This is a genomic window from Spirosoma arcticum, assembly GCF_054779955.1.
In genome coordinates this window covers 57672-170142 of sequence record NZ_BAAGXG010000011.1, presented here as the reverse complement: position 1 = coordinate 170142, position 112471 = coordinate 57672, and the positions used below count along the sequence as shown (strand labels likewise).

The window sequence follows — 112471 nt, the reverse complement described above, 5'->3', positions numbered from 1 at the left end:
GAACTGTAGAGACGCAAAGTGTTGCCGGTCCGCCGGTGCGGTCTCTACAGGGCCAATCCATCACCAAGTACACATCGCTCATTCGTCAACTGACCAACGTTTTCGTGCAGCAGCATTTGGGTCCGGGCATTGTCGAAATGCTCGCCGAAGGCCGCACGGAGTTCTTTGCGCTTCATGGCTTCCAGAAAGCGCCGGGCATCGTCGGGCGTTTCGAGCAGGAGGGGAGGAACTTCGGTCGGCTGGTCAGCGTCGTCTTTGGCTACCATCGTGAAGTAGGACGTGTTCGTGTGTTTTACAACGCCCGTTTTCACGTTTTCGGCAATAACTTTAATGCCCACCACTAAGGACGTTCGGCCAACGTAATTGACCGACCCCATCATGGATACTAACTCGCCCACTTCAACCGGTTGCCGGAAATTGACACCGTCGACCGAGACCGTCACGCAGTACTGACCGGCGTGTTTGGCCGCGCAGGCGTAGGCGACTTTGTCCATCAGCGACAGCAACGTACCGCCGTGGACGCGCCCACCGAAATTAGCGTAGGCCGGGATCATGAGTTCAGTCAGCGTCGTGCGCGAGTAATCAACGGGTTTGGGTAGGAGATTCATAGTTGGGTGAGTTGACATGAAAAAAGCACCGTCGGTAGCGAGCGGTGCTTTTTACTGTAAAATCAGAATTTATACGGCGAAACTTTCGCCACAGCCACAGGTGCGACTGGCGTTTGGATTCTTGAATTGAAAGCCTTTGCCGTTCAGACCATCCGAGAAGTCGAGTTCAGTACCAGCCAGATACAGTAGACTTTTCCGGTCGACCAGAATTTTAATGCCTTTATCTTCAACGACATGGTCGGTTGGTTGCTGAGCCGCGTCGAATTGCAAATCATACATCAGGCCTGAGCATCCACCGCCTTGCACCGCTACACGAATGGCGTAATCGGCGGCAAGACCGTCTTTTGTACGTAGTTCAACAATCTTATTTTTAGCGATTTCTGAGACGGTAACCATGATTGCAAATGGGTATAATGACGCGAATCAACACTAACCTACTAACTTTCGGCTAATCAGAAAAGTTCTTTATCTACGTATGCTCACCAACGTCGAACACATCGGTATCGCCGTTCGCGATATTGTCGCATCAAATGCCCTGTTTGCAAAACTGTTGAACGTACTGCCGTACAAAGCCGAGACGGTTGAAGCAGAAGGCGTAACTACGTCGTTTTTTCAGGTGAATCCGGGGCACGAAAGCCAAACCAAGATCGAACTACTCGAAGCGACCAACCCAGACAGTCCGATTGCGAAATTTTTGGAGAAGAAAGGCGAAGGAATTCACCACCTTGCGTTTGAGGTAGACAATATTGTGTCTGAGATGGAACGGCTAACCGCTGAGGGATTTACGTTATTGAGTGAGACACCCAAACGCGGAGCCGATAATAAATGGGTGTGTTTCTTACACCCGAAGGGCACAAATAGCGTGTTGATTGAACTGTGTCAGGAAATTAAAGAATAAGCGAGAATGACGATAAGAAAGAAAGGATTTTGGACTGCATTATTGGCTTTATGGGCGTTTGTGACGCAGGCGCAGGTCGTGACGAACGCAGCCCGCTATACGCAGCCCGGCGTTGACGTGCTGAACTACAATTTCTCACTTACTCTCAGCGATTCAACCAATCAAATTCAGGGCGAAACCACGATCCGGTTCACCCGCGCCGACGACCGGCAAAGCGTCTGGTTCGACCTGGTCGAAGCTAAAAAAGATTCTATAGGGAGCGGAATGCGTGTTCGGGAGGTACGGTTGCCGGACGGAAAAACTGCGCCCTTCAGCCACCGCAACGATCGTGTGTTTATCAATCTGCCTGCCGCGCCCGGCCAGCCAACGGAAGTGACGATTAAGTACGAGGGTACTCCGGCGCGGGGCCTGATTATCAGCCGGAATAAATTTAACGAGCGTACTTTTTTTGGCGACAACTGGCCCAACAACGCCCGCAACTGGATTCCGGTGGTCGACCACCCGTCGGACAAGGCCACCTGTGCGTTTACGGTTAATGCCCCGGCTACGTACCGCGTCATTGCCAATGGAAAGCTGCTGGACGAGAGCAATTTGCCGAACGGTCCCGGCGGGGCACCGCGCAAACGGACGCGCTGGCAGGAGAGTACGCCCATTCCAACGAAGGTGATGGTAATTGGCGCGGCCCGGTTTGCAGTGGAGGATGTCGGCGCGGTGAGTGGAGTGCCGGTGCAAAGCTGGCTCTATCCGAACGATAGCCAGAAAGGATTCATCGACTACCGACCGGCAAAGCAAATTCTGCAATACTTCATCGACAAGATCGGTCCGTACTCCTATGAGAAGCTGGCTAACGTGCAGTCTACGACGGTTTTTGGGGGGATGGAGAACGCCAGTTGCATTTTCTATAACGAAAAAGTCATCGTTGGCAAGAAGGATTCGGATGTGGAGGCCCTGCTGGCGCACGAGATTGCGCATCAGTGGTTTGGCAACTCCGCGACCGAAAGCGACTGGTCGCAGTTGTGGCTGAGCGAAGGGTTTGCGACGTATTTCTCGGCCCTCTACCTCGAACACGCCTACGGCCGCGACACGCTCAACGCCGTGCTCAATCAGAACAAAGGACAGATTTTCCGGTATACGGCCCTTAAACCAAGGGGCACTGTCATCGACTCGACCACCACGAACCTGAACGATTTACTGAATCCGTTCTCATATCAAAAAGGCGGGTGGGTGCTGCACATGCTCCGCCACGAAATCGGCGACGATGCGTTCTGGCGCGGCATCCGGGAGTACTACGCGAAGTTCCGCAACGCCAACGCCCGCACGAGCGATTTTCAAGCGGTGATGGAAGGCATATCAGGCAAAAAGCTGGACCAGTTTTTTACGCAGTGGCTCAATCAGCCCGGTTACCCTGAACTCGTCTGGGGATCGCGCTACGACGCGGCCAAGCGAGCCCTGGTGATCGACGTTCGGCAGGCGCAGCGAACCGGCACGATTTTCACGATTCCACTCACATTCAGCATCCGGGGCACGAACGGCCGTGAACTATCGCGCACCGCCAAACTGACCATGACCGAGCAAACCCAAACGTTCACCGTTCCACTGGCGGGCAAACCCGGCTCCATCGTCATCGACCCCGATAATACCGTGTTGATGCGGCCTACACAAATGGGTAACTTGCCAACCGACGCTCCAGCCGCGTCTAACTAACTTCAACTATGCTCAAGCGCGTTTCCATCCAGAACTTCAAAAGCCTGAAAGACGTCACGCTCGACCTGCAAAAAGTCAATTTGCTGATTGGGCCGAACAATTCGGGCAAGACGAATTTTCTGAAGGCGTTAAGATTGCCATACGAAACTTATCAAGACTTGATAATTGAAGAAGATAACTCGCTACCACTTTTTAGAGACATAGAGCCTAAAAAGCAAAAAGGAGAGTTCTTAGTTTCTGCAAATGACGTTTATAATAAATTGGACAAAGGAATAACTGTATTGCTATCGTTCGATTATGCCTTAAAAAATTATACTTATGAACATTTTTTATTTTACGCGCATCAAAATAGAGATCGGTATGTGCTAGACGAATTAACTAACAATCAAGCTGTAATTGATTTGCATACATTTAGACATAGCGACTATGATTATGACGTTAAGCGAAGTATCTCTTTGCTACGGAGGTACTTGGGAGTGGGAATAATACACAGACCAGACCCAAATAGATTCATCAAGCCAACTAATTTTTCGGCAGATACAATTGGACTTATTGGTGACTGTTCTAATTTAATTCAGTTCTTGTTCTATCTTAATACCAATTACAAACGCGCTTATCTACAGATCGAGAGTGATTTAGCCAAATGCGTTGGTGATATAATTAGTTTAAGTACACCACCTGTTAAAGTAGGAAACGAAAGTAAACTCGGACTTAAATTTTTCGGAAAAAACGATGAAGACTTTTGGGCTGAAGACGTATCCGAAGGTGTGCTATACTTTTTGGCCTTGCTTACAATTGTAAATCAACCTAATCCACCGAAACTTTTAATGCTTGAAGAGCCGGAAAAAGGTATTCATCCGCGTCGGATATACGAAGTTATTCAGTTCATTCTTAGATTAGTCGAGGAGAAAGATATTCAAGTGATTATGACGACGCATAGCCCGGTTGTGCTGGATATGTTTGCCGATATGCCGGAGAGCGTTTTCATTTTCGACAAGGACGAGGAGGGCGCGACGCATGTAAAAAACCTGCAACGTGACGTAATTGAGCCAGACACTGAAAAGAGTAAGGAGTTTGGTATGGAACCGCCCCACTACACCGATGCGCTGGGTGATTCGTGGACAATTGGATTCTTAGGAGGAGTACCCAAATGAGCAGAATCATCACGTATGGCTTTTTTGGTGAAGACACTGCTCAGCGAAATTTCTTAACGAAGTACCTCACTCACCAGTATCCTAATACATTTATTGAAGACGAAAATGAGCGCTGGCGATTTAAAGCCAGAAACCGAGACCAAGTTGATGCGTTCTTGCCCGAAGCGTTACTCCAGAAAGTAATTCTCCGGTTGGATGTGCTCTTCGTCGGGCGTGATATTGATACGTCGCACGAGCCAACAATAAAGACGCGTCGGGAAGAATTTGAAAAGAAATGCATCGGTCACCATCCGGTTGTGCTGATGTTGCCAGTACAGTGCGTAGAACATTGGCTTTGGTACATCAAACGTCGTCGAGAGGAACCGGGTAGAAACACGCCATTAGAACCGCAGCCGCGTACTTCAGCTAAACAAGCGATTTATGCTGACACGAAACTTGTAGCGAAGCAGGTCGTAATAGCCAATGACATTTTGGTTGATTTAGATGTTTCTTGGTTAGAGCAGCGTTCTGAAAGCTTTAAACATTTTCACAAACAGTTAATCGACTTCCTCGATCAGTACGACAAAACATTATGATCATGAACTACTACAACTCCATCATCGATACCATTGGCAATACGCCGTTGGTGAAGCTCAATAGCGTTACGAAAGGCATCCGGGGGACGATCTTGGCGAAGGTCGAATATTTCAACCCCGGTAATTCGGTGAAAGACCGGATTGCGGTCCGCATGATCGAGGATGCCGAAAAGAGGGGCGATTTGAAACCCGGCGGCACCATCATCGAAGGAACCAGCGGCAACACCGGTTTTGGCCTGGCTCTGGCAGCCGTTGTCAAGGGTTACAAGTGCATTTTCATTATGGCCGACAAGCAGTCGAAGGAGAAGATCGACATTCTGCGGGCAGTGGGAGCGGAGGTCGTTGTTTGCCCCACCAATGTGTCGCCCGACGATCCGCGTTCGTACTATTCCGTGGCGAAGCGGCTAAACCGGGAGACGCCCAACTCGTTTTATCCCAATCAGTACGATAACCTTTCGAACACGGCCGCGCACTACGAAAACACCGGCCCTGAAATCTGGCGCGATACCGATGGGCGCATCACACACTTTGCGGCCAGTGTCGGCACGGGGGGTACCATTAGCGGCACCAGCCGGTTCCTGAAGGAGCAGAACGCCGACCTGGTTACGATTGGTCTGGATACCTATGGTTCGGTGTTCAAGAAGTATAAAGAGACGGGTATTTTTGATCCTGGTGAAGTGTATCCATATCTGACCGAAGGCATTGGTGAAGATATTTTGCCGCAGAACGTCGATTTTAACGTGATCGACCAGTTTATCAAAGTAACCGACAAAGACGGGGCGATTATGGCCCGACGGCTGTCGCGGGAGGAAGGGCTGTTCATCGGATGGTCGTGCGGGACGGCCGTGCACGGGGCGCTGGAGTGGGCACGTGAACACCTCACTGACGATGACATCATGGTGATTCTACTGCCCGACCACGGTACGCGCTACCTCGGCAAGATTTATAATGATACGTGGATGAAGGATCATGGCTTCCTCGAAGACCGCGCCTTCAAAACCGCCCGCGACATTGTGCATAACAAAAACGGCCACTCCGACCTCACGACCATCGGTTCGGGCGTGTCGGTGAGCCAGGCAATCCAGGTGCTGAACCGCTACGGCATTTCGCAGATTCCGGTTACCGACGAGAACGGCCACATCGTGGGGAGCCTGACCGACTCCACGGTACTAAACCGGCTCATTGAGGACCCGTCGGTGAAGGACCATACCGTCAGCGACGTAATGGATAAACCGTTTAAGTTTGTGGGTTTGGATAACACCATCGACGCCCTGTCGTCGCTCATCGACCGCGACAACAAAGCCCTGCTGGTGCGCGATGAGAAAGAACAGATTCACATCATAACCCAGGCTGATTTGCTTGCCGCGATGACCAATTGAAGGTTAATGTAGAATGAAAAATGCACAATGAATAATGTCGCTCGTTAGCCATTATTCATTGTGCATTTTTCATTCTACATTAACTTTTACCGCCGGTTATCCCCGCCTTCAATCATGCTCAGGTAGCTCATGTACCGGCTTTCGGCGATCTCTTCGGCATCCACGGCGGCTTTGATGGCGCAGCCAGGTTCGTTGAAGTGCAGGCAGTTGTTGAACCGGCATTGATTCAGGCGGTCACGCATTTCGGGAAAATAGTGGCCGATCTCGGTTTTCGACGTGTCCATTAGTCCCAACTCTTTGATGCCCGGCGTGTCGATAATATACGTGTTGGGGGCTAATTCAAACATCTCGGCGAAGGTCGTGGTGTGAACGCCTTTATTGGCAAAGGTCGATACTTCGTTGGTGCGCAGGTTCAGGTCGGGCGCGATGGCGTTCACGAGCGACGACTTACCCACGCCCGAATGCCCCGCCACCAACGTTACTTTCTGATCGAGCAATTGGCGAAATGCATCCACGCCTTCGCCCTCCGTGGCCGATGTAATCAGGCAGTTATAGCCGACACGCTCATACAGGTCAATCACTTCCTGCTGGTATTCCAACCCTTCGTCGTTGAGGATATCGGCTTTGTTGAAAACAATTGTCGTGGGAATCCGGAACGATTCGGCCGATACCAAAAACCGGTCGATGAAGCCGAGTGAGGTGCGGGGCATGGCCAGCGTAGCCAGTAGCACGGCCTGATCGAGGTTAGCCGCCAGAATGTGCCCGTGTGCCGTTTTGTGGACTGACTGCCGAATAATATAATTTTGGCGGGGGGAAATGTCGAATATGATAGCCGTGTTCTCGGCTTCATCTTCCACGTTGAACAACACATGATCGCCCACGGCAATCGGGTTGGTTACCTTCAGTCCCTGTAATTTGAATTTGCCCTTCAGCCGACCCTGAAAAATATGGCCATCCGGGTTACGAACGTCGTACCAGGAACCGGTGGAGCGAATGATTAAGCCTTTTTGCAATTTTCAAAGAGTGAAATAGTGAAGAAGTGAAAGAGTGAATTGAGCGCACACCGCATCGGCGGTCCACTCGTTCATTCGCTCACTCTTTCACCCGTTAATTGCCTGACAACTTTGATAACCTTACCCGTTGCGCCAATGTTCCGTTGAACGTAGTTGCGGCTAATGCGGGCGGCTTTTGTTCGGTCGGCGTACTGTTTTGCGAAAGCCGCTGTAAACGCTGCCGTGCTACCAACCGGGAAAGCGGCACCTTCGCTCACCAGATCAAGTGCTTCCTGAAATTTACCGTAGTTCGGCCCGAAAAACAGGGGCATCCCGAAGGTTGCAGCTTCCAGGATGTTATGAAGCCCTTTACCAAACGCTCCGCCAACGTAGGCAAACTCGCCGTATTGATACAGCGAAGAGAGCATCCCTACGTTGTCGATGAAGAGCGTTTGTGTGTTATCGGAAATGGGTATTTGGTCTGCCACAATTTGGGAGTAGCGCACCGACGGATTCCGAAGTTGACCGCGCCAGCGCTCGATTTCGTCCTCGTGAATATCGTGTGGGGCAATGATGATTTTTAGTGGCTTATCGAATTGATTGATGAACGGAATCAGTACGTCCATATCGGATTGCCACGCGCTGCCAATAACCAACAGCGGTTCGTTATTCTTAAACGTTTGTGCCACCGAAACTTCCTTTTTGGCCGCTGCTACCTGCGCCACCCGGTCAAAGCGCGTATCGCCCGCCAGCGTTACATTTTTGATGCCTATTGTTTGGAGCAACTGAACGGACTCCTGATTTTGGACTAAAATGTGGTCGAAATAGCCAAGCAGGTGTCTATAAAAACCACCCCAGGACTTGAAAAATAGCTGATTCGGCCGGAAGATAGCTGAGAACGAAATGACCGGCACGTTAGCGACTTTCAGTTCACGCAGGTAGTTATACCAGAACTCATACTTAATGAAAAAGGCAATTCGGGGCTTCACGAGTGCCACGAACTGCCGGGCGTTGGCGGATGTGTCGGCGGGCAGGTACAGCACATAATCGGCTCCGGCGTAGTTTTTCCGCACTTCATAACCCGATGGCGAGAAGAACGTTAGCAGAATTTTATCAGTAGGGTACTGCATTCTGTAGGCTTCTATAACCGGACGCCCCTGCTCAAATTCACCCAGCGAAGCCGCGTGAAACCAAGCAATTGATGCCGCATTGCCACTGAGTTGTTGAGCTAAATTTGCCCTCCAGTCGCGTCGGCCGTCCACCCAATGCCGGGCTTTGGGGCTGAGGCTGAATGAAGCCGCTACGTGCAGCAAGGTTTTGTAGGCAAACAGGCCTGTGTTGTAGAGCGCCGAAAACAAGCAGATGGTCGGATGGTTAACCTGACAGCAAAGGTAATCAAGTCTTTGAGTGACATTTCAAACTACACGAACTATGGGAAGTTACGATACACTTACTGAAGCCCTCGACGCTGTCCGTGAGCAAGGCTACACGCTCGATTATAATTTGAAGAAGGACTGCCTGAAATGTCAACAGAATGCCATTGAATTACATCCGGCCGATTTCGACATTGTCGACGTGTACCGGTTTGAGGGAATGACCGACCCCGGCGACTCAACCGTGCTGTATACAATTGAAGCTAAGAATGGGCAACGTGGTACGCTGGTTGACGCCTACGGGCCTTACGCTGAAGCAGTTTCGCCGGAAATGGCCGGTAAGCTATCTATGCGGTAACATGAAGGGACGAACTTTTCAAGGGTCAAAATACTTTTACAGCAATAGAATAGGCGTTCATAAAAATGAATTGGAACAAACTAACGAGCGACGCTCAACTCGACGCTATTAAAGAAGAATCGGCTAGGCAGCCCGTGCTGATTTTCAAACATAGTACTACCTGCTCGATCAGCGCAATGGCCCTGAGCCGAATGGAACGCAACTGGAGCGATATGCTTGGCGTGAAACCATACTACCTCGATTTGCTGGCCAATCGACCAATCTCGACCAAAATCGAGCGTGAATTTGGGGTTGAGCACGAGTCACCCCAGGTGCTACTTATTCGGAACGGCGAGTGCATTTATGATGCTTCACACATGTCTATCTCGTTTGCCGGATTGCAGCAGGCGGTGTGAGGAGTAATGAAAAATGAACAATGGTTAATGCATAATGACGCTGGACGTTTCATTATGTGTTAACCATTGTTCATTTTCATTATTCTTTTAGAGTAATCTTAGCCCGGTGACATACGCCCCCAATGGGGGGGTTGAATTTCGAAACACTAACTTCAACCGCTTGAAGATCAGGATATTTCGTTCGGATCTCCTGAATGATGCGGTGAGCAATGTGTTCCAATAACCGAGCCGACTGCTGCATTACATTCGCCGTAATTCTGTACAGGTCTTCATAATTGACGGTTGCACTCAGACGGTCGCGCCGGGCGGCCTCCGAGAAATCGGCCGTTACGACAATGTCCACCGAATACTTATTGCCGATTTTCTGCTCCTCGTCGTAGAAGCCGTGGTAAGAGAAGAATTCGAGACCCTCCAAGGAGATTGTTCCCACAGGCTGCCTCAGATTTGATCGAAGAATGAGCCGCTTTTCTTTTCCTTCCGCTCATCGACCGATTCCATTGCTCCGTCCGCTGGGACTTCGTTTGTTACGACCTGGGGTACGCTTTCCTCAATCGCTTCCGATTCCGCGTCTGATTTGTGTTCAGTAGCCGCTACATCAATTGTTTCAGCAGTCAGCGTCGGCTCCGGGCTTTCGTGGGTAGTCTGCTCAATGGCTTCGTTGAGTTTGTCGACTAATGGTTCATCGACTGGAATGGCCTCGGGAATGGCCTTCTCGCGTTCACTCAGCGGGGGCAATTCCGCTACGGCGTCGGCCACCGGCATGGGGGCGGCACCGGGCTTATGTTGTTCGTCATACTGCTTCAAATCTTCAGTGATCTGCGCAGCGACTTCATCAATTTTACCCATCAGATTTTGCTTGACAAACTTTTTCTCAAACCGGTCAACGCTATCGGTGGCGTTACTGGCTAAGGCCCGGATTTGTACTGCCAGATTCTCTTTATAGCCTTCCAGTGCTTTGAAATCGTATTCCAGCGCCTTGAGGTCATTCAGGATATTGTCTTTTAGGTAACGAGCCTGATTTTCGGCATCCTGCACCATCAGCGCTGAGCGTTTGCGGGCATCGGCCAAAAGATCATCGGCTTTCTGCTGTGCTTCGGCTATGTATTGATCGCCTGCTTTGGCCGCTTGATCGGTGATTTGCGTACTGGTATCTTCGGCCATTTTCAGCGTTCGGAATAGGGTCATTTCCACTTCTTTGAGCTTGCCCAATTCCTTGTCCGACATTTCAAGCTGCATTTTCAGCATTTTGTAGTCGTTGGTTACCCGCTCCCATTCCTGAGAAAGTGAAACCAGAAACGCGTCGACATCTTCAGTTTTATAACCGCGCATCCCTTTTTCAAAGGTGTGCTGCCGGATTTCGATAGCCGTAATTTTCATTGGCGTCTGTTGGGTTTAGGTAGCAATGGCCTCACCTGTTCAGGGTGAAATAACATCCATAATACATATTTAGCAAAAAATAGCATAAGAAATCCACTTATTCGGTCATAATACTGTGTTTTTGCCCAATTCCCATACGGAAATAGTCCGATCATCACTCGCCGACAGCAACTGGTGATGATACGTAGTCCAAAGCAATTTGTTGACCGACGTGCCATGTCCGGCATGTCGGGCGCGGTCAACTACCTTCAGCAACCGGTACGTTCTGGCATTCCAAATCTTAACGGATTTGTCCATGCTGGCTGTCGCAAACAGATCGCCGTCGGGGCTAAACGCAAGGTGGTTGATGGCAAACAAGTGAGCAACAATATCCTGGTGGAGGGTGTAGCCCTGCTCAACGTCCCAGACTTTCAGGTGAGCATCGCGCCCGGCGGTGAGCAGAAACTGAAAATCGGGTGAGTAGTTCACGGTAAACACGGAGTTCGTGTGCGCCGGAATCGTTCGTTTGAGCTCATACGTTTCCAGATCGAAAATGCGCACCATGGCATCACTGTAACCCACTGCAAGTTCGCGCTCAACGGGGTTCACGGCTATGCATCGCGCCGACTGATCGGATGCTTTCAGGTACTTTCGCACCACAAGTTGCTCGGCATCCAACACCGCCACCACACCATCAGACAGCGCTACGAATGCGTCGTTTCGATGGAAGGCAATGTCGAATATAGCGGCCGATGTTAATTTAAGCGACCCGGTTTCCTGTTTCTGCACCGTATCAATCAGGTGCAGCCCTTCGTAGTTTTGGCCTACCCACAGCAGACCGCTCACCGGGTGAAGCGCCAGTGCGTAGACCGACGCCGGAACCTGCGCCACCAACTCACCCAGATCGGGCCGGTCCAGTTGCCAGCGCACGACTTGCCCATCGCCCCCGGCCGAAAAAAACTGGTTGGCCTGCGGGCCGCGTTCGAGCGCATACACGCAGTCGCGGTGCCCACCAAACGTGTCGAGTTTTTGAACCTGCATAATAAATGTCGACTATTGACGGAGGAACGATGACGATTGAACGGGTGGTTAACTGGATCAATGGTTGATCGTCAACAGTCAAAAATGGATAATAATTAATGGCCGCACCAACATTTCTGCAACTTAACGACGACTGTACCGTGCTGCTACAGCCTATTGTGGAAGACGAGCCTATGCTGCGGGCGGGTCTGACACTGACACCGTCGGAAGAGGATGATTTGGTCGGCATCCGTCATCCTGCCCAGCGCGTGGAGTGGCTGGCGTGCCGGGCGGCCGTTCAGCAGTTGGCCGAGATGCAGGGTCTGGCTTATGCGGGTTTACAAAAAGACGCGTTTGGTAAACCCCATTTGGTCGGCTTACCGGGATCAATTTCGCTGTCGCACACGGGCGGCTGGGCGGCAGCGGTGCTGCACCGGTCAAAACCAGTCGGGATCGACATTGAACCCGTTCGTGACCAATTCCAGCGTGTGGTGCCGAGGGTGTTATCGACTGATGAAATTGCCCATGCCAACGGCGATTCCGCTCGGCTGGCGGTTTACTGGTGCGCTAAAGAAGCGCTCTATAAATTATACGGCAAGCGTAACCTCACTTTTCGCGAGCACCTGCACGTGGAGCCATTTGCCGACGATGCCGATACACTCGTTGGTCACGTGCGCCTGCCAAACCATGAAGAACGGCTCACTATTCGTTGTTTTCGTATAGGGCCGGGCTTGCTGGCGGTAGCGTTTTAGTCGGTAAGTCAATAAGTCGAAGAGCCGGTAAGTGGCTGACGCCAGCATCACGCCCGCGTCAGCCACTTACCGACTCTTCGACTTATTGACTTACCGACTTTTTCACCGTTGTGTATAATCCGAGAGGGGAATGCCGTCGCCTTCGTCGTTGACGGCGTCGAGAATTTGCTCAACTTCCCGAACGCGTTCTGTGTCGCCGTTTTTCTCGAAAGCCAGTGTCAGGTTGCGCAGTACGCGCCGGACAATGTCGACGTTGGTGCAGGGTTGGTAAAACGTGTCCAACCGCTTCAGATTCATTTGATCGATGTACTGATCGATGTCCTTCTTCGTAAAGATCAATCCCCGGTTAAACACATTAATGTAGAACTGAACGCCGATGCTGCTTTTGTAGGTCAACACAAACAGATTGGGTAGGTTGACACCGTAAACAGGCAGATTCAACCGCTTGGCAATCAGCATGTACAGGATGCATAAGGTAATGGGGTTGCCCCGGCGCGATTCAAGCACCTGGTTGATCATCGAGTTGGCTGGGGAGTGGAAATGCTTATTGTTGGGCGCAAATTTCAGCTTCGTAAAAAACGCCGTGTTTATCGCTTTGATCTGCTCATCGGGGTGCATGTCGGCCTTGAAATCGACCCACACGTCATAATACAACTGTTCAATGTCCTGCCGGAGCTTATCGAGTGAAAGATCGGGGTACTGGTAGGTTGCCACAATCCAGAGGCCTTCGAGGAGGTCCATACTTCCGCCATTTTTCCAGCCCCGAATTCGGTCCAGGACGGATTCGTATTGTAAATCGTGGATAATTTCTTCGATGCGCTTTTGTAGGTCGGGGTTAAAACTGCCTTCCCATTCGGTTTCCAGCAAGGGAATCATTTGTCCGCCCATCTGACGGATTTGTTGCTCAACGTGCTCCACTACCTCCCGGTCGTCGTCGTCGAGGAGAGAGATGAGCGCTTTTAACTCATTGTCTTTCATGCTTTCTGCCGCGTTGTCGGTTGCCCCCATGATAAAAACTGCTTTCGGAAACCTATCGAATGTGCTACTTTTGTCCGGTCCTGCGGGCCGCTGTACTAAAGTAGTAACAAAAACTTTATAAAAAACAGTTTGACTTCTTCTGGCAATTCTCCCAAGATTCTGGTTACCGGTGGGGCGGGGTTTATCGGCTCACACACAGTAGTTTCGTTGGTCGAAGCCGGTTTTGAGCCGGTTATAGTCGATGATTTTTCTAATTCACAACGGTCGGCGCTCGATGGACTTCGGGCTATTTTGGGGCGCGACGTGCCGTTTTATCAGGCCAATTGCAACGACATAGCTGCGATGGAGGCCATTTTCCAGCAGGAAGGTCTTGCCGGGGTTATTCACTTCGCAGCTCACAAAGCCGTGGGGGAGTCGGTGGCTAAGCCGCTGATGTATTACCGCAATAACCTCGATTCGCTCTTGTTACTGCTGGAACTGATGCCCAAGTATGGGGTGCGCAACTTCGTGTTCTCCTCATCCTGCACGGTCTACGGACAACCGGAGCAACTGCCCGTTACCGAGCAAACGCCCCGACTCCCGGCGCAGTCGCCTTACGGAAACACAAAGGCCATGAGCGAGGACATCATCCGCGATGCCGTGCAGGCGAAGGTGGCCGTCCGGGCGTTGGCCCTACGGTATTTCAATCCTATTGGTGCGCATCCTTCCGCCGAAATAGGTGAACTTCCCTTGGGCGTTCCGGCCAACCTAGTACCGTACATTACGCAGACGGCCGCTGGTATTCGGCAGAGCCTGACCGTTCACGGGGGCGATTACAACACGCCCGATGGCACCTGCGTCCGCGATTATATCCACGTTATGGATCTGGCCGAAGCGCACGTGCAGGCACTCAAAAAACTGGGTGAAGTCACGGCCGATTCGTCCTACGATGTTGTCAACATTGGTACGGGAAGGGGCGACACCGTGTTGAATATCATTAAAACATTCGAGCAGGAAACGGGCGTTGCGCTCAACTATACCATTGGTCCACGTCGGCCGGGCGATATTGAGCAGGTTTACGCCGACGTTACCAAAGCCAGAAACGTGCTGGGCTGGTCGGCCCGTCGCTCCTTGGCCGAGTCGCTGCGTGACGCCTGGCGGTGGCAGCAAAAACTGAGTAATTAAGTTTTTTGTGTTGGCGCGTTTGTTGATGAATGTCACAAACACCCCAATGCTCAAACACCTACACACTATCAATGAAAACCATTCTCATCACTGGCGGGGCCGGCTTTATTGGGTCGCACGTTGTTCGGCTGTTCGTTAGGAAATACCCGGAATATCAGATTTATAACCTCGATAAACTCACGTATGCCGGTAATTTGGCGAACCTGACGGATGTTGAGAACGCGCCCAACTATACATTCATTAAAGGCGATATCACCGACGCCAAATTCCTGGATGATATGTTCGCGGAGATTCCGTTCGATGGTGTCATTCACCTCGCGGCCGAGTCGCATGTGGACCGGTCCATTACGGACCCGATGTCGTTTGTGATGACCAACGTTGTGGGAACGGTGAACCTGCTCAATGCGGCAAAAACGGCTTGGGTAGGAAACTTCGATGGTAAGCGGTTCTACCACGTATCGACGGATGAGGTGTACGGTTCGCTGCACAACCCGGCCGATTTTTTCACTGAAGAAACGGCCTATGAACCGCAGTCGCCGTATTCGGCTTCCAAGGCGGCTTCAGACCACTTCGTGCGGGCGTATGGCAACACCTATAAATTGCCGGTAGTGCTCTCGAACTGCTCGAACAACTACGGCCCGAATCACTTCCCGGAGAAGCTGATTCCGCTGATGATTCACAACATCCAAACCAACAAGCCGCTGCCGGTCTATGGCAAGGGCGAGAACGTGCGCGACTGGCTCTACGTGGTCGATCACGCCCGTGCTATCGACGCCGTTTTTCACACCGGTAAATTAGGTGAAACCTATAACATCGGCGGCTTCAACGAATGGAAAAACCTCGACCTTGTGCATCTGCTCTGTTCCATTATGGACCGCAAACTTGGCCGTCCGGAAGGCACTTCGGCGCAACTCATCACCTACGTTACTGACCGCGCCGGGCATGACCTTCGCTACGCCATTGATGCCAACAAGATCATGAACGAGCTGGGCTGGCAACCGTCGCTCCAGTTTGAAGAAGGCCTGGAAAAAACCGTCGACTGGTTTTTGGCCAATCAGGAGTGGCTGGATAATGTCACGTCGGGCAATTACCAAACCTATTACCAGGGGATGTACGCAAATCGCTAAATTAGCAAATGCACAAATGAGTGAATGAGCGAATGTTTGGATAGCATTTATTCACTCATTCGCGCATTCACTCATTCACTCATTGACCATGAAAGGAATTATCCTCGCCGGAGGCTCCGGCACCCGCCTTCATCCGCTCACACTGGCCGTTAGCAAACAGCTAATGCCCATCTATGATAAGCCGATGATCTATTACCCGCTGTCTATTTTGATGCTGGCGGGTATTAAAGACATTCTAATTATCTCGACGCCCCACGACCTGCCTCATTTTGAGAAGCTCTTCGGCGATGGATCGCAGTTGGGGTGTCGGTTTAGCTACGCCGTCCAGCCCAGTCCCGACGGCCTGGCGCAGGCGTTTGTTATTGGCGAGGATTTCATTGGCGACGATAAGGTAGCCCTGGTGCTGGGCGACAATATTTTCTACGGTTCAGGCCTGTCGAAGTTGTTGCAGGCAAACAACGACCCCGATGGGGGCGTGGTTTATGCCTATCAGGTTCACGATCCGGAGCGCTACGGTGTGGTGGAGTTCGATGCAGATTTTAATGTCCTCTCCATCGAAGAGAAACCCGAAAAACCCAAGTCACACTATGCTGTACCGGGCCTGTATTTCTACGACAATACCGTTGTGGAGATCGCCAAAAACATAAAACCGTCGCCGAGGGGCGAGTTGGAAATCACCGACATAAATCGCGAGTACCTCCGGCGTGGGAAACTGAAAGTGGGCGTTTTGGATAGGGGTACAGCCTGGCTCGATACGGGAACGTTCGAGTCGCTAATGCAGGCGGGGCAGTTTGTGCACGTTATTGAAGAGCGGCAGGGCCTGAAAATTGGTTGCCCCGAAGAGATTGCCTACCGAATGAAATTCATCAGCGCCGATCAGTTAGCCAGTATCGCTAAACCGTTAGTTAAAAGCGGCTACGGGGCGTATCTGCTCAATCTGCTGAAGTAGAAGATGACTGCTGATGCGGCACTAAGAAAAAAACGCCGGGGCAACTGCCCCGGCGTTTTCCATTAACCTAACCTATGAGATAATCGGATCGCACGGGCGTTCCCGCCCCGAAGCGAAAAACTGGTGTGGTGATTGCCCGAGTGAGCAACGCACCAACTACATGACAAAGGTAGCATACTGGTTAGTGGCCGTTGAGCGCAGAAACACCGAATTTAACGACGATGCATTAATCAGGCAAAAGCCCGTATTTTGTTAGGTAGAAATACGTATTAGCACTCTATCTTAAATGGATTAAGCGATTAAATATCAATTGGTTAATGTTAAAAGGTAGGTTTTGTGCAATTGAAGAAATAGTCTGCTTCTTTGTACGTTTGACTGGCTTTCCGATTATATCCATCACAACTACCCTTGAGCAGTACGAATTTTCTTAAACCCTTTTCCTTCGTTTTTATGAGCGTTTTCACCAAAGATGCCGGACGACTTCTGGCTCCGCAAGAAACCAAATCCATGACGGGTGCCTACCGCGAACGTAAAGTGGCGGTTGGCATCAGCGAAGACGATTACGTCCGCTCCGAATATTTTGGCATCAATCAGGTCATGCAACTGCTCAGCCAACCCGGTTGCATTGGTCTGCGCGTTCACCATGCCAAGCGCTGGGAAGACGCCGAGGGTAACCCGACCGAGCTGGGTAAGGGCCAACTAAAGCCGCGTGTGTTGCTAACGGGCGTAAACGCCGAAGGCAAGGATATGTCGGTTAAATCGGACAAAGCTGGGTTGAAAGATGATGGCAGTGGGAATGTGCAGACCGTGGGTGACGGTTTCACTTGTCCACAACATTGCTGAATATAATTGTAGAATTGTATGTGGTGGGACAGACTGCTGGATTTGTCTAAGAGATTTCCCTTAGATTTTATTTCTTATCTGGGTAGCAGTCTTCCCATCATAATTGGAATAATTCGCTATAAATATCTAAGAAGTAATCTTAAAGTTGTATGGTTGTTCTTTGTCGTAAGCTTCATCAAAGATACGTACTCGCTAACGCTGATTTTTGCTGCACAGAATAACATATACATACAGAATGTAGAACCTATTTATCAAACAGTTTTAGTTGGTGCTGTTTTCTATTGTTCGTTTGAATCATTTTATAACCGTCGATTAATTGCTGCTTTTACTGTCGTTTGTACACTAATTACTCTGTTTTACTATAAAAGTAGTGAAGTATCATCCGTTAGTCTCTCCTCGTTCAGACTGTTCGCTATTATTCTTTCGCTGGCCTATTTTAGCAAAGTGGTGATGGATATGCGGGTGAAGAGCATGATGAAACACAGTATGTTCTGGTTTACATCTGGGTTGCTTATTTACGCGACCGGTACGTTTTTTATTGTATTGCTTAGCGAGTATTGGTATCAGGACGTTAACAAAGTGCCAATAGAGGTATTTGATAAGTATTGGAACTCCAGTCAGCTACTTCTTATCTTGTTCACAATCTTCTCCGCTATCGGTTTGTGGTTTAGCAAATGCGATAGCGAAAATTTGATATAACTGAAATGGGTTTCTCTATCGGCTTTATTTTTTGCCACTCCCTCAATCGTGTAGCTTAAAATTGACATTCGGGCGCATATTGTTCAACTTTACTGCAGTTGGTTTGCCCCATAGTTAAACGTAGCGCCAATGAATGCTGGCTTTGTGATCGCCGTTGGAACGGCCGTGTTGCTGGTGATGGCGGTGTTCATCATCATCTTCGTGGCCTATTACCAGCAAAAACAGGCAAAGCAGCAACTCGCCCTTAACGAATTGCAGCAACAGCATCGGCGCGAACTCATGGCCGCTACGTTCCGGGGACAGGAGGAAGAACGGAAACGACTCGCCGAAGACCTCCACGATGGCATCGGTACCATGCTGTCGGTGACGAAGATGAGTCTCAATCAGTTGGAGCGGCAAATGAACGGTGAGATTACCATGCGCACGAGCCTTCAGGTTCAGAAAACGCGCTCCATGATCGACGAGACGATGACCAACGTCCGGCGCATCAGCCGCGATCTGGTGCCCACTACGCTCGAACGCTTCGGCCTGGTAGCTGCCCTCGAAGAACTGGCCGACCGAGTCACTGATGGAGAGCTGGAAGTGCATCTGGACTGCCCCGAAACCATCGCCGATTTGCCGTCCCCCCTCACGCTCATGCTTTACCGAATTGCGCAGGAACTGGTCAACAATGCGATTCGGCACGCCCGCGCCCGGTGCATCACCATTCAACTGCACTGCCTCGATACTGAATTTCGCATGTCGGTGCTCGACGACGGCGTGGGATTTGACTTCGACGTTGTCATGGAAAACAAGCAGGGCGGGCTGGGTCTGCGCAACATCGAAAGCCGCCTGAGCGTGATGAATGGCCACGCAACGTTTGACGTGGCACCCGGCCGGGGTTCGCAGATTCACGTACAGGTGCGATTGCCCGATAAAGCACCCAGTGCGCTGGTGGAGACGGCCTGATGGAAATTTTGCCGGAAAAGATTGACTGCCAGATAAGTACGCTTTTTCCTGCGTGTTCAATCGATTAACTTCGTGTACGTTGTTTGCTTTCAGGCCTGGTTCAACGACTCATTGCTACACTCTAACTACCCTCCTCATGCGGAAGATTAAACTGGCGCTCTGCGATGACCACACGCTGTTTCGGGTCGGAATGGCCAGCATATTGGGTCAAATTCACGATTTTGAGTTAATTCTTGAAGCCGGTAACGGTCAGGAGCTAATCGACCGCATTCCCCGTAAAATGCCTGACGTGGTGCTGCTGGACCTGCAAATGCCCGTTATGGATGGCACGGCCACGGCCGACTACCTGCGCGAAAACCATCCACTCATTAAAATTGTCGTCGTCACCATGCACGATGAGGACCGAATGGTACTCCACCTGCTCGAAAAAGGCGTTAGCGGCTACCTGCTCAAAGACGCCGAAGCAGACGAAGTGGAGAAAGCCATTCGGAAAGTGATGGACGAAGGGGTGTATCTGAACGAATTTGTGTCGAAGGCGATGCTCCGCAAGATGACCAACAAAACGAGGGTCGATAAACCGGCTGGTTCGTTCTACAATAGCAAAATAATACTTTCCGAGCGCGAGAAAGAGGTGCTGATGCTGATTTGCGAAAGCTTATCGACGAACGAAATCAGCGAGAAAATTTTCCTCAGCCCCCGGACGGTCGAAGGCCATCGCCTGCGAATACTGGAAAAAACCGGTACCAAAAACACCGCTGGAATGGTCGCCTATGCGTTCAAGAATGGGCTGCTATGAAAGACAGGCAAATAGAATTTGCTAACACCACACTTGCCGACCGCCGGATAAACTTTTTGGGTTTATCCGGCGTATGTATTTGTACGCAAACGAACAGTCAATGAACTACTACACTATGAAGGGGATAGCTCTGTTTTTAATCGGTTCAACAATGGTCGGAACGCTGGCCTTTCGGGAACCTCAATTTGTACCCGTCACGTCGGTTGTTGCCGCCGAACCCGTTAGTCACGCTATTTTCGATCAGTTGGCAAAGAAGCACGTCGATGGAAAGGGATTGGTCAATTACAAAGGATTCAAGAGCGATGAGAAGCAACTGAAAACATACCTCGATTTGCTGGCTAAGAATCCGCCGACCGACAAATGGACGCAGGATGAGCAGATTGCCTACTGGATCAATGCCTATAATGCTAACACAATCCAGTTGATCCTGAACTATTACCCGGTCAAAAGTATCAAGGACATTGGCAGCAGCATTAAAATTCCGTTCGTCAATACACCCTGGGACATTAAGTTTATTAAGGTTGGCGGTGATAGTTACGACCTCAACCGGATTGAGCATGGTACGCTGCGCAAGAAATTCAACGATAAGCGGATTCACTTCGCCCTGGTATGCGCGGCTCGATCCTGCCCGAAGCTACGTAACGAAGCGTACACACCCGCTAAGCTCGCTGCCCAGTTGGACGATCAGGGCAGCGACTTCCTAAATAATCCCGCCAAAAATGCAATCACTCCCCAAAAAGCCAGCCTCTCTAAGTACTTCGACTGGTATAAAGGAGACTGGAAGGAAGATAATAAATCGGTAGAGTATTGGGTAAATAAGTACGCAAAAGCGAAAATTAACAAGGACACGCAGATTTCGTTTTTGGATTATAACTGGTCTCTGAATGAACAATGATCGCAACGAGTACTGAACAGTCATCAGCCAGCAGTAGTTATTCCTAAAGAGCCAATAGTGCCCATCGGAACCGGATGACTCCATGCTGGCTGTTGGCTGATAATTGCTCACTGATGAAACGTATTGTTTACTGGTTCCGCAACGACCTTCGGCTGCACGATAACGATGGTTTCTGTCAGGCATTGACAGACGCTGCTGAGGTATTGCCCGTGTTCGTGTTTGAGCCGCGCTGGTTTGCCGAACTGCCCGACATCGGGTTTCGTAAAACCGGTGCGTTTCGGGCTAATTTCCTCATTGAAGCGGTAACTGATTTGCGCCGGTCGCTGCAAAGCAAAGGTGCCGATCTGATTGTTCGGGTTGGTGATCCGGCAGTTGTGCTGGCCGAGCTCGCGCAGGACATTGCTGCCGAGTCTGTATACGCCAGCAAAGAAGTAACTCAGGAAGAGACCGACACCGAGTCAGATTTGAGTAAATGCCTGAAGCCACTCAACATTGATTTAGAGCTATTCTGGCAGTCGACGCTGTACCACGTCCGTGATTTGCCGTTCGAGATCGCGCGGTTGCCCGAGGTTTTTACGCAGTTCAGAAACCGCGTCGAGAAATTCGCCGACGTTCGGGATGTGGTACCAACTCCGGAGCGTGTTCCGCTCGTGCCCAACGTGTCGGCTGGCCCCCTGCCGACGTTAAGCACCTTTGGGTTTCCGGCCGAATTGACCCCGGACATTCGGGCGGCCGTGGCTTTCCACGGGGGCGAAACAACGGCCGTAGCTCGGTTGGAACGCTACATCTGGGAACGAGACCTTATCCAAACCTATAAAGACACCCGAAACGGGATGTTGGGCGAAGATTACTCCAGCAAATTCTCGGCTTGGCTGTCGCTGGGTTGCCTGTCGCCCCGGCTGATTTACGCTGAGGTGAAGCGGTACGAGACCGAGCGGGTTAAAAACGATTCCACCTACTGGCTTACGTTTGAATTAGTTTGGCGCGACTTCTTCCGGTTTGTGGCCCTGCGCTACGGAACGCGAATTTTCAAGCCGAGTGGTATTCGGCACGATCTCAACAAGAAATGGCGGCACGATACCGATTTGTTTCTGCGCTGGGCCGAAGGCGAAACGGGTATTCCGTTTATCGACGCCAACATGCGCGAGCTGAACCAAACGGGTTTTATGTCGAACCGGGGGCGGCAAAATGTGGGCAGCTTTCTGGTCAAAGACCTCGGCATCGACTGGACCTGGGGAGCGGCTTACTTCGAAAGCCTGCTCGTCGACTATGATCCGTGCAGCAACTGGGGCAACTGGAACTACGTCGCCGGGGTGGGCAACGACCCCCGCGATGATCGCTACTTTAATATTCTTAGCCAGGCCACGCGCTACGACGAACAGGGCAATCATGTGAAACACTGGCTTCCCGAACTGGCCGACGTACCGCCCGACAAAGTGCATTTGGTCTCCAACTTATCGCCTGCCGAGCAGAGGCAGTATGGCGTCGCGCTGGGTGATGATTACCCCATGCCGGTCATCAATCCAAACAAGTGGACAATGACCGAAAAACACCGCTGACGTAGATTTGCGTTGACAAACTAATAGTTTTAGCCAACTTTGACCCCAACAACAATTCTTTCCATCCAAACAAACCATGTCAAGAACACTAATCATCGTAGTCGTTATCGCCATCGCATTAGGCATGTACGGCTGTAGTTCCTACAACGGCCTTGTCGACAAAGACACTCAAGTTGAAAAATCATGGGCTAACGTGCAGACGCAGTACCAGCGCCGGGCCGACCTGATTCCGAACCTTGTGCGGACGGTGCAGGGAGCTGCCAACTTTGAGAAAGGTACATTAACCGCTGTCATTCAGGCGCGGGCCAGTGCTACGGGCATCAACCTGAATGCTGACCAACTGACGCCCGAAAATATCCAGAAGTTTCAGGCCGCTCAGGATCAGTTGAGTGGTTCGTTGTCGCGCCTGCTGGCGGTGGCAGAAAACTATCCGCAACTTCGTGCAACGCAGAACTTCTCGGAGCTGCAAGCTCAACTGGAAGGTACTGAAAACCGAATTACCGTGGCCCGTAACGATTTCAACGGTACTGCCACCAGTTACAACCAGTCCGTCCGGTCCTTTCCGAACAACATATTCGCTGGTGTTTTCGGCTTCCAGCGCAAGGGCCTTTTCGAGGCATCAAGAGCCGCCCAAAACGCCCCAACGGTACAATTCTAAATCATTTATCAGTGGACAGTTATCAGTGACCAATTCACTTGGTTGCGCATAACTGTTCACTGATAAATGTTCACTGACAACTGAGGATGTCTCCCTTCACTCCCGACGAGCAACAGCGCATTGTAGATGCCATTCGGCAGGCCGAAACCGCCACATCGGGCGAAATCCGGGTGCACGTCGAGCCGAACTGTGCGGCTGCGGACCCCGTGCAGCGGGCGATTGAGGTGTTTGCCCAACTGGGAATGCATAATACGAAAGCCCAGAACGGGGTCCTGTTTTACGTAGCTCATGTCGACCGGAAATTTGCCGTACTGGGCGACAAGGGAATTGATGCAAAGGTGCCGACCGGCTTTTGGGAAAGCACTAAAGAGTTGCTCCGGGGCCATTTTGCCAAAGGCGAATACGTCGAAGGGCTAAGCCGGGGAATTGAGCGGGCCGGGCAACAGTTGCGGCAGTATTTTCCGTACGATGGTGCCACTGATACCAACGAACTCGCCGACGATATTTCGACTGATTGACACTTCCGTGAACGTACCCACCTCTATTTTTCACGCGATCCGAACCATCCGGCTGGCCCTGCTGCTGTTGCTGCTGGCCTTGCCAATGGCCTTGCGGGCGCAGGACGACGGCGTTTCGAGCGCTGATACGGTTATTCCCAACAAGCCCAACCCGCCCCGCTTAGTCAATGACTTTGTGGGTGTGCTGAGCAGTACCGAACGCGCTCAATTAGAGCAAAAACTCAGACGGTATAACGATTCAACGTCGTCGCAGGTCACTATCGTCATTGTCCGAACGACCGAGCCGTATCCCATTGGCGACTTTGCTTTTCAGGTTGGCCGCAAGTGGGGCGTGGGGCAGCAGGGCAAAAACAACGGGATTGTGATTGCCTGGGCTACGCAAACGCGCAAGGTGTACATTTCGGTAGGCTACGGCCTGGAGGGAGCCATCCCCGACGCTATTGCCAAGCGCATCATTACCAACCTGATTACCCCTGCTTTCCGGCAACAGCAATATTATCAGGGACTGGATGCCGCCACGACCGAGATTTTTCAGCGGGCTGGTGGCGAATACAAGGGTGAGCCAGAAACAAACACTGGTGATGGCGGTGGTTCCATCCTGCCCATCCTATTCATCATTTTGATTGTTATTTTCTTTATCGTCCGCCGGAACCGGGGGGGCGGGGGAGGTAATAACCGCAATCGGGGTGGCGGATTTTTCCCGCCTATATTCTTTCCAACGTCAACCTACTCCGGCTGGGGTGGCAGTTCGGGTGGAGGTGGTTTTGGTGGGGGCGGTGGTGGATTCGGTGGTTTTGGGGGCGGCAGCTTCGGCGGGGGCGGTGCCGGGGGCGACTATTGATGATGATCGATTATTGGTAGTAAATTAGTCAACTACTTCATCCAAGCCAGACTTCTTCAATTAAATCTACTCAGACTTGATTCGGCTATCAAACGTAAACGGTTCGGTTCGTTTGATATGAATCGACCGGAAATCGGGATGCTGCGGATTCAACAGATAATTGAATTCAAGTGGTATTATAGCCGAAGGTACGCGTAACACGGCGGTTTGGTTCGTATCGAGCCATGCGTCGCCGTACTGCTGGCAAATGCCATAATTCTCGAAAGCCGTCCAGTCTTCCCCCAATGCCTCCATTCGGATGTCGGTAATGGGTAATGAATCCGGTATGTTGATTACCATTGTGCGAAACTCGGTCTGTAAGCCTCGTCCAGAGCGGTGCACTACGTTTTCCAAACAGGCCAATGCTCGCGAAGACGCCGTGTAAACGACAAAATGATTCATGGAATTCCACCGGGCGGCCCGGCCTGAACCGGTTAGTTTGTCAGCCCACTTGACCAAGACGATCCGATAAACGTCCATTAAGCCAGCGCACCGTGTTCAATACGACTTAGTTCATCGTCGATTAAGTCGATCCCCCCCGATGTCTGCATCAACTCAAATGGAATCTGATTACCCAAGCCATAAGCGGGTACACCTAACCAATCTCTGAACTCACTGATTGACCCGAATATCTCTTCACCATGCTGGAATAGGGCCAGCATTTTCAGCACCAGTTCGCCCGTTGCAGGGCTTAGTTTGCGGTTTGTGTCCCGATAGCGGAGTAGTGTTTTAAGTGACGTATCAAATAGCTGCGCTACCTGTTCACGTTTGAAGCCGGATAAATCAGCCAAATCGAAAAATGCAATTGCGTCAACTCCATGATGCGATGAAAGCACAATGGAGATATTATCCTTAATGAACGGCTTGTAGTACCGAAACTGAGTTGTTGTCATATCTGCCGCAGTTTATTCGTCAACACGCTAACTTGGAAATATGTCCCAAAATAACGGACAAAAGTTAACGTATCCGGCATAGTTACGCTGATTGTTAAACGACCATCTTCTCAATCAGCAAAATAAACAGGTGAATCACCTTAATGTGAATTTCCTGAATGCGGTCGGCGTAGCCAAAATGCGGTACCCGGATCTCGACGTCAGCCTGCCCGGCGAGTTTGCCGCCATCCTTACCCGTCAGCAAGACGACGCCCATGCTCCGCTGCCGGGCGGCTTCAACGGCCCGGATTACGTTGGCTGAGTTGCCACTCGTGCTAATGCCCATCAACACGTCGCCCTCATTGCCCAAGCCTTCGATGAAACGCGAAAAAATGGCGTCGTAGCCATAATCGTTACCCACGCAGGTAATGTGGCTGGAGTCCGAAATGGCGATGGCGGCTAAGGACCGGCGGTCGTTGCGATAACGGCCGGAGAGTTCCTCGGCAAAGTGCATGGCGTCGCAGTGGGAGCCACCGTTGCCGCAGGAAATGATTTTGCGGCCATTCGTGAGCGCGTCGGCCATGAGCCGGGCGGCTTGCTCAATAGCCGTGAGGTGTTGGGGACGGCTAACGAAGGTGTCCAATACCGACTGCGCTTCGGTCAGTTCGTGGCGGATAATGTCGAGCATTTTGGTTTGTGGTTTGTGGTTTGTAGTTCGTTCACCACCGAATTGCTCTACAAAACTGCCTTACAAACCACGAACCACAAACCACGAACCACAAACTTTATTCAAAACACCCAATTCCGGTACGGCAGATTCCAGCGCAGGGCCACGCTGGCAACCTGATTCGTGTACGTATCGTCCCGCGCCTGACTATCCTGATAGCGATAGAAGAAGCGACCTTCAAAAAAGATGTTGTGCCGAATCATGTACGATCCTCGCAGGTCGGCGTAAGTGACGATGTTTTTGCGGCCCTGCCCGATAAAGTTACCCTCATTGCGAACGCGGTCGCGGTAGTCGAGCAGGATATTGCCGCCGTAGTTGCGGCCCGGCTGATCGGCTCCGAAAGTCATCACGCCAAAAATACCGTTGATTGATAATCGTTTCCGTTGAAACCGCACGATACCCAGCGTCTCTACAAAGTTAGCGCCGAGGGGATGCGCCAATGGCTGGCTATAGTTGGCGTAGTTGGTTTGGCCTGCGCTCACCGTAGCCGATCGCTCGTGTGAGTAGGTGTACGGCCGGGCCAAGTTCAATTCGGCCTGCAAATCAAGGTTTGGCACCCCAAAGGCATCAATGTATTTAGCCCCGACTTGCACCGCAAACTTATTCGTCCAGCTTCCTCGGGCGGCTCGTAATTCGCTGATTAAAAATTCATCGAACATAAGTTGACTATACACCAGAAAATGCGATAGAAAGTTGCCTTTGAAATCCAAACCAATCATGGCGTTATCGGCACTGCCCCGGCTCGACTCGACGTACCGGTACAAAATGACCGGGTTGAGGTAGCTCAGATCGACGCGGTCGCGGCTGAATACGGTGGCTTCAAAAACGCCAAAATTCAGGTGGTCATTAATGTTGACACTCAGGTGGTGCATCGTCGCGAACTTGGGTGGAATCAATCGCTCCCCGTTTTGTATGTCCAAAGGTGCCTGCGTGTTCTGGAGTTGCGTAAACAGGTTTGTGTACTGAATCCGACGTCCTAATCGCGTGGAAAATTTCGCGAATAACGACGGTGGGCTGTTGTCCGACAGGAGCACCGATCTGAACCCGTTACCGAAGAAGTTGCGGTCGTGGCCAAACTGAATGTTAATGACTTTCAGCGCATTGAACGTGATGTAACCCCGTGCTGACAGGAAATCGACTCCATTCTCACCAAATGGCTTGGTAAATGATTCGCCCGGTGCCGAGCCTTGCTCACCGCTGCTGCCGCTGTAGGTACGTCCGTAGGCCTGTATGTATTCGGGATAAACTGCCTGATTGTCCGAAAAGAACGAGTAGAAGCCCAGCTTTCGGCCAATGGTGCCGCGCACTTCCAGGCCCCGCGTGTTAACGAACAGGGTCTGTCGGCCACTCGTGGCTGCGTCCGTTTCGCGAGCCACATTCTCGGCACCTGCGCCAAGGTAAAACACCGGGTTGACGTGCAGGTCGAGATCGGGCGTTTGCAGGCTGTAGAAATCGGCTTTTTTCTTGTAAAAGACCTTCAGCAGCGGTGAACTTTGGCTATCGCCCGGACCGGGCAGCGGACGCAGGTGTCGCGTAAACGGGTCGGAACGCAGCGAGTCGGCTGTAGACGTTACCCACTCCCAACTGTCGTCGCGCAGGTAATCGTAGTTGAAATAATCCGTGTCGGAGAAGTCGCGGCCAGCACTGACGGCTAAACTGTCGGTTAGTTGAATAATGCTCTGCCGGTTGTAGGGCTTCACACTACTATGAAAACCATCGGCCCATCGGTTCTGACGAATTTCCAGCCGGTCGATCAGGTGATAATAGTCGGTGTTGAGTGGTACGAAGGGGCTTTGCGCCTGAGCGACAAATTGACTAAGTAGAAAACAGAAAACGTAAACGAGACTACGCATGTAAGTTACCGGCTGGTCGGCTCTGGTGAGCTGTAAGTATTAATTCAAGGATGACTTATCAGTCGGTTAAATTAAGAAATAGGTTTGGATATACGCCAGCCATGCGGCTAATTTACAGGCAAAGAAACCCCTCGACTATGTTTGTGTTTGCCCAGCAACCTTCTTTGGCTAATCAGTACATAGCCGAACTCCGCGACGTATCCCTTCAGCAGGACCGGCTGCGGTTCCGCCGGAATCTCGAACGGCTCGGCGAACTGATGGCCTACGAGATTTCGCGCACGCTGCCCTACCAGAACGTGGCGGTGCAAACGTCGCTCGGGACGGCTCAAACGCAAGTGCTTCGGCAACAGCCGGTTCTGGCAACGATTTTGCGGGCGGGCCTGCCATTTCACCAGGGGTTTACCAATTATTTCGACCGGGCCGAAAACGCTTTTGCCGGGGCTTACCGGGGTTATTCGCCGACGGAAGGGGATACGTTCGAGATCGAGATGGATTATATCGTTAGCCCCGACCTGAGCGGCAAAACGCTTATCCTCTGCGACCCGATGCTGGCCACGGGCCGTTCGCTCGAAAAGGTGTATCATGCCCTGCTACGCTACGGTATTCCGGCTCAAACGCACATTGCCGCCGTGCTGGCCAGCCCTGAAGGCATCAGCCACGTGCAGGCCCAACTGCCGCAGTGCCACCTATGGATTGGCGCTGTGGACGACTACCTGAATGAGCATTTTTACATCGTACCGGGGCTGGGCGATGGAAGGGATCTGGCATTTGGTGAGAAGGTATAGATTAGCGATACGAAAAATTGAGATACCCTGTAAATCTGTAAACTTATATACATCACGCTTAATAAAAAGCTACCGCCATAAATTATACCAAATTGCGTATTGCGTGATTTTTTAACTCATATTTGGCACACCCGATGTGTAGCCATTGATGAGTATTTCTCTCGAGGTACTGCTCCCCTCTTGTCTATTCGCTCCGGGCTGATCAATTCACCATCAACCCATAACCCAATTATGTCAGAATTACTACGTAGGTGCAATGCACGGGTGATAGCCGTGTTCGTACTGCTGTGTCTGCCGATGGTCGGCTGGACACAATCGTCTATTAAAGCAGCCTCGAAAGCTGCTAAAATCACGACTGATCTGTATCAGGTTATGCAGAACAGAGGTCAGTCGGCTCCGGCAGTTGTCGACGGGCTTCTGGTAGAGACTAATCAGGTTTTTTTGGGCGACAAGATAGCGATTGAGGCCGTTGCCAATAATGACGACGGCGAAGGTTTGCTCAATCAGCTAAAGGCGCTGGGATTGACGGATGGAGTGGCTTACCAGCGAATGATCTTTGGCTACCTGCCCATTGATAAAATTGGGGAGCTAAAAAACGTATCGTCACTGAGTTTTGCTCGGTCTCACCAAAAACCCGTAACCAACACGGGTTCGGTAACTTCACAGGGCGATGCTGCGCTGAAAGCTGACGTGGCCCGCACCACCTACAGCGTAACGGGGGCCGGGGTGAAGGTAGGCGTTCTTTCGGACTCTTATAATAGGCTGGGCGGAGCTGCGGCCGGTGTTGCCTCAAATGATCTGCCCGCTGAGGGCGTACAAGTACTTCAGGAGTTGGCTACCGGGGGTACTGACGAAGGCCGGGCCATGGCCGAAATTATCCATGACGTAGCTCCTGGATCGGCTATTGCCTTTACGACCGCTTTTGGTGGGCAGCCTACTTTCGCGCAGGGTATCATAAATCTGGCAGCGGCCGGTTGCCAGGTTATTGTTGATGATGTCATTAATTTATTTGAGCCGTTTTTTCAGGACGGCGTTGTGGCGCAGGCTGCTGATCAGGTGGTCAACAATGGCGTATCCTACTTCTCCGCAGCAGGCAACCAGGCAAGGTCTTCCTACCAGGCTCCGTATAAAAGTGGGGGAGTTTATAGCAATACAGCCCTTTACGGTGCCGGAACGGGTCCTTTTCCTACTCATGATTTTGGTTCTGGTGGGGTTGATAACTTACAAAATATAACCATTCCGACGGGAGGTAGTCTGCGGGTTGCTTTTCAGTGGGATAATCCGTTTCAGTCGGTCAGTGGCGGAGTTGGTGCCACAACCGATTTAGATATTCTTTTTCTGAATAGTACAACCGGAGCTGTACTTGGTGGCAGTGCTAATGATCAAAGTAGTGGCGGTGATGCGGCAGAACTTACAGGCACATACACGAATACCAGCGGTGCTCCGCTCAATATTAACATTATTATCGTCAAGTTTTCCGGACCTGATCCAGGTCTGATTAAATGGATAAATTTTGGTAGCCGTAACATTACTATTGAATACGATACCAAAAGTGCGGCTTCTTGGGGGCATAGCAACTCGGCTCGGGCTATTAGTGTCGGTGCTGCCGGATGGTTTGCTACGCCGGTCTTTAATGGGCAATCGACCGCGACTATTGAGCCTTTTTCCTCCGCTGGCGGTACACCTATTCTTTTCACGACTACGGGCACACGGATCAATGGTATCGTCGGAACAGTTCGGCAAAAACCCGAGATTACGTCTGTCGATGGAGGGAATACTACGTTCTTCTTTGCGGATAGCAACGTTGATACAGATGCCTTCCCCAATTTCTTTGGCACATCAGCGGCTGCTCCTCACGCTGCGGCTGTGGCGGCATTGATGAAACAGAAAGTACCCACCATTACACCGGCCACGATCCTGTCGACGCTTCAGAGTACGGCTTTGGACATGGACGACCCAGCTTTTGCGGGCTTTGAAACGGGTTTTGACTTCGGCACCGGCTTCGGCTTTATCCAGGCTGACGCAGCCCTGGCAGCCATAAGTCCGGCTGCTAACACGGCCCCCACGGTGGCCAACACCATCGCTCCTCAGTCGGGCACGGTAGGTGTTGGGTTTAGCTTCACCATTCCGGCCAACACGTTTACCGATGCCGAAACGCCCAGTAGTTTAACGGTATCAGTCAGTGGCCTGCCAGCCGGTCTGATGTTCGCCGGGGGCATCATCAGTGGTACCCCATCAGCATCGGGCGTGAGCACGGTTACCGTCACGGCTACCGATCCGGGCAGTTTGTCGGTTAGCACAACGTTTCAGTTAACCATCAGCCCGGCCCCAGTGGTGCCCCCGGCTAACACGCCCCCTTCGCCACCAGCGGGCGGCATTCCCAACCAGGTAGCCACGGTAGGGACGGCTTTCACTTATCAGGTGTCCGCCTTCACCGACCCTGACGCGGGCCAAACGCTGACTTACTCCGTGACGGGCCTACCCGCCAACGGGCTGAACTTCGATGCGGGTACCCGCACCATTTCGGGGACGCCCTCTGCATCGGGTACGGTGGGTGTGACCGTAACGGCCAACGATGGTAATGGCGGCACCGCTTCCTCAAGTTTCACGATCACGATCAATGCTGCTCCGGTGATGCCCCCGGCCAACACCGCTCCAACGGTGGCCAGCACCATCGCTCCCCAATCGGGCACGGTAGGTCAGGCGTTTAGCTTTAGCATCCCGCCCGGCACCTTCACCGACGCCGAAACGCCCGGTAGTTTAGTCATCTCGGTAGGTCCCCTACCACCGGGCCTGAGTGCGTCAGGCAGCACCATTAGCGGTACCCCTTCGGCGTCGGGCGTCAGCACGGTGACGGTGACGGCCACCGATCCGGGTAGTCTCTCGGTAAGCACGACCTTCCAGTTGACTATCAATCCGGCTTCGGTGGTGGTGCCCCCAACGGGAGGACCTCTGAGCATCACGGGCGTGACGACGGTCAGCTGCACGACACTTTCGGCGGGTCTGCGCCAGGTTAGTTTCACGCCCCAGTACGCGGGCACCAACGGTCAGCCCATCAGTTTCTCGGTGGTCAGTGAGTTGTCGCCTACTACGGCACCGGGTCCCTACACGCTCAACTTGTACACCGATAATCCGACCATCACCCTGAAAGCGACTCAGAGCGGGACGGCGGGCGAAGCCAGTTTTGCCTACAACTGGTTGGCGGCTTGTGGTGGGGTTGTTGTGCCTCCACCACCAACGGGTACGCTCAGCATTGTGGGTGTCACGACGGTGAGTTGTACGACGCTTTCATCGGATCGGCGTCAAATTAGTTTCACGCCCCAGTACGCAGGCACTAACGGGCAACCCATCAGCTTCTCGGTGGTCAATGAGTTAGCACCTACCACCGCACCGGGTCCTTATACGCTCAGTCTGTTTACCGACAACCCCATCATCACCCTGAAAGCCACCCAGAGTGGTTCAGCGGACGAAGCCAGCTTCGGCTACAACTGGTTAGCCGCCTGTGGCGGGGCCGTTGTGCCGCCACCAACGGGTACGTTAAGCATTACGGGCGTGACGACGGTGAGCTGCACGCCAATCACGGCGGGTCTGCGGCAGGTTAGTTTCACCCCCCAGTATGCGGGCGCCAACAGCCAGCCCATCAGTTTCTCGGTGGTCAGCGAGTTGTCGCCCACCACGGCACCGGGTCCCTACACGCTCAACCTGTATACTGACAATCCGACCATCACCCTGAAGGCAACTCAGAGTGGCACGGCGGGAGAAGCCAGTTTTGCTTACAACTGGTTAGCCGCCTGTAGTGGGGGCGCACGTCTGGGCCGTGAATCAATGACGCCAATGAGCGTTTCGCTGTATCCAAACCCGGTTGCTGAAGAGTTTGCCATTGGCATTCGGGGCGCTCAGGGACAAACCGTGCAGATCGTGCTAACGGATGTTAGCGGACGTTCCGTGAGCAACACGTCGGTGAACGTGACGACATCCGATCAGCGGGAGAAACTCCGGTTTAATCAGCAACAGTCCGGTTTGTACCTGCTGCGGGTGAGCACGGCTAAACAGGTGGTTACGCTGAAGGTTATCAAGCAATAGCAGTCTATCCAGACTGTAAATGCGTTGATTGATTACATAAAAATGCCCCGGCCAGAAGCGACCGGGGCATTTTTTGTGTATGGTTAGTGGGTTAGTTAATGAGAAGTAGACGGAAAGCCATTTATCCGGCGTCAGCCACTAACCAACTGACCGACTACTTAACTTCTTTGACTGCCTTTACCGCAGATCCACTACTTCAACGCCTGGATACTTGCCCTTATCGAACACGAAGTACGAATCGGGGACGTTGGCGTTGGGCGTAAACTTGGTGATGGTGTACGTGGTACGCTTGCCGTCTTTGTTAATAATCAACCAATTGCGAACGGACCGGTCCGCTTTATCCACCGAAATCTGAATGGTAGCGATAGGGCTTTTCTGGCGGTTTGGCTTCAGCTCGATCACTTCGAGCGTCCGTCCTCCCTGCTTCTGCTCCTTCAAAAACTTGTAGTCGAAACCCCGCTTGTAGATGGAGTAAATCTGGGTTGGGTTCAGTTCACTAACCTCGTTTTTGTCATAATCCTGCACATTTACCTCATTCGACTCCTTAATGTAGGTCGACATCGTTTTGCCGTCGGTAAACACTTCCTGACCGCCGAGTACCAGCCGGAATTTTTCATTCTTTACCGTCAAATCACCTTTGTATGCCTCTTTGGCACCAGCCCCAACGCTGGCGTAAGTGAAAACAGCCTGGTATGATTTAAGCGATTTATAATTTTTACTCATTGCGTCCAGAATTACCTGCGCCCGTTTTTCTTTCTGGGCAATGGCGGGAAGCGTCAATAAGAGTATCAGGCTTAACAGCCAGGTTGTTTTTCTCATGTTAGTAGTGCTCATAAACGGGTTAATCGAACGGCTCGATGAAGCGGCTCGTATTGTAATTAGACGGAAAACCCGCTCAAAAAGTTTAACTGTCTCAGTCTCCTTTGAGCCGTTTTAGCATCTCTTCCAGCGTTTGCAAGTCATTGACCAATACGTCGCGAGCCTTGCTACCCTCAAACTGACCGACGATTTTGGCCGCTTCCAACTGATCGACCAGCCGCCCGGCGCGGTTGTAGCCGAGCTTTAGTTTGCGCTGAATGAGCGACGTACTACCCTGCTGGTGAATGACAATGAGCCGGGCAGCTTCATCGAACATCGGGTCGCGGTTGTCAAGGTCCACATCTTTATCGTCGCTCTGACCACCATCGTCGCCCAAAAATTCGGGTAGCGCATAGGCATCCTCGTAGCCGCGCTGGTTGCCAACAAATTCGCAGAGGTCTTCGATTTCGTTGGTATCGACAAACGGACATTGCAGCCGGATAATGTCGGAGTTGGACGACAGCAGCATGTCGCCCATGCCGACCAACTGTTCGGCCCCGCCCGTGTCCAAAATGGTCCGGGAGTCGATTTTAGACGTTACTTTGAAGGATAGCCGCGCCGGAAAATTGGCCTTAATGAGACCCGTAATGACGTTGACCGAGGGCCGCTGCGTAGCCACAACGAGGTGAATACCAATAGCCCGCGCCAACTGAGCCAACCGGGCAATGGGCTGCTCAACCTCTTTGCCGGCCGTCATCATCAGGTCGGCTAACTCGTCAATAATCAGGACAATGTACGGCAGAAAACGGTGCCCTTTTTCGGGGTTGAGCCGCCGTTTTACAAACTTGGCGTTGTATTCTTTCAGGTTCCGGCAACCGCCATCCTTCAGCAGGTTGTAGCGGTTGTCCATCTCGATGCACAGCGAATTGAGCGTATTGACAACTTTCTTGGTATCGGTAATGATCGGCTCCTCCGAATCGGGCAGCTTGGCCAGAAAATGCCGCTCTAATTTGTTGAATAGCGTCAGTTCCACCTTTTTGGGGTCGACCAGCACGAGTTTCAACTGCGAGGGATGCTTTTTGTAAATCAGCGACGTTAGCAGGACGTTCAGACCCACCGACTTTCCCTGTCCCGTGGCTCCGGCCATAAGCAGGTGGGGCATCTTGGCCAGATCGGCCACGTAAATCTCATTGGATATGGTCTTGCCCAGCACAATCGGCAGGTCGAATTTACTGGTGCTGAACACCTCGCTCGTAATCATCGACCGCATCGACACCATCTCGCGGTTTTTGTTCGGCACTTCAATACCAATGGTGCCCATGCCCGGCATCGGCGCAATGATACGGATACCCAGCGCGGATAAGCTCAGGGCAATGTCATCTTCGAGGCTTTTGATTTTGGAAATACGGATGCCCTTTGCCGGTACGATTTCGTAGAGCGTGACGGTTGGCCCGATGGACGCCTGAATGGAGTCGATTTCGATGCCAAAATTCCGGAGCGTGTTCTCGATCTTAATTTTGTTGGCCGTCAGTTCATCGTCCGATACCGACGCTTTGCGGCTATTTTGATATTCGGTCAGCAAATCGTTGATTGGGTACTGGTACTGCGGCAGGTCGAGCGTGGGATCGTACAGGCCGTGCAGCGCTACCAGATCGTCCTCCTCAAACGGATCGGGTTCAAACGTGGGCGCGGGGGTGGCGCTGAGTTCGCCAACTTCCTCTGACAAATCGTCGTCGGTTACGGCATCCCGGTTTTTGATGGTGAGCGTAACGCCGGTCGTTGGAGCAATGGCGTCGGGTCGCGGTGGACTATTGGTTGCTATTTCCTGCGGGTCGGCATCAACCAGATCGGTCGTGTCATACTCATTTTGCGTCATCACTGACTGATCGGCCGGCTCTGCGGTATCGTCATCGTCCGCTTCTTCGTCATACACCCGCAGGGTATCATCCTGGCGGGGAGCGGTCTGAGGCCGGTCGGGGCGGGAGAAATTGGGCAGCTTCAGGGTTCGGACATTGAAGTAATAAACCACGAAGGCAAACAGCAAAAAACCGATCAGTGCCAGATTACCCCAGCCAAACAAACTGTAGAGCGCCACGTTTACCTCATAGCCAATACCTCCGCACCAAAGACTGGCCGTTTCGGCCGAATCAGACACGAGCACAATGTAGCCGAGCAGCAAACTACTCCAGAGCGCAATAAACAGCAATGTGGCGGTGGCTCGGCTGAGGGGCAGCAACTCATGGCGAAATGTGAGTTTGTAGCCTGCCAGAAATACGATTACTGGCAGAGCGAGGGCGCCAATCCCAAACCACCGGAACACGAACACCTGCCCAACAGCGGCCCCGACTAATCCAAGCCAATTGCGCACTTCGGAGCCCGATTCGGCCAGTGGCTCCGACAACGCCGACCCCACCACGCTCTGATCGGCCGCGCCGTTGAGCAGGTAGGATACAAACGCCACCATCAGCCCTACGGCCAGCAGCATGAGTAAAACGCCCGTTGTCAGGGTAGAACGTTGGTCAGTCAGCCAGCGGTCGAGGGACGCTGCCCAGTTGAAGGAGGGCGTTCGGATGCGGCCCGCCGACAGGGGCCCGGCCGGGCCGGTGCGGGTTGGGCGTGGGGTACGGACTTGGGCAGGTTCGGCGGGTCGGCGGAGGGTATTCTGACGGGGCGATGTCGTTGGTTGTGCCATGCGTTGGGGTCGGGCTGTAGCGGCAGGGGTAAATTTCCCATTTTTTAACGAAAAACCGCATACAACCGCATGTAATTAGCACAAAGACCAGCATCCGGTCATTATTGACTACAACGGTGTCAGGAAGCCGCTGATAGGGCCGATGGAATGGGCTGTTTCAGCAGCGCCTGATTTATGTGCTTTGCCAGCCCTGGCCCTTCGTAAATGAAGCTGGTGTACACCTGAACCAAACTGGCCCCGGCGTTCAGCTTCTCCAGCGCATCTTCAACCGAGAAAATGCCACCCACGCCAATGATTGGAAAGGCACCCCCCGACTGCTGATGCAGATACTGAATGACTTCCGTTGCCCGTTTGCCAAGGGGCCGTCCGCTAACTCCGCCCGCGCCCATTTCCGCCACAGCGGTTGGGTCGGTTGTCAAGTCCGCCCGGCTGATGGTGGTGTTTGTGGCAATAACGCCCGCGATGCCTGTTTCGGCGACAATGGCGATGATGTCGTCTAACTGACCATTGGTAAGGTCGGGGGCGATTTTGAGCAGTATCGGCTTAGCCGACGCGTTGAACTGTACCGAATGCTGGCGGTTTTCAGTTTGCAGGGCTGTCAGCAGGTGGGTGAGGGGTTCGCGCTCCTGCAAGTCGCGCAGGCCCGGCGTATTGGGCGAACTGACGTTAACTACAAAATAATCGACGACGTCGAACAAGGCCCGGAAGCCCGCCATGTAATCGCTGAGGGCGTTTTCGTTGGGCGTATCTTTATTTTTGCCAATGTTACCACCGACGATTACCCGGCGACCGTTGCGATTCCGGGCAAACGCACGCAGCCGTTCGGCAGCCGGACCCACGCCCTCATTGTTAAATCCCATTCGGTTAATCAACCCGCTGTCCGCTTTCAGCCGGAACAATCGCGGGCGCGGATTGCCGGACTGCGGTTGGGGTGTTACAGTACCGATTTCCACAAAGCCAAACCCCAGATCGCTCAGTTCGCTGACTAATTCAGCGTTTTTGTCGAAGCCAGCCGCCATGCCAATCGGATTGGGAAATGTCAGGCCAAACACCGTGCGCTCCAGCCGACTGTCATTGACACCGTACCAAGAACGGCTCAGGGATGATACGCCCGGGATGGCGAAGGCAACCTTCATTAGCGACGTAACGACGTGGTGGATGGTCTCGGCGTCGAACCGAAAAAGCAACGGAAGAACAATGCGCTTGTACATGGATGCAAAAGTACGATCACAAACCTGTAAGGTCTTCGAGACCTTGCAGGTTAAGCTATCCAAACAAATCTGACGACAGGTACCGGTCGCCCCGGTCGCAAATGATGCAGACAATGACGCCCGACTCCAATTCCTGTGCCAGCTTGAGCGCGGCCCAAACCGACCCGCCACTGCTCATTCCGGCGAATACGCCTTCTATGTTGGCTAACTTCCGGGTCATCTGGGTAGCATTCTCCGCCGACACCTCAATAATCCGGTCGACACGCTGCGGCTCAAAAATTTTAGGTAAGTACTCCGTTGGCCACTTCCTGATACCGGGTATGGAGGAGCCATCGGTGGGCTGGCATCCTACGATCTGCACGTTTGGGTTTTGCTCCTTTAAATACCGCGACGTACCCATGATAGTGCCGGTCGTGCCCATTGACGAAACGAAATGCGTTACCTGCCCGTCCGTATCCCGCCAGATTTCGGGACCGGTTGTGCGGTAATGTGCTAAGTAGTTATCGGGGTTGGCAAACTGGTTGAGCATCAGGTAGCCGCCCTTTTGCACCTGCTCATCGGCATAATCGCGGGCACTTTCGATGGTTTCGGTCAGGACCACCTTCGCGCCGAAGGCTTCCATCGTCAGCACCCGCTCGTGGGTGGAGTTTTCGGGCATGATTAGCTCGATGTCGATGTCGTAGAGCCGCGCAATCATCGCCAGCGCAATGCCTGTGTTGCCGCTGGTGGCTTCGATCAACGTCATGCCCGGCTTCAACTCGCCCCGCGCCAGAGCGCCCTGGATCATACTGACGGCGGCCCGGTCTTTTACACTGCCTCCCGGATTATTGCCTTCGAGTTTACCGTAAAGTTTGACATTGGGATTTGTATTCAGACGATTCAATTCAACCAATGGTGTATTGCCGACCAGATCAAGCAAAGTTGCCATGCGAAAGAAGATATTCTTGTTTCTTTCTGTGAAGGATCAGACCACCCAATAAGTTCGCCAATGTGGGTATCCGCCCTCGGTAGGGCGGTAACAGAAGGCTATATGAACATTCTTTACAGGATCTACACCAAGTCTATATTCAGCGTATATTTTTTGATGGCCGCTAATTGCTTGATACTGAATTTTGTGTAAACTTGCTGTTGCTGACGCACATGGGTAGCGTTCCTGACGTTCCGGTCTGCGCTTCGGCTTACTTATTCACACCTTTAATACATCCAGATCATGAAAGTAGCTCTGCTGACGCAGCCGCTTACCCGTGCGCACGTTGCGCAAATTGCCGACCAGTTTGCCATGCCCGACCTTCTGCTGCCGTTCTGGGGGCATCGCAAAAAAATGCCCATGCACCAGATCGTCCGGTTGGAGGGTGAAGGAAACTACACGCTGTTCCACTTTGCCGATGGCAGCCGGTTGATTGTGTCGCTGACGTTGAAAAAGATGGAAAGCCGGTTGTCGCCGAAAGTCTTTGTACGTTCCCACAAAAAAAACATCGTCAACCTGCTGTACTTGGCCAGCATTCACTCCGATCCACAACAAATGAGCATCAGCCTTGTCAATGGGGATCGGGTAGATGTGTCGCGCCGAAAGGCCAGCGGTTTCATGAAGCAGGTGAAAGGATTTCAGCAGTCACTGATTAGTCTTAACACTTCGCAGTCTCGGCTGGCATAGATGATGGCCTGAATGTAAGTTATGCGTTCAACAAAAAGTGCCGACCCGCAAGAGTCGGCGCTTTTTGTTGAACGGTTGCTATTTCTTTTGCTTTTCCAATTCCTCATCCCGGAGCGGGCGACGAAGAATCTTGCCAACGTTCGACTTGGGTAGCTCGTCGCGGAACTCAATCATCCGGGGCACTTTGTAAGGCGTCAGGTTCTCACGGCAAAACGCAGTGATCGTTTCGGGTGTCAGAGCCGGGTCTTTTTTTACCACAAAAATCTTCACAACCTCGGTCGATTTTGGGTCGGGAACGCCGATGCAGGCCACTTCCAGCACGCCGGGGCACTGCGCCACTACGTCTTCAATTTCGTTTGGATACACGTTGAAGCCCGACACTAAGATCATGTCCTTTTTGCGGTCTACGATCTTGAAAAACCCGTCTTCGTTCATCACGCCCACGTCGCCGGTCTTGAGCCAGTCGCCGAGCATTGTGGCGGCTGTTTCTTCGGGGCGGTTGTAGTACCCGCTGAACACCTGCGGCCCCCGCGCCACAATTTCGCCCGGTTCGCCGGTGGCTGCGTCGGTGCCGTCTTCCCGAATGATCTTCATGTCGGTGCTGGGCCAGGGAACGCCAATGGTGCCCACCCGGACGGTGCCGTCGATGGGGTTGGATGACAGCACGGGTGAGGTTTCGGTTAGCCCGTATCCTTCGCAGGGAGTGTTGCCGGTGAGTTTGGTCCAGCGGTCGGCGACAGCCGTTTGCAGTGCCATACCACCGGCCGATGTAACGCTCAACCGGCTAAAGTCTACCTCACCAATGCGCGGGTGATTGAGCAGTCCATTGTAAAGGGTATTGACGCCAGTGAAAGCGGTGATCTTATGCTTTTTCAGGTCGTCGATAAAGGCATTCAGGTCACGGGGGTTGGTGATAAGCAGGTTCATTGCGCCACTCTTCAACGCGGCTAACGCATTGGTGGTCAAGGCATATACATGATAGAGGGGCAGGGCCGCCACAATTATTCCGTCACCATCGGGCACGCCCCCCGGCTTCATCCAAACGTCCTGACACTCCACGTTGGAAATAATGTTCCGATGGGTGAGCATGGCCCCCTTCGAGACACCGGTTGTGCCGCCGGTGTATTGCACGAAGGCCAGATCGGTGTTCTTGATATCGACCGGTCGAAACGGCTGTTGACTGCCCCGACTCAGCGCACTATCGAACGAAATGGCATCGGGTAGATTATACGGCGGAACCAGCTTTTTGACGTATTTGACAACGGCGTTGACAAGCTGCTTTTTAGGAAAGCCCAGCAGATCGCCCAGCCCCGTAACAACGACGTGCTGAATGTCGGTGCGGGCCAAAATTTTTTCTAAGTTTCCCGCAAAGTTGGTCAGAATTACAATCGCCTTCGCCCCCGAATCTTTAAATTGATGCTGCATCTCGCGGGGTGTGTACAGCGGATTCGTGTTGACTACCGCCAACCCGGCCCGCAACGCGCCGAACATAGCAATCGGGTATTGGAGCGTGTTGGGCATCTGAATAGCAATACGGTCGCCTTTTTGCAGCTTCAGGTCATTCTGGAGAAACGACGCGAACTGCCGCGACAACTGATCGACTTCGGCGAACGTGATTTGCTTACCCATGCACGAATAAGCGGGTCGATTGGCGAACCGGGCGAAGGCTTCCTCCATCATGGCCGCCAGCGACGGGTAAGCGTCGGGATTGATTTGGTGCGGAACGCCTTTGGGGTAATAGCGAAGCCAAGGGTGGGGGTTTATGGTCGATTGCGTTTCCATACCAGGATTGTCTGTTTTTTAGCAAAAGTCATTCAGCTTACTCGTTCACTATCTGAATCGGGCTAATGCGTTCATAAACACGGCTCAGTTACTTTATTGATTACTTTGAATAACGGGTAAGCGTAATTAAAAGTAGCGTTTCGTTTCAGTAATGTTTCAGTAGTTCGTAGCTTTCGGATGCTATGACCTACAATATTGAACTGACCGACAAGCCCGACAAACGGGGACTGCATCACGTCATGATTCGTCTTCATGCGAAGGGTCATAAACCGGCCCGTATCCAAACCAGCATCGAACTCGAACATAAGCACTGGAACACCCGCCGAGTCTGGAGCAAGTGGGTGCGTAGCTCCCATTCACATTCCGATAGTATAAACGCAAAAATCGTTGATGCGTACAACAAAACTAAGGAAATTGTTCAATCCTACCTTGACACGAATGCTGATCTGACGCCTGCGCAGTGCAAAATTCGCTACGAAGCGGGCGCGGTAACGCTCCTTCGCCCGCACCTGACGCCCGCCGGGGTGAATCCCGAACTTGCCAGGGTAACGCTGAATGCCCGCCAGTATGAATGGAATGCTTTTCTAAGGTGGGCCGGGGAGGACCTGGCCATTGAGCACATTACCCCCAAGCTCATTGACGACTATAAACGAAAGCTGCTCGATGAGGGTAAGCAGCCCAGCACCATCAACACGTATATTTCGTGGCTTAGAATTCTCTACGAGACGGCCCAGAAAAAGCGGGGCCTTAGCAAACGCGAGATTCTGTCGGCTTCGCCTTTTTTAGAGTGGGAGAATTTGACCACCAAGCCAAAAGCCAAGGGTCGACTCAGCAGCGCGGGCGTCAAGGACCTGGCGGGTGAGGAGTTTAGCTTTTACCGACGGGGCAGGAAAATGGGCAATCCCGGCCGTACGTTCTTTAACTTCCGTGACTGGGGGCGCTGGTGCTGGCTGGCCTGCCATTATCAGGCGGGGATGCGCATTGGTGATTTGATCCGCAGCCGTTACGAATGGTACGAGACAGACGCCGAAGGCTACCCCGTCCGGCTCCGCTACCAGATGCAGAAGAACGGGCGCTTTATCAGCATCCCTTTGGCCAGCCCGATCCGGGCGCACCTGCGGCTGATCTGGCTGGCGGGGTCACCACCGGAAAACTACGTCCTGCCGTTTCTCGACAGCAAAGCCAAGTACGCCCGCTATCGAAGCTACGAACAGATCCGGGCTATGCCGATGGCTGAAGCGGGGGCGCTGGCTACCCGGCTGGGCAGCATCACGCTCCAACTCAACCGGGGCCTTAGCGAAGCGGTTAAAGCGATGGGCATTACCGTGCAGGGCGGCAAGCGACTGACTAACCACACGGCCCGCCATTCGTTTGCCGATAAGCTCCGGCAGGCCATTAAAGACGGCAAGACCGATGCGAAGGGCAGGGCCGTAACTACGTTTGACGCCAAGGATTTACTTGGCCACGGACGGCTTCAGACGACGGAGCTGTACTTTGGCGAGATTGATCAGGAGTGGCTGGACTCGGCCATGGATGCGCTATCGGGGGAGTGAGGAAAGGAGGCTACACTAAACTGCCCATAGTGTAGCCTCCTGCAGAATCTGCGTTGTCGGCTACAATTTTTAATGATTCCACTGCAAAGAGGCCTTGTTGTAGTTTCTCACCTTCAAACCACTGACACGTGACCGTACTGTTTAGGGGATTAACGTACCTGATTGTCATAACTGGGCTTCCGATCTTCAATTTCACGGATTTGCCAACCTGTATTTGATCTTCCATGGTTGTTAGCGAGTTGAAGAGTTACGTACGGTTTAATAAGTAGGTGTGCTTAGCCGACGGCTCGGCCGGTAAGTTTACTTCACTGCGCTCAGGTCGCTACCGAGCGCCCCGTTCGACATAGTTGGTTAACGCACCACCTTGCCGTTTAAGTCTGTAATAACGACGAGCCGGTGTCTGGGCTTCCACCTTATCGTTTCCTTTCAAGAACTCTTTATTCTGTTTCTCCAGCGAATTTTCAATATCCCGTATACGGCTTTTGGTTTCGGCCAAGTGAGCATTCTTTTTTTCAAGGAATGTATAGAGCAGATAAACCAGTACGACCAGCAGAATCCAAATCGCTTTATCACCGATGGTACTCAAGCCGCTATCCACTGCTTGGACCTGGATTGTTACGGATGCAATGGAAAGGCAGTAAACGTAGCAGTGCTTCAAAGGGGGCAGTTTTAGGTTACTTTGAAGCAGGAACGAAAATTGTGCCAAAGAGCGACCCGTTGATAAAGAAACGCCGGACACGCGCATTGACCGTTAACGAACAAATACAACCTTTTTGCGGCCGTAATCCAGTAAATAGGGTTTCTTTTCAAAACCCCCTGAATAAGGTGCGTTTTGTAAGTTTACTCTATTAATAAGTAGTCACTTAGCTTGATCGTCGCCCAAACGTTCGAGTTGTTTTACTGACTGGTTATGAGCGATACTAAAGCAACGATTCGCCTACTGACTACGCTTTTTATTCTTGACCAATACCTGGATGTTGGCCGCAGGCGAAAGGTTAATGATCTGCCCCACCTGAATCCGGCAATCACCGATGACGCAAAGGTGGTGATTCAACAAATTGAGTCCCGTTTGAAGACGTCAACCGCATAGGCCCCCCTGCCTACCTACTCACAAAGAAACGCCGGACGCAGTGCATCCGGCGTTTGACTACCTTCCGTAACTTGTACTATATCGCTTAAGTACTAATAGTCGGTAACGTATAAGCTACGGATTGGTTAGGTAAGTAACTCGTTTATTTAGGCTGGGGCGCTGATGCGTTTCACCTTGGCGCTGATAATAATTATTATGTATCTTGTTCAGCGGGAGCACTTCATCGACCAGTTGCCGGACGTGATTTGTTACTAAGGAGTTGATAGGATGGAAAAGGCGTTTAGGGTGTGGATAAATGAAGATAGAGGATGAGAATTACTTTGGTATTTCTTCGGGCTTTAGCTGTGACCCGTTAATTGGCGGTTCAGTGTCGTAGTGATAAACCCAATAGGTCTTTACGTAATCTTGTTCTGCATCTTTTGCCCATATAATAGTTTTATCTTCATTTAGAATGCATTCGTAAAATATTACTTGCTTTCTACTAACATTCAAAAATTTATATTTAAGTAAAAAAGCCATTTTCCCATAAGTCATCTCTCCCTTAACTGGCTTAATCATTAAATCATAAATCATAGATTTAGTCTGCTCTGAACCTAGTCTCTCAACATCAATAAAGATGCTTTTGATTGTTGCATTTGCTATATGCCCTCCCTGGCTCATTGACATCGTATCAATTAGACAATCAATTGTAACATCTTTAATTGGAAAATAGCTTAAGTTTCTTAATTCAAAGATAGATTCAAAAGGACGGGTTCGACTTATTGAATTTACTTGTTCAAACTCTACTTTTGGTGTCAAATAGTCAAAAATGGTAAAGCCAGTTACGCCACTAAAAGTGCCTAAAAGAAATAAGGCTAAGCCAGATGCTGTTTTAAAAAGTTGAAAAACTTTATTTAAAAAAGAGCCTTTCTTATTGTTAGTTGAAGCGCTCGCAGGTGGCTCCATAAAATAAATTGGTTTAGATTGACAACCCGCCCTCACCCGAAGGTGGGCTTTTTTGTGTACTGTTAATTTATTTATTGAGGCGGTGGACTGCCTGGTGAGGTTCCCCCACTACCACCACCCGTACCCCCGCCACCAGCCCCTCCGCCGGGCGGAATGGGTTGATCAATTCCCAACTTATCCTTGATCTTCTTGAGATCATCCAGCACGGCTCTCAATAGCCGGATCAATTCATCGTTTGTTGCGGATTCCATAGTTGTAAATAATTAGGTGTGTTTAGCTGACGGCTCAGCTGGTAAGATACTTGAAACTTTTGAAACTACGGTGGCTATCTTCTATTCGCTCTCAAAGAATCGCCCCCAAAGAAAGGCCGGACGTGTTGCGACGCGTTCGGCAGTGAAAGTACCAGCTTTGGTTTTGGTGAGATTGAGGAGCCGAAAAGTTCTGAATGGCAGGATACGGACGGTCGCTCAAATGTTCATATTAAATTTATCTAACTGCCTGACCTGGCGGTCGTGACCGGGGCACGGTCAGTATCCCGGTCACGACGCTCTTCGAGTAGCTGAATCGTCTTCCACTTCTCACCGATGGCTACCAGGTCGGTCATCAGCCGGGTGGTGCTATAGATGATGTTGGTATGGTGCTTATCGATGGAATACTCATCGGACTCGTCTTGAGTAATATTCTGCTCCAGCCAAGCGTCGAAGAGTTCTCTGATTAGCAAAACCGGTCCGGATATATCTCCACTGTCAATGAGCCGATTGATAGTGTTGTGTAAATCTAAATAGTGTTTTTTAATGTTAGTGTCGTGTACGTTCATGACCTGCTACTATTTTTAGTACAGGTCAAATTTGGGCAAGGATTTACTTGCAATACTTGCTGCAAGTAAATAGCAAATACATCGCAACTTACTTAGAACTTAGAAACGCACTGATCTCTTGGGCATGCAGATGAATCTGCAATTTCTCAGCTTCGCTTTCTCCGCTCAACGTATTTATAGTGCTACCTAAAAATTGCCTACTGCCTACACTGTCGAATGTTTTGGTAAGTGCCAAATGAAGTTGTGTAGTGTAATTTAACGCTAATCTTTTAATCAGTTTTAAACTTAGTAAAGCAAAAAGCATATACACGAACTGCTTGGGATTTGTGCCTTTATAACGATTGATGAGAAATGGCATCAAGTGCTCTCGACATGATTCATCAATATACGTATCAAAACCAATTATCTTTGCGGAGACAGAATTGTCGTTTGTGTCAGTTTGTTTGATTGAACCCGTCTGAGACTGAATATCAGCTTGCCGTTTGTCGGGCATGAATTTTAGATGAGACGAAGCTATCCTTTCCGCAATCGTGGGGAAGAAAGTCGCGTAATAGGGGCCTCTATCGGGTAAAAATTTTTCGTGTGATGTTGCATGAGGCCCTAATATAAATATTACGTAATCGTAAATTAACTCAATTTCTGAAAGAAAAAACTTATATCTCATACCAAGTTCTTCAAAGCTTTCCCTTGTTTGAATTTCAGCATTTTTATCTACCCAATTCATAACTTTCAAATAAAAGATATGACTTTCCCCAAAATTAAAATGTATCGCCCCAAGAATAGACATAAAAGACATTAACTTATAATAATAAAATGTTTCTTGTGACTCTCTATCAAAACTCAGTAGGTTATTTATAATCTCTTCATGTAATTTATGTCCAAGTGTTGGATTAGCTATTTCGTTTGGGAACTCATCGATATTTAATTCTCTAACGTTATCTAAAATTTTTTGTAAATCAGTAATTTTGTATACAATAGTGTCATTTTCTTTATCTATCTCAAATGGCACAGTATACCAAATAGCGTCAAGATTTGCACTGGATTTCCTCAAAAATTCTAACAATTCAGTTAGTGCTATATTGCTGTAAGCTGACATCTATTTCTGAGTTTATTTGATCCTTAAATCTGTTCCTGACTGACGATCATCTTGACGGCAAATAATCGAAGTACTTTTTCTTTAGGACAATCTATATCATCGAAGTCTGCACTATCGCTTTTCAGTAGATAATGATCTGCTTGGTTGTGTTTACGCACAAATCTCAGCCATCGGTTTTCGGCAGTAACAACTAAAAACAGGTCGCCGAACTGGATCAAGTCTCTGTCTTTTGCCTCTTTACAGACAATGATAGATCCGGGCTTAATTTTAATAATCGTTGAATTGCCCACCACACGGCAACTGAAATCACAATCTTCAGTGCCTGGAATAGCTAATGTACTGGTCGCTGTACCTGCAAACGAGTCTTTGTTGGTCCAATCAAATGCGAGAACATCTACGTCATAGAATGGGACATTTCCTTTAGTGAGTGACCCTAAAGCCTTCGCTTGAAAACGCTGCATCTCCCTCCGGTCCAGTAGTTGTACCTCTTCTAATATTGATATCTCAAACTCTTCGCGAGTAACTCCGAAGGCCTTGGCTATAGCTTCGGCTGTCGCTCGCGAAGCTGAATTATTACCCAGCTCTATCTGAGCAATGGCCCCTCTTTTCACCCCAGATAACTCTGCTAAACGGTCTTGAGACCATCCTTTCGACTTGCGAATGTTAGCCAATGCTTTGCCGTGTAATATTTTATTTCTTTCCGAGTCTTGCATTGTAAGATTATGTTATTACATTTGCTATCACAATAGTAAGGCAAATGTAACACATGGATACAACAACTCAAGCCCCAATAACAAAATCTTACAATTCATTGAGTGAACGACTGACGGTGGCTTACAAAGATGTTTCGCCGAACCTTCGACCTGCTGCCGCCCGCGCGTTTTGTCAGGCGCATCATATCACCGACAAAACGTTTCGGGCAAAGCGTTGCGGTCAGGAAGGGTACGCCGTGACAATCAGTGAATGCGAATGGATGGAATCGTACAACCCTTATGCGGTCGTACCGGCCTAACGCCCTATGGATCTTCTCCAGGCCTTTGCTGAACTGCCCGCGGTGCTGAGTCGGCTTCAAATCACGCTCGATGCCAACACGAAGGCATTGCAGGATGCCACCGAGCAGCTGGGCAACGCCCGCTACTACGAAGCCGATGCCGCTACTTACCTCGGCGTGGAGAAAAAGACGATGTATCACTACCGGCTCCGGGGGCTGGACTACGAAAAAGTAGGCCGTATCATATCCTACCGGCGCAAGGACCTGGACGCCTGGCGCGAAGCCGGAAGCGTCCGGCGGGAAAGTGTATCCTAATCAATAAGCAGCAATACCATGAGCGCAAAATCAGCAAGACGGAACCGGCAGGCGCTGTCCCAGCACACCTTCCCGGAACGAATCGAAGAACACGGTCACCGGTCAGCATCCTATCAGGTCCAGGTTGACCATACACGGCGCATCCGGGGGCTCTCGAAGAGTCAGGCCATCACCGTGCAGGATGCCATTCAGCGGTATGGCAGAAAATTAGGATTGGTCCAGAAGCCGAAGGGCCAGTAAAAGACAAAACCCCGGCGAAGGACGTCGGGGCCAGTGCAGTAACCAATTAAACAATGTAAAGATAATGGAAAATCTTCTGCAACCAGCGGCCGCTGGCGAAACGGACGTCGGAGCTTTCACCGCCGAACTTGACGCCCTCACCCGGCGGCACGGCATCCAGAATTTTGCATCCTACGGCGTGAGCCCGTGCGGTGAGGTGATTGTCAGCTACGTCAACGAAAACGCTCTGGTTCGGGCGCACAGCGCCTTCCACGAAAAGTACATCTCTATTCTCAATACGGTAACGAGTCAAACCCCTTTACACCAATGAGCAATTTCCCAACATCTGCTAATGGCCGCGTCTCACCTAAAGAGGTCGAAGCAGTCAATGAATACGAGCGGTTTGCTGACTACATGAAGCAGACCCAATTCAACACGTACGCCGGGGCGTCCGAAATTTTCATAAAGGCTAAGTCCTGTCTGCGCTCATGGTACACGGCCGCTTTCGTTGAGGACTTCAATTTACAGGACTCTGGTGGACGTTGCCCGGTCGAACAGCACAAAAGTTTCGTGCTCTGGGAGAGTTTGCTGGACATCATCAACTGGCTGATTATCGAAGACGTTCCCAATGGCGAACGGGAATCTGGGGGCAAGTTTTTGCAGGGCTTCTCAAAAAAGGTTTTATGGCATTTTGGGCAGTCAGACTACAATATTGAGAAGTTAGTTGAGGTCCAATGCAGACTTCACTATTGGTGGGGAATGATGCCCCAGCGGTGGGAAGACAAAGCAGACGAGTGTTCCGCCTACGACCACGGCATCTCCTTCTGCTACTTCGATGACCTGCTCGATCACGTCATTCTCTACCATCAGGACGTCCTGCGGGGCGAATTCTCTTACTAATCATTGACCAAGGGGGTAACGATCTGTCACCTCCTTCAATCTCCCTACTTTCATGCGATCTCTTGAATTCCGTGCGTGGCATGTGCCAACGCAAAGGCTATTTTCTGCCCTATCCTTTACCCCAACGCGGGTTTACGAACTACTTGAACCGAGCGAAAACCCCGATTATCCCTCCGACGTATACACAGAAGCGTTCCGACGCGAAGACTGCAAACTCATGCAGTGGACCGGACTGATTGATCCCGATGGCGTAAAGATTTTCGAGGGTGATGTGCTGGCCATCAACCCGGCCGAAGACGTACCGGGTGATGTTACGCTCTACGTTGAGGTCGTCTTTCAGCAAGGATGTTTTGGTACCATCATTTTAGGCGGTGACCCTGCCGATGACAACGACTTTGAAGCGTTTGCCACATTCAATCACTTAACGTATACGGCCAACGTGCACAGTGAACGGGTGGTCGGTAACGTGTTCCAGTTCATTGCTCCATCGGCTGTCACCCTGCCCGATCCCGTAGCCTCCGAACCGGCCAAGCTCAACCTTGGCAAGCGGGAATTGTGCCAGGCGCATCAGGCGCTACTGGCGTGGCAGAACGCATTAGACGAATTTGATTTTGATGCTGAGCGGGGGAATAAGCCCCTCACCTATCAGGCTCACTTTACCTGGCTTAAAACGCTTCAGGGCATCCCGCCCGCCGAAAAGAACAAGCTGTTTGTCGTCCTGCGCGATAGGGCCGCTAACCGGGACATCTACTGGGATGCGCCAACGATGAAGTTCTACGAGCCGGTCAGTGATTCAGCGATGGAGGTTGGTGAGCTGGCTACGGCATGAACCCGCAGCCCGATGAGGAAGATGACTTCCTGACTCCCGAACGGGTATTCTCAGCCTGTGGAACGGTCCAGCGGAGTAACTACCGGCGAGGCTGGACCGGTCATGATTACCGCATCAAATGCGGACGCTACAAAGCCAAGCTACTCTCCGAAGTAGATAACCAGAAGTGGATCACCTGGGCGCTCAATCGGTGGTACGATGAACTGTTGCCACCCCTGCGCCGGGCGCTGATCGACCAGCTTAACTCACTCCACACGTGAATTGAGCAAAACAACCAAACAAAATCACTAATCAAATGGCACTTATCAATCTCACTCTAATTAGTGAAGTGGTCATGCAGGCGCTTCACCTGAGCTTTTCAAATCACCGGGATTACTTCAACTGGCCCCAGGATGCTGAGCATCGCCATGACCAGCACACCTACCAACTGCTTAAGACGTACGAACAGGGAAGCAATTTGCAAAAGCAACTGGTCCGAGTTCACAAGGTATGTTCTGACTTCTCAGCGGGAAACGTTCAGCCCTACATTGATGAACACCTGGAGTACTGCCACCCCGAAGACGACCCCTTCGATCCGTTCCACATCATGCAGTTCCCGTTTGTCAGTAACGACATTCACAACCTGCCCCCAGCCATTGAGCAGTACGCCGAACTGGTCATTCTGGCAAGGGGGTTCACAACCATCAAGCGGGCGCAGGATGAAGCGTTTGAGCAGTTCTTCGGCGGATTGACCAAGTACTACGTCGGTACGGATGAAGCGGGCGAAAAGGTCATGGTTCCAACGACCGACATGCCCGAAGAATTCATTCATCAATCGGACATCAACCGGCAAATCAAGCACGTCGAGGTTGAATACTGCTTAGATGGCTACAATGACTTTTACGCTCAGGCCCTCGCGCTGATCGAAGCGCACCGCCCATTGGGTGACGCCAAAGAGTGCGCAGCCAAGATACTGGCCCTGTTTGCGCCGTGGGAAGCTAAAACCGATCAGGGCAATGGGTAAGCACATTCCAATCGTACTGCCTCCCTTCAAGCTGGATGCCATTCTACACCAGCAGGCCACGCAGTTACGGGTACCCCTTTCACCCCAGCCTGCCCCGCACCTGACCGCGTTTTATCCGCCGTCGACCTACCGCAAAGGCTTTGAATTCTACGATGACAACCACTGGGCGGGGGCTGAGATTCGCAAATACCCCGAAGTACACTGTCCGTATGGGAAACCTCATGATCTGCTCTACGTGCAGCAAGAATGGAGCACCATCGGTGAGCGGAGTCAGGACTTTATACTTAAATCAAAAACGGTAGCAGGCAGCTTCACCGACCGCAACCGTAAGCCCTGGCAGCCGCCGGAAACCATGCCTAAGGTCCTCGCGCAATACTGGCTTAAGGTAACCAGCGTGAACGTAGAGCGGGTGCAGTCAATCAGCAAAGCAGCCGCCCGCGCCGAAGGTCCGACGCCTTTTCCGGAGGGCAACCTGAAGGGATTCGCCCCCGCTTTCATCGACCGCTTCACCAAAGGGGACGTTTACCCCGGCGGCAGTCCCGAAGACCCGACGTACGTGCTGGGCACCCGGCCCGCCTTTCAGCAGTGGTGGCGGGCGGTGCACGGTCCTGATGCGTGGACCGCCAACGACTGGGTCTGGGTGGTCAGCTTTCAATTAATCACCCCTTTGTAATCAATTAAAACCCGTAACCGGGCCTTGGCTGGCCTTACCCGCATGAATCAGGAAACCAATGTTTTAGAATTGATCGACCCCGATGTGCTTCGTCTGGCGTCTACCGAGACTGAGATTGCCTATACCCCCGACACCTTCAGCGTTCCCGGCTCAGACGGGCTCAACATTACGGTTGAAGACATTACGCCGGAACTGGCCGGGGAGTTTCTCACCCGCAACCAGAAGAACCGGCCGCTCAACCAGAATCACATCGCCTTTCTGGCCGCTCAGATGCGGGCCGGGGCGTGGCAGTTCTCAGGTGATCCGATCCGGTTCAGCACCAGCGGTCGGCTGCTCGACGGACAGCACCGGCTGTCGGCGATCATTGCCAGCGGCACGACGCAAAAAACAATGGTCATTTGGGATTTACCCGAAGAAAGCTTTCACGTCATGGACACGGGCCGGATGCGGATGGCAGCCGACGTGCTTGACATAGCCGACGTACCCAACGCCCGCAAAGCAGCTTCAACGGTTCGCATGATTATCGCCTACCAGCGGGGGCACATCAGCGCTACGCTTAAGAATCAGGGCCGCGTCAGCCACACGGCCGTTACCCACGGCGAAATACTGGAGTTTGTAAAACAGACAGACGTGCAACCCTACCTGCTACGGGCCATGACCTGGTACAAAGAGTGGCGGGTCTTTACGGGTTCGGAATACGGATTCATCTATTACACGCTTTGCCAGATTGATTGCCCGGCGGCTGAGCAGTTTTTAACCTCACTGGCCAGCGGTGCCAACCTGCCGATTGATTCGCCCGTCTTTGTGCTCCGCAAAAAGCTGGAGCAGTACAAGCTCAACAAAGTTTCGTGCTCACCCAGCGAACGGCTGGCGCTCACCTTTAAAGCCTGGAACCTCTACCGGAAGGGTGCCCCCGTAAAGATGCTGACCTACAACTCAGAGCGGGAAGAATTCCCCATCCCCCAATGAGCGCGATCCAACTACGTCCGTTTCAGCACGATGGGGTTGAGGGCATCCGGTCGAACTTCCGGGCTGGCAATAAGAAGGTACTCTTTGTGCTCCCCACCGGGGGCGGCAAAACGGCCTGCTTTTCCCACATGGCCTTTCAGACAATCACCAACGTTCAGCACCCGGGCCGGGTGCTGATCCTGACTGACCGCAAGGAACTGCTTGACCAGGCGAACGGCTCACTTTCCAAATTCGGCATCCGCGCCGAGCACATCATAGCCGGTAATAAAGCCATCAGCAAAACGGCCCGCTGCTACATCGGCATGGTGGAGACCTACCATAACCGGCTGGTGAAAGCCCGTAAGCTGGGCACCTCGGAAAGTGACTGGCTGCTGAGCTTCAATCTGATCGTGGTTGATGAGGCCCACAAGGGGAATTTTCGTAAAACCTTCAATCTCTGGAAGACGCTCGGCTACGCTCCCTACGTCGTTGGCGCCACGGCCACGCCGTTGTCTGCCAAACGCAGTGATCCGCTTAGCAACTACTACGATGCGCTGGTGAATCCGGTGCAGGTGAACGAGCTCATCGAGCAGGGCTGGCTGGTTCCCGCCGTTACTTACGCGGCTAAGGTTGACCGCTCCAAGCTCAAAGCAGACGAGTCGGGCGAATACACCGACGAATCACAGATGGATCTGTTTGCCTCGCGGCAGGTGTACGGCGGGCTGATTGATAAGTACCGTAAATATGGTACTGCTGAGGGGCAGCCGCTGAAGGCAGTCGTCTTCAACGTCAACATCAAACACTCGCTCGAAGTCTGTTCCGCGTTCAACGACGCAGGCATTGCGGCCCGCCACGTCGACGGCAACACCGACGAAACCGAGCGCGACGCGCTTTTTGCCGCCCACAAACGCGGTGAGTTTCCCATTCTCTGCAATGTCGGTGTAGCGACCACCGGCTACGATGATACTTCCATTCGGGTGGTGATTGTCAACCGGGCAACGACGTCCAAAGCGCTCTGGCTTCAGATGGTGGGCCGGGGTGGCAGGCCGCATCCGGGCAAGGATCACTTCGTTTTGCTCGATATGGGTGACAACTACAAAGAATTGGACCTCTGGGAAAACCCCGTTGATTGGGAGTCGCTGTGGTGTAAAGTCCGAAAAAAGAAAGATAAGCTCGACGTAGCACCGGTCAGGACCTGCCCCGAAGAAACCTGCGGGGCTATCATGCCGATGTCAGCCAAGGTCTGCACGGCCTGCGGCTATGCGTTTCCCAAACCCGCACCGGCTAAGCTGAAGGAGGTTGAATTTGAAAAGGTCTCCGACGGGCTTGAGCGGCTGAAGAATGCCCGTAAAGCCGACTGGAATCAACTGGCAGTCGATGAACTCTGGACGCTTGCTGAGATGCGAAAGTATCAGGAAGGGTGGATTCTGCACGTCCTGCGGGAGCGCAGCGCCGACGAAGAAGCCTTCCGGCAGCAGACCAAGCAACTCGAATTATTGAACGGTAAGCGCCGGGGCTGGGCCAAGCGGGTACCCTATAAACTTGACGCACTAACCGTATGAGTACGACAACCAAGATGGCGATTGATGACGTCATGATTTCGTTTTATCCCGACAGCATGGACCCCAGCTCAACGCTTCAGATGAGCGTTCGGGAATACATTGACGGGATTCGGATTGGAACATGGGGTAAGCATCAGGCGTACGTAAGGGCCGCGCTGGGCGACAAAAAAGAATACGACAAACGTAAAAGACAAGGGGGGGGGGCAACGCCGGGCGCTACCTTAAAATACCGGAAGCTCAATGACCACCCCGAAAACCTGATTGCCTACTCCGGCTTTCAGGTTCACGACCTCGACCACCTTGACGCTGATCGGCAGGCGGTTAAAGAACTGCTCACGGTTGATCCGTACGTGTACGCGGTTTGGGATTCGATTGGTGGGGAGGGCCTGTGTTTTCTGGTTCGGGTAGACTCCGACCGGTGGGACGATTCCTTTCTTGGCGTTCAGGACTACATGACTAAAAAGTATGGACTCTTTAGTAAGTTCGACCCAGCGGGTAAAGATGCCAGTCGGTTACGCTATAACGGCTCAGACCCTGATGTTCGGGTAAAAGAGCTTGACCCGCCGATTTTTAAAGAGTACCCGCCCAAGCGTAAGCCGAAAGAGAAGAAGGTATCTCAGGCGTTCATTCACACCCAGGATGATTTTGACTTTGTCTTCCGGCAAATCATTGATTCCGGCGTTGATCTGACCCCTCATTACCAGCAGCGGCTGGCCATCTGCTTTGCCCTCGTGAGTAAGTTCGGCGATGGAGGTGAGGCTTACTTTGACCGGATTTGTCAGAACCACGCTGAGTACGACGAGCGCAAGACGGCCCGGATGTGGAAGTCGGCTATGGGTTACGGTTCGCAGAAGACCACCATTGCTACGTTCTATCACTTTGCCAAGGAAGCCGGGCTCGATATTTCAAGACCCTTCACGCGGGAAGTGACTTCGATTGCTGCAGCTCACAAAAAGCAGGGCGGTACGGTGGGGGGGACGGTGGACACCTTAAAAAAGATGAACGGCTTCGATCCGGCCGAGACGGAGCCGATTGTCAAACAGGTCTACGAATCGAAGGAGGAATTCAAAACTGAAGAGACGCTGTTTAGTCAGCTTGAGATGTACATTCGGACGAACTACCCCATGCGCCGGAATGAAATTACGCGCTACATCGAAGATGATAAAGGACGTGGGTTAGTTGACTCTGACTTCAACGGCATCTGGGTAGAAGCCAATAAGGTGCTGGGTGATAAGCTGTCTGACAAGATGGTCAACAAGTTGATTCATTCACCTTTCATTAAGTCGTACAATCCGATTAAGGATTTCTTTACCGAACATCGGGATCGTAAGCCCGTTGGAGTTATTAAGGCACTGGCGAAAACCATCAGCACGTCGTCTGGCTTCGATGAGGGTTCGTTCATGCCCCAGTATGCCGAGTTCATTATCCGCAAGTGGCTGCTTGGTTTGATTTCGTCAGTCTTCGATGAACACAGCCCCATCGTGTTGGTACTGACGGGGCCACCCAACACCGGTAAAACCGAGTGGTTCCGGCGGCTACTGCCGAGGGAGCTGCACCATAAGTACTTTGCCGAAACGACCTGGCCGGTTCATAAAGACACGGACATTCTGATGGCTGAGAGTCTGATCACCTTTAACGACGAATGGAAAGGAGAGACGGTAAAGAATCCCGAAACACTTAAGGGCTTCGCGTCAGCGGCCGTCTTTTCGCTGAGAGAACCCTACGGCTCATCCAACGTAAAGCGCAGGCGGCTGGCGGTGATGTGTGGCACCTCGAACCGAAGCAGCATCGTGAAGGACCCCGACAACAACCGCAAGATTTTCGGTCTTCACGTCAACTCGATCAACTTTGAGGCCTACAACCGGATTAATAAAACTGACCTGCTCATGGAGGCCTATCACGCCTACATGGCCGAGGAGCGCCACCACCTGACCAATGACGAGATTGCCGACATTGCCAAGAACGTTCGGGGCTTTGAGCACCACACGCTCGAACACGAACTAATTGAAAAGTACTACCGCAAGCCCGAGAACATCAAGGATGCTGAGCTATGCTCCCAGGCTGATGCCGTAGTCTACCTGCGGCAGATGTCGGGTTTCAATAATATTGATAAGGACGTGGTCACCCGAGAGTTCAAAACGCTGGGCTATCCTTATCAGGACAAGTCTATTTGGTACCCCCCTGATGGCAAAAGCAAACGTGGGTACTGGGTTTACCGAAGCACTGTAGCCACTTAAAAACCTCACACCCCTCACAGTTACCGCACAGGGGGTGTGAGGTAACATGTTGACTTTAACTCTTTGAGGGGCAGTGGTTTACTTCTTAAACCTCACACCTCACACCTAAATAGGTGAAATATACATTACGAAGAGTGCTTACATTATCATTGGGGGTATAGATAATAATATACATACCCCTTATATAATAGTAAGAAAACGGGCGTGAGGGTGTAAGGTGTGAGGTTTTAACTATAACTTGCTCATCAACAATACATTAATCACCTCACACCCTGTCAAAAAAGGTGTGAGATTTAGGTAGGGGGTGTGAGGTGCCCAGATTAACAACTCATTCATTTTCAACGAATTATCAATTGTGGTTCGCGTAGACCTATTACCTCGAATACAGTCAGCTCAAGAGTTCTTTGATGCTGACAAGATTTTGTTCATTGACTTGATCAGCTTCGCTACTGCATCAGCCAAGATCAGAAGCGATGTACTTAGGCATGGTGCCATTACAATAGATGGCAAAGTCTACGGTCCTGTTCATTTGTTTGGGTCTTCTGAAAATTTAATGCTTCATGTAACAAAAGGCGTAACTCAACAGGTAGGTAGTTATGGTTTTTTCTATAAATGGGACGGGGACTTAGAGGAAGCAATTAATGCTGGTCAGGTTTTACGTTTTGATCAGTATTATACCGAAACCAAGCCTTACAATTTCGCTTACGAAACCGGATTTTGGGAAGCATTTTTATTAAAGAACAGCCGCTAACTACACTAATAAATTAGTATGAACCCTGCTAACCACAACATAACTCACGACCGGCTGCAAGCTGACTGTTACCAGTGGCACCACAACACCTACCCCGAAGACCGGCACTTAGTCCATGCCAACATCAGTAATTCCGTCGGTGGTCGCTACGGTAATCATAACAAAGCCATTGGCGTTAAACGGGGCCGTGCTGACCTTCAGTACTTCAAATCGGGTAAGCTCTACCTGTTTGAGTTTAAAGTCGGCTACGATAAGCAGAAGCCTGAACAAATCGAATTCATGATTGCTAACACCGATGAGGGAGCCTATTACTTTCTGATTTTCGCTCAGGATGAGTATCAGCGCATTATTGACACAATTCGGCTCAATTTACCTTACGATCCTTTTGCGTAACTTAGAGCTATGAACGGAACTCCTAACGACCCAAGAATTCGCACGTATTCCAATCTGGCTACCAAACTCATTGAAATAAAAACGCAGTTAGCCAACGGATGGACACTTGACTTTTCTTTGTCAGACTCGGGCATCATCGACTTAGTTGATTTAATTATTGCCGGAGACGTAACCACGGAAGGAGTACTCACTGAGGTAATGACGTTTGCCAATGATGTGACCAGAACCGCCGATGTTTTCGGTTTGCCCGTTTCTGGTGATCGGTTCGTTACCAAGTTTGAAGACTACTTTATCATTATGGGCCGCAGGTTCTGTCCCAATGATCAGACCATCGTTATTGAATTTGATTACGACGAAAATCTGAGTAGTGATGAGGACGACGAGGAAGAAGATGATTATACTACTGCATCGTAACGCACCGAGAACGCACCGAACCAAATGGCTAACGAGCAAAACCTTAGACCTCCCTTCCAGCCCGGTCAGTCGGGCAACCCGGCCGGGATGAAGCCCGGCACCCGCCACTATTCGACGCTGCTCCGCAAAGCGCTCGAAGAAGGCGTTGAGGTGGAGATCAACAAGAAGAAAATCACCGTCAACGACGCCTACGTCATGAAGCAGGTGGCCAAAGGTGTAGCCAAGGGCAGCGCCCGCATGATTGAGCTGGTCTTCGACCGCATCGACGGCAAAGCCTCGCAGCACATCGAACACTCGGGCGCTATCGCTAACGGTGATTTGTCGGCTTATTCCGAAGAAGAGTTGCTGGCGCGGCTGGCCGAACTGGAAGGCGATGGTAGCGGAGCTAACTAACCCCGAAATCATCCGGGCCGAACTGCGCCGTCGGCAGGTGGTGGGAACCAAAAGCGAACTGGCCCGGCGCAACTACCGGCATTTCGTGCCATTGGTCAAAGCGGACTACGACATGCAGCCGTTTCATGAGGTAATGGCTGATCATTTGCAACGCTTCGCCATGGGGGAGATTAAGCGGCTCATGATTACCTGCCCCCCTCAGCACGGCAAAAGCGAACTCTCAACCCGCAACTTTCCGGCTTACCTCTGGGGGCGAAACCCGGCCCTTAAGATTGCCCTGCTTAGCTACGGTGCCGACAAAGCCCAGAAGTTCAGCCGCGAAATTCAGCAGGTCCTGACCTCACCCGAGTACAGCCGGATATTCCCACACGTCCGGCTGGCCAGCGGCACCGATGAGGGCATGTCCCGCACGATGCGCGAATTCGACATCGTTGGTACCGGCGGTTCGCTCAAAGCCGTTGGCAGGCGGGGGGCTCTGACGGGTGATCCGGTCGACATTGGCATACTTGACGACCTGTTAAAAGACGAAATCGAAGCGCAGTCGCCCACCATCCGCGAACAGGCATGGGGCTGGATCGGCTCGGTGGTGGACTCCCGGCTGCACAATGACAGCCAACTTCTTTACGTCACGACCCGCTGGCACGAAGACGACCCCGCCGGGCGCTTCTTAGATCAGGACGGCATCTACTCCGAAGACAATCCCGATGGATGGGTACTGCTCAACTTTGCGGCCCTGAAAACGTCGGATTTGATTCCTTACGACGACCGGTTGGTAGGGGAAGCGCTCTGGCCGAAGAAGCACAGCAAGAAGCGGATGGAGAAGAAAAAGCGGGACAGTCCGCTAATCTTCAATGCGCTCTACCAGGGCGATCCCAAGCCCTCCGAAGAAGCCGTCATTTTCAGTAATTGGGTAGAGGTTGATGAGTACCCCCAACCCGGCTTTGTTGACGAAGAGTTCGTCGGGCTTGACTTCGGTTTTTCCAATGACCCGACGGCTGCCACCCGCATTGGCCGGGTGGGAAAGTACCTGTACCTCGATGAGTTGTTTTACGAAACTAACCTGACCAATCAGGATATTTTGGACAGCTACCACCTGACGGGTTTACCCCTGACCTGGGAGGTGATCTGCGATAAGGCTGAGCCAAAGTCCATCGAAGAGCTAAAGCGCGGCTATTGGAAGGAGGGCAGCGTCCGGGTGACGGGCATCAATGCCAAGGGATGTGAGAAAGGACCCGGCTCAATCAACGCGGGTATCTTAAAGCTTAAGGAGTTCACGGTCTGCTATACCAAGCGGAGCCGCAACATCAAAAAGGAGGTCAATAACTATACCTGGAAGATGGCCAATGGCAAAGCAACCAACGAACCGATTGGTGAATGGAACCACGCCCTTGACGGCATCCGGTCGGCTGTGTTTACTAAGTACGCCAAACCGCAGGGCGGTAACTCTCGAGTTCGTACCTACCGATCTAAACCCGGAAGGGTTTACTAATCTTGTTATTAATTATGAAACGATTTAATGACCTGACAAACGAACAATTGATTTTATTACATTCTTTGATTTCGGGCGTTCACCTCTTACCGAGAGGATATACTGTTTATCGGTTTAAGGGGGCGGCAGAAGTACATTGTAATCGTCAGCATTCAGGAGGGTATGCGGCCAAATACTCGGTGGTTTTTCAATACGATACTGGAAACATACTTTTCATTGAAGATGGAAGTCCTGCATTTCCCTACTACATGGGAGAGGCAATCAACAAATGTATTGAATGGGGCATATATCCAATTAATAAATAACCTGTACAATAAAGCACATACCTGCACATCCAAACCCGCAAGGACGCATTAGCGCAATCAAGTATTATATTGTGCCGTTCTTAACCAACCAATTGCAATACCTGCACATCCAAAGCACGGGCAACCAGAACATGAAAATAAAGCTCAGTATAAACCAAAAAACCAAAGACCCATTTCTGTCTGTCCGTTATGAACATGCTGGCGAAACAGATGATGATGTAATGCGTTTATTTAAGGCTTTGTTAAAAGATAATGACCTTGAAATGACAAACGTCGGTGGTAGTCAAATTTACACTTCGTTTTATCTGACACTAAAACCAAAGGTCACTTCCAATGAGTAATTAAGATTTGTTCAAGCAAAAAACCACGCAGAATGAAGAGGTTTAAAGCTGACACCCTGACCTTCCCCTTGGCCGAGAGTTGGGGCGAAGTGACGCTCGATCAGTACATCACCATCACCGACCCCGACGCGCCCACCTCTTCGGAGTTTCTGCTTACGACGCTGACGGGCATACCGGGCGATGACTTCCGGCCGCTACGGGCGTACGACCTCGACTTCACCATCAATCAGCACCTATCGTTTATTACCGAACCGCCTGCTTTGCCTACCGTTCCACCCACGAAAGTGACCATCGGCGGCAAGCTCATCAAGTTGCCCGCTGACTTAGGCGCGGTGGCTACTGTGGGGCAGATGCGCGACGTTGAGTTCGTGGTCAGTTCCCGTCAGAAGGAAGGCGAACCCGTTGATGTAATCACTATGGCCCCGGTCCTGCTCCCCATTTTCCTTTGGTCTTCGCTACGCACCGACGTGTATACCAACCGCCATGCCGCCGAAGCACTATGGGCAGACATCGGCGCAATCAATTGCGTGGAAGGACTGGCCCTATCCGCTTTTTTTTTGAGCAGTTTTTTCAAACCCTCACCTTCTGGCAGGATCAGCGTGGAAACAATCCCCCAAATCCAAACGAGAAGCTGGCCGCAGCGCTTACGCCGGGCCTGTCAGCGTTTGATTCGGTTTACGTGGACGAGCAACTGGCTGCGCTTTTTGGCATTCCCTACAAAGACGTCCGTTTGACGCTGATCTACGACGAAGCCATGAACCGGCTGCTGGCTCAGCAGAAGAAAAACGCATACCTAAAACAGTTACACAAGCTTTCGACGCCCCTCCCCAAATAGCATGGTCCGTAACTTGCCCCTATGCTGGACGCGTTGCAGACCCTTGCCGATACGGTCGGTCATACCTTCGGCTACGGGGGGGATGTAGACCTTGATAACATAGCCCAGAGTCACACCGAGGGCTATTTGCTTTTTCATGAAGGCTACTTTGAAGCCAATCTCAATCAGGATGGACAAGGCGCACTTGAATACCGCCACCTGCTGATTCTTGATGTATGTGCCCCTTCCTTAGTAAGCGACTCCCCTGATACAAAGCGCGAACACCTTTTGGCCCTTAAGGTCGAAATGGAGAAAGTCTATGCCCGGCTCACGAAGCTGGGTCAGATCAGCGGTGCCCGCGCTCAGATGGGCCTGAACCTAACGAGCCGCAACCTCGACGCTATCAAACTAACGCTCACGCTGCTAACCCCCGCTGTTTCGATATGCAAACACTGGCGATAGAATCGGCGCTGGAGCAAAAAGGCGATGAGTTCATCGAAGCCGTTGTCGTCTCCCAGCGAAAGAAAGGCCTGCGGGCATCGGGCCGCTCGGCCGCGTCGCTGCGCAAGACCGTTGCCCGGTCAGGCGCTGTCGTCACCCTTCAGCTACTGGGTAAGGCTTATTTCTACCAGCAGCAGAACGGCCGTCGTCCTTCGTCTAAAAAGCCCAGCCGGGCCATGGTCGAATCAATCCGGGAGTGGACCAAGATTCGCGGCATTACTATTCCGGCGTATGCCATTGCCATGAAGATCCATCGGCAGGGCATCACCGTCCCCAATAGCCACAACCCCGGTGGTGTACTCTCCGACGTGCTCAACACCAAGCGGGTAACAGGCATCCTTAAAACTGCCATCCGTCCAGTTCTGATCGAATCGGCCCGTTCAACCCTGTTCAGCTAATGCCCACGCAAAACCTCTTCGGCTCCTTCGTTCTGAAAGCACTCCGGCCTAACGGCACCGGGGTTGCGAGTGCCCGCATTCGGGTGTTCGATGCAGATAGCAATGAAGTGACGGCAACGCTTTTTGGCGGGGGGCAAATCGTTACCGACTCAAGCGGATTCTACACCAAGGTCATTGGCTTGTCCAGCCGGGTGCCCATTAACCAGGTGCCCATTAACCAGGTGTATAACATTCAGGTTACAGCACCAGGCTATTCGCTATGGCAGGCCTTCACCAATGCATCCTTTACCGGACCCGGAGAGTTCACGGCCAATCTGACCCAGCAACCTGCTCAGACTAATTACACCATTACCGAACCGCCCGCTGGTCCGCTTTCGTCCATGGTGCCGATTCTTTGTGAGGTCGAATCGCCCAACGACTTTGATTGGGAAATCATTGCGGCTACCGTTACGCATCCCGACAACAAGACATCGATCATTCAGGCACCGGTCGACAAGGCCACGGGCACGGCCCGGCTCGACATTCGCAACCGGGTGCAGCTTGGCGTTCGTCCACTACTGGTCGGCGGAACTGCGCTATCCTTACCCGATACGGACTTCTCGACCTCGGTGGAGGTAACCTTTCGTTCGATCAATCCCGAAGGCGAGACCGTCATCAATGGTTCGTTTACCCGGCTGGTTGCCCACACCCTGCCGCCTGGTGGCCAGACAGACCTTTCCGATTACGTCAGTGCTACCGACCGGTCCTGGATTGTTCCGGCCGACCCCGTTCTGGCTTTTATCGGCTGCTACCGGGACGTCATGCTGTGGCTCCCCATTACGGGCGAAGGAGCCAGCTACGTTTTGACGGCTACGTACTACAACGCCGAAGAAAGCCTCCTGACTACCGAGACCGCTGATCTTACCGAAAGCGATTATGTGCAACGCATCCGGCTCAATACTGACCCGGCGGCAACCTGCACCAAGGCCAGACTATCGGTCACGGCAGATGGCGCTATTCTTACTAAACCACTAACCATCCTCTACCGTGATTAAGTGGTTTAAGAACATACTCGACCGCACCCGTGGGGTCAAGAACGAAACGACCAGCCTGGCTAATACAGCCCTGCGAGTGGGGGCGTTGTTGGAAGATCTTGCCCGCTTCGGCATTGGCGCGTTTGACAACACCGCCGAGTACGAAGCGGGTCAGTATGCCATTCACAACGGCGTATTGTCTGAGGTGGTCGTGAACACCAACGCTGAAGAAACCCCCGATTCACACCCCACCAAGTGGTCTAAAAAGATCGTTGTTGATCCGGCGCAGATAACCGAGACTAATCATCTGCCGGTGGCGGCATCGGCGGTTGCCAAACGCTTAATTCAAATTTTGGGTAATGGTAATACAGGTGGTGTTACGCCGAACGCTGATGAGGTAACTAAAGGAAAGGTCCGGCAGTCAACCGCACTGGAGGCAAAGCAAGGACTCGTCAACGATGCCTACATAACGCCTAAGCAACTGGTCGATGCATTGACATTGTTTGGGGATACTTTTGTAGAACCTAAGCTTGATACGGTATACCGGCGGGGCTACGTACCACCTCAAACCGATTTACTGCCCAACGACCGAATCTTTGCCGGACGCCCGGAGGTAAATGGCAGTGGAGCACTCGTAATCGGAGAAGACGGCCTGCCCATCTACGGCGCGGTATCGCTACCGCCCACCGCGTTTAACCGCACACTTGACCAGATAGCCGCCCAGTCCGGCGCATTCAGCCACAACCTGACGGCCATTTCCGGGGCGCAGTACGTCTTTCTACGCGATCCGGGCGGTCAAGGCGGAATGGTGTTCGGGCGTCTCATAAACGGCGCATTCGTGACCGAAGGCCAGATCGGCATATTCACCGACGGGAGCCTTGGCATCTTCCACATATCAGGTTCAACCTTCCGGGTTGGCGATAACGTGTTTGCCTTCGCGGGCGGCAGTGTACTGGCCGAAGGTTATTTAAGAGCCAACACAATCGGAATCAAGTCACCCCGGCGGCTCACCTCAGCGCAGTACTTTCCGGCATTTGAATTTGACCCCGTTACCCAGGCCAAAGAGGTTTGTGAAATCAGCATGCCTGGCCTTGCCGCTCAGGTTCAGGCCAATTTGGATTACGACGCCTTACGTGAAAGCCTGCAACTCAGCTACGAACAACCCGTTAGCTTAGATGGAATCCTGCTGACCTGCACCGATTTTGGTGGCTGCTACGAAGTGATAACAACGGCGCCCGGCACGGCGACTCCCACGGTTTATAAAGCCAAAATTACCCCCAGTATGATTGGCGTCCCTCAAACGCACGGACTCAACGCCCCTATCGAAGACCTACTTGTTACGTTTCAAGACAAAAATGGCAATCCTGATACAGTTCTGTACTTAAACTTTCCTGACAACAATACCTACCAGATTGACTTTCCTGAAGGTGTTGGTCCGGGGTACGAGTCAGGGAAATTAAAAATTGAATTATTCTGATGAAAACAACCAAGTGGACTCATCAGCAAATCGAATACCTGCATGAATTTGCTGAGAGCAAAAGCGTGGCATCGCTGGCCGAACGCCTGAACCGAACCAGTGAAGATGTTCGTAGCATAATGATTCAACTGGGTATCCAGCATACTGAACTGAGTGGCCAAAACGGAGATAAAAACAAAAAATACACGCTCTGGACTGATACTGAGATTAACTATTTGCGACAGCACTATAGCACTCGTACCAGAACTGAAATGGCAAAAAGCTTAAACCGAACTATAGTCAGTGTTTCTAACAAAGCGAGAGAAATTGGAATTGGTCCTGCCTATAGAGATTATTTAGGAACAGGGTCTTGGTCGGAACAGCAAGATCAGTATCTGATCGAAAACTGGCTTTGCCAAACCGAAGCACAACTGTCCCGCGAATTAAGAAAAACATTCCACGCTATTAGCCACCGGGCGGTAATCAAAGGCTTACCTGAAAGAGAAAAATGTAAAATACGAACGTGGACGGCAGAAGAAAATGAATACCTGCTTAACAACTGGCCTGCCCAAACGAAAAAGCAAATTGCTCAAGCTTTGAATCGATCAGTGTGTAGTGTGATTACAAGAATTCAAGAACAGAACTGGACGGCTAAAAACTTAGTGTCTGGTGAATTTAAACGTGGAAAATGGACGCCGGAGGAAGACCAGTATCTGCGTGATAACTACGCTACTCGTAGTTTCGCTGGGATAGGTAGCCAGCTAAACAGAAAACGAAGAAGTGTAGACGACAGGGTAGCGCAGTTGAAACTAAAAAGAACCGACGAACAAAAAAGGCAACTTCTTCTATCCCCTGATTCATTAACTGACATTTCGGTAGCCGGTTACATAACAACAAATTCTGACCAGCGCAGAAACCTGCTAAACTACCCAAGCATCATAAATCTGCAACGCGCGAGAATATTGTTAACCCAAAAAATTAAGCAACTATGAGTAATCGTTCCGTTTTCGACCGCCTTCGTGAAAAGCTACAATCAATGAACCGGAAGACCTACATGTACAAAGGCTTCCTGGTCAAGATAATAGACTTTTCGTTTGACGATGAAATGTGTAGGCTTGAAACGACACGGCAAATTATTCAGCGTCCCCAAAAGGAAGTGCTGGCCGAACTGGATGAGTTTCTGGAAAGCGAAGAAGAGATGTCTGAGGAAGAAGAGGAAAAGGGAATGACGTCGCCTAAAGAAATGGCCGTACTGGTCCCTCAGCTTAAGTCGTTTGAAATAGCCGATACGATGATGCAGGGTTTGCTACGGGCTTTCGATGAAGTTGAACATAACCCCGGCTTTAAAGAACAGGCAAGAACGATGACTGAGATTGCGGGCAAGGTTGTTGATTACGCTAAGGTGCAAGTTGATGCTTATAAGGTAGCCACTGAGATTATGCGAAAAAACAACTAACCCGCTATGCCAGCCACCAACAGTACGACGTTCGACCTCAGCTTTGATCACACCTTCCGCCCCCTGCAAAGCAACCCCGGCCCACCGCCCCAGCAAGCAGGCTGTCGTCACGAAGGTGTGTATCTAACGTGGCTAACGCTTCAGGGCGGTTGGATGTACTGGTTGTTTGAAGGATCTGTTCAGCGGGGCCTGAACCCGACCAGCCGGGGCAAAGCCATGCAGGGGGGCGTCAACCGCTCGACCCAGAAAGAGACCGCGCCAACAATGGTTCTGCATACGGCTAACCTCACCGAAGACGAAGCCGACGCCGTTGGCACCATTCGGGAAAGCATCAGCATACATCTGCTGATTCACCATGATGACGGAACCGTGTTCGACGTCCCCGTTGAGGTTCCTGACGGAGACGCTCAGTTATGGGACACGCAGACGTACACCGGCAATTTTCTAATCAGTATAACCCTACCGTCCCGGCGGTCGCAGCGACTATGACAACCTACGAATTCACGCCCGAAATGATTGTCTTCTGGATTCTGGCTTTGTTGGGTGTTGGCTTCTTGCTGGGCCGCATCGTTGAAGGTGGGTGGTTAACAAAGCACAAAGCTGGCAAAGAACTTATACCACCCATGCGAAACCCGCCAACTCCACCGGTTAGAAATAAGCTACCACCACCTGCGCCAGTACCAAGAGATAACGACGGCCATATCATTTGGCCTGAACCCTACCTTGGTCATCATTCTACGGAACAAAAGCAACCCGCACAAAAACGGGTCGATTACCTCAAAGCTCAGGCGTCAGCACTTCGGGCGGAGTACCAGTACTTAACTCGGCAAGAGCGGGAAAATGTCGATATAGGTGAGTTCCTGCGTCAGCGTATCAAGCATCTTGCTAACGAACTGTCAATGCACCGGGGCAAGTCCGACCGGTCCCGACCTGATACGAACCGGTTTGTACCTCTCCCCCCGGCATCACCAACAGGACGAACAATTAAGGAAGGCAGTCAAACGCCCCCACCGCCACCTTCAAAGCCTCGTAACGAACAGAAATGATCGACGGACTGTATCTTTTCGGGCAGTGGGTAGCGGAGGTTAGCGTGATCTGCAATAAGCAGGCCAACGATTTGAGCAGCCCCGCTACGCTCAACCTCAACTACACCAACCTGTTCACGTTGCCCGACACGACGCTGATCCGCTCACTCCTGCAGAACGCTGAACAGGTTGATTCGGGCGGGCGTGACCCGTACCGGCGCATTCCGGCCACGCTGATCGAAGAAGGCGAAGTGATTTTTTCGGGGAGCGTTTCGCTCGAAACGTTTCAGGCTGGCTGGAAAGTCAGCTTTGCCGGTAGTGGGCGTTCTCTCATCGACCAACTGGCCGCGCTCAAACTATCCGACCTCGACCTGAGCCAGTACGATCATCCGTGGACACTTGATAGTGTAGCGCTGTTTGTGGGTAATACCGACGGTATACTTTACCCCCTGATTGACAACGGTTCTATTGACGGGGGCGTCTTTGCGCAGGATACCATTTCTCCCGCCATCTACGCCAGTTCCCTGATTCGTCAGATGCTTAAACAATTCGGTTACCGGCCGGTTGGTGCCTGGCTAACGGATGCGCTGCTTAAGCGAATCTTTCTGCCCTTCACTGGTGACCGACCCAGGGGGCACGATCAGGATTGGGTCACTGACCGGCAGGCCCGCGTTGCGGTGCCCAACAACTTAGACCCCATCGTTTTAAAAGACAAATCACCCATCAACATCCTGCTGCCATTTACGGTCGACAACCAGCCGCTTGATGGGTTTGTCGATGGCCGGATCAACAACTACAAAGCAGACCGGGCCGTGTACGTCTGTGACACAGCCATACGCTTAAAGGTGCAATCCAGCGTAAACTTTATTTACATCGTCCGAATCGGCGCAGCTAACGTCAGGCTCATCGTGGAAAAGAATGGGCAGAACGTTGGCGAAGCCTACCACACGAAGGGCGGCTATGCTGACAAGTTGGATTTTGGCGAAACGCTCACTGTCGACGTAACCATTGACTGCCGACCGGGTGACGAAATCCGCATCCGGCTAACGGGTGGCAGCCGGACCAAGATTAGCGACTACGCCTATTACTTCTCCCGTACACTCGGTGATCTGTGGGTCAGCTTTGAGCCTGATGCATCGGTATATCAAGGCGACGCATGGCCAGTGGCGACCAACTTGCCCGATATGACCTGCGCCGATCTGTTAAAGACCGTGGCGCTGATGTGTTCGGCCACGCTCGACATTGACGAAACCCGCAAAACCGTTGAACTAAAAACGCTTGACGGCATCATTGCTGACGAAGCCAATGCAACCGATCTAAGCCACGCCGTTGAAGAGAACACCGAGCCGGAATTTGCAGCCGCTATCAGTCCCTACGGGCAGAAAAACGCGCTCAAATGGCGAACCCAAGAAGACAAGACCCTGATTGGTTACGGGGATGGAGTGATCGGCTGTGATGCCCAGAACCTGCCTCCCGAAACCACCCTGTTCGAGCTACCCTTCGCGGCCGTCATTGACTCAACCGTCAACGTGCCGGGCTACGGGCTGCCGGTGCTGGTTCAGACGCGCACGGTGACCGGGTCGGGTGCTAACATTCAGGTCAGCTACAAGGCCAGCCCGCCGGTTTTGCTGCTGGCTGAGCCCTCGGTTCCAGTTAAAGTGATCGTCAACAAGGTTACGCCGGAACTCACGACCGTGCCTACTGCCATTGAGCTGACGCCGTGCTGGTGGCACAAGCGGGCGGACTTAATCGCACTACCCGACAATAGCTTTTCGCTGGCCTTCGACCCGCCACCGGGTAGTGATAGTCGGGAGCAGACGCTTATACAGCGCTATTTTAGTGGAATCAAACGAGTGCTACGTCGGCCTCGCCAATTAACCGTTTCGGTTTACCTGCGACCCGCAGAATTCGCAGCGCTTAACCTATACGCGCCGGTTCGCCTTCGGGGAGTTCGAGCCGGGAGTTTGGACATCAACGACAATTATTTTTACCTCAACAAGGTCAGCAACTACCGGGCGGCAGTGCCGTGTAGCTTGGTGTTGATTGCGTACTGAGAGGGTGGACGGTGTGCCTGGCGTTTCTCTTTTTGTGTCCACGTAGTGACTTCAATATTAGGAGGTTAACAATGGGGATGCTACTGCCTATTTTGCTCGACTGTAGTATATATACTAATGAACGGGCGCGGGCGGGTGCGCGGAATAACTACATATTCTGCAAGACGGTAAAACCATTCAATATGTTTTTAGGCAAAGTATTGTGTAAATATTAGGAAATTTGGTTGCAAAGGCCGGAATCTTATCTATATTTGCTATTACAGACCAACAGCGAAATGCACATTAACTATTTCAACGCAGCGCAGATTAGTAACCTCAAAGCTACCGTGCATAACACGGGACGGATGGGGTTTAGTCGCAATGCGGAGAAGCAGTTGAATTTGCAGAACGTGAAGTCATTCCGAATTGGCAGCGCCGACAACTACCAAGAGAGTAAGATCCTTTTGCTGGTGCCGGTGCAGTCGAAAGAGCCGGAGTACTTTACGGTCGCCAAGTCCGGTCCGTACTATTACCTCAATGCTAAAAGCCTGATGGACGTGTTGAACGAAGACTATCAAACCGAAAAGATAGTCTATGACATTTTGGTGGACAGCGCTGAGGGAAAACCGATCTTCAAACTAAAACGAAGAACTGTCGAGCGAAAGAGATAAAATAAAGCGGGTGCCAGGAGGTTTGCAGACCAGTCCAGCACCCGTTTCAGTGAAAATTGATTTCCTTGCCCGGCGATCAATTGCAAAACGATGGCTTGATTAGCTCATCATGGCCCCGCTTTGTCCGTACAAAACTACCCTATTTGATGTAAATGTCAATAGCTGGACTGCGTTTTTAGTGTTTTTTAACGGCTAAAACAAATACAGCCATGCAAGACAAATTTGAGTTTTATAAGGATGCGCAGGGACAGTGGCGCTGGAGACGTGTTGCCCCCAACGGGCGTATTGTTGGCGCGTCTTCCCAAGGTTACAGTAATTACTCGGACTGCGTCGATAATGCAAGACGAAACGGCTACAGAGGTTAGTAAAGCCCAATTGTTCGGCTTTGCAACTGATGTAATTTAGTGCGTATTAAACAAAGACTGTCTTCGTCAATGGAGATGGTCTTTGTCATTAAATGGGTAAGTTCATGCAAAACGCCTTCATCTCCCAATACATCATCAATGTGAACGGTCTGAGACCGGAGCGCTAAGTAGCTTAGGAACGATGTAGTATGCAGGATTTCGGGCAGATTGGTCAAAAACTCGTAGTGATTTAACGACCGGTAGTCAGGCATAACATCAACTTCCTGTATCTCGCTGGCTATGACTTCATCCAACTTTCGCTGTTCAATTAGCCGTACTGCTTCGTCAATGCTATCGCACAGCACGTATGATGCGTATTGGCTACTTGAAACAACGTACGTCGTTAAAATTCCCTTTGCCCTCTTCATAGCTACAAAACTAAGGTAAGTTCGGAAACTACCCATATTGTTGTTTTGTTGCAAAAATCGCACCAGTCCAAACCAAAACAGCCCCGTTCAGTGATAAACGGGGCTGTTTTGGTTTAATTATGACTGATACCATCCGCTGGTAGTGGTCAGTCGATAATCTAAAAATCAGAACGGTCTTCCGGTACGGGCTCAAAGCCGAGTCCTTTTAATGTTTGAGCGGTCCACGTCCCCTCTGGGTCGGAATACTGTTCGATATAATTTTTGGCCACTTCTATGTGCTTAGTAATGGTTTTTTCTAAGGCGCTGTGATCAACTTGTTCTTCGAGAAATCTAAAGATATTGTCACCATCTTTTTTGTCAATTAAACTTGACGTCAAGGTGTACTCTTCGGAATCTGGGTGAAGAATTCGCTTTTCCTCGTCTACTTCAATTTCAAGGTAGAGATCGTACTGGTCATTGCACACTTCTGTTCGGTGATATTTGGTCTTCATGGTTTACTGAATTATGTTCGATTAGGAAACGAAATATAAGTTTCGGAGTTCACTAACCTCTATAGGCGGGTTGAATCGTTTATTTCAATCTGAGTAGTGTCCCGGACAAATAAGCCAGCCTAAAAACAGTTGCTACGACATGTTCGACGCGACGATAAGTACTATTCTTTGACCTCCGCTTTCCATATGTGATGGTAAAAAACGAAGTGCAGGACAGCCGTATCAATTGACTTGAAGAACTGATTGTGCATCCGGTGTTCGCAGTACCAGTCGAAGAAGCCGTCATCATCTGAGTCGGGCATGATCTGGTAAAACGTGCCGTGCTCAACCCGGCTGTCTTCGCTACCCCACTTTCTACCGGAGCCCGTAGCTATCACGTATTTGTGGCCTGTAATCAAGCCTAAGTACATCAGCACCTGCCGTTCGTCCGTGAGCTCTTCAAAAGACATAAACGGGTTTACCTTGTCAAGTAGTTGGGTTGCTTCCATAGCACCAATTTAAGTAAAATAAACGCATACTAAAAACCATTACGGTAATTCCGTGCAGACCCAGTGGTCGGAACTTTACCCACATGGGAGAACAGGATGACGTTATACTTTTGACCGCAAAAATTGACGAGGAAGCGGTCACCACCAAGATCGTTGCGCTCCGGAAAGAAGTCATCGGATTAAAAAACGATAAGGACGCCCTGCGCAAAGCCAACAAGGAAGGGGCCATCGGAGCCGATGAATTCGCCAAGGGTATAACCAAAGCCAACCTGGCTATCAACGCAGCCAACAAAAGCATTCGGGAAAACGAACGGACGCTTGAGAACTCGACTAAAGCCCAGCAGGCGGCAGCCGGTTCGATCACTCAGATGCGGGCTAACGTCTCCCTGTTGACGGCCGACTACGTTGCCCTGTCCAAAGAAGAACGCAAGAACGCCGAAGTGGGCGGAGTGCTCAAGGATAAGATCAAAGAACTCAACGATGAGTTGAAGGCAGAGGAAGGAGCCTACGGTGATAACCGGCGGGCAATCGGCGGCTACAGCGAAGCCATTGAAAAAGCTATCTCGGGTAACACGACCTTCGTTAGTACGCTGCGCAATTCTGCTACCAGTCTAAGAGAAGCTAAAGACAATACCAGCCAGTATATAAAAGGGCTTCGGGCTACTACCGAAGGGATGGGTGGTGTTCAGAAAGCATCGGTAGCGATGGGGCTCGGACTCAAAGCCATCGGTATTGGTCTATTGCTGACAGCCATAACGGGTCTGATTGCGTTCCTCTCCAAGATGGACGCTGGCATGGATAAAGTGGAGCAGGCTACGGCAGCACTGAGCGCCGGGTTTGAAGCCTTCATTCAAACCGTTGCTCCGATTGGTGAATTACTGGTCGATACATTCACCCACCCCCTTGACTCGATTGCCAAGCTGGGCAACGCCCTGCTTCACCCCATCGACTCATTCAACGCCGTTCGGGCCGCATCTAAAAAGATGTCCGACGACATTGCCAAGAACGTTGGCCGGGCTGCTAATGCTGCTGTTGAGTATACCAAAACTCAGCAGGATCTGGAAGACGCTCAGGACGGCTTAATTCTTCAGCAGGCTCAGGTTAATGCCGCCGTCGGTAAAGCGTTGATTGCGGCTAAGGATGGTTCAAAAACCCAAAAAGAACGCATCCGGCTGCTTGACGTGGCCGAAGCGGGTGAGCGCAAATTAGCCAAGGCTGTTCTGAAGATTCGGGAAGATGATCTCAAATCATTGATAAAATTCCAGGCATCTAAAACGCAGCTTGAAGATGCCGACCGGAAGAAACTACTGGAGGTCAAAGCCGCTGCCGTCAATGCTGGTGCCGAAGCCGAAGAGACTGAGCAGAAAATTCAGAACCGGCGGGCTGCTCTGATCGAACAGGAAGCGTCGGCCCGCAAAGCCGCTGCCGACAAACGAAAGGAAGCCGTTAAGAAAGCCGCTGATGAGTTTGTAGCTGAAGCCGAGCGCGAATTAATACTGGCTACCCAGCGGGGTGAGAATACGCTGGCCATTGAAGAAAAGATCATCCGTCGGCGGCTTGCTGCGGATGCGTTAGGTCTTGGTAAACTCTCCAAACAGCGGCTACTACTGACCGCTAAGGCTAATGCCGATATTGCCGAGCTGAACACTAAAAATGCGATTGAGCAGGCTAATAAACTCTACGACGCATCCCAAACCCAGCTAAGCGCCCGGCTTATTCTGGCCCGCAAGGGGAGTCAGGCTGAGTACGATATTCAGAAGCAGCAGTTAGAGGATAAGCGCGTACTGGACCGGAGTACGATTAACGCCACTATTGAGGACGCCAAGCTTCGCCGGGATAAACTTCGGGAAGTCGACGCCAATGCTGACGTTGCCGCTGAGCAGTTGGAGGATGCCTTTAATAAAGGAGTGCTCGACCGCAAAGCCGACCTCGACCAGCGCCGGTTGCAGACCGAAATTGACCTTGGTGCTAAAACGTTTGCGGTTCAGATTGATAACCAGCGTAAGCAAATCGATCTGGAAGAAAGTAACGCCCTGGCCCTATTGGACCTTGAAGAAGAGACGGCCAAAAAACGGGCGCTTTTGGACGACAAGCTACGGGAAGAACTACTCGTCCGGCGCAATCAAGCGCAGGCTAAAGCATTGGCCGCACGGGCTGAACTGGCCCAACAGGAAGCCGAACGCGAACGGCTCGATGCTATTGCTATTGCCGAAGCCCGGCTCATGGCTACCCAGAAGGGAAGCGTTCGGGAACTACAGGCCCGTAAAGAACTGCTCAAAAAACAGTTCGATCAGGAAATCGCCAACGCCAAGCTGACGGCAGCCGAGAAAGAGAAAATCGACGCCAAGTACCGATCTGATCGAAAGGAATTGGACGAAGACTTCCTCAAACAGTTGGCGTCGGATATTATCGGTGTCGCATCCCAGGCGACCGACGGAATCACAACGGCGCTGGAAGCCCAAAGTAAAGCGGCCCTGAATGCGCTCACCGTTCAGCAGGAAGCCGCCGTTCGGTCAGCGGGTACGAACGCTGATTTGCGCGGCCGGATCGAAGAGCAGTACCAGAAGAAGCGGGAAGCCATCGAAAAGCAGGCAGCCCGCAAGCGCCAGCGGATCGCCAGTATTGAAAATTTGATCCAAACCGCCCAGGCCGGAACCGCTGCGCTGGAACTGTTCGCCAAGAATCCGATCCTTGGGGCGCTGAGCGAACTACTGATTTTAGGGAAAGCAGCCGCTAACCAGAAGTTGATCGATTCTCAGCAGTTCGCTAAGGGTACGGTCCTGCGCGGCCCCTCCCATGCCAAAGGAGGTATTCAACTGTTCAACAAATCGGGCTATCACTACGGTGAAGCCGAAGGAAACGAAATCATCCTGACCAAAGGGGTGTACGAAAACCCGTTGCTCAGGGCCCAGGCATCAGCGCTCAACGTGGCGGGTGGTGGCCGGGCGTTCGCTAACATTGCCGGAACGAGTGTGCCGGTGATGAGCGAATTCAGCTACGGTGGGGTGCCGCAGGCGCAGGAAAGTAATTTAATGGAGGTAGTCCAAGCCATTAAGGACCTCAACATCTTTGTCAACGTTACTGAAATTGACAACGTGAAAGCCGACATGGTGAAGGCAAAGGCAACGGGTGCTTATTAATTCTTCTTGGGCGTGTTTAACGCATCTTTGATAGCCTTACGAACGAAGGTGGAAACCTTAATGCCATTGGCCTTACAGTGGTCATTGAGTTGTTGGCGAAGTTCGGGTCTGGTTTCAACAATCAGCCGGGGGTCACTCACCGTTCGTTTCTCCATCGGCTTAGCGGCTAAATATTCGGTTCGGGCCCGGCTAATCTCAGCCCGTTCCATCTCGGTGGTTTTGGCACGGTACTGACGCACGTTGCCGAAGACTGACCGGACCATACTTGTGATGCTCTCGCCGTGCTTAATCCGCACTAAAGCCGCCCCGGGTAGCTCATTCTCAGGCATACAACAAAGTTTTATACGCATAGCAAATGCCGTTACAAAGCATTACGCTAAGATATAAACTTTTAGCCACTACGTAACTTCACGGCTCAACATTTACCCCCGTTCTGCCGTGGCGAAAATTGCCAACGTTCAAATTTATGGTGAGATTCTGCCCGAAGGCTACATCTGGGATGATGAGGGAACGTCCCTCTACCGGGTCCGTAAACAAATCGAAGCCGCTGGCGAATATGATTCGATAACCTTAAATATTTTCTCCCCCGGCGGCTACTGTCTCGAAGGTTGGGCCATTGTTGATTATCTGATGAGTCTGGGCAAGCCCGTCAATACGCTGGCCTACGGCCAATGCGCTTCGTTTGGTACGGTGTTTCACAATATGGGCGTAGTGCGTGAGGTCTCTCCCCACTGCGACTACGTCATTCACCGGCCCTGGGACTTCATGATAGGCAATGACCTTCAGATTGACAAGGCCAACGCTGGTCTGAGAAAAGAAAACACCAAGCTTTTTGAGCACTACGCCAAGTCAACGGGTAAGACTGTCGATGAACTGGCGGCATTGATTCAGGAAGAAGATCTCAAGCTATCCCCCCAGGAGACCGTTGACCACGGCTTCTCAACGGCCATCTACCAGCCGGGCGCTGCGGCCAATGTCGACATTGATAAGCTGCCCCGTCGCAAACCATCCTACTTGATGAGCCTGAAGGACCGCAAGCCCAACCCCAACGCTCCCAACGAATTTCAACTAAATAAAAAAACCACAATGGCAGAGGAAAAGAAATCCTTGTTTGCCGCTATCCGGTCGTTTCTGGCCTTCGCGGATGGTGAAGAAACCAAGGCCCTTGACGTACCCCTGAAAGACGGACGTAAACTGGTCACCGACTCGACCGGAGACGTGCCGGTGATTGGCGACAAGGCCACGCTCGACGGCACACCGGCTCCCGATGGGGATTACATCACCGACAAGGACGTGGTCATCACCGTGAAGGATGGCGAAATCACTAACGTGGTTGAACCGGCCGCAACGACTACCGATTCGGTTCCTCCTGTCGTTCCCGCTGAAAGCGCAACCGTCGCAGCCCTGAAAGCTGACAATGTAAAACTAACGGCTCAGTTAAAAGAGGTCACCGACCGGCAAACTGAAATGGAACGGCGGCTAAAACCCGTACTGGCCGCAATGGTCTCGCAGGACCCGCAGACTCAGAGCAACGTGCAGCCCGCTACCCGTAATACCGAGTCGACTACTGACCGGGATGAAATGCTCAAAGCCCACGTAGCCAAATTCGCCAAGAAGCCTGCACAAACAGCGGCTTAAGTACCGGTAACCCACCACCACTTGTACCACCAACTAAGCTAGCTAAAGGCAACTAAAGACTATGTCAGCAATTCAGGCACCGCACGGCATCACCTATAACGGTAAGCAGGCAACCGAATACATTTGGTTACCCGCCCTTACCGTCTCTGGCCTTGAGGATCACTTCAAGGTAGTAACCGGCGTTAACAGCACGACGCAGGTTACGTTTGCTCAGCAACTCGACAAAATCACCCAGCGCGATTCGGGTTGTACTCCCGTTTACAACGACTTCCAGATTCCCCGTACGGAAAAGTTCTGGAACCCGAAGGTCGTCGAAGCTACGTTGACTCAGTGCTATACCGACGTGTACGGCTCAAGCTTTGAACAATCGTTACGCGCTGGCACAGACCGGCCCAAATTAGAAGGTACTGACATTGAGCAGTTCATTCTCGATGCCGCCGTTCCAGCCGCTGCCCGCGACCTGCTGCGCATGGTGTACCTATCGAAGTACACCATCAACTCCACAGAATTAACGGGTGGATCTGGTGACGTGAAGAACTATAACCAAATCGACGGCATCTGGACCAAGAACGTAGCGGCCGTAGTTGCGGGCAAAACGCCCCGTTACGTCATTGCCGAAAACACGGCCACCACTACGGCGGGCCAAAAGCTGGCCGTCGGCCGGGGGCAGGAGATTCTGCGGGAAGTGTACGACCAGCAGGACATCGTCATGATGCAGATGTCCGACGCGGACAAGCTTTTTGAGGTTACACGGTCGGTCTACATGAATTACTACCGTGAACTTGAATCCAACAAAGCGCTTGAGAGCAGCCGGGCTATGCTCACCGACGGCCAGTCAACGCTGACCTATATGGGCATTAAACTGAGAATCATGGACGTGGTTGACCGTTACCTGATTTCTGACTTCACCTTCGGTACGGGTGCCAACAAAACGGTCACCAACCCGCACCGGGTTCTGCTCAGCGTGAAAGATAACCTTCAGGTGTCCATTGATACGCCGACGGCTGTCCTTGCTTTCCAAACGTGGGATGAGCCAAAAGATAAGCGCTGGTACGGTCGGGGTATGATTGCCCTTGATACGCAAATCGCTATCGAAAACCTCAACTCAACCGCTTACTAACCTCACCATTCACCCAGCCGGAACCCCTAAGCAGGTTCCGGCTTTATCCTTACTGCATTATGTCCTGCGCAACCGCTGATATAAAGAAGAACCTCGGGCTCAACAACTGCGATGATCCGCTGGCAAAAGGGGTGGATGAGACCGTGTTCATTGGCCGCTTCGCCTGGCTCGATACGCACTCCGCTGACTCGGCCAACAAGAAGATTATTAAGACGCTGACGCTGAAATCGGGCAAGAAACTGCTTCGCTTCATTGGCCAGAACTTTTCAAACCAGATCACCAGCGGTTTTTCGGCCAATGAGTTTGGTAACAACGTTCCTCAGGGCCTGCGTTACATCCTGTTTTCCAATAATGCCGATGACGAAGCCGAACTCGATGCGCTGATCAACCTCAAGGACGTGTTCGCCATTGTCAAAAAGAACGGCAACCCGGGCGTGTACAAAATCGTCGGTTGGAAAACCGGTCTTCGCATGACTAACCTGGGATCTGATTCAAACGACGACACCCTGAAAGGTGCCTACACGATTGAGATGTCAGCACCGGACGAGAAGACCACCTTCTACACGTTTAAGCACACACTGGTAGGCCCACCCATTGTCGATGACACGGACATCTACCTTGACGGGTTAGCCCTGGCAGTAGCCTAAGACGCGTCCGCCATGAGTCTTGACGATCTATTTGCGATAGTAAACCCGTGGTTTGAAACGGGTTTACTATCCGAGTCTGACAAGCCAGCCGTTCAGCGGGTATATACCGAACTGACCGGCGATACGGGCGAACGTTGCCGGACATGCGCTTCGTACTGGTCCGACGTACTACACACCCTGCGCGTTCATCTTAAAGCAAACGGTTATCAATCAATGGATATGAGCAATCAGGAATACATCATCCGGGAAGACACGGCCTACGTGCAGGTACATGGCCTGCCCCACGTCTACATTAATAAGGGTACCGGTAAAGAATCAGCCTCGGCGCAGTACCTGACCGACGTTATCGCCAAAGATTTGCTGAAGGAAAAGCCCGATTTGGCCGACACCATTATCAAAAACCCGGACTATAACCCGGACTCGGCCAAATCGGGCAAGCCAGCAGATGCCCCTGCTAAACCAGCGGCAAGGACAGCAACCGCAGCGAAACCCAAGAGCAAGGCCAAGGCTGCGGTCGTTGAGCCCAGCGGGGCGGTAGTCGTCACCGATATGGAAGCCACCACCCCCGTTCCCCATACGACTACGGACCCCTCAACCGAATCGGCTCCCGAGAATCAGTCACCTAAAGAGTAAGACGCCGAATGGCTACAATCTTAACGCGGCCGAAGGCACGAAAAAGGTCCGACACCAAACCAACGGTGTCGGGCTTTTTGCCATTCGGTGAGGGCGATGTTTTTCCCCAGAACATCAAAGATGCCATTGAGGATTCAGACACGGCCGATGCGGCTATAAGAGCCCGGCAGGAATTCATTGTCGGTAACGGCATTGATGACGAAGCGCTGGCCGATATGATTGTCAACCGAGACGGCGAAAGCCTGGACGACGTTGTTGACGGCATTGGCTGGAACATATCCGAAGGAAGCGCCATTATTCTGCACATCGGTTACAATATGTTGGCCGAGGTTGTGTCTATCCGATCAATCGACTGGGGGCAGGTTCGATTGGTTGAGCCTGATGAGAAAGGCAGAATCACCCACATCGGCATCTTTCCGTATCTGGATTCCGATTACAAAAAAGACAAAGAGAAAAAGAAGATTCATACCCTTTGTCCGGTCTTTAACGACGATCCCACCGTCGTGCTCGATCAGATTGCGGCCGTCGGCGGCATTCACAACTACTACGGGCAGGTGCTTTACGTGAAAGTGGGCAAGCGGTCCTCGTCGTACTACGCTCAGCCTTCGTTCTTTGGGTCAATGAAAAACCTTGAGATTGAAAAGGAGCTCGTTGACTACGATGACAGCATCGTTAAAAACGGCTTCAATATTTCCGGAATTTGGAAGCAATTAAAAAAGGCCGACTCCCAGCAGCAGCAGGATGAAGACGATGACAGCATCGTTTCCAAACTCGAAGAACACCAAGGGGGCGAAAACGGGGGTAAGCTGCTGGTATTTGAAGCGGAGGACATTGACGAACTGAATGCGGCTGACTTTGTGCCTACCACCGGGGTGGGTCTTGCCGACCGTTACAACGCAACCAGCGATAGGGTAATGCAACGAATAGCCCGGCGTTTGCGGGTGCCGAATGAACTGATTAACATTCGCAAGTCAGGCGGCATTGCACCAACGGGCGAAGAGATGAAGGTGGCCAGTCAGATGATGCAACAGGCGGTCAACAAAGATCAGCGCCGGATTGACCAAATCCTTTCCCGCGTCATGGTCAGATGGCATGAGCCGTTGCCCGAGCCTAAGTTTATCCTGGAAAACCTAAACTACTTTACCAATGAACCCAACGCCACCCCTGCTACCGCCCTCCCCGCTGTTCGCTGATTCTGCCCACATGCTGGTCAGTAGTGCTGATTACCAAATGTTCATTGGTGATATTCCCGTCACGTTTGATACCGAGCGGCACCTCAGCGCTATTCAGCAAAAAGTAGTTCGCAAATGGCTTACTGAGTTAATTGGGACAGCAAAGGTAAATGAGGTAATCAAATGGGTCCACGACGCGCCTGTTGAGTCGGGTGAACCGGTTTACACGGATGTACAAAAACAATGGCTTGACGCGCTGATCCCCTTCGTGTGTAACGCGGTCTGGAGCGAGTACATTTTGCGGGGTAACGTCAACATTACCGATACGGGGCCGGTTGAGAAGATGTCGGCCACAAGCACCCAGCCGATCAGCGACACCCAGCGGACCCAGCTTCACCGGTTTTACAAGGGCGATGCCGAAAGCTATGCTTTGCAGTTGCAGGCGCTGGCCAGAACCGATACCTGCGGATTCACCGGGGGGTCAAGGCGTCCCAGCCTGAAAACTGCTGGTGGCAAACGAGCGGGCCGTACGTACTGATTGGTTAAGTGAGTAGCGGGGAGGGGGCAAATAGTAAATACTTTCAGTATGACTACAGTAGAAAGTAATGAATAAATACATTACCTGTTGATAAATAGGTAGTTAGGGATGTTAAATCTGTTTTTTAGCAAAAATAAAACGAAAGCAGGAAAGGTTTCGCGTATTATGTGGAAAATCCGGTGCTGACAAGGGCACGCGTAACGTTCCCGGCCATAAGGTAGCTATCGATACGTATCTTCGTTTTTCAGACCTGTTATTCACATGAGCACCATTTTGATTCTGAATGCCCGTTTAGTTAATGAAGAGCAAACTATTGAAACGGATATTCTAATTGTCGACGGCTTCATTGAGAAGATTGCGCCCAATTTGTCCGGCCAACCAGCCAATCAGGTGATTGACGCGAAGGGGCAATATTTGCTGCCCGGCTTTATCGACGATCAGGTGCATTTTCGGGAGCCGGGTTTAACGCACAAGGCGAGTATCCGGTCAGAGTCGCGGGCGGCCGTGGCCGGGGGCGTTACCTCATTTATGGAGATGCCCAACACCGTCCCGAACGCACTGACGCAGGCGTTGCTGGCCGATAAATACGAGATTGCCGCTCGGTCGTCAATGGCGAATTACTCATTTTTTATGGGCGCGTCAAACGACAACCTCGCCGAAGTGCTCCGCACCGACCCACGCTCCGTTTGTGGTGTCAAAGTGTTTATGGGGTCATCGACCGGCAACATGCTGGTTGATGACGAACACGTACTGAACGAGCTGTTCCGGGAAAGTCCCATGCTCATTGCCACCCACTGCGAAGACGAAGCCACTATCCGGGCCAACACCGAACGTTACCGTGCTAAGTACGACGATACGGCCGGGCCGCGTCAGGCAAGCGCAGCCTTACACCCGCTAATTCGCAACGAGGAAGCCTGCCTGATCTCATCATCACTGGCGGTTGAACTGGCCCGACGACACAACACCCGATTGCACGTGCTGCACATCTCGACCGCCGACGAACTGGCGCTTTTCAGCAATCAGTTACCGCTTGCCGAAAAACGCATAACGACCGAAGTCTGTGTGCATCATCTCTGGTACGATAGTGCAGATTACGCCCGGCTGGGAAATCAGATCAAGTGCAATCCGGCCATAAAAGACGCGCACCATAAAGAGGCACTACTGACCGCGCTGCTCGATGACCGCTTAGACATTATCGCTACCGACCACGCGCCACACACCTGGTCTGAGAAGCAGCAACCGTATTGGCAGGCTCCCTCAGGGTTACCGCTGGTGCAGCACCCGCTGCTGATGATGCTCGACTTTGTGCAGCAGGGCAAGCTGTCAATCGAAACGCTCGTGCGCAAGATGTGCCATGCCCCCGCCGACTGTTTTCAGATCGACCGGCGCGGCTACGTTCGGGAGGGGTACTGGGCTGATCTGGTGCTGGTCGATACGAACCAGCCGACGACGGTCTCCAAACAAAATCTGTTGTATCAATGCGGCTGGTCACCCTTGGAGGGCCACACCTTCGGCGCTACGATTACTCACACCATCGTATCGGGCGAGTTGGTTTACCAGGACGGCAACTTCCTGACCGACCGGGCGGGTAGCCGATTAACGTTTAACCGGTAGCCCGAATTTTTTCGTCTACTTCTTGCACGATTGCAAGCGAGCCGCTTATCTTTGCAATCCCAAACAGGGGCAATACCTACGCCGAAGTGGTGAAATTGGTAGACACGCACGTTTCAGGGGCGTGTGTCTTCACGGACATGCGAGTTCGAGTCTCGCCTTCGGCACCGGAGCCTGTCAGCAATCGCTGACAGGCTTTTTGTTTCTGATCCTATCCTCCATACCCGGCTCGTTCATCGATATTATCAGAATAGAAATAGAATCGCTATCGCCAAAATGGTGTGTTGATTAGGACGTCACAGGATACAGTCTAAGCTTAATTCTCCGTCTTCTTTCCAAACTTAGTTCCGAAAAAGTCACCCGCGTTCCACATAGGACGGGCGTCGGCCTGAGCGGTGAGGTAGCCGATCAGGAACTGCAATTGGACATGCCGGGAGGCTGCGTTCCAGTCGAAGGGTTGGTTCATGTCGTCCCCTGGCGTGTGGTAGGTGGTCGCCCGCCAGTCGAGGTTGAGTTTGGTGCCGTCGCGGTCATCGCCGGTGGTGGAGCCACTTTTGATGTAGATCGCCGGGATGCCCTGCCGCACAAAACTGAAATGGTCGGAGCGCATAAACACGGACTGTTCGGGAATGGGATCTTTGGCTATCTGCACCCCTACAAACCCGGCTGCTGCCTCCACCGCCCCCTTCATGCTTGAGTGCTCGGAGCCGTAAGGAACAATGTCTAATAGCGGATGAAAGAAGAACGGCATGTCGAGGCACAGGTTTGCCACAATACTCGCCTTGGGGATGGTTGGGTAGCTGGCGAAATAATCGGAGCCGAGCAGTCCCATTTCTTCGCCCGTTACGGCTACGAACAGGATAGACCGACGCGGTTTTTTGGGTAACGACGCAAACAGCCGGGCTGCTTCAAGGTTGATGGCCACGCCCGACGCATTGTCGTGCGCTCCATTATTAATCGAATCGCCCGGCGTGGACTCGCCTTTCATGGGACCGCCCGGCCGTGCCGGGGTAATGCCGAGGTGATCGAGGTGCGAGACGTAGACGACGTATTCGTCTTTTAGTTTTGGGTCAGTACCGGGAAGCAGGCCTACAATGTTTTCGCCCACCAGACCGTCGCTTAGGTCGGTTTGGGTGTGGGCACGGACCGACACGTTTAGTGGAAACGCCTGCGGTTTACTCTGATTGGCGGCCAAACGAGCTTCCTCAAAAGTCCTGGGTGCTTTTCCAAATAGCAGCCGGGCGGTGGAGTCGCCCAGCGAGGCTATGACGCGTAGCTGCGGAAATGTGCGTTGTGCGCGTCCCTGCGGATCAGTCCAGCGGTAGGTAGCCTGCCGGTTGCGGGGCGCGTTGGATTCAATACGGGCGCGAACGTCGGTGGGCAGGCTGAACGTGATTAACCCTACCGCCCCGCGCATAGCCGCTACTTCCTGCTTCGCCGACCCTGAGTAAGCCCGTTGATTTGACGGAAAGGTGGCCGGAGCACCGTTGAAACAGGCCACAATTTTGCCCCGCACGTCAATCCCGGCGTAATCGTCGTAATCTAACTCCGGAGCCGACACGCCAAATCCCACAAAGACCACGGGTGCCGATACGTCACTCACCGGCTGACCGAAATTTGGACTGACGATAAAATTCTTGCCGTAGGTTAGCAACCGCTCCTGACCCCCATCAACCAGCGCGAGTGAACTGGCTTCTTCGCGGACCTGCGCTTTCCGTAACGGCACTGCCTGCCGGTAGGTGCCGCGCTGTCCCATTGGATTAAAGCCAAGCGTTTTAAATTGTTTCTCTACATACTGAGCGGCCAACTCATAGCCCGGCGTACCAGGTTTGCGGCCCGCCAGTTTGTCGTCGGCTAAGTACCGCATGTGTGCTTCAACGGCGTCGGGACGCACGCTCCGGGCGGCTTTCTGCGCTTCAGCGGGGATTGCAGTGGGAACAGGTTGGGCCGAAACCGACTGAATCAGACCGGCACAGATCAAGAGCGCAAGACGTTTTTTCATTGTGTTCATAAAATCCTGACCAACTTAGTTACCCCTAAGATAAGGCAGTATTTTTAGCAAACGAACCAATGAGGTACTATCAGCGATGGGGTACGGCTTGGGTAACGCATTGCCGGGGAACTTCAGGATTGATGAAGGTGCAACACGTCAGAATTTTGATTTACCAAATTACTATACAAAATTTATAGGACAAAATGACTAACTCTGTAGGTCCACGGAATTTACACGTTAACTAAGCTGATGTATGATCTCCAAGAAAGCAAAATACGCCATCAAAGCCCTGAAGGCTTTAACACAGGCCTATGGAAACGGGCCTGTGTTAATTGCGCAAATTGCTGCGCAGGAATCTATTCCTCAGAAGTTTTTGGAAAGTATTTTGCTGGATTTACGAAACCACGGCGTCCTCCAAAGCCAAAAAGGCAAAGGGGGCGGTTATAGGTTGCGCGTTGAGCCGGAGCGCATCAATCTGGCGCAGGTGATTCGGATTATCGACGGTCCCATTGCGCCAACGCCCTGTGTTTCACTCAATTTTTACGTCCGTTGCGACGACTGCTCCGATGAGGAAACCTGTCAGATCCGACCAATTATGCTGCGGGTGCGCGACGCTAATCTGGCGGTTTATGAAATGACAACAATGCGGATGTTAGTGGACGGCGCCGAACCGATTAAGCACTTGACAGACTAATAAAGATGTAGTCCGCCCCCCCAGCTTGTTCGCCTAACTCCAATTCAGCTTTGGTAGTGAATTTGCTTTTCGGTTCAGTTCATCTCAATCTGACTCCAGCCCGTTTGCCGGTATTGCCGGAACAAAAACCAGAATAGACCGGCCGACACCGGGATAGCGCACAGAACGCCGTAGGGGACGAGCGTCAGGCCATAATGCGAAAACCCAACAACGCCCAGTACAACACTGACCAATATGCCCCGCGCCGTGTTGTTTTGCTTCAGTGCATCCTGTTCGACGGAGAAGGGCAGATGCCGCGTCGACAACAGAGCCGCACTCATGAGCATGATCAGCGAGTTGAAAAACGCTAGCACCACATCCGTGATTTTATCGGTACCGTATCTGAACAGTATATAAGCAGCCAGTAGGAGGTAAAATGGCATCAATAGTTTGACAATGAGCGCTTTCAGCGACCCCGATAACACGTCGCCTGGGTCGCGAATGGGCGCGCTGCCATATACCCACGAGGCCCGGTAATTGTCGGAGACGCTCAACTGATACTGCGCGACCATGACATAAATTCCGGCGAAGTACAGCGCAAAGAGGTAAAAAAAGCCGCTTCTGCCTAAGCTTTGTCCCTGAACCGACATCACGATAACGTAGGCCAGCCCAAATCCCAACTGCGGATACGTTTTTAGTTTAAATTTCCGGTCGCGGCCCGTCACGCGCCACGTAAAGGCAAAGGCGGCCCGTTCGAGCGGGGTCGTCGTGATCCAGTCCGACACCCGGTCGACCCAGGCCGACTGGGTTTGGCGGGCCGATTGGTCTGACTGGGATAGTGACGAGGAACCACTTTCCTGATCGATGCTGCTCAATTTCTGCGTGAAATCGAGCGTCAGGAATCGATTCATAAACCATAGTCCGGCAAAGGGCATCAGGAGTGCCAGCGTCAAAAATACTAAGTGCGTTTGGTCAATTACCGGCCTGACGAAAACCTCAACAGCACCCGCCATCCACATCGGCGGCAGGGCATAATGCCACCATTCGTGGGTCAGCGCTTCGCTCAGCATCGTCTCCGTATCCATCAGGCGTGGCAGTAGCTGGTAGCCGCCGTAGAACAGAACGGCCATCACGATCTGGAAATAGTTGATTACTTCGCGCAACTTCTCTTCGCTAATAAACCGCATCAGCACTAAGTAAAACACGTTCGTCAGAAACACCATCAGCACCGCCGACAGCAGGCTCATAACCAGAAAAAGCAACCCCGCCAATGCCCCAAACCGGTAACTAATCACCAAAACGCCCACCGCCGACAGCGAGAGGGCAATGGCGAATAGATAGCTGGTAATATGAACAATCCGGGCTAACCACAAGGTGCGGCTACTAACCGGCCGGGGCAGAATAATTTGATTATCAGATGAGTCGAGAATGACTGATGAGAAGTCGGAGATGAGTGTCATAGCACACAGCGCCATAATGTAAGCGAACTGCAACGTCAGCGGGAAAAACATCAGGTCTTTACCGCTTCTGGAGAGCATACTTAAACTAATCAGGCCACCAACGAAGGCGTAAATGCCTAAAGTTCGTGTGAAACTGCTGTTGTTCTCCGCCGACTGCTTGCCGTAGCGTCCGAGGCTAACGATGCTCCGGCGGTTATCCATCATTAGCTTAACCTGAACGATGGCACGCAACTGACCATAGTCGGCACCCATCGCCCGAAATAGGGGTTGCAGTCGGTCGAGAAGGGAGAGAATAAGGCTGGTCATTGGTTAAGAGCCTGAATAAATTCGCCGGCTACCGAGATTTGTCCGTCACTGCCGGTCAGTTCGGCAAAGAGTTGTTCGAGCGATTCGGGCCGCTGTTGCTGCAATTCAGCGAAGGTGCCGTCGGCGATAATCTGACCCTGAGCGATAATGATGATCCGATCCGAGATTTTCTCGACCACGTCCATAATGTGCGAGCTATAGAAAATCGTTTTGCCGCTGCTGGCTAACTGACGAATAATTTCCTTTACCAGCACTACCGCGTTGGCGTCCAATCCCGACAGTGGCTCGTCTAAGAAAATAACGTCGGGGTTATGGAGCAGGCCTGAAATGAGCAGCACTTTCTGGCGCATTCCCTTCGAGAAGGTCGTCATGCGGGCGTTGGCGTGGTCGGCAAGCTGAAACAACCGGAGCAGGTCAAGGGCCTTACGCTCAATCTGGTCGTTGCCCAATTCATACAACTGTCCCACAAACTGGAGGTATTCCATCGGCGTGAGCGTGTCGTAAAGGGCCGCATTTTCAGGAACGTAGCCAATCCTGCGTTTGATGTCGAGCGCGTGGGTCTTCACGTCCATGCCCAGCACATGCGCTTCACCGGTGTAATCGGGCAGCATCCCGATCAGGATTTTGAGCGTCGTGGACTTACCCGCGCCGTTGGGACCGATATAACCGACGACCTGCCCAGCCGACACGCTGAGGTCAATGCCTTTCAGCACGTGGATTGTGCCGTAGTATTTATGCAGATTCTGAAGTTGAATAACGGGCTGATCGGTCGTCATGATTGCTCTTTACATTTCCTCCACATAAACGTTCGTTCAGGTTGAGTACGAAAGATAACCAAAATAGCTCGCCCGGCGACAGGCCGAACGAGCTATTTTGGTTATCCGAGTTAACTATTACAGACGTTGCGTTACGCGTTCGCTGTGACAGTCAATTGTTGGGCAATCGTTTCCATCCGACGTAAAATCTGCTCCGCGTTTTGACGAACATCTTTTTGAGCCGCTAACCGTTGGTCAGGAGTCAAGCTATTGGTCCGCTTCTCGACATCACCCCAAAATGCCTGACGTTCCTCAGGCGTTGAAAGCAACTGATACTGCTCAAATTCGTCGGCTATTTGTTGTTTGAAATTGTTCATGTGTTTGTCGTTTGACCAGTGAACTTACACTATTCTTTGTTCTCGTTCAAGCAACGTTGAATGACAACCATCAGATCAAGAATCTTGTCTCGGTAGTCAGCATGTTCAGATGGCGACATAGAGAGTTTACCATCGTAGTCAGTATGAAACTTCAACAACTTACTCATCTCCTCAAATTCCTGCCTTAGCTTTCTTCGTTCTTCCGGTGTCATACAAAGTGAGTAATGCCATTATAGCGATCAGGCTGCGACATTCTCTGCAACGTTTACTAACTGATGTTACGCCAATCCCATTTCTGGATATTGGCTAAGTTGGTTTTTGAGGACGGATAGTTCGGCAAAAGCCGCTTGTAGGGCTTTGAGGTACAATCGCCCTTTCAAGGCAAAATGGTTTGTATGGGCGGCCAGCCGCAAACGCTCCAGTTTGACATAGGCGCAGATGCTGGCAAACAGATGGTTCGCCTGAGTGCGGTGGGTGCGCGTGGGCGACTTCTCCAGCGAGGCATTCTGCTTGAGTGATTTGTGATACTCCTCGATACCCCACCGTTTTTGGTAAGTTGTCAAGAGTTGCTGGTAAGTCATCGTCACATCGGTAATCAGCAAGAGCAGTTCACCAACCGACCCATCCTTGTTGGGAAGAATGTCACCACAAATCGCTACGGGTGCTTGCACCGAGCGAATGTAAACGGTCAATACGGTGCCTGGCTGAAGCGTTAAGCTGCTGATTTTGACAAACTTACCGTTAGCTCGGTCGGATTTGGAACGGGCTACTTCCAGATTAGACTTGACCGCACCCAGATAGTGATGTTTCAAGCCTAAGACCAGGTTGATGTTGTCGGAATTGGTGTACCAGGAGTCGGCCAGCACATAGCGAAAAGGCACGGAGTTTTGATGGGCTTGGCGCACCATATCCTGAAACATGTGGTGCTTGGTCCGCTCTGAGCGCCAGACCGTTTGGCGGTTTTTTAGCTCGGATCGCTGCGTTTTAATGACTGGCTCAAAACTCAGCGGACACTGCCCTTTACTGGTTTGGTAGACTAAACTGACGAAATTGATACCCCGCACGTAATCACCGCTGGTGTGGTTGTAGTGGGTGGTAACCAAACCATTTTCGTCACTGTGGGGCTTGTGAGCGATACTGTCATCGGTGAGTAAAACACCATCCGGCTCTTGGATTTGGCGAATCAGGGGCTTGACGTGTTGCCACAGGGTTCGGTTATCGCCTTGAAGTCGGTTGAGCAGATCGGTCACCGCATCGTGGCCTACGGCTCCATCAGTCAGCCGTGACAAACCGGTGGCTGTGGTCTGGCCAAAACTACTGAGTAAGTAATCAGTATAGAGGTCGAGATTTGTCTGCATACTCAAAAGTAAACCTGCCGCTCAAAAGCTGGCGTAACATCAGTTACTAAATCGTGTTTCATTAAATATTCGGCAATCTGAACGGCGTTGGTAGCGGCTCCTTTGCGAAGATTGTCGGCCACAATCCACATGTTTAGTGTTTTTGGCTGGCTTTCGTCCCGCCGAATACGGCCTACGAATACTTCGTCTTTCCCGTGCGCCGTCAGCGGCATCGGGTAAACGAAGTTTTTTGGATCGTCCTGCACAATCACGCCTTCAGCGTTGGTCAGTAAGGCAACAACTTCGTTCAGGTCAAACTCGTTTTCAAACTCAACATTGACTGCCTCCGAATGGCCGCCAATGGTGGGAATTCGCACTGTCGTGGCCGTGACTTTGATGGAGTCATCGCCCATGATCTTCTTGGTTTCATTTACCATCTTCATTTCCTCTTTCGTATACCCGTTATCGAGGAAAACATCGATGTGGGGCAGCACGTTGAGGTCAATCGGGTGCGGGTACACTTTAGCCACATCGTCGCGGCCTTCGCGCTCGGCGAAAAGCTGGTCGACGGCGGCTTTGCCAGTTCCCGTCACCGACTGATAGGTCGAAACCACGACACGTTTGATGGTGTAATGATCATGGAGGGGCTTGAGCGCCACCACCATCTGAATGGTCGAGCAGTTAGGATTAGCAATGATTTTATCGTCGAGCGTCAGCGTATCAGCGTTGATTTCGGGCACAACGAGCTTCTTGGTTGGGTCCATCCGCCAGGCCGACGAGTTGTCGACAACCGTTATACCCGCTTCTGCAAACTGGGGCGCGAGGGCCAGTGAAGTGCTGCCCCCGGCCGAGAAGATAGCGACGGCGGGCCGGGCCGCGATGGCATCCTGAAAGCTGACGACCGTGTGCGGTTTACCCTTGAACAGAATCTGTTTACCAACCGACCGCTCGGAGGCAACCAAAATGAGTTCGGATACGGGGAAGTTGCGTTCTTCCAGTACTTTCAGGATTTCGCTGCCGACTAAGCCGGTAGCGCCAACAACGGCGATTTTCATGATTTTTGCGGGCAATTGGTTGATAAATTGCCCGCAAAAATACGGCAAAAACGTTGATGGACAGACGCTGCGAGCCAAAAAACTCAGAGCCGCCCCACCAATCCGATGCCAGAAGGGCTACCTGTTGAATAGGGCGTTAGTCGCCACGAGACCCCCCGTTCCTTTAGCGCTCGGTTATAATACTGCACCGACCGGCGTAAATTCTGACCGGGAAGGTTCAAACCCCACCCAATACCCGCCAAAATAGCACCGCCCATGAACAACATCGACCCTGTGAAGTGTGCGCGTCTGCGTTGCGCGTCGGGAACGGTAACCATTTGCCTGCTGCCGCTACCAACTGGCGTTCCACAGTACATTCCGCTGGGGCATACAAAAGGCTGGGTTGTCTCAAACTTTCCGTTAGAATTTGGCCGATTTGAGAGCATAATCGGTGCGCCAATAACCGCCGTTAGCACTCCGCCCGCGATTAGCCATCCTCCGGCCTGCCGACTGCCAATATAGGCGTTGTACGCGCGTATCGCGTCTGCGTTGTCGGATGCCAGGATATACTGACCTAAATCTTTCGCCCGAATATCAAGGCCATCATACGTGTACTGTGTTTTAACGCCTGATTGCCAGTAGTATCCAGTCCACTGGCTGGTTGGTAGCAAGTCGCTGCCAATTGGTTTCAGATCGTTTTGCTGTGCCTCTGCTATGAACGGGCACAGAAGGAGAAATAGCAGAATTCGGTTCATGACGGCATGAGCGTTTGTTGTTCGTATAAGACTCAATCCAATACCAAATAGTTGTAATCTACGTGGTATTTTTATGACGAAACAAGGCGTCGAACCGCCAGACTTGTTTTGGCGTAACACATGCGTTCAGCGGCACATCCGTCGGTATCACATCAGCGATGTACTCGACTGGTTCAAAATGCGACACGCCTATTTTAAGGCAATCCGGGCGGCATTCGGCCAAAAACTGATCGTAATAACCCATACCGTAGCCAACGCGGTGACCTCGCTTGTCGAGGGCCAGCAGCGGTACCAAAACGAGGTCTATTTGTTCGCTGTTGATAGCGACGCATGTGTCCGGCTGCGGTTCAGGAATACCCCACCGGTTCTCCGTCAAGGGTGTTTCGGGCGTAATGAGGTGATGGGTGAGCTGATTTGTTAATGTGGCTGCTACCGGAACCGCGACTTTAATACCGGGAAACTCCTGCCAAACGCGGTGAATGATTGCCCATGTATCGACCTCGTTTTGGCGGGCGATGGGCAGAAATGTGTGCAGAATTACTCTTTTATTTTCGGCGAATTCATCAAAAAACTCGTCAAAAAGTAGATTCGTAATTGCCCGGCTTCGGTGCATAACGTCCTCCGCCGACAAAGCCCGCCGTTGAGCCAGAAACGCCTGTCGCAGTGCTGACTTGGTCATAGTTTCAGCGTGGCCGGGAACAGCCTGTTTTACTCCAGACAAAGTTGCATCCGGTAGTCGAACGGGTCAAAAGCCGACAACATTTTTTGGAGGAAAGTGCGGTCGTTGAGGTGAAATGTCAGGAAGTTCTCGGAGCGCTCCTGCAAGCCGCCGTTGGGAAATAGCTCATTCTTAACGGCTAATAACTGCCGGACGCCCGTTTCCTGATTGCGCTCTTCGGCCCGTCGCATTTTCTTTTCGAGCCGGGCTACGGCATTGGCAAACCGCTTGGTCTCGGCCAGAACCGCTTTTTCAAGCGTCGGATCAACCATCTGCGCTTTGTGAAGAATGGCATCGAGGGCTTTACTAACGGTTTTGTTTTCGTTGTCGAACTTCAGCGCGTGGCTTGTGTGCTGCTCCACAAACTCACGTTTGAGCGCAATCGTATCCTGAAACAAGTCTTCGGGCATCAAGCCCATTTTACGGATGCGTTTGGCACTTACGGCGGGCACATACGTTGCAAAGTTGCGCGGCATCAGCATCGGGAAAGGTACATGGTACTGGTCGAACACCGACTTAAGTTGCAACCAGTAAGGCACTTCCGACGGCCCACCAATGTAAGCCAGATTGGGCAGAATCGTTTCCTGATACAGCGGCCGCAGCACCACGTTTGGGCTGAATCGTTCCGGGTGTTCATCCAGGAGCTTCAGCAACTCGCTCTCTGAAAACCGGAGTTTGTTATGCACGACTCTGTACGCTCCATCCTTATACTCGATGCGTTCCCGGACTTGGTCATCCAGATAAAAGAGGTTTATGTCGCGGGGGGTGATGATCGTTTTGTAACCAAGAGCGGACAACCGTTCCGTTTGCTCCTGCACCAAACTGCCGGATTTTTGATGAATAAGCTCGTCGCGCATGACGGGCGCAAAAACGCGCTTCAACGCAGCGTCATCGGCGTCCAGACAAACAAGCCCTTCTGCGCCAAACAGTTCATTGATATAATACCGAACAGCGTCTGCCAGTGTATCGTGCCTGAAATAGGCTTCCTCAAACAGGGTCAGCTTCTCCGGAATCTGCCCAAACAACGTCCTTAGCTCTTGCGGATTCATTCGCCCAACGGCCCCGCGCTGCTCCGTTTGCCAGGCGTATTTTTTACCAAACAGCGAAAAATGATTGATTTCGGCAAAGTCATGGTCTTCGGAAGCCATCCAGTACACCGGCACAAAGTTATAAGCTGGGTAAGCGGCTTTCAGCTGCCGGGCCAGCTTAATTGTCGTAACGAGTTTATAAATGATGTAGAGCGGCCCCGTGAAGATGTTCAGTTGGTGGCCCGTCGTGACCGTAAATGTGTTGGGCTGAAGCAGAGCCGAAACGTCGGGTTTTTTGGTGATGTGCCGATACTGTCGTTCGAGCGCATCGACCAAAACAGACCGCCTTTGCGCGTCGAACGTGCGTCCATCAAGTTGATGCTGAAACGCCGGTAGCGTTGGAAATTGGTTGTAAAACGGTTGTAATGAGTCTTTCTGGTCGAGGTAATCAAGAAACAGGGAAGAAAACTGGCCGGTGGATGCGAGCGGCAGGTACTGACAGTCCATGCAGGGTAGGATTTACTGAGGGCAACAACGGAGAAACCCGCAAGGTTCGGGGCTGTTGTGAGTCGAACCTTGCCGGTTCGTGAATTTATGGAGTGACCTCTCCGTACAAATCAAACTCTTCGGCCCGATTGATGCGCACATTGGCGAAGTCGCCTAAGCGCACCAACCCGTTCGCCGGAACCAGCACTTCGTTGTCCACTTCGGGTGAGTCGGCTTCGGTGCGGCCAATGAAATAGCCGCCTTCTTTGCGGTCGAACAGCACTTTGTACGTCTGTCCCACCTTCCGCTGATTTAGTTCGTGCGAGATGCCCTGTTGCAGGTCCATCAGCTCGTCGGCGCGTTCCTGCTTGATGTCGGCTGGAATATCATCAGGCATCGAAAAAGAGTGCGTATCGTCCTCGTGCGAGTAGGTGAACACGCCCAGCCGGTCAAAACGCATCCGCTCAACAAAATCATACGTTTCGGCAAAGTGGGCGTCAGTTTCGCCGGGGTGCCCCACAATCAGCGTCGTACGCAGGGTAATGTCTGGGATTCGTTCGCGAATGCTGTAAATCAGATTTTCGGTTTTCTCGCGGGTAATACCCCGGCGCATGAGTTTCAGCAGCTCTGTCGAGCCGGTTTGCAGCGGCATATCGAGGTAGTTGCACACGTTTGGTCGCTCCAGCATCACGTCCAATATTTCCATTGGAAAGCCCGACGGATAAGCGTACTGCAGCCGAATCCATTCGATGCCGTCAACACTCGCCAACCGGTCGATGAGTTCATGGAGGTTACGCTTTTTGTAGATGTCCAAGCCGTAATACGTCAAATCCTGCGCAATCAGAATTAGCTCTTTCGTACCTCGCCGGGCCAGCGACTGGGCCTCGGTTACTAACTCATCAATCGGCCGCGATACGTGTTTGCCGCGCATCAGGGGAATGGCGCAGAAGGAGCAGGGCCGGTCGCAGCCTTCAGCAATTTTAAGGTACGCGTAGTGCGCGGGCGTTGTCAGCAGCCGTTCGCCAACCAGTTCGTGCTTGTAGTCGGCGCGGAGGGTTTTTAGCAGCCGCGGTAATTCGTTGGTGCCAAACCAGGCGTCGACGGTCGGCATCTCGATTTCAAGTTCGTCTTTGTAGCGGTGCGACAAACAGCCCGTTACGTATACTTTGTCCACGATACCCGCGTCTTTGGCATCGACGTAGCGCAGGATTGTGTTGATGGACTCTTCTTTCGCGTTGTCGATGAAGCCGCATGTATTGATAACAACAATATTGGCGTCGTCTTTCTTCGACTCATGCGTCACGGCCATTCCGTTGCCCCTGAGCTGCGTAAACAGCACCTCCGAATCGACCAGATTTTTCGAACAACCGAGCGTGACGATATTAATTTTATTGGTACGTATGCCTTTGGTTTTCATTGGTAAAGCAGATGGAAACCCGCTTGTCTATGCAATGGATGAGCCTATGCTCACCATAGTTAAAATACGGCCTGATGCGTAATTTCGACCGTTACCTGTGCTTTCCTGCCCTTCTCGACGCGCACCGGAAAAATGTTGTTCTGGCTATCGGATAGGTTGGCGTATAACCCCTTTGGCTCCCGCACTACGACTGAATACTGCCCAACTGGCAAAGTCACGCAAAACGCCCCATCCGTTGCCGATTTCACTGTTTTAACGGGTTTAACATCCCGAACAGAGTTGATGAAGCCGTTTTCGCCCGCGTCGACCTGAGTCATATTAAGCAACGGAAAAATCAGCACCTCACGTTCGACCGGTGTGCCGCCGGGATTGGGCCGGGGCGAATCTGGACTCGGCATATGATTGCCGCGCTTCTCGACAACCGTGCCGCAAATGCCCTGTGTGACAACGGCTCTAGTATCTTTCGTTGAGCGGGATTTTTGGGAGCAGGTCGTTAGCGCTACGCTGAGGAAGAGTGTCAGGAACAGGTAAGGAGTAGGCATCATTTTTTAAAGAACGAATCTACGAATTCCATTTTGTTGAACGTCTGTAGGTCGTCGATTTTCTCGCCAACACCGATGTACTTAACGGGAATTTTGAACTGATCCGAAATGCCGATGACTACCCCACCTTTGGCTGTGCCGTCTAATTTCGTGATGGCTAATGCCGATACTTCCGTTGCTTTTGTGAACTCGGTTGCCTGAATAAACGCGTTTTGCCCCGTCGACCCATCCAGTACCAGCAGTACTTCGTGCGGAGCGTCGGGCGTTACTTTTTGCATCACACGTTTAATTTTAGTTAACTCGTTCATCAGATTGATCTTGGTGTGGAGCCGCCCGGCCGTGTCGATAATGACAACGTCGGCCCCCATGTCAACACCTTTCTTGACGGCGTCATAGGCTACGGCCGAAGGGTCGGTGTTCATGCCGTGCGAGATGACGGGAACGCCCACGCGCTCACCCCAGAGCTTCAGTTGGTCAACGGCAGCGGCCCGAAATGTGTCGCCCGCGCCGAGCACAACCTTCATGCCCCGCTTGTGAAACTGAGCCGCCAGTTTGCCAATCGTCGTCGTCTTACCCACGCCATTGACGCCCACGACCATAATCACGTACGGCTTTTTGTTAGCAGGCAAGCCAAAATCTTCGGGCACATCGGTGGAATTGTTGGCTGACAGGAGCGTGGCAATTTCTTCGCGCAGGATGCGGTCCAGTTCGTCGGTGCCCATGTATTTATCGCGGGTAACGCGGGCTTCTATCTGCCGGATAATCTTGACCGTCGTCTCTACGCCCACGTCCGACGAGATCAGCACGTTTTCGAGTTCGTCCAGCACATCTTCGTCAACGGTAGACTTGCCAACGACGGCCCGGCCGAGTTTGGAGAAAAAACTGTCTTTTGTCTTCTCTAATCCCTTGTCGAGCGTTTCTTTCTTTTCTTTCGAAAATAAACCGAATAAAGCCATATTGTAGAGTCGGTAAGTTAGCGAGTCAATAAGTTGATGAGCAGGTTTGGGAAACACTGGTCGACTGACCAACTTTCGGACTCACTAACTGTTCGGAACAAAGCAATAATGAAAAAAGTCCCACCAAGCCGCGCGGGCTGTGGGACTCTTGTAGGCATTCACACGGAAAACGAGTGGTGCAGTTCTTCAGCTTTTCAGCGCAGCCTGCACATCATCAACCGGCACCATCTCTTCCTTGAAGGTGTAAGCACCCGTCTTGGGCGATTTGATGGCTCTGATAACTTTGGCGAATGCCTTCGCGTTATCTTTTGTTTTCAGGGTTGCAACTACCTTTTTTGCCATAGCACAAGTATCTGTTAAGTAATTTCTCAGTCGATTGATTAACGAACGCTGATCAACCGACCAACACGCTAACTAAACGACCAATTATTTAATTTCTTTATGCAACGTAACTTTTTTCAGAAACGGATTGTATTTCTTCCGCTCGATACGGGCGGGGGTATTTTTCCGATTTTTGGTCGTTATATACCGGGACATGCCGGGAACACCGCTGTCTTTCTGTTCGGTGCATTCCAGAATAACCTGAATTCTATTGGCGCCTTTCTTTGCCATCGCTTAAGTCTGTTTTCTCGATAAGGAGCGCAAAGGTACGAAATCTCTTTTATTGAGCAAACAACTGCCGAGGAAATAGATGATTTGTAGTTGGTTAGCGTCAAAATTTCGTTGAGTTATCGGGTTTAGTTTCTCCCATGTCGACCTTTGCTGTCAGAATGACTACGCAAACAATTCAATACGAGTACGCCCCTGGCCACTTTAAGGCGTCGGAACCGGGCGTTTATGGGCAGGACAGTCTCAACGAAGGTGAAATGATCCTGAACATGGGACCGCAGCACCCATCGACGCATGGCGTGTTGCGGCTGGAGGTTGTGACCGATGGCGAGATTGTGGTGGATGTGGTGCCGCACGTGGGCTACCTGCACCGGTGTTTTGAAAAACACGCGGAGTCGCTGCCCTTCAATCAGACAATTCCGTTTGTGGATCGACTCGATTATTTGGCCGCCATGAACTCCGAACACGCGTTTGTGATGGGCGTAGAGCGAATGTTGGGTATTCAGAATGATATTTCCAAACGAACCGAATACATCCGGGTACTGGTGGCCGAACTGAACCGGATTGCGGCTCACTTTGTCGGTATTGGCACATATGCCCTCGATATTGGGGCCTACACGCCGTTTCTGTGGCTCATGCGCGACCGGGAGCACATTCAGCGCTTGCTCGAATGGGTCAGCGGTGCCCGAATGTTGTACAATTATATCTGGATTGGGGGCTTGTTCTATGACTTACCCGTAGGCTTCGAGGAGCGATGCCGGGAGTTTGTGAAGTACCTTAAACCAAAGCTGGTCGAGTTGCAGCAGCTTGTCATCGAAAATGATATTTTCATTGGCCGCACGGCCAATGTAGGCGTGTTGCCCTTGTCGGTGGCCATCAGTTACGGCTGCACCGGCCCCATGCTGCGTGGGTCGGGCCTGCGCTACGACCTCCGCCGGGTCGACGGCTACTCGGTTTATCCGGAACTGGATTTTGCTATTCCGATTGGCGAGGGGCGGATGGGAACCGTTGGCGACTGCTGGGACCGCAACAACGTTCGGGTGCTGGAATGTCATGAGTCGCTGCACATCGTTGAGCAATGCCTCGATCAGCTAACCGGCAACCACAAACGCACCCGCGACTATGATCCGCAGGCGGTTGTTCCCAAAAAAATCAGGCCCAAGGCAATGGATTTTTACGCCCGCGCCGAGAGTGCGAAAGGCGAGTTAGGGTTCTTTTTTCGCACCGATGGCCGGTCCGACGTGCCGGTGCGCTGCAAAGCCCGGTCGTGCTGTTTCCATAACTTGTCGGTCATTGGTGAAATCAGCAAAGGCGCGATGCTGGCAGATTTGGTGGCTATTATCGGGTCAATCGACGTGGTTATGGGAGAAGTTGACCGGTGAAACAGTGAGCAGTTATCAGGGAGCAGCCAACAATTTCGTCTAACTACCAGCGATAACTATTGGCTGCTCCCTGATAACCGCTCACTGTAGAAGCACCAGAATCTCTTTCGTGTTGCGTCCTAACCCGTCATAATCCAGCCCGTAGCCCAGTACAAATTGATTTTCGATCTCGAAACCGACATAGCGCAGTTCCACCTGCTTTGTCAAAGCCGCTGGTTTGAACAGCAACGTAGCAATAGCGATGGAAGCCGGATTTTGAGCGCGTAGCTGATCACATACCTCACAGATGGTGAAGCCGGTATCGACGATGTCTTCAACAACGATCAGGTTGCGGCTGGCGATGGATTCGCTTAAACCCAAAATCTGTTTCAACTGCCCGGTAGACTCAGTAGCGGTGTATGATGCCACCCGAATGAAGGTGATTTCGCAGGGAATCGTCAGATTTTTCATCAGGTCGGCCGCAAACAGGAACGCCCCATTAAGCACAACGACGAGCAATGGTTTTTTGTCGGCATAGTCCTGATTGATCTGATCGGCCAGTTCCTGAATTCGCGTTTGAATGGCTTCAGCAGAAATGAAGGGTACAAACGCTTTATCGTTGATGAGCAGCATGGGAGAGACAGGGAAGGTCAAAGATACAGTGGGGCTACGTATGCGGGCAAAAATTCGCCGAAAAATAAGCCCAGGTAAACGTACTACTACTGGTTTACGTTATACCTATCACGGGCGTCAAGCCTTTTAGTGACCAATAAACGCTTTATAAACAGGGTCAACGCAACTACTTGGACGGTATGCGTTGCCAGAGACAAATGAGACGGATGAAACTATTGGTGTTGACGGTATTGCTGACGGGACTGGCTACTTTAGCACAGGCCCAACTCTATGACCCGTCGGCGTTCGACAAGGTGTATAACGGTTTATTGAAGCATCCCGGCGTTCAGATTGAGTCGGCGGAGGCTATCAATCAAATGTACAATTACAAGTTCTACGAAGCGGATAAAGAGTTTCGGTGGTTGCGTACGCGATACCCAAAACACCCGATGCCTTACTTCATGCTGGGTTTGGCCGAGTGGTGGAAAATCGTGCCCAACACCGATGTCACTGACTATGATGACCAGTGCCTGATGTACATGGATTCGACTATTGCACTGGCCGAAAAGTTATATGATGAAAGCCAGAATAAACTCGAACCTGCGTTTTTTCTGGCAGCTGCCTACGCTTTCAAAGGGCGCTTATACTCGGAGCGTAAGAAGTGGACCAAGGCAACCTTTGCGGGTAAGAATGCCCTGAAATATTTTGACAAATGCAAAGGGAATGCCGACTTCAGTCCCGAACTGCTTTTTGGCGATGGCATGTATAATTATTACGCGCAATGGATTCCTGAGAACTATCCGCTGTTGAAGCCCATTCTGGCTTTCTTCCCGAAAGGAAACAAGCAGAGTGGCATCCGGCAGTTGGAAAAGACGGCCAACACGGCGTTTTACACCCGCGTGGAGGCCCGGTATTTCCTGCTTCAGATTTACAGCATGGAAAACCAGTACGAGAAGGCTTACGAGATGGCTAAGTACATGACGGAGCAGTATCCGGACAATCCGTTCTTCGAACGCTATTACGCCCGGTCAGCATTCGCACAAGGTCGGCTACCCGAAGCTGAACGAATATCGAAAAGCATTATGGCTAAAATTGAACGCAGCCAATCGGGTTACGAAGGCGTTAGCGGGCGAACGGCGGCTTACATCCTGGGATACGTAAACCAATTATTCTACAAAAATCTGCCCGAAGCCAAGAGGTATTACCAGAAGTCGATTGAATTTGCTAAGCAGACTAACGCAATGAATGCGGGCTACTATTGGTCGTCGGTGCTGGCGCTGGGTAAAATTGCGACTGATGAGAAGCAGTACGATCAGGCGCAGGGATACTATAAGGAAGTGATGGACAAAGCTGAGCGGAAGTCGAGCCAGTTCAAAGAAGCCAAGAAGGCGCTGGATGCCAGCAAAAAATCGAGAAGGGAAGAACGGCGGAAGAGGAAATAGTAAGGTAATGTAAAATGAATGACGGTCAATGGACAATGGCTGTCTACTCCATTATCCATTGACCGTTATTCATTTTACACTATATCTTCTCACGGAATCGGCAGCACTTTGCTTTCTTTAAAGGTAGACATGATGACCATTGTTTGGGTACTGGCCACTTCGCCAATTTCGTTAATCACGTCAAGCATCAGGGCCTGGTAAGACTGAATATCTTTCGCAATTACCTTCAACAGAAAATCGCCCGAGCCAGTAATGTGGTGGCACTCAATGATTTCGGGAATGGTGTTGGCTTTATCAACGAAAGACATTGTTGTATCTTTCTTGTGACCAACGAGCGTCACCATTACAAACGTGGTTACACCAAGGCCAACTTTGTCGCGGTTGAGTTGAGCGTGATAACTTTGAATAATTCCTGACGTTTCAAGTTTCTTGACGCGCTCTAACGTGGGGGCAGGAGACAAGCCAATTTCTTTGGAAAGCTGAGCGTTGGTAATTTTGGCATTGGCTTGCAGAATCTCTAAAACGTTGCGATCTATCTGATCTAACTTCTGGCTCGACATAGTAACGAATCGGTCTGATTGAACTGGGTTGCTGAACAGGGCAAAGCTACTATCTTTAACGACAAATAATCTAAAAAGATATTGGTTTTCTTCAAAAAACAATAGAAATATTGCCCGTTCTCTGCTTTAGCGGCACAAAAGTAAGTTAAATACTGAAGAGGCCAAATTAGTAACTTATCGTTTGGTAATCTTATTGAGCGTCACAGCCCGTTGTTGATTTGACTTAAATCGTGCGTCATCGACTTCTGACAGAGCCGCATGTTTGGTGGAACGTCCCTGCACCCGCGCCCGCCACATGCGCCACGAAGAAGGCTTCATTTCCCGACGCATCAGGGCAATAACCTCCTGCTCCGACAAACCAAACTGCCCTTCAATCGCGTCGAATGGAGTCCGGTCCTCCCAGGCCATTTCGATGATCCGGTCAATGTCGGCGTCGTTGAGGGCTGTTACTGCTGCGGATAGTTTCATAAGGATAGTAACGGGAAGAATCGGATAAAGGTTACGTGTTTTTGTCCTGACATTTGCCCAAACCAGCTCAGCACTATTCCTATGAAAATGCGCAAAAAATCGGATCTGCCCACCAAAATATGTCCTGTTTGTAATCGGCCTTTCAACTGGCGCAAGAAGTGGGAGCGCGACTGGGACAATGTTATTTACTGCAGCGACGCGTGCCGGACGACTGGAAAGAAACAGAATTGACCGCCTATTCAGCGACCGTGTGATCGACTATCGTTAATTTTGGCAGTTAACCCACCCTGTCTAATGCGTTTCACTGCTCTTCTTTGCTTCGTGCTCATTGCTGTTCTGGGGTATGGCTGCCGTCCTGCCAGACCCGTTGCCACAAACCCATTGCAACGCCGACCCGCTGCTAATCCTGGTCGACCCGTGGTCAGTAAGCCAACGACGCAGAAGCCCACTCTTGGCCAGCCTGCTCCACCCAAACCAACTGTGGCAACGCTGCCAACGGTGGTAGTGCCCCTCACTGATACAGCCGAACTCGATGAGCTTGCTGATCCGCAGCCCGATATGACCGGCCCGGTCCCGCCTAAACGCGAATTTCGGGCGGTTTGGATTGCTACTATTGACAACCTCGACTGGCCTAGCAAGAAAGGATTACCTCCCGCCGATCAGCAGCGCGAACTTGTGGCCATGTTCGATCAGCAGCAACAGATGGGCTTAAACGCCGTAGTTGTCCAAATCCGGTCGGCTGCCGATGCGTTCTACGCTAAAAGTTCGGAACCGTGGTCGGAGTGGCTGACAGGGCAGCAGGGTCTGGCCCCGGAGCCATTCTACGATCCGCTTGAGTTTATGATTGAGCAGGCCCATCAGCGCGGTTTAGAGTTTCATGCCTGGTTTAATCTCGACCGGGCTACGTTCAGCAAAACGGCCAGTGTTGCTCCCACCAACATTATTTATCGCAAACCGGAGTGGATTCTGAACTACGGCGGTCGCAAACTGTTCAACCTTGGCGTACCCGCCGTTCGGTCTTACATCGCCAGCATCGTGGCCAACGTTGTGCGCGAATATGACGTAGATGGTATCCACTTCGACGACTATTTTTATCCCTACGCCGTTGCTGGTCAAACCCTGCGCGACGATAGCACCTATCAGGCCAATTACAATGGCATGATTAAAGCTGACTGGCGACGCGATAATGTCACGAAACTCATCACTGAACTTCGGGACTCCATTCGGGCCAATAAGCCTTGGGTAAAATTTGGTATCAGCCCGTTTGGTATCTGGAAAAACCAGCGCAACGACCCTGAAGGCTCCTTAACCAACGGTGGGCAATCTTACTATGATTTATACGCCGATACTCGCAAGTGGGTGCGCGACGGACTCATGGATTACGTTGTGCCGCAAGTTTACTTTAGTCAGGAGTTTGGCCGTGCGCCTTACAGAACGCTGGTGGATTGGTGGACCCGCAATTCGGGACGGGTTCATCTGTACGTAGGGCAGGGTGCGTATCGGGTGGGGCGTGGTTCGGAGCGCGATCCGGGTTGGGGGCGGGCAACCGAGTTTCCCGATCAGATGCGTTACAACCGACAACAAAAAGCCGTGCTGGGTAGTGTATTTTTTAGTGCTAAATCGCTTCAGAACAACTCATTAGCTATTCGGGATTCCTTACGAACTAATTTTTATAATTACCCGGCACTGGTGCCGACAATGACATGGTTAGACAGTATCCCACCCCTGCCGCCCCGCGACCTGAAGGGCGCTATGACATCCGAAGGTGTTGACCTGTCTTGGCAGCAATCCGCCCAGGCACTCGACGGTGACGGGGCCAGTTCCTACGTTGTCTACCGCTTTGAGGGGCGTCGCCCGCGTTTGACACTCGATGATCCCCGGTTTATTATTGCCCGCTGTTTTGGCGAATCGTCCACAAGTTTCGTGGATAAAAACGCCGATTCGAAAAAGAAGTACGTGTACGTCGTCACGGCCGTGGATCGGCTGCATAACGAAAGCCGACCGACGATTGTGAAGGTGCAGTAATTAGGACTGGTAGTCGGCCATCACGTCGGCGATGGGGCGGGCGTTGGGAAAGTAACTAATTATTTTTAGCATAATCCCTTCGACTACAGCATCCGGGCAGGAGGCTCCGCAGGTCAGCAGGACCGTGATGGGCTGCGTCGCCGAATCACCTGGTTGAGGGCCATCCAAACTGGGAAAGTAGTTCTCGGTGACAACCTCTTGTTTTGTGTGAGTATCGAAATGCCGGATGAGTGTTTCGGAGAGTATTTTCTGTTCCGATTCAATAAAGTACGTTGGTAGTTTTTCGGCGCATAACTCAACAAGGTGTGAGGTGTTTGATGAATTATACCCCCCGGCCACTATGGCGAAATGCGCTGGGTAGTCGAGCAGAGCATACGTGGCATCTTGATTGTCGTTGGTTGCGTAGCAGAGGGTGTCACGGGTGTTGGCAAAATGGGTTTCTACCTGTTCGGGACTAAGGGCGTAGTGCTGAATCATCACCCGCTTCAGGTAATCGGCAATACCCTGCGTGTCGGAGGCCAGCATAGTTGTCTGATTCACGACGCCGATGCGCTGTAAGTCGCGAACAGGATCGAACCCGTCGGAAAACTGACCGGCAAACTCCGCGTAGAACTGGTTAGTGAGCATCTCGCCGGTAATGTAGCCCGCCAGCCGTTGCGCCTGTGCCATGTCTTTGACAACAACGGTGGGAGCCGCTTCTTTGCTGTGCGAGAAGGTTGCGCGGGTTTCTTCATGGCTTGGCTTCCCATGGACGACAACCGTATAATGCTTCTGACCAATCTGAGCCGCTTTATTCCAGACCTTTTCAACAAATGGACAAGTCGTGTCGTACTTGGCCACATTCAAACCAGCCGCCGACAGTTGGTGCTGCGTTTCGAGGGTAGTGCCGAACGCCGGAATAATCACAACATCGTCGGGCGTTAGCTCCGACCAGGGCATTAGCTGGCGACCGGCCGTATCCATGATGAACCGCACGCCCCGATCCTGCAAATCAGCGTTGACATCGGGGTTATGAATCATTTCGCTGAGCAGGAATATTCGTTTGTCGGGGTTTTCGGCAATGGCTTTGTACGCGATCTCAACCGCATTTTCGACGCCGTAGCAGAAGCCGAAGTGCCGGGCAATGTGAAATCGGATTGGACCAAAATCGAGCACGGTGGGGGTGAAATCCCGCTTGAGTTTGTCGCGTTTACGCCGGAATTCCTTCAGAGGAGTGATGATGTTACTGCGGTAATATTCAGGAATGTCAAAAGATTTCATCAGCCAGTCGGTAAATTAGTCAGTCGGACGGTTACCGCAATTAACTAACAAGCATCCATTTTGCTTCGTTCGCGGGACGCATCAACTCTACGAACAGCTCCATCACAAACACACTGACTTATGTCCAAACGCCTGCTGAAATATAAAAATTACGATGTTCACTGCATCACAACCGTAACCGCCGGTACGCCGGAGCGGGATGGACGCCGGAATGCCAATATTGCAACGTGGGTGATGCAAACGGCAATGGGCGGAAAGGTGCTGGCTGTAGCGTTGTATAAAGCAGATTATACGATTGAACTGGTGCAGGAGAGTGGTATTTTAAACGTGAATCTGCTGGCAACCGATCAGCCGGGTTTGATTCGGAAATTAGGGCAGCAATCGGGCCGCCCCGGATCGGGTCGCTACAAGGATAAGTTCAAGAATCTGCCCCATGCTCACGACGAGCGCGGTTGCCCGTACTTAACCGAAGCGATTGGTTATGCGCAGTGCCGTGTTTTGCACTCAACCGATGCCGGGGACCACGAACTGTTCATCTGCGAAGTCGTAAAGCAGATCGTGCTGAATCCTGACAAAGTAGTAATGACCAATGATTTTCTGAAAGAAAAGAAGTTGGTGCGTGGTTAGTGATAAGTGGATTAAGATTCCATCATCACCTTCAAGATATCGTCCAGATACTCCCGCGAGTTGGCCAGCCGGGGAACCTTGTGCTGACCCCCTAACTTGCCGCGCTGCTTCATCCAGGCGTAGAAGGTGCCGCGTGGCACCACATGAACGAGGGGACGTTTGAGCACGATGTCGTTGTAACGTTTGGCGTCGTAGTCCGAGTTAATTTGCCGGAGTGTTTCGTCCAGCACCTGACCAAAACGCTCTTGGTCATCGGGTTGGTGCGTAAACTCAATGACCCACTCGTGGCAGCCATTAGCACCATTGCTCATGTAAACGGGGCCGGCCGTATAATCGGCCATAACAGCGCCCGTCTCCTCGCAGGCCCGCGTAATGGCCGCTTCGGCGTTTTCAACGATGACTTCTTCACCGAAGGCATTGATAAAGTGTTTGGTGCGGCCACTAACCTTCAGCCGGTGTGGATACAGCGAGGTAAACCGAACCGTATCACCGATTTTGTAGCGCCACAATCCGCTGTTAGTCGACACGACGAGGGCGTAGTTTTTGTCCAGCTCGACCTCTTCAATGGTCAGTGCTTTTGGAAATAGTTGGTCAGCCTCGTTACTTGGAATGAACTCGTAAAAGATGCCGTAATCGAGCATCAGCAGCATTTCGCCGATGCGCCCGAGGTCATCCTGAATAGCAAAGAAGCCTTCCGATGCGTTATAAACTTCTTGATAGTGAATTTCTTTAGACGGCAATACCTGCTGCTGAAACAGATCGCGGTAGGGCTGGAAATTAACGGCTCCATGAACTAGCAACTCAAAGTTTGGCCAAACCTCCAGAATGTTCGCCTTGCCAGTCCGGGCCAGAATTTTGTCGATCAGAACAAGGCCCCAAGTGGGTGCGCCCAGCATACTCGTTACGTTCTCCTGCGACGTAATATCGGCCATGAGTTCCAGCTTGGTCTCCCACTCGTCCATCAACGCCACCTCAAGCGAAGGCGTCCGGATAAATTGCGCCCAACTCGGCAGGTTTTTCATCACCACCGCCGACACGTCGCCAGCCGCACTATTGGCTCCGTACGGATTTGCGTGCAGACTACCGCCGATGGACAATCCTTTGCCCTCGAAGGTTCGGCTATTGGGATTGTTGGCGATGTACAGCGCCATCATGTCCTTGCCGCCCCTGAGGTGACTTTCATCCAGTGATTCGGTCGTCACGGGAATGAACTTGCTACGGGCGTTGGTCGTGCCGGACGATTTGGCAAACCACCGCACCGGTGAGGGCCAAAGCAGTTTGTTCTCACCCTTCATCACCCGTTCGATGTACGGAAACAGGTCCTCGTAACTCGACACCGGCACCTGCTGCTGAAAATCAGCAACGGTTTGAATCGATTTATAGCCGTACTTCCGACCCCATTCCGTTCGTCGTCCGGATCGAATCAACTGCGTAAACACCGTTTGCTGCACCGCGCCGGGGTGTTTCATCATGGCCTCGATGCGCGGAATTCGCCGTTGCAGGAGCCATTTGAGCGTGGTGTTTAGAAGGGTCATGGTGCCAAAGAAAGCAAAGAAATAACCGGGTTAGGCTGATTTAGTGATAGAAACTCGCAAAACGACGGTTGGTTCATAAACCGATTGCCCGGTCCGGGTAGTCTGTAATCAACCCGTCGACGCCCCACGCTTTAAGCCGAACCATATCGTCGCGCTGGTTGACCGTCCACGGAATAACCTTAATGCCCTGCTCGTGCAGCCGGGCGATTTTATCCTGACTCAGCAGCCGGTAATACGGGCTATAAATGTCCGGTTTGAAACCCAACTCGTCTAAGTTTTTTTCCGGACTGCGCAGGTTTTCGACCAAAGCGGCCAACCGAACTTTCGGGTACTTGCCCGAAACGGTCTGTTGCTGCCAGTGTTTGAGAATAGCAAAGTCAAAACTTTGAATGGTGATACGTTCGGGTTGAGTGTTCAGGCTGGTAAGCACAGCCTTCACCAGATTGCAGAAGGCGGCCGGTTCGGGCTGGCTCTTATTATATTCGGAGGGTTCGCTTTTAAGTTCGATGTTATAAGAGAAGGCTGGTCCGTTTTTAGACTTGCGATGTGCTTCGGCCTGCTCGATTACCTCGCTCAGCAGCGGCTTGTAGGTTTTAAGTTTCTGCTGTTCGGGGTAAGCCGGGTTGCCGTTCGATCCAACGTCGTACCGTTTGATCTCGGCGTAATCCATCTGGTACAAATTCAAGCTTTTTTCTTCACTTTTCTCAACAGGTTTTCCGTCAGGCTTGATGCTGAATGCTGAATTGAAATAGGGTTCGTGCGACACGACCACTTGCTGGTCCTTGCTGATGACCACATCTAACTCCAGCGTCGTGACGCCGAGATCGAGGGCTTTTTTGAAGGCGGGTACCGTATTTTCGGGTATTAATCCCCGACAGCCCCGGTGGCCCTGCAAATCGAACGTGGGAGGAGCCGGGCGTTGCGACGCGTAGAGTAAACTTATAACAAGCAACAAAAAAGTGATTTTCATGTGATTGAGTGATAGTAGCACTCAAAAGTACGGTTTTGTCCAAATAGAAAAATACAATTACCGTCCCGCTACGCAGTGTCACCTCGCATAAAACTGGTTTGGTCAAGAGATGCCTGAAAATGCTGGCTAATCTGCCCTGTGATGCTAACTGTAGAAAAGATTTGTTCTAATCAGGAAAGCAATACTTTTTATTTGCTGGGTGCAATAGTAAACTTGCAGGCCATAACCCCACATTTTGCCTTTATAATCGATGAAATACATCAAAGCTGTTTTGTTTTCGTTTCTCACGCTGGCACTTGTTTACGCCTTGAATCGCCCCTGGGGCAGTGTTCCGGCTTTTGGCCCATTGCTCAGTCCATTCGTTGGGTTTTGGCAAAATGCGGAGAGTAACGCTGATGTGAGCCAGGATATTGATATAGAAGGCACGGAAGCACCCGTCACGGTTCTTTTCGATGATCAGGCCGTGCCGCATGTGTTCGCTCAAAATGACCATGATGTTTACTTCGCACAAGGCTACCTGACGGCCCGCGACCGGCTTTGGCAGATGGAGTTCCAGACCCACGCGGCTGGTGGGCGACTATCTGAACTCGTTGGGGAGCGGGCACTGCCGCTGGATCGGTTTAACCGGGAGATTGGTATGGTTTACGGTGCTGAGCAGGCGCTGAAAGCGATGATGAGCGATCCGAAGTCGAAGCAAATTGTGGACGCTTACTCGGCGGGGGTGAATGCCTGGATCTCCAGTTTGCGCCCTGCTAACTACCCCGTAGAATATAAACTGTTGGGCTACGCCCCCGAACCATGGACGCCCCTGAAATGCGCGTTGTTGCTCAAAGCCATGACCAGTACGCTGGCCAGCGGAGCTGACGATTTACAGATGAGTAACGTTCGGCAGATATTTGGATCTGCTGTTACCAACGACCTTTTTCCGGATTACCCTGACCACGAAGACCCCATCATCCCGCCCGGCACAAAGTGGGATTTCAAACCCCTCCGCGTTCCAACTTCGACCGATTCGCTGCCCGCTGCCAATCCCCTCGCGTTGAACTGGCCCAACCAGGACCCGGCCATCGGCAGCAATAACTGGGCGGTTGGCGCACAAAAATCAGCGACGGGTTATCCCATTCTGGCCAATGATCCTCACCTGACGCTGAGTTTACCGTCGATCTGGTATCAGATTCAGTTGGTTTCGCCGACCATGAACGCCTGTGGTGCGTCGTTGCCGGGATCGCCGGGCGTGATAATTGGGTTCAATAAGCACGTGGCTTGGGGTGTTACGAACGTGGGAGCCGACGTACTCGACTTTTACAAAATCAAGTTTCGGGATGCCAGTAAACAAGCTTATTGGCACGGCGGGCAGTGGAAATCGGTTCGTCGTCGGTTGGAAGTAATTCGGGTAAAGGGAAAGCCCGACGTTATTGATACCGTTTATTATACGCATCACGGCCCCGTTGTCAATCAATCTGGGCAGAGAGGCTTTCGGGCCAACATTCCATCGGGGTATGCCGCTCGCTGGATTGCCCATGAACCGACCAATGAACTGCTGGCGTACTATATGCTGAACCGGGCCAGGAACTACAATGACTATATGAAATCATTGGCTTACTACGGTGCTCCGGCTCAAAATTTTGTGTTTGCTGACGTTAACAAAGACATTGCAATTTCGCCCAACGGCAAATACCCGTTGAAATGGAAAGAGCAGGGAAAATACTTGCTTGATGGTACCAACCCCACCCACGACTGGCAGGGCTGGATTCCGCCCGACCAAAATCCGCGCGTCAAAAACCCGCCGAGGGGATTTGTCAGCTCAGCCAATCAATTCTCCACCGACCCCACATATCCTTATTACATCAACTGGCAATTTGCCCCGGCCGAGCGTGGAATGCGCATCAACCAGCGCCTGACGTCCATGCAACGCGTCACGACCGACAGTATGCGCCAGTTACAGAACGACCTCTACAACCTGCGGGCGGCAACGGCCCTGCCCAAACTCCTGCCCATTTTGAACGCAGCGGGGATGAAAGGAGAATACGCCAAAGCGTTGACCGTCCTGAAAAGCTGGCCGTACCAGAATGATACCAGTGCCGTTGGCGCAACGATTTTTTACGAGTGGAACCGCCAGCTTTACGATGCCATCTGGAAGGATGAGTTCGACCGGGGTGATACCCTGATGACGAAGATACCCAGTTTCGACCGGACGATGCGGCTCATTGAGCGCGAACCCAACGCCCATTGGTTCGACAACGTAAAGACAGCAACTCGCGAAACCATGACTGACGTGCTCAGCAACAGTTTTCGCGCGACCTGCGACACATTGACCAAAAAGCACGGCCCCGTTGGTCCGAACTGGGCGTGGGGACCGCACAAAGCAACGTCGATTCGACATTTGGTGCCGGGCTTAGATGCGTTCAGCGTATTGAATGTGCAGATGGGCGGGGGGAACGTCATTGTGAACGCTACTACGGAACGGACCGGCCCTTCGTGGCGAATGGTTGTTGAGTTGGGGCCTACTCCAAAAGCGTACGGCGTTTATCCAGGTGGTCAGTCGGGTAATCCGGGTAGTCCGCATTACCAGGACCAGATCGAAACATGGCGCACGGGCAAGCTTCATGAGTTAGTATACCTGCAATCAGCGCAGGAGAAAAGCCCGCGTATTAAACAAACAATGGTCTTAAAATAAATTACGGTATGATTCAGATCTTGCTCATTGCTGGCCTCAGCTTGCTTGCTCAATTGGTGCTTCCGTGGTGGAGTTTAGCCATTGTCGCTTTTGCCGTTTGTTTCTGGAGAGATAAAGCTTTCCAGGGTACGGCTTCCCGGATTTTGGGTGCTGGTCGTGCGTTTTTATATGGTTTCGCGGGTGTGGCGTTGGTGTGGTTAGGTTATGCACTGCTTATTCATTTTCGTACTGATGGAGTCTTCACGGGCCGGATGAGTCAACTGCTGTTTAAAGCTGATGCGTCCGCTGGCCTTGTACTGGCTACGGCCGTTTCGGGTGGTTTAGTTGGGGGCGTTGCCGGGCTGGCGGGGTACTTCACGCGACGAGCAGTGTCAAATCAACCGGCCGTGCATAATTCATAATCCGTAAATCCCATACCTTTGTGGGATAAACTTGTCACTAACCAATCTGTTTCCTGTGAAGAATGCCTCGTTAATTATGAACGTCATCCTGGCAATCGCCGTCGCCGTTCTGTACTACTTACATTTCAGAGATCGCCAACCTGTCGTAAGCCCAATGTCGGCGAAGCCTGCTGAAGCAAAAGGAAGGACTATCGTTTACGTCAATGTCGACTCGCTACTGACGAAGTACGATTTTTTTAAAGACACCCAGAAAGTGCTGGAAAGCAAACGGTTTCAGCTCGAAAACGAGTTGGCCACTAAAGGTCGTAACCTGCAAAATAAAGTGGCTTTCTTCCAGCAACGCGCCCCGACCATGACGCAGGAGCAGGGCCGGGCTACGGAAGCGTCGCTCCAGAAAGAACAGCAGGACATACTGGCTTACCGCGAACGGGCCGCCCAGAATTTAGCCGCTGAGGAGCAGACGAAGAACAAACAACTCTACGACCAGATCTACGATTACCTCAAGAAGGTTAATACTCAGAATAAATACGAGTTTGTATTGGGTTACACGAAGGGCGGAGGTATCCTTTTTGCTGATCCATCGGCTGACCAGACGAAGGCAATTTTAGATGGACTCAATAAGGAATACCAACCAAAGACGACGACAAAGAAGAAATAAGCGCGGACGCATACATCAGGCATTTATAGCTTGTTAAATGAACCGACCGGGTAATGGGGACAAACCGTTGCCCGGTCGGTTTTTTGTTACGTGCCAAACCACTATTCATTTTTCGTTGTTGTTGGCCTTACCCGATTACCTTTATGGCCTTTGATTCCCGTATATGGCTTCTGCTTCTATTGTTAAACACGTCGACGTTCGCAACCGGCGGGCTTCTTTCGAGTATTCATTTCTGGAAAAATTTACGGCTGGTATTGTCCTGACGGGCACCGAAATCAAGTCGGCCCGGCAGGGGAAAGTAAATCTTCAGGATGCGTATTGTCTTATGCTGAACGACGAACTGTACATTCGTCAGATGAATATCTCGCTTTACAACGAAGGCACTCACTATAATCACGAACCCCTTCGCGACCGAAAACTGCTGCTTACCAAGCGTGAAATTAAGCGTATTAGCGAAAAGTTGAAGGATCAGGGACTGACCATCGTTCCGACCCGAATGTTTACTAACGAGCGCGGTTTTGCCAAGGTTGAAATTGCACTGGCCAAAGGCAAGAAACTCTACGATAAGCGGGATAGCATCAAAGAGCGTGAGGTGGAGCGCGATATGCAACGCGAACGCTATTAAACTTTGCAATACAACTTGCCATTTTGTGGATAACTCTGTAACTTGCTACCGTACAGAGGCACTAAACGCGATATGGGCAGGAAAGTATTAGTCTTAAACCAAGATTACAGCGCACTCAGCATCTGCTCCGTTCCTAAAGCATTTTTGCTGGTTTATTTAGACAAAGCCGAACTCGTTGCCGAATCCGAGCAGTTTATGCTCCGAACGGTTTCTGCCGAGTTTCCAATGCCATCGGTCATTCGGCTTCATCGGTACGTTAGTTTGCCTTATAAGGGCGTCATGCTCACCCGGCAGAACATCTTCAAGCGTGATGGTCACCACTGCCAGTATTGCGGCACTACAGATGACCTAACGCTTGACCACGTTATTCCAAAATCGCGCGGGGGTAAAACCAGTTGGGACAATTTAGCTACAGCCTGCAAACGGTGCAACTCACGTAAAGGCGACTACACACCAGATGAGGCCAATTTGAAACTACGGCAAAAACCATTTAAACCAACTTTTTTGGTTTTCCTGCGTGAATTTTCCGGTTCAATTGAAGAAAGCTGGATGCCATTCTTAGCCAAAAAGGAAAAGGCGTTCCAATAACGCACAGAGGGCAGAAAGGGATAGTGGGGTAAGGTGTAAGTCCATTCGGTCACTTACACTTTACCCCACTATCCCTTTCTGCCTTTTAGTCAAGACTTTTACCACTTCCGAAACTTTTCTTACAAAGCTATTGCTATCTTTGCAGTCCTTTTTTGAGGACAAAATTTCACAATTTTAAAGTTAGTCCGCCATTGACCCACGGACTGATGTACCGAGCGGGTCAGGAAACAGTATTTATGAGCAAAACGCAGCAACGCGAACTACCGGCATTTGATTGGGACCGGGCAGACAACAAAGGAT

At 51.6% G+C, this 112471-nt stretch carries 122 protein-coding genes and 1 tRNA gene (2 of these 123 only partly in view); 76 read left to right on the top strand and 47 right to left on the bottom strand.

Going from position 1 to position 112471, the window contains the following annotated elements; translation table 11 throughout:
- Positions 1-9 carry the end of a methionine synthase gene (locus ACYVHB_RS23535; RefSeq protein WP_461054253.1) on the top strand. The gene continues 1020 nt to the left of window position 1, outside the view, so 9 of the gene's 1029 nt are visible here — the last part of the coding sequence; its start codon lies beyond the left edge, outside the window; its stop codon occupies positions 7-9.
- Between the two features lie 35 nt (positions 10-44).
- On the opposite strand, the gene ACYVHB_RS23530 is transcribed toward ACYVHB_RS23535, so the two are convergent.
- Positions 45-608: an acyl-CoA thioesterase gene (locus ACYVHB_RS23530; RefSeq protein ID WP_461054252.1), complete on the bottom strand. Its 564-nt coding sequence runs from the start codon at positions 606-608 to the stop codon at positions 45-47.
- 69 nt (positions 609-677) lie between these two features.
- Positions 678-1004, bottom strand: coding sequence for a HesB/IscA family protein (locus ACYVHB_RS23525; RefSeq protein ID WP_461054251.1), 327 nt, complete (start codon positions 1002-1004; stop codon positions 678-680).
- Positions 1005-1083: 79 nt separating this feature from the next.
- Between ACYVHB_RS23525 and mce the strand changes: the two genes are divergently transcribed.
- Genes mce through ACYVHB_RS23500 form a run of 5 tightly spaced genes read left to right on the top strand, consistent with a single transcriptional unit; the run spans position 1084 to position 6318 of the window.
- Positions 1084-1506, top strand: a complete 423-nt coding sequence (gene mce / locus ACYVHB_RS23520) for a methylmalonyl-CoA epimerase (protein WP_461054250.1) — start codon at positions 1084-1086, stop codon at positions 1504-1506.
- Positions 1507-1512: 6 nt separating this feature from the next.
- Positions 1513-3210 carry a M1 family metallopeptidase gene (locus ACYVHB_RS23515; protein WP_461054249.1) on the top strand — a complete coding sequence of 566 codons (1698 nt, stop codon included), beginning with the start codon at positions 1513-1515 and terminating at the stop codon, positions 3208-3210.
- A gap of 8 nt (positions 3211-3218) precedes the next feature.
- A complete protein-coding gene (locus ACYVHB_RS23510; RefSeq protein WP_461054248.1) occupies positions 3219-4364 on the top strand; it encodes an AAA family ATPase in 1146 nt (381 codons plus the stop codon).
- The gene (locus ACYVHB_RS23505) at positions 4361-4939 is read left to right on the top strand and encodes a hypothetical protein (RefSeq protein ID WP_461054247.1); all 579 of its coding nucleotides are present in this window, start codon (positions 4361-4363) and stop codon (positions 4937-4939) included. The genes ACYVHB_RS23510 and ACYVHB_RS23505 overlap by 4 nt, the downstream gene beginning before the upstream one ends.
- Before the next feature lie 2 nt (positions 4940-4941).
- On the top strand, positions 4942-6318 hold the full coding sequence (locus tag ACYVHB_RS23500; RefSeq protein WP_461054246.1) for a cystathionine beta-synthase: 1377 nt from the start codon (positions 4942-4944) through the stop codon (positions 6316-6318).
- A gap of 86 nt (positions 6319-6404) precedes the next feature.
- Here ACYVHB_RS23500 and rsgA read toward each other — a convergent pair whose 3' ends face one another.
- Complete coding sequence (rsgA, locus tag ACYVHB_RS23495) at positions 6405-7331, bottom strand: ribosome small subunit-dependent GTPase A (RefSeq protein ID WP_461054245.1); 927 nt, start codon at positions 7329-7331, stop codon at positions 6405-6407.
- Positions 7332-7402: 71 nt separating this feature from the next.
- On the bottom strand, positions 7403-8668 hold the full coding sequence (locus ACYVHB_RS23490; protein WP_461054244.1) for a 3-deoxy-D-manno-octulosonic acid transferase: 1266 nt from the start codon (positions 8666-8668) through the stop codon (positions 7403-7405).
- A gap of 73 nt (positions 8669-8741) precedes the next feature.
- Here ACYVHB_RS23490 and ACYVHB_RS23485 point away from each other — a divergent pair, with 73 nt between their 5' ends.
- A complete protein-coding gene (locus ACYVHB_RS23485; RefSeq protein WP_461054243.1) occupies positions 8742-9041 on the top strand; it encodes a phosphoribosylpyrophosphate synthetase in 300 nt (99 codons plus the stop codon).
- Positions 9042-9106: 65 nt separating this feature from the next.
- Positions 9107-9436 (top strand): bacillithiol system redox-active protein YtxJ, encoded by a 330-nt coding sequence (gene ytxJ / locus ACYVHB_RS23480; RefSeq protein ID WP_461054242.1) that lies wholly within the window; start codon positions 9107-9109, stop codon positions 9434-9436.
- A gap of 79 nt (positions 9437-9515) precedes the next feature.
- Here the strand turns inward: ytxJ and folB are convergent, their stop codons facing one another.
- The 3 genes from folB to ACYVHB_RS23465 all read right to left on the bottom strand — a co-directional run bounded on the left by folB (position 9516) and on the right by ACYVHB_RS23465 (position 11833).
- Positions 9516-9866: a dihydroneopterin aldolase gene (folB, locus tag ACYVHB_RS23475; protein ID WP_461054241.1), complete on the bottom strand. Its 351-nt coding sequence runs from the start codon at positions 9864-9866 to the stop codon at positions 9516-9518.
- Positions 9867-9874: 8 nt separating this feature from the next.
- On the bottom strand, positions 9875-10813 hold the full coding sequence (locus ACYVHB_RS23470; RefSeq protein ID WP_461054240.1) for a DivIVA domain-containing protein: 939 nt from the start codon (positions 10811-10813) through the stop codon (positions 9875-9877).
- Positions 10814-10918: 105 nt separating this feature from the next.
- Complete coding sequence (locus ACYVHB_RS23465) at positions 10919-11833, bottom strand: WD40 repeat domain-containing protein (protein WP_461054239.1); 915 nt, start codon at positions 11831-11833, stop codon at positions 10919-10921.
- A gap of 98 nt (positions 11834-11931) precedes the next feature.
- Here ACYVHB_RS23465 and ACYVHB_RS23460 point away from each other — a divergent pair, with 98 nt between their 5' ends.
- Positions 11932-12564 (top strand): 4'-phosphopantetheinyl transferase family protein, encoded by a 633-nt coding sequence (locus tag ACYVHB_RS23460; RefSeq protein ID WP_461054238.1) that lies wholly within the window; start codon positions 11932-11934, stop codon positions 12562-12564.
- Positions 12565-12666: 102 nt separating this feature from the next.
- Here ACYVHB_RS23460 and ACYVHB_RS23455 read toward each other — a convergent pair whose 3' ends face one another.
- Positions 12667-13542 (bottom strand): transglutaminase-like domain-containing protein, encoded by an 876-nt coding sequence (locus ACYVHB_RS23455; protein WP_461054286.1) that lies wholly within the window; start codon positions 13540-13542, stop codon positions 12667-12669.
- A gap of 129 nt (positions 13543-13671) precedes the next feature.
- On the opposite strand from ACYVHB_RS23455, the gene galE reads away from it, so the two are divergent.
- The 11 genes from galE to ACYVHB_RS23400 all read left to right on the top strand — a co-directional run bounded on the left by galE (position 13672) and on the right by ACYVHB_RS23400 (position 24539).
- Positions 13672-14706 carry a UDP-glucose 4-epimerase GalE gene (galE, locus tag ACYVHB_RS23450; RefSeq protein ID WP_461054237.1) on the top strand — a complete coding sequence of 345 codons (1035 nt, stop codon included), beginning with the start codon at positions 13672-13674 and terminating at the stop codon, positions 14704-14706.
- A 71-nt stretch (positions 14707-14777) separates the two neighbouring features.
- Positions 14778-15833 (top strand): dTDP-glucose 4,6-dehydratase, encoded by a 1056-nt coding sequence (gene rfbB / locus ACYVHB_RS23445; protein ID WP_461054236.1) that lies wholly within the window; start codon positions 14778-14780, stop codon positions 15831-15833.
- Positions 15834-15921: 88 nt separating this feature from the next.
- A complete protein-coding gene (rfbA, locus tag ACYVHB_RS23440; RefSeq protein WP_461054235.1) occupies positions 15922-16782 on the top strand; it encodes a glucose-1-phosphate thymidylyltransferase RfbA in 861 nt (286 codons plus the stop codon).
- 450 nt (positions 16783-17232) lie between these two features.
- Positions 17233-17625, top strand: a complete 393-nt coding sequence (locus ACYVHB_RS23435) for a hypothetical protein (RefSeq protein WP_461054234.1) — start codon at positions 17233-17235, stop codon at positions 17623-17625.
- A gap of 828 nt (positions 17626-18453) precedes the next feature.
- Positions 18454-19272, top strand: coding sequence for a sensor histidine kinase (locus ACYVHB_RS23430; RefSeq protein ID WP_461054233.1), 819 nt, complete (start codon positions 18454-18456; stop codon positions 19270-19272).
- A gap of 136 nt (positions 19273-19408) precedes the next feature.
- A complete protein-coding gene (locus ACYVHB_RS23425; protein WP_461054232.1) occupies positions 19409-20068 on the top strand; it encodes a response regulator transcription factor in 660 nt (219 codons plus the stop codon).
- 100 nt (positions 20069-20168) lie between these two features.
- Positions 20169-20963, top strand: a complete 795-nt coding sequence (locus ACYVHB_RS23420; protein ID WP_461054231.1) for a DUF547 domain-containing protein — start codon at positions 20169-20171, stop codon at positions 20961-20963.
- A 113-nt stretch (positions 20964-21076) separates the two neighbouring features.
- Entirely contained in the window at positions 21077-22522 is a 1446-nt protein-coding gene (locus tag ACYVHB_RS23415) for a DASH family cryptochrome (protein WP_461054230.1), read from the top strand.
- Positions 22523-22598: 76 nt separating this feature from the next.
- Entirely contained in the window at positions 22599-23180 is a 582-nt protein-coding gene (locus tag ACYVHB_RS23410) for a LemA family protein (RefSeq protein WP_461054229.1), read from the top strand.
- An 86-nt stretch (positions 23181-23266) separates the two neighbouring features.
- Positions 23267-23698, top strand: coding sequence for a TPM domain-containing protein (locus ACYVHB_RS23405; RefSeq protein ID WP_461054228.1), 432 nt, complete (start codon positions 23267-23269; stop codon positions 23696-23698).
- A gap of 7 nt (positions 23699-23705) precedes the next feature.
- The gene (locus tag ACYVHB_RS23400; protein WP_461054227.1) at positions 23706-24539 is read left to right on the top strand and encodes a TPM domain-containing protein; all 834 of its coding nucleotides are present in this window, start codon (positions 23706-23708) and stop codon (positions 24537-24539) included.
- A gap of 66 nt (positions 24540-24605) precedes the next feature.
- On the opposite strand, the gene ACYVHB_RS23395 is transcribed toward ACYVHB_RS23400, so the two are convergent.
- From ACYVHB_RS23395 to ACYVHB_RS23380, 4 genes are all read right to left on the bottom strand, one after another.
- On the bottom strand, positions 24606-25058 hold the full coding sequence (locus ACYVHB_RS23395; protein ID WP_461054226.1) for an RES family NAD+ phosphorylase: 453 nt from the start codon (positions 25056-25058) through the stop codon (positions 24606-24608).
- Entirely contained in the window at positions 25058-25471 is a 414-nt protein-coding gene (gene parS, locus ACYVHB_RS23390; RefSeq protein WP_461054225.1) for a type II RES/Xre toxin-antitoxin system antitoxin, read from the bottom strand. The genes ACYVHB_RS23395 and parS overlap by 1 nt, the downstream gene beginning before the upstream one ends.
- Positions 25472-25565: 94 nt before the next feature.
- On the bottom strand, positions 25566-26138 hold the full coding sequence (gene lpcA, locus ACYVHB_RS23385) for a D-sedoheptulose 7-phosphate isomerase (protein ID WP_461054224.1): 573 nt from the start codon (positions 26136-26138) through the stop codon (positions 25566-25568).
- A 101-nt stretch (positions 26139-26239) separates the two neighbouring features.
- The gene (locus ACYVHB_RS23380) at positions 26240-28030 is read right to left on the bottom strand and encodes a hypothetical protein (RefSeq protein ID WP_461054223.1); all 1791 of its coding nucleotides are present in this window, start codon (positions 28028-28030) and stop codon (positions 26240-26242) included.
- Between the two features lie 137 nt (positions 28031-28167).
- Between ACYVHB_RS23380 and upp the strand changes: the two genes are divergently transcribed.
- On the top strand, positions 28168-28815 hold the full coding sequence (gene upp / locus ACYVHB_RS23375) for a uracil phosphoribosyltransferase (RefSeq protein ID WP_461054222.1): 648 nt from the start codon (positions 28168-28170) through the stop codon (positions 28813-28815).
- 231 nt (positions 28816-29046) lie between these two features.
- The gene (locus tag ACYVHB_RS23370; RefSeq protein WP_461054221.1) at positions 29047-32898 is read left to right on the top strand and encodes a putative Ig domain-containing protein; all 3852 of its coding nucleotides are present in this window, start codon (positions 29047-29049) and stop codon (positions 32896-32898) included.
- A gap of 177 nt (positions 32899-33075) precedes the next feature.
- Here the strand turns inward: ACYVHB_RS23370 and ACYVHB_RS23365 are convergent, their stop codons facing one another.
- The 4 genes from ACYVHB_RS23365 to cysM form a co-directional block, all read right to left on the bottom strand.
- Positions 33076-33717, bottom strand: coding sequence for a LolA family protein (locus ACYVHB_RS23365; protein ID WP_461054220.1), 642 nt, complete (start codon positions 33715-33717; stop codon positions 33076-33078).
- Between the two features lie 94 nt (positions 33718-33811).
- Positions 33812-36388, bottom strand: a complete 2577-nt coding sequence (locus ACYVHB_RS23360) for an FtsK/SpoIIIE family DNA translocase (protein ID WP_461054219.1) — start codon at positions 36386-36388, stop codon at positions 33812-33814.
- 119 nt (positions 36389-36507) lie between these two features.
- Positions 36508-37599: a quinone-dependent dihydroorotate dehydrogenase gene (locus tag ACYVHB_RS23355; protein WP_461054218.1), complete on the bottom strand. Its 1092-nt coding sequence runs from the start codon at positions 37597-37599 to the stop codon at positions 36508-36510.
- A gap of 55 nt (positions 37600-37654) precedes the next feature.
- Positions 37655-38527 carry a cysteine synthase CysM gene (cysM, locus tag ACYVHB_RS23350; protein WP_461054217.1) on the bottom strand — a complete coding sequence of 291 codons (873 nt, stop codon included), beginning with the start codon at positions 38525-38527 and terminating at the stop codon, positions 37655-37657.
- Positions 38528-38809: 282 nt separating this feature from the next.
- Here cysM and ACYVHB_RS23345 point away from each other — a divergent pair, with 282 nt between their 5' ends.
- Positions 38810-39253 carry a LytR/AlgR family response regulator transcription factor gene (locus ACYVHB_RS23345; protein WP_461054216.1) on the top strand — a complete coding sequence of 148 codons (444 nt, stop codon included), beginning with the start codon at positions 38810-38812 and terminating at the stop codon, positions 39251-39253.
- A gap of 78 nt (positions 39254-39331) precedes the next feature.
- On the opposite strand, the gene ACYVHB_RS23340 is transcribed toward ACYVHB_RS23345, so the two are convergent.
- On the bottom strand, positions 39332-41035 hold the full coding sequence (locus ACYVHB_RS23340) for an AMP-binding protein (protein ID WP_461054215.1): 1704 nt from the start codon (positions 41033-41035) through the stop codon (positions 39332-39334).
- Positions 41036-41217: 182 nt separating this feature from the next.
- Here ACYVHB_RS23340 and ACYVHB_RS23335 point away from each other — a divergent pair, with 182 nt between their 5' ends.
- Positions 41218-42588, top strand: coding sequence for a tyrosine-type recombinase/integrase (locus ACYVHB_RS23335; protein WP_461054214.1), 1371 nt, complete (start codon positions 41218-41220; stop codon positions 42586-42588).
- A gap of 10 nt (positions 42589-42598) precedes the next feature.
- On the opposite strand, the gene ACYVHB_RS23330 is transcribed toward ACYVHB_RS23335, so the two are convergent.
- From ACYVHB_RS23330 to ACYVHB_RS23300, 7 genes are all read right to left on the bottom strand, one after another.
- Positions 42599-42814, bottom strand: a complete 216-nt coding sequence (locus ACYVHB_RS23330) for a DUF2158 domain-containing protein (protein WP_461054213.1) — start codon at positions 42812-42814, stop codon at positions 42599-42601.
- Between the two features lie 96 nt (positions 42815-42910).
- Positions 42911-43333, bottom strand: a complete 423-nt coding sequence (locus tag ACYVHB_RS23325; RefSeq protein ID WP_461054212.1) for a hypothetical protein — start codon at positions 43331-43333, stop codon at positions 42911-42913.
- A 660-nt stretch (positions 43334-43993) separates the two neighbouring features.
- Positions 43994-44623 (bottom strand): hypothetical protein, encoded by a 630-nt coding sequence (locus tag ACYVHB_RS23320; RefSeq protein WP_461054211.1) that lies wholly within the window; start codon positions 44621-44623, stop codon positions 43994-43996.
- A 71-nt stretch (positions 44624-44694) separates the two neighbouring features.
- Positions 44695-44874 carry a hypothetical protein gene (locus tag ACYVHB_RS23315; RefSeq protein ID WP_461054210.1) on the bottom strand — a complete coding sequence of 60 codons (180 nt, stop codon included), beginning with the start codon at positions 44872-44874 and terminating at the stop codon, positions 44695-44697.
- A 239-nt stretch (positions 44875-45113) separates the two neighbouring features.
- Complete coding sequence (locus ACYVHB_RS23310) at positions 45114-45440, bottom strand: hypothetical protein (protein WP_461054209.1); 327 nt, start codon at positions 45438-45440, stop codon at positions 45114-45116.
- A gap of 88 nt (positions 45441-45528) precedes the next feature.
- On the bottom strand, positions 45529-46536 hold the full coding sequence (locus tag ACYVHB_RS23305) for a hypothetical protein (protein WP_461054208.1): 1008 nt from the start codon (positions 46534-46536) through the stop codon (positions 45529-45531).
- 23 nt (positions 46537-46559) lie between these two features.
- On the bottom strand, positions 46560-47249 hold the full coding sequence (locus tag ACYVHB_RS23300) for a helix-turn-helix domain-containing protein (RefSeq protein ID WP_461054207.1): 690 nt from the start codon (positions 47247-47249) through the stop codon (positions 46560-46562).
- Positions 47250-47347: 98 nt separating this feature from the next.
- On the opposite strand from ACYVHB_RS23300, the gene ACYVHB_RS23295 reads away from it, so the two are divergent.
- From ACYVHB_RS23295 to ACYVHB_RS23145, 31 genes are all read left to right on the top strand, one after another.
- Positions 47348-47548, top strand: a complete 201-nt coding sequence (locus tag ACYVHB_RS23295) for a hypothetical protein (protein ID WP_461054206.1) — start codon at positions 47348-47350, stop codon at positions 47546-47548.
- A gap of 6 nt (positions 47549-47554) precedes the next feature.
- On the top strand, positions 47555-47842 hold the full coding sequence (locus ACYVHB_RS23290) for a helix-turn-helix domain-containing protein (protein ID WP_461054205.1): 288 nt from the start codon (positions 47555-47557) through the stop codon (positions 47840-47842).
- Between the two features lie 18 nt (positions 47843-47860).
- Positions 47861-48082 (top strand): hypothetical protein, encoded by a 222-nt coding sequence (locus ACYVHB_RS23285; RefSeq protein WP_461054204.1) that lies wholly within the window; start codon positions 47861-47863, stop codon positions 48080-48082.
- Positions 48083-48146: 64 nt separating this feature from the next.
- Positions 48147-48392 (top strand): hypothetical protein, encoded by a 246-nt coding sequence (locus ACYVHB_RS23280; RefSeq protein WP_461054203.1) that lies wholly within the window; start codon positions 48147-48149, stop codon positions 48390-48392.
- Positions 48389-48961: a hypothetical protein gene (locus tag ACYVHB_RS23275; RefSeq protein ID WP_461054202.1), complete on the top strand. Its 573-nt coding sequence runs from the start codon at positions 48389-48391 to the stop codon at positions 48959-48961. Before ACYVHB_RS23280 ends, ACYVHB_RS23275 begins: the two co-directional genes overlap by 4 nt.
- Positions 48962-49013: 52 nt before the next feature.
- Positions 49014-49790 carry a YopX family protein gene (locus ACYVHB_RS23270; protein WP_461054201.1) on the top strand — a complete coding sequence of 259 codons (777 nt, stop codon included), beginning with the start codon at positions 49014-49016 and terminating at the stop codon, positions 49788-49790.
- Positions 49787-50050 carry a hypothetical protein gene (locus tag ACYVHB_RS23265; protein WP_461054200.1) on the top strand — a complete coding sequence of 88 codons (264 nt, stop codon included), beginning with the start codon at positions 49787-49789 and terminating at the stop codon, positions 50048-50050. Before ACYVHB_RS23270 ends, ACYVHB_RS23265 begins: the two co-directional genes overlap by 4 nt.
- Positions 50051-50085: 35 nt before the next feature.
- On the top strand, positions 50086-50793 hold the full coding sequence (locus ACYVHB_RS23260; RefSeq protein ID WP_461054199.1) for a hypothetical protein: 708 nt from the start codon (positions 50086-50088) through the stop codon (positions 50791-50793).
- Positions 50786-51466, top strand: coding sequence for a hypothetical protein (locus ACYVHB_RS23255; RefSeq protein ID WP_461054198.1), 681 nt, complete (start codon positions 50786-50788; stop codon positions 51464-51466). Before ACYVHB_RS23260 ends, ACYVHB_RS23255 begins: the two co-directional genes overlap by 8 nt.
- Positions 51467-51508: 42 nt before the next feature.
- Complete coding sequence (locus tag ACYVHB_RS23250; RefSeq protein ID WP_461054197.1) at positions 51509-52435, top strand: hypothetical protein; 927 nt, start codon at positions 51509-51511, stop codon at positions 52433-52435.
- Entirely contained in the window at positions 52432-53976 is a 1545-nt protein-coding gene (locus ACYVHB_RS23245) for a DEAD/DEAH box helicase (protein WP_461054196.1), read from the top strand. Before ACYVHB_RS23250 ends, ACYVHB_RS23245 begins: the two co-directional genes overlap by 4 nt.
- On the top strand, positions 53973-56213 hold the full coding sequence (locus tag ACYVHB_RS23240) for a VapE domain-containing protein (protein ID WP_461054195.1): 2241 nt from the start codon (positions 53973-53975) through the stop codon (positions 56211-56213). Before ACYVHB_RS23245 ends, ACYVHB_RS23240 begins: the two co-directional genes overlap by 4 nt.
- A 355-nt stretch (positions 56214-56568) precedes the next feature.
- Positions 56569-56964: a hypothetical protein gene (locus tag ACYVHB_RS23235; RefSeq protein WP_461054194.1), complete on the top strand. Its 396-nt coding sequence runs from the start codon at positions 56569-56571 to the stop codon at positions 56962-56964.
- 18 nt (positions 56965-56982) lie between these two features.
- Positions 56983-57357 carry a hypothetical protein gene (locus ACYVHB_RS23230; RefSeq protein WP_461054193.1) on the top strand — a complete coding sequence of 125 codons (375 nt, stop codon included), beginning with the start codon at positions 56983-56985 and terminating at the stop codon, positions 57355-57357.
- Positions 57358-57366: 9 nt separating this feature from the next.
- Positions 57367-57771: a hypothetical protein gene (locus ACYVHB_RS23225; RefSeq protein WP_461054192.1), complete on the top strand. Its 405-nt coding sequence runs from the start codon at positions 57367-57369 to the stop codon at positions 57769-57771.
- Between the two features lie 24 nt (positions 57772-57795).
- A complete protein-coding gene (locus tag ACYVHB_RS23220; protein WP_461054191.1) occupies positions 57796-58164 on the top strand; it encodes a DUF5681 domain-containing protein in 369 nt (122 codons plus the stop codon).
- Positions 58145-59653 (top strand): terminase large subunit, encoded by a 1509-nt coding sequence (locus ACYVHB_RS23215; RefSeq protein WP_461054190.1) that lies wholly within the window; start codon positions 58145-58147, stop codon positions 59651-59653. The genes ACYVHB_RS23220 and ACYVHB_RS23215 overlap by 20 nt, the downstream gene beginning before the upstream one ends.
- Before the next feature lie 14 nt (positions 59654-59667).
- Entirely contained in the window at positions 59668-59958 is a 291-nt protein-coding gene (locus ACYVHB_RS23210; protein WP_461054189.1) for a hypothetical protein, read from the top strand.
- A 131-nt stretch (positions 59959-60089) separates the two neighbouring features.
- On the top strand, positions 60090-60299 hold the full coding sequence (locus ACYVHB_RS23205; RefSeq protein ID WP_461054188.1) for a hypothetical protein: 210 nt from the start codon (positions 60090-60092) through the stop codon (positions 60297-60299).
- A 32-nt stretch (positions 60300-60331) separates the two neighbouring features.
- Positions 60332-61033, top strand: coding sequence for a hypothetical protein (locus ACYVHB_RS23200; RefSeq protein ID WP_461054187.1), 702 nt, complete (start codon positions 60332-60334; stop codon positions 61031-61033).
- Between the two features lie 122 nt (positions 61034-61155).
- Positions 61156-61575, top strand: a complete 420-nt coding sequence (locus ACYVHB_RS23195; RefSeq protein WP_461054186.1) for a hypothetical protein — start codon at positions 61156-61158, stop codon at positions 61573-61575.
- Positions 61557-62012 carry a hypothetical protein gene (locus ACYVHB_RS23190; protein ID WP_461054185.1) on the top strand — a complete coding sequence of 152 codons (456 nt, stop codon included), beginning with the start codon at positions 61557-61559 and terminating at the stop codon, positions 62010-62012. The genes ACYVHB_RS23195 and ACYVHB_RS23190 overlap by 19 nt, the downstream gene beginning before the upstream one ends.
- Complete coding sequence (locus ACYVHB_RS23185) at positions 62012-63046, top strand: hypothetical protein (protein ID WP_461054184.1); 1035 nt, start codon at positions 62012-62014, stop codon at positions 63044-63046. The genes ACYVHB_RS23190 and ACYVHB_RS23185 overlap by 1 nt, the downstream gene beginning before the upstream one ends.
- A complete protein-coding gene (locus ACYVHB_RS23180; RefSeq protein WP_461054183.1) occupies positions 63039-64502 on the top strand; it encodes a hypothetical protein in 1464 nt (487 codons plus the stop codon). Before ACYVHB_RS23185 ends, ACYVHB_RS23180 begins: the two co-directional genes overlap by 8 nt.
- The gene (locus tag ACYVHB_RS23175; RefSeq protein WP_461054182.1) at positions 64502-65473 is read left to right on the top strand and encodes a hypothetical protein; all 972 of its coding nucleotides are present in this window, start codon (positions 64502-64504) and stop codon (positions 65471-65473) included. Before ACYVHB_RS23180 ends, ACYVHB_RS23175 begins: the two co-directional genes overlap by 1 nt.
- Positions 65470-65937 carry a hypothetical protein gene (locus ACYVHB_RS23170; RefSeq protein WP_461054181.1) on the top strand — a complete coding sequence of 156 codons (468 nt, stop codon included), beginning with the start codon at positions 65470-65472 and terminating at the stop codon, positions 65935-65937. Before ACYVHB_RS23175 ends, ACYVHB_RS23170 begins: the two co-directional genes overlap by 4 nt.
- Positions 65938-65943: 6 nt before the next feature.
- The gene (locus tag ACYVHB_RS23165; protein ID WP_461054180.1) at positions 65944-66426 is read left to right on the top strand and encodes a hypothetical protein; all 483 of its coding nucleotides are present in this window, start codon (positions 65944-65946) and stop codon (positions 66424-66426) included.
- A complete protein-coding gene (locus ACYVHB_RS23160) occupies positions 66423-66983 on the top strand; it encodes a hypothetical protein (RefSeq protein ID WP_461054179.1) in 561 nt (186 codons plus the stop codon). Before ACYVHB_RS23165 ends, ACYVHB_RS23160 begins: the two co-directional genes overlap by 4 nt.
- Complete coding sequence (locus tag ACYVHB_RS23155; RefSeq protein ID WP_461054178.1) at positions 66980-69016, top strand: hypothetical protein; 2037 nt, start codon at positions 66980-66982, stop codon at positions 69014-69016. Before ACYVHB_RS23160 ends, ACYVHB_RS23155 begins: the two co-directional genes overlap by 4 nt.
- A 275-nt stretch (positions 69017-69291) precedes the next feature.
- Positions 69292-69666, top strand: a complete 375-nt coding sequence (locus tag ACYVHB_RS23150) for a hypothetical protein (RefSeq protein WP_461054177.1) — start codon at positions 69292-69294, stop codon at positions 69664-69666.
- A 209-nt stretch (positions 69667-69875) separates the two neighbouring features.
- A complete protein-coding gene (locus tag ACYVHB_RS23145) occupies positions 69876-70031 on the top strand; it encodes a YegP family protein (RefSeq protein WP_461054175.1) in 156 nt (51 codons plus the stop codon).
- A 565-nt stretch (positions 70032-70596) separates the two neighbouring features.
- Here the strand turns inward: ACYVHB_RS23145 and ACYVHB_RS23140 are convergent.
- Positions 70597-70929 carry a hypothetical protein gene (locus ACYVHB_RS23140; protein ID WP_461054174.1) on the bottom strand — a complete coding sequence of 111 codons (333 nt, stop codon included), beginning with the start codon at positions 70927-70929 and terminating at the stop codon, positions 70597-70599.
- 161 nt (positions 70930-71090) lie between these two features.
- Entirely contained in the window at positions 71091-71378 is a 288-nt protein-coding gene (locus ACYVHB_RS23135; RefSeq protein WP_461054173.1) for a hypothetical protein, read from the bottom strand.
- 149 nt (positions 71379-71527) lie between these two features.
- Between ACYVHB_RS23135 and ACYVHB_RS23130 the strand changes: the two genes are divergently transcribed.
- On the top strand, positions 71528-74557 hold the full coding sequence (locus ACYVHB_RS23130) for a coiled-coil domain-containing protein (RefSeq protein ID WP_461054172.1): 3030 nt from the start codon (positions 71528-71530) through the stop codon (positions 74555-74557).
- Here the strand turns inward: ACYVHB_RS23130 and ACYVHB_RS23125 are convergent.
- The gene (locus ACYVHB_RS23125) at positions 74554-74886 is read right to left on the bottom strand and encodes a hypothetical protein (protein ID WP_461054171.1); all 333 of its coding nucleotides are present in this window, start codon (positions 74884-74886) and stop codon (positions 74554-74556) included. The genes ACYVHB_RS23130 and ACYVHB_RS23125 overlap by 4 nt on opposite strands.
- A gap of 109 nt (positions 74887-74995) precedes the next feature.
- Between ACYVHB_RS23125 and ACYVHB_RS23120 the strand changes: the two genes are divergently transcribed.
- The 8 genes from ACYVHB_RS23120 (at position 74996) to ACYVHB_RS23085 (ending at position 82083) form a co-directional block, all read left to right on the top strand.
- Positions 74996-76195 carry an ATP-dependent Clp protease proteolytic subunit gene (locus tag ACYVHB_RS23120; RefSeq protein WP_461054170.1) on the top strand — a complete coding sequence of 400 codons (1200 nt, stop codon included), beginning with the start codon at positions 74996-74998 and terminating at the stop codon, positions 76193-76195.
- 61 nt (positions 76196-76256) lie between these two features.
- Complete coding sequence (locus ACYVHB_RS23115) at positions 76257-77315, top strand: hypothetical protein (RefSeq protein WP_461054169.1); 1059 nt, start codon at positions 76257-76259, stop codon at positions 77313-77315.
- Positions 77316-77374: 59 nt separating this feature from the next.
- A complete protein-coding gene (locus ACYVHB_RS23110) occupies positions 77375-77962 on the top strand; it encodes a hypothetical protein (RefSeq protein ID WP_461054168.1) in 588 nt (195 codons plus the stop codon).
- A gap of 12 nt (positions 77963-77974) precedes the next feature.
- The gene (locus ACYVHB_RS23105; protein ID WP_461054167.1) at positions 77975-78595 is read left to right on the top strand and encodes a hypothetical protein; all 621 of its coding nucleotides are present in this window, start codon (positions 77975-77977) and stop codon (positions 78593-78595) included.
- Between the two features lie 8 nt (positions 78596-78603).
- Entirely contained in the window at positions 78604-79788 is a 1185-nt protein-coding gene (locus ACYVHB_RS23100) for a hypothetical protein (RefSeq protein WP_461054166.1), read from the top strand.
- Positions 79742-80305, top strand: a complete 564-nt coding sequence (locus ACYVHB_RS23095) for a DUF6712 family protein (RefSeq protein ID WP_461054165.1) — start codon at positions 79742-79744, stop codon at positions 80303-80305. Before ACYVHB_RS23100 ends, ACYVHB_RS23095 begins: the two co-directional genes overlap by 47 nt.
- A 261-nt stretch (positions 80306-80566) precedes the next feature.
- Entirely contained in the window at positions 80567-81919 is a 1353-nt protein-coding gene (locus ACYVHB_RS23090) for a dihydroorotase (protein ID WP_461054164.1), read from the top strand.
- An 80-nt stretch (positions 81920-81999) separates the two neighbouring features.
- A tRNA-Leu gene (locus tag ACYVHB_RS23085) sits at positions 82000-82083 on the top strand.
- A gap of 149 nt (positions 82084-82232) precedes the next feature.
- Here ACYVHB_RS23085 and ACYVHB_RS23080 read toward each other — a convergent pair.
- Positions 82233-83918, bottom strand: a complete 1686-nt coding sequence (locus ACYVHB_RS23080; protein ID WP_461054163.1) for a M28 family metallopeptidase — start codon at positions 83916-83918, stop codon at positions 82233-82235.
- A 244-nt stretch (positions 83919-84162) separates the two neighbouring features.
- Between ACYVHB_RS23080 and ACYVHB_RS23075 the strand changes: the two genes are divergently transcribed.
- Positions 84163-84603, top strand: coding sequence for an RrF2 family transcriptional regulator (locus ACYVHB_RS23075; protein ID WP_461054162.1), 441 nt, complete (start codon positions 84163-84165; stop codon positions 84601-84603).
- A gap of 74 nt (positions 84604-84677) precedes the next feature.
- Here ACYVHB_RS23075 and ACYVHB_RS23070 read toward each other — a convergent pair whose 3' ends face one another.
- The 13 genes from ACYVHB_RS23070 to rpmG form a co-directional block, all read right to left on the bottom strand.
- Positions 84678-86348, bottom strand: a complete 1671-nt coding sequence (locus ACYVHB_RS23070) for a hypothetical protein (RefSeq protein WP_461054161.1) — start codon at positions 86346-86348, stop codon at positions 84678-84680.
- Positions 86345-87124 (bottom strand): ABC transporter ATP-binding protein, encoded by a 780-nt coding sequence (locus ACYVHB_RS23065; protein WP_461054160.1) that lies wholly within the window; start codon positions 87122-87124, stop codon positions 86345-86347. The genes ACYVHB_RS23070 and ACYVHB_RS23065 overlap by 4 nt, the downstream gene beginning before the upstream one ends.
- 131 nt (positions 87125-87255) lie before the next feature.
- On the bottom strand, positions 87256-87480 hold the full coding sequence (locus tag ACYVHB_RS23060; RefSeq protein ID WP_461054159.1) for a hypothetical protein: 225 nt from the start codon (positions 87478-87480) through the stop codon (positions 87256-87258).
- Positions 87481-87758: 278 nt separating this feature from the next.
- Positions 87759-88838 (bottom strand): IS701 family transposase, encoded by a 1080-nt coding sequence (locus ACYVHB_RS23055; protein WP_461054158.1) that lies wholly within the window; start codon positions 88836-88838, stop codon positions 87759-87761.
- Positions 88839-88840: 2 nt separating this feature from the next.
- On the bottom strand, positions 88841-89872 hold the full coding sequence (locus ACYVHB_RS23050) for an aspartate-semialdehyde dehydrogenase (protein ID WP_461054157.1): 1032 nt from the start codon (positions 89870-89872) through the stop codon (positions 88841-88843).
- Between the two features lie 83 nt (positions 89873-89955).
- On the bottom strand, positions 89956-90606 hold the full coding sequence (locus tag ACYVHB_RS23045) for a hypothetical protein (protein WP_461054156.1): 651 nt from the start codon (positions 90604-90606) through the stop codon (positions 89956-89958).
- A gap of 58 nt (positions 90607-90664) precedes the next feature.
- Entirely contained in the window at positions 90665-91285 is a 621-nt protein-coding gene (locus tag ACYVHB_RS23040) for a 5-formyltetrahydrofolate cyclo-ligase (protein ID WP_461054155.1), read from the bottom strand.
- A gap of 29 nt (positions 91286-91314) precedes the next feature.
- Positions 91315-92859 carry a bacillithiol biosynthesis cysteine-adding enzyme BshC gene (gene bshC, locus ACYVHB_RS23035; protein WP_461054154.1) on the bottom strand — a complete coding sequence of 515 codons (1545 nt, stop codon included), beginning with the start codon at positions 92857-92859 and terminating at the stop codon, positions 91315-91317.
- 85 nt (positions 92860-92944) lie between these two features.
- A complete protein-coding gene (gene rimO, locus ACYVHB_RS23030) occupies positions 92945-94255 on the bottom strand; it encodes a 30S ribosomal protein S12 methylthiotransferase RimO (protein WP_461054153.1) in 1311 nt (436 codons plus the stop codon).
- A 59-nt stretch (positions 94256-94314) separates the two neighbouring features.
- Positions 94315-94800 carry a hypothetical protein gene (locus tag ACYVHB_RS23025; RefSeq protein ID WP_461054152.1) on the bottom strand — a complete coding sequence of 162 codons (486 nt, stop codon included), beginning with the start codon at positions 94798-94800 and terminating at the stop codon, positions 94315-94317.
- On the bottom strand, positions 94797-95753 hold the full coding sequence (ftsY, locus tag ACYVHB_RS23020; RefSeq protein WP_461054151.1) for a signal recognition particle-docking protein FtsY: 957 nt from the start codon (positions 95751-95753) through the stop codon (positions 94797-94799). The genes ACYVHB_RS23025 and ftsY overlap by 4 nt, the downstream gene beginning before the upstream one ends.
- Positions 95754-95939: 186 nt before the next feature.
- A complete protein-coding gene (locus ACYVHB_RS23015) occupies positions 95940-96095 on the bottom strand; it encodes a DUF4295 domain-containing protein (RefSeq protein WP_461054150.1) in 156 nt (51 codons plus the stop codon).
- Positions 96096-96179: 84 nt separating this feature from the next.
- Positions 96180-96365, bottom strand: coding sequence for a 50S ribosomal protein L33 (gene rpmG, locus ACYVHB_RS23010; protein WP_012929817.1), 186 nt, complete (start codon positions 96363-96365; stop codon positions 96180-96182).
- A gap of 158 nt (positions 96366-96523) precedes the next feature.
- Here rpmG and ACYVHB_RS23005 point away from each other — a divergent pair, with 158 nt between their 5' ends.
- Positions 96524-97744, top strand: a complete 1221-nt coding sequence (locus tag ACYVHB_RS23005; RefSeq protein WP_461054149.1) for an NADH-quinone oxidoreductase subunit D — start codon at positions 96524-96526, stop codon at positions 97742-97744.
- 81 nt (positions 97745-97825) lie between these two features.
- Here ACYVHB_RS23005 and hpt read toward each other — a convergent pair whose 3' ends face one another.
- Complete coding sequence (gene hpt / locus ACYVHB_RS23000; protein WP_461054285.1) at positions 97826-98356, bottom strand: hypoxanthine phosphoribosyltransferase; 531 nt, start codon at positions 98354-98356, stop codon at positions 97826-97828.
- 206 nt (positions 98357-98562) lie between these two features.
- Here hpt and ACYVHB_RS22995 point away from each other — a divergent pair, with 206 nt between their 5' ends.
- A complete protein-coding gene (locus ACYVHB_RS22995) occupies positions 98563-99777 on the top strand; it encodes a tetratricopeptide repeat protein (protein WP_461054148.1) in 1215 nt (404 codons plus the stop codon).
- An 89-nt stretch (positions 99778-99866) separates the two neighbouring features.
- On the opposite strand, the gene ACYVHB_RS22990 is transcribed toward ACYVHB_RS22995, so the two are convergent.
- Both ACYVHB_RS22990 and ACYVHB_RS22985 read right to left on the bottom strand, forming a co-directional pair.
- A complete protein-coding gene (locus ACYVHB_RS22990; RefSeq protein WP_461054284.1) occupies positions 99867-100337 on the bottom strand; it encodes an Lrp/AsnC family transcriptional regulator in 471 nt (156 codons plus the stop codon).
- A gap of 174 nt (positions 100338-100511) precedes the next feature.
- Positions 100512-100805 (bottom strand): TIGR03643 family protein, encoded by a 294-nt coding sequence (locus ACYVHB_RS22985; RefSeq protein ID WP_461054147.1) that lies wholly within the window; start codon positions 100803-100805, stop codon positions 100512-100514.
- Positions 100806-100886: 81 nt separating this feature from the next.
- On the opposite strand from ACYVHB_RS22985, the gene ACYVHB_RS22980 reads away from it, so the two are divergent.
- Both ACYVHB_RS22980 and ACYVHB_RS22975 read left to right on the top strand, forming a co-directional pair.
- A complete protein-coding gene (locus ACYVHB_RS22980) occupies positions 100887-101036 on the top strand; it encodes a DUF2256 domain-containing protein (protein WP_461054146.1) in 150 nt (49 codons plus the stop codon).
- Between the two features lie 63 nt (positions 101037-101099).
- Positions 101100-102830 carry a glycoside hydrolase family 10 protein gene (locus ACYVHB_RS22975; protein WP_461054145.1) on the top strand — a complete coding sequence of 577 codons (1731 nt, stop codon included), beginning with the start codon at positions 101100-101102 and terminating at the stop codon, positions 102828-102830.
- Here ACYVHB_RS22975 and ACYVHB_RS22970 read toward each other — a convergent pair whose 3' ends face one another.
- Positions 102831-104090 carry a 4-hydroxy-3-methylbut-2-enyl diphosphate reductase gene (locus ACYVHB_RS22970; RefSeq protein ID WP_461054144.1) on the bottom strand — a complete coding sequence of 420 codons (1260 nt, stop codon included), beginning with the start codon at positions 104088-104090 and terminating at the stop codon, positions 102831-102833.
- 120 nt (positions 104091-104210) lie between these two features.
- Here ACYVHB_RS22970 and ACYVHB_RS22965 point away from each other — a divergent pair, with 120 nt between their 5' ends.
- A complete protein-coding gene (locus ACYVHB_RS22965) occupies positions 104211-104717 on the top strand; it encodes a flavin reductase family protein (protein ID WP_461054143.1) in 507 nt (168 codons plus the stop codon).
- An 11-nt stretch (positions 104718-104728) separates the two neighbouring features.
- Here the strand turns inward: ACYVHB_RS22965 and ACYVHB_RS22960 are convergent, their stop codons facing one another.
- The gene (locus tag ACYVHB_RS22960) at positions 104729-106252 is read right to left on the bottom strand and encodes a GH3 auxin-responsive promoter family protein (protein WP_461054142.1); all 1524 of its coding nucleotides are present in this window, start codon (positions 106250-106252) and stop codon (positions 104729-104731) included.
- 73 nt (positions 106253-106325) lie between these two features.
- Positions 106326-107222 (bottom strand): glycerophosphodiester phosphodiesterase family protein, encoded by an 897-nt coding sequence (locus ACYVHB_RS22955; protein ID WP_461054141.1) that lies wholly within the window; start codon positions 107220-107222, stop codon positions 106326-106328.
- Positions 107223-107472: 250 nt separating this feature from the next.
- Here ACYVHB_RS22955 and ACYVHB_RS22950 point away from each other — a divergent pair, with 250 nt between their 5' ends.
- The 6 genes from ACYVHB_RS22950 to rpsA form a co-directional block, all read left to right on the top strand.
- Entirely contained in the window at positions 107473-109899 is a 2427-nt protein-coding gene (locus tag ACYVHB_RS22950; RefSeq protein ID WP_461054140.1) for a penicillin acylase family protein, read from the top strand.
- Between the two features lie 8 nt (positions 109900-109907).
- Complete coding sequence (locus ACYVHB_RS22945; protein WP_461054139.1) at positions 109908-110300, top strand: hypothetical protein; 393 nt, start codon at positions 109908-109910, stop codon at positions 110298-110300.
- A gap of 55 nt (positions 110301-110355) precedes the next feature.
- Entirely contained in the window at positions 110356-110958 is a 603-nt protein-coding gene (locus ACYVHB_RS22940) for an OmpH/Skp family outer membrane protein (RefSeq protein WP_461054138.1), read from the top strand.
- A 163-nt stretch (positions 110959-111121) separates the two neighbouring features.
- A complete protein-coding gene (gene smpB, locus ACYVHB_RS22935; RefSeq protein WP_461054137.1) occupies positions 111122-111583 on the top strand; it encodes an SsrA-binding protein SmpB in 462 nt (153 codons plus the stop codon).
- Positions 111584-111655: 72 nt separating this feature from the next.
- Positions 111656-112171: an HNH endonuclease gene (locus ACYVHB_RS22930; RefSeq protein ID WP_461054136.1), complete on the top strand. Its 516-nt coding sequence runs from the start codon at positions 111656-111658 to the stop codon at positions 112169-112171.
- Positions 112172-112407: 236 nt separating this feature from the next.
- Positions 112408-112471: the start of a 30S ribosomal protein S1 gene (gene rpsA / locus ACYVHB_RS22925; RefSeq protein ID WP_461054135.1), read on the top strand. 1724 nt of this gene lie beyond the right edge of the window; only the first 64 of its 1788 coding nucleotides appear in the window; it begins with the start codon at positions 112408-112410; its stop codon lies off the right edge, out of view.

Bases quoted from the DNA above. Each gene is read 5' to 3' on its own strand.
- ACYVHB_RS23015 (WP_461054150.1), bottom strand. From the start codon at position 96,095: ATGGCAAAAAAGGTAGTTGCAACCCTGAAAACAAAAGATAACGCGAAG.
- ACYVHB_RS23165 (WP_461054180.1), top strand. From the start codon at position 65,944: ATGCCAGCCACCAACAGTACGACGTTCGACCTCAGCTTTGATCACACC.
- cysM (WP_461054217.1), bottom strand. From the start codon at position 38,527: ATGGCAACTTTGCTTGATCTGGTCGGCAATACACCATTGGTTGAATTG.
- ACYVHB_RS23470 (WP_461054240.1), bottom strand. From the start codon at position 10,813: ATGAAAATTACGGCTATCGAAATCCGGCAGCACACCTTTGAAAAAGGG.
- lpcA (WP_461054224.1), bottom strand. From the start codon at position 26,138: ATGCTCGACATTATCCGCCACGAACTGACCGAAGCGCAGTCGGTATTG.
- rimO (WP_461054153.1), bottom strand. From the start codon at position 94,255: ATGAAAACCAAAGGCATACGTACCAATAAAATTAATATCGTCACGCTC.
- ACYVHB_RS23355 (WP_461054218.1), bottom strand. From the start codon at position 37,599: ATGTACAAGCGCATTGTTCTTCCGTTGCTTTTTCGGTTCGACGCCGAG.
- ACYVHB_RS22960 (WP_461054142.1), bottom strand. From the start codon at position 106,252: ATGACCCTTCTAAACACCACGCTCAAATGGCTCCTGCAACGGCGAATT.
- ACYVHB_RS22955 (WP_461054141.1), bottom strand. From the start codon at position 107,222: ATGAAAATCACTTTTTTGTTGCTTGTTATAAGTTTACTCTACGCGTCG.
- bshC (WP_461054154.1), bottom strand. From the start codon at position 92,859: ATGGACTGTCAGTACCTGCCGCTCGCATCCACCGGCCAGTTTTCTTCC.
- parS (WP_461054225.1), bottom strand. From the start codon at position 25,471: ATGACAACAACTCAGTTTCGGTACTACAAGCCGTTCATTAAGGATAAT.
- ACYVHB_RS23310 (WP_461054209.1), bottom strand. From the start codon at position 45,440: ATGAACGTACACGACACTAACATTAAAAAACACTATTTAGATTTACAC.
- ACYVHB_RS23280 (WP_461054203.1), top strand. From the start codon at position 48,147: ATGGAAAATCTTCTGCAACCAGCGGCCGCTGGCGAAACGGACGTCGGA.
- ACYVHB_RS23370 (WP_461054221.1), top strand. From the start codon at position 29,047: ATGTCAGAATTACTACGTAGGTGCAATGCACGGGTGATAGCCGTGTTC.
- ACYVHB_RS23195 (WP_461054186.1), top strand. From the start codon at position 61,156: ATGCTGGACGCGTTGCAGACCCTTGCCGATACGGTCGGTCATACCTTC.
- ACYVHB_RS23055 (WP_461054158.1), bottom strand. From the start codon at position 88,838: ATGCAGACAAATCTCGACCTCTATACTGATTACTTACTCAGTAGTTTT.
- ACYVHB_RS23250 (WP_461054197.1), top strand. From the start codon at position 51,509: ATGAATCAGGAAACCAATGTTTTAGAATTGATCGACCCCGATGTGCTT.
- ACYVHB_RS23515 (WP_461054249.1), top strand. From the start codon at position 1,513: ATGACGATAAGAAAGAAAGGATTTTGGACTGCATTATTGGCTTTATGG.
- ACYVHB_RS23305 (WP_461054208.1), bottom strand. From the start codon at position 46,536: ATGTCAGCTTACAGCAATATAGCACTAACTGAATTGTTAGAATTTTTG.
- ACYVHB_RS23245 (WP_461054196.1), top strand. From the start codon at position 52,432: ATGAGCGCGATCCAACTACGTCCGTTTCAGCACGATGGGGTTGAGGGC.
- ACYVHB_RS23060 (WP_461054159.1), bottom strand. From the start codon at position 87,480: ATGAACAATTTCAAACAACAAATAGCCGACGAATTTGAGCAGTATCAG.
- ACYVHB_RS22950 (WP_461054140.1), top strand. From the start codon at position 107,473: ATGAAATACATCAAAGCTGTTTTGTTTTCGTTTCTCACGCTGGCACTT.
- ACYVHB_RS23075 (WP_461054162.1), top strand. From the start codon at position 84,163: ATGATCTCCAAGAAAGCAAAATACGCCATCAAAGCCCTGAAGGCTTTA.
- ACYVHB_RS23275 (WP_461054202.1), top strand. From the start codon at position 48,389: ATGAGCAATTTCCCAACATCTGCTAATGGCCGCGTCTCACCTAAAGAG.
- ftsY (WP_461054151.1), bottom strand. From the start codon at position 95,753: ATGGCTTTATTCGGTTTATTTTCGAAAGAAAAGAAAGAAACGCTCGAC.
- ACYVHB_RS23320 (WP_461054211.1), bottom strand. From the start codon at position 44,623: ATGGAGCCACCTGCGAGCGCTTCAACTAACAATAAGAAAGGCTCTTTT.
- ACYVHB_RS23190 (WP_461054185.1), top strand. From the start codon at position 61,557: ATGCAAACACTGGCGATAGAATCGGCGCTGGAGCAAAAAGGCGATGAG.
- ACYVHB_RS23270 (WP_461054201.1), top strand. From the start codon at position 49,014: ATGCGATCTCTTGAATTCCGTGCGTGGCATGTGCCAACGCAAAGGCTA.
- ACYVHB_RS22945 (WP_461054139.1), top strand. From the start codon at position 109,908: ATGATTCAGATCTTGCTCATTGCTGGCCTCAGCTTGCTTGCTCAATTG.
- ACYVHB_RS23420 (WP_461054231.1), top strand. From the start codon at position 20,169: ATGAACTACTACACTATGAAGGGGATAGCTCTGTTTTTAATCGGTTCA.
- ACYVHB_RS22985 (WP_461054147.1), bottom strand. From the start codon at position 100,805: ATGAAACTATCCGCAGCAGTAACAGCCCTCAACGACGCCGACATTGAC.
- ACYVHB_RS23345 (WP_461054216.1), top strand. From the start codon at position 38,810: ATGAAAGTAGCTCTGCTGACGCAGCCGCTTACCCGTGCGCACGTTGCG.
- ACYVHB_RS23205 (WP_461054188.1), top strand. From the start codon at position 60,090: ATGAAAATAAAGCTCAGTATAAACCAAAAAACCAAAGACCCATTTCTG.
- ACYVHB_RS23530 (WP_461054252.1), bottom strand. From the start codon at position 608: ATGAATCTCCTACCCAAACCCGTTGATTACTCGCGCACGACGCTGACT.
- ACYVHB_RS23340 (WP_461054215.1), bottom strand. From the start codon at position 41,035: ATGGAAACGCAATCGACCATAAACCCCCACCCTTGGCTTCGCTATTAC.
- ACYVHB_RS23290 (WP_461054205.1), top strand. From the start codon at position 47,555: ATGGATCTTCTCCAGGCCTTTGCTGAACTGCCCGCGGTGCTGAGTCGG.
- ACYVHB_RS23040 (WP_461054155.1), bottom strand. From the start codon at position 91,285: ATGACCAAGTCAGCACTGCGACAGGCGTTTCTGGCTCAACGGCGGGCT.
- ACYVHB_RS23070 (WP_461054161.1), bottom strand. From the start codon at position 86,348: ATGACCAGCCTTATTCTCTCCCTTCTCGACCGACTGCAACCCCTATTT.
- ACYVHB_RS23425 (WP_461054232.1), top strand. From the start codon at position 19,409: ATGCGGAAGATTAAACTGGCGCTCTGCGATGACCACACGCTGTTTCGG.
- ACYVHB_RS23145 (WP_461054175.1), top strand. From the start codon at position 69,876: ATGCAAGACAAATTTGAGTTTTATAAGGATGCGCAGGGACAGTGGCGC.
- ACYVHB_RS23170 (WP_461054181.1), top strand. From the start codon at position 65,470: ATGAGTAATCGTTCCGTTTTCGACCGCCTTCGTGAAAAGCTACAATCA.
- ACYVHB_RS23100 (WP_461054166.1), top strand. From the start codon at position 78,604: ATGGCTACAATCTTAACGCGGCCGAAGGCACGAAAAAGGTCCGACACC.
- ACYVHB_RS23105 (WP_461054167.1), top strand. From the start codon at position 77,975: ATGAGTCTTGACGATCTATTTGCGATAGTAAACCCGTGGTTTGAAACG.
- ACYVHB_RS23415 (WP_461054230.1), top strand. From the start codon at position 21,077: ATGAAACGTATTGTTTACTGGTTCCGCAACGACCTTCGGCTGCACGAT.
- ACYVHB_RS23285 (WP_461054204.1), top strand. From the start codon at position 47,861: ATGAGCGCAAAATCAGCAAGACGGAACCGGCAGGCGCTGTCCCAGCAC.
- ACYVHB_RS23150 (WP_461054177.1), top strand. From the start codon at position 69,292: ATGCACATTAACTATTTCAACGCAGCGCAGATTAGTAACCTCAAAGCT.
- ACYVHB_RS23395 (WP_461054226.1), bottom strand. From the start codon at position 25,058: ATGGACGTTTATCGGATCGTCTTGGTCAAGTGGGCTGACAAACTAACC.
- upp (WP_461054222.1), top strand. From the start codon at position 28,168: ATGTTTGTGTTTGCCCAGCAACCTTCTTTGGCTAATCAGTACATAGCC.
- ACYVHB_RS23430 (WP_461054233.1), top strand. From the start codon at position 18,454: ATGAATGCTGGCTTTGTGATCGCCGTTGGAACGGCCGTGTTGCTGGTG.
- ACYVHB_RS23210 (WP_461054189.1), top strand. From the start codon at position 59,668: ATGAAACGATTTAATGACCTGACAAACGAACAATTGATTTTATTACAT.
- ACYVHB_RS23510 (WP_461054248.1), top strand. From the start codon at position 3,219: ATGCTCAAGCGCGTTTCCATCCAGAACTTCAAAAGCCTGAAAGACGTC.
- ACYVHB_RS23410 (WP_461054229.1), top strand. From the start codon at position 22,599: ATGTCAAGAACACTAATCATCGTAGTCGTTATCGCCATCGCATTAGGC.
- ACYVHB_RS23240 (WP_461054195.1), top strand. From the start codon at position 53,973: ATGAGTACGACAACCAAGATGGCGATTGATGACGTCATGATTTCGTTT.
- ACYVHB_RS23365 (WP_461054220.1), bottom strand. From the start codon at position 33,717: ATGAGAAAAACAACCTGGCTGTTAAGCCTGATACTCTTATTGACGCTT.
- ACYVHB_RS23325 (WP_461054212.1), bottom strand. From the start codon at position 43,333: ATGCGCGTGTCCGGCGTTTCTTTATCAACGGGTCGCTCTTTGGCACAA.
- ACYVHB_RS23265 (WP_461054200.1), top strand. From the start codon at position 49,787: ATGAACCCGCAGCCCGATGAGGAAGATGACTTCCTGACTCCCGAACGG.
- ACYVHB_RS23050 (WP_461054157.1), bottom strand. From the start codon at position 89,872: ATGAAAATCGCCGTTGTTGGCGCTACCGGCTTAGTCGGCAGCGAAATC.
- ACYVHB_RS23135 (WP_461054173.1), bottom strand. From the start codon at position 71,378: ATGTCTTTTGAAGAGCTCACGGACGAACGGCAGGTGCTGATGTACTTA.
- smpB (WP_461054137.1), top strand. From the start codon at position 111,122: ATGGCTTCTGCTTCTATTGTTAAACACGTCGACGTTCGCAACCGGCGG.
- ACYVHB_RS23465 (WP_461054239.1), bottom strand. From the start codon at position 11,833: ATGCAGGTTCAAAAACTCGACACGTTTGGTGGGCACCGCGACTGCGTG.
- ACYVHB_RS22980 (WP_461054146.1), top strand. From the start codon at position 100,887: ATGAAAATGCGCAAAAAATCGGATCTGCCCACCAAAATATGTCCTGTT.
- ACYVHB_RS23505 (WP_461054247.1), top strand. From the start codon at position 4,361: ATGAGCAGAATCATCACGTATGGCTTTTTTGGTGAAGACACTGCTCAG.
- ACYVHB_RS23005 (WP_461054149.1), top strand. From the start codon at position 96,524: ATGACTACGCAAACAATTCAATACGAGTACGCCCCTGGCCACTTTAAG.
- ACYVHB_RS23080 (WP_461054163.1), bottom strand. From the start codon at position 83,918: ATGAAAAAACGTCTTGCGCTCTTGATCTGTGCCGGTCTGATTCAGTCG.
- ACYVHB_RS23225 (WP_461054192.1), top strand. From the start codon at position 57,367: ATGAACGGAACTCCTAACGACCCAAGAATTCGCACGTATTCCAATCTG.
- ACYVHB_RS23380 (WP_461054223.1), bottom strand. From the start codon at position 28,030: ATGCGTAGTCTCGTTTACGTTTTCTGTTTTCTACTTAGTCAATTTGTC.
- hpt (WP_461054285.1), bottom strand. From the start codon at position 98,356: ATGCTGCTCATCAACGATAAAGCGTTTGTACCCTTCATTTCTGCTGAA.
- ACYVHB_RS23255 (WP_461054198.1), top strand. From the start codon at position 50,786: ATGGGTAAGCACATTCCAATCGTACTGCCTCCCTTCAAGCTGGATGCC.
- ACYVHB_RS23220 (WP_461054191.1), top strand. From the start codon at position 57,796: ATGGCTAACGAGCAAAACCTTAGACCTCCCTTCCAGCCCGGTCAGTCG.
- ACYVHB_RS22990 (WP_461054284.1), bottom strand. From the start codon at position 100,337: ATGTCGAGCCAGAAGTTAGATCAGATAGATCGCAACGTTTTAGAGATT.
- ACYVHB_RS23185 (WP_461054184.1), top strand. From the start codon at position 62,012: ATGCCCACGCAAAACCTCTTCGGCTCCTTCGTTCTGAAAGCACTCCGG.
- ACYVHB_RS23300 (WP_461054207.1), bottom strand. From the start codon at position 47,249: ATGCAAGACTCGGAAAGAAATAAAATATTACACGGCAAAGCATTGGCT.
- ACYVHB_RS22970 (WP_461054144.1), bottom strand. From the start codon at position 104,090: ATGAAATCTTTTGACATTCCTGAATATTACCGCAGTAACATCATCACT.
- ACYVHB_RS23025 (WP_461054152.1), bottom strand. From the start codon at position 94,800: ATGATGCCTACTCCTTACCTGTTCCTGACACTCTTCCTCAGCGTAGCG.
- ACYVHB_RS23455 (WP_461054286.1), bottom strand. From the start codon at position 13,542: ATGAAAGACAATGAGTTAAAAGCGCTCATCTCTCTCCTCGACGACGAC.
- ACYVHB_RS23090 (WP_461054164.1), top strand. From the start codon at position 80,567: ATGAGCACCATTTTGATTCTGAATGCCCGTTTAGTTAATGAAGAGCAA.
- ACYVHB_RS23155 (WP_461054178.1), top strand. From the start codon at position 66,980: ATGATCGACGGACTGTATCTTTTCGGGCAGTGGGTAGCGGAGGTTAGC.
- ACYVHB_RS23460 (WP_461054238.1), top strand. From the start codon at position 11,932: ATGGCCGCACCAACATTTCTGCAACTTAACGACGACTGTACCGTGCTG.
- ACYVHB_RS22975 (WP_461054145.1), top strand. From the start codon at position 101,100: ATGCGTTTCACTGCTCTTCTTTGCTTCGTGCTCATTGCTGTTCTGGGG.
- ytxJ (WP_461054242.1), top strand. From the start codon at position 9,107: ATGAATTGGAACAAACTAACGAGCGACGCTCAACTCGACGCTATTAAA.
- ACYVHB_RS23260 (WP_461054199.1), top strand. From the start codon at position 50,086: ATGGCACTTATCAATCTCACTCTAATTAGTGAAGTGGTCATGCAGGCG.
- ACYVHB_RS23160 (WP_461054179.1), top strand. From the start codon at position 66,423: ATGACAACCTACGAATTCACGCCCGAAATGATTGTCTTCTGGATTCTG.
- ACYVHB_RS23125 (WP_461054171.1), bottom strand. From the start codon at position 74,886: ATGCCTGAGAATGAGCTACCCGGGGCGGCTTTAGTGCGGATTAAGCAC.
- mce (WP_461054250.1), top strand. From the start codon at position 1,084: ATGCTCACCAACGTCGAACACATCGGTATCGCCGTTCGCGATATTGTC.
- ACYVHB_RS23115 (WP_461054169.1), top strand. From the start codon at position 76,257: ATGTCAGCAATTCAGGCACCGCACGGCATCACCTATAACGGTAAGCAG.
- ACYVHB_RS23230 (WP_461054193.1), top strand. From the start codon at position 56,983: ATGAACCCTGCTAACCACAACATAACTCACGACCGGCTGCAAGCTGAC.
- rfbB (WP_461054236.1), top strand. From the start codon at position 14,778: ATGAAAACCATTCTCATCACTGGCGGGGCCGGCTTTATTGGGTCGCAC.
- ACYVHB_RS23140 (WP_461054174.1), bottom strand. From the start codon at position 70,929: ATGAAGACCAAATATCACCGAACAGAAGTGTGCAATGACCAGTACGAT.
- ACYVHB_RS23215 (WP_461054190.1), top strand. From the start codon at position 58,145: ATGGTAGCGGAGCTAACTAACCCCGAAATCATCCGGGCCGAACTGCGC.
- ACYVHB_RS22930 (WP_461054136.1), top strand. From the start codon at position 111,656: ATGGGCAGGAAAGTATTAGTCTTAAACCAAGATTACAGCGCACTCAGC.
- ACYVHB_RS23065 (WP_461054160.1), bottom strand. From the start codon at position 87,124: ATGACGACCGATCAGCCCGTTATTCAACTTCAGAATCTGCATAAATAC.
- ACYVHB_RS23200 (WP_461054187.1), top strand. From the start codon at position 60,332: ATGAAGAGGTTTAAAGCTGACACCCTGACCTTCCCCTTGGCCGAGAGT.
- ACYVHB_RS23485 (WP_461054243.1), top strand. From the start codon at position 8,742: ATGGGAAGTTACGATACACTTACTGAAGCCCTCGACGCTGTCCGTGAG.
- ACYVHB_RS23335 (WP_461054214.1), top strand. From the start codon at position 41,218: ATGACCTACAATATTGAACTGACCGACAAGCCCGACAAACGGGGACTG.
- rpmG (WP_012929817.1), bottom strand. From the start codon at position 96,365: ATGGCAAAGAAAGGCGCCAATAGAATTCAGGTTATTCTGGAATGCACC.
- ACYVHB_RS23095 (WP_461054165.1), top strand. From the start codon at position 79,742: ATGAACCCAACGCCACCCCTGCTACCGCCCTCCCCGCTGTTCGCTGAT.
- ACYVHB_RS23360 (WP_461054219.1), bottom strand. From the start codon at position 36,388: ATGGCACAACCAACGACATCGCCCCGTCAGAATACCCTCCGCCGACCC.
- ACYVHB_RS22965 (WP_461054143.1), top strand. From the start codon at position 104,211: ATGTCCAAACGCCTGCTGAAATATAAAAATTACGATGTTCACTGCATC.
- ACYVHB_RS23405 (WP_461054228.1), top strand. From the start codon at position 23,267: ATGTCTCCCTTCACTCCCGACGAGCAACAGCGCATTGTAGATGCCATT.
- rfbA (WP_461054235.1), top strand. From the start codon at position 15,922: ATGAAAGGAATTATCCTCGCCGGAGGCTCCGGCACCCGCCTTCATCCG.
- ACYVHB_RS23045 (WP_461054156.1), bottom strand. From the start codon at position 90,606: ATGAACCGAATTCTGCTATTTCTCCTTCTGTGCCCGTTCATAGCAGAG.
- ACYVHB_RS23330 (WP_461054213.1), bottom strand. From the start codon at position 42,814: ATGGAAGATCAAATACAGGTTGGCAAATCCGTGAAATTGAAGATCGGA.
- ACYVHB_RS23315 (WP_461054210.1), bottom strand. From the start codon at position 44,874: ATGGAATCCGCAACAAACGATGAATTGATCCGGCTATTGAGAGCCGTG.
- ACYVHB_RS23110 (WP_461054168.1), top strand. From the start codon at position 77,375: ATGTCCTGCGCAACCGCTGATATAAAGAAGAACCTCGGGCTCAACAAC.
- ACYVHB_RS23175 (WP_461054182.1), top strand. From the start codon at position 64,502: ATGAAAACAACCAAGTGGACTCATCAGCAAATCGAATACCTGCATGAA.
- ACYVHB_RS23435 (WP_461054234.1), top strand. From the start codon at position 17,233: ATGAGCGTTTTCACCAAAGATGCCGGACGACTTCTGGCTCCGCAAGAA.
- ACYVHB_RS23500 (WP_461054246.1), top strand. From the start codon at position 4,942: ATGAACTACTACAACTCCATCATCGATACCATTGGCAATACGCCGTTG.
- ACYVHB_RS22995 (WP_461054148.1), top strand. From the start codon at position 98,563: ATGAAACTATTGGTGTTGACGGTATTGCTGACGGGACTGGCTACTTTA.
- ACYVHB_RS23525 (WP_461054251.1), bottom strand. From the start codon at position 1,004: ATGGTTACCGTCTCAGAAATCGCTAAAAATAAGATTGTTGAACTACGT.